Genomic DNA, 114,474 nt, shown 5'->3' with positions numbered 1-114,474 from the left:
GCGGCGATGCGGGCGATGGCACTTTCGCCGTCGGCATACAGTTCCACGGCGAAACCGACGCTGCCGAGCTGGTCGCCCAGCAGCTGGGCGATGTCGACATGGTCTTCCACCACCAGCACCAGGCGTCCTTCGCCATCGATCACGAGGTGGCCGCTGGCGTCTTCGAGGGCATCGTGGCGGGCGATGTCGTGTTCGCTGCCAATGGCTGCCGGCAGGCGCAGCGTCATCGTGGTGCCTTGACCGGGCGCGCTCTCCAGCGCCACCTGGCCCCCCATCTGCTGTATCCACTGACGCACGATGGCCAGCCCCATGCCGATGCCCGGCTGCGAGCGATCCGCATGGGCGCGTTCGAAGGGTTCAAACACGCGCGTCTGGAAATGCAGCGGAATGCCGCAGCCGGTGTCGCGCACCTGCATTTCCATGACCCCCATGCCGGACTGCGCTGACGCCGGATGCCAGTACACCTGCAAGCTGATCTGGCCATCGCGGGTGTACTTGGCGGCGTTGTCGAGCAGGTTGCCGAGGATGCGCCGTACCCGGCGGGCGTCCAGCGTGAGCACCGGCGGCAGGCTGGGCGCCACCTGCAGGCGGAAGGCATTGTGCTGGCGTTGCGCCAGCAGGGCGGCCTCCTGGCCGATCTCCTGCAACAGGGCATGGGCGTAGACGGCGGCCGGCTGCGGCAGGTCCGGGCGGTCGCCGCGCGCATAGTCGATCAGGTCATTGACCATGGCCAGCATGTGACGTGCGCTGCGCACGATGATGCGACCATGGCGCGCGCGCTCGTCACCGCCGGTCTGCAGCATGTCGGCAAAGCCGAGGATGGAGGTCAGCGGTGTGCGCAGATCGTGGCTGATGCGGGTGAGAAATCCGGTCTTGGCGCGGTTGGCCTGGTCGGCCGCCTCCAGCGCTTCACGCAATTCACGGGTGCGGGCAGTGACTGCCTGTTCCAGTTTCAATTGCTCGCGCACACGCTGGTAGAGCATGCTCCACTGCATCTGCTCATGCTTGCGGTGCAGTTCGATTGCGCGACTGATGACCACCATCGTGCTCATGCACAGCAGTCCCAGCTGGAACAGCGCCGCGAAATGCCAGTCCGGCAGCAGGCTGCGCTCGACCAGACCGTTGAGCTCGAGCAGCTTGAGCGACATCCCCAGCCAGGTCAGTGCGAAGGACAGCGTCAGCAAGCGTGCATGCGCCAGTCCGCGCCACCAGGCATGCAGCATCGAGGCCAGCCAGACCAGATAGGCCAGGGCAGCGCTGGCATTGGCCAGCGGCGCGGTGAGGCGATAGTCGCCCAGGGCGGTCCAGCCGGTGATCATCATCAGCAGCACCACCATCCCGGTGTAGACGGTCTTCCAGCCGCGCAGGCGCTCCAGTCCGGCCAGTACATAACTCATGCGCACGTAGAGCAGGGTGGCCAGACAGCCCAGGGTCGCCGGGGCACGGACCAGCCAGGGAGCGCCTGCGGGAAACAGATAAAGGTAGAGATAGCCCTGGAATGCCCAGATATACAGCAGTCCCGCGAGGATCCATGCTGCCATCCACCCGAAGCCGCGGTCGCGCCAGGCGATACCCTGGACCAGCGTATAGGCCAGCAGCAGCAGGGAGATGCCCAGCACGAAGGACTGAAATGCCAGCTCGCGACCTTCCTCCTGACGAAACGCGGCCGGTTCCCACAGCATCACTTTGAGGTCGATGGTCGAATCCCCGGCCACCCGCAGGATGAAAGGGCGTTGCTCACCCGGGGCCAGCGTGAGCGGAAACAAGGCGGTACGACTGAGGACCTCCTTTCCTGCCAGCGAATGCAGCGTACCGGCCTGTTGCGGCAGCAGGGACGGGGATGCTGCGCTTTCCCGGCGCGTCGGCAGATACAGCCGGACGTCCTGCAATCGTGCCGAGTCCAGCGTCAGCCAGCGCGTGAGGTAACGCGGGCCGGGGTTGCGCAGTTCTCCGCGCAGCCAGAAGGCACCGGTGTTGTAGCCTTCCTGCAGCATGGGCTGGTGCACCGACTCCCATTGCGTACTCTCCAGCACGGTGGCCAGTGGCAAGCTGCCGTCGGCCGTGCGCAGGATCTGCAAGCCCGATGTGACCACTGCGCGGCTGGCGACCTGCGTCAGGTCGATGGCCTGGGGCGGCAGGGAGGCCAGCGCAGGCAAGGCGGGCAAGGCCAGCGCAATACCCAGCCACCCATGCCACCAACACCATCGGGACAGTCGCCACATCGCGCGCACATCAGCGCCGGAACTGGCTGGGGGGCATGCCGAAGCGTTCGCGAAAGGCCGTGGAGAAATTGGCGGTATTGCTGTAGCCCAGCGCCAGCGCGATGGCGCCGATGTCGAGCGTGCTCTCGGAGAGCAGCCGGCGGGCTTCCTTCATGCGTTCTTCCCGCAGGAAGTCGAATACCGTCACCCCGGCGCAGTGCTTGAAGGCACTCGACAGGCGCCGCGCATTGGTGCCCACTGCCGCGGCCAGCGCATTGAGGCTCAGCGGCTGGTCCAGCTTGTCGAGCATCAGCCGTCGCGCGGCCTGGAACAATACGGTGTCGAAGGTACTGGACCCGGCTTGCTGGCCAAAGCTGCCCACCGTGGCCGCAGGGGGCAGCTCGGTATGCAGCAGTGAACGCAGATGCACACACAGGCGCAGGCGCACTTCCTCGAAATCGAAGGGTTTGGTGATGTAGTCCACCGCACCGACCGACAGACCGTTGACCTTTTCCTCCGTGGACGCCGCCGCCGAGAGGAAGATCAGCGGGATATTGCGCGTGCTCGAGTTGGCCTTGAGCAGGCGGCAGCTGGTCAGCCCATCGTAGACCGGCATGCGGATATCCATCAGGATCAGGTCCGGCCGTACCGTCTGCGCCTTGCGATAGCCGTCCTGCCCGTCGCGGGCCACATACAGGCGCGCCCCATGGCGCAGCAGGAAGTCCGACAGCAGCATCCGATCTTCCTCGGCGTCGTCGACGACCAGGATGCGTTGCCCTGCCAAAGGTCCGGCCAGTGCCGGATGTGCTGATTTGTAGACCATATTCGCCTCATCAGAAATGAGCGCGAAGTTACCGCGAAATTTCGACAACACGAAGCGAAAATGGTCGGCCAGAAAATATTTTTCCCGCCATCAAAACTATGTGATCAGGAGGCAAAACATCGACGAGTAAATCGTCGAATAAATTCGATATGGCGATGCCTGCGAGGCAGGAACTGTCAGTGTCCGGGACCTTGGACGTGCTTTCATCGAGATGACATCAACGCGGGGATTTGTGAATTCAAGTTAAAGATGACCTCGCCTTTTTCAGACCCTGTTTTTCGCATTGAACCAGGGCGCGCATGCAGACAGGTAAAGCAGCGCGTTCTGCCTGCGGCGAATTCTCATCCCGCGAAATATTTTTCCTTGTACCAGAACCATGAGGCTGCCCTGCACAACCGCGCGCGCGAAATGCCAGTTCTCTTGCGCTAAATTTTGAGCGCGTCAGGAGGCGGGTGCCGTGCAGCAATCTTGTGCGCGGCCATGTCACGACGGCAAAGGGTCGGTCCGGCCGTGCCGGTCCGACGTGTCATGGGATTGGATCAAGATCAGGGGAGGCCTGTATGGCCAGCATTTTGTTGGTGCAAGACATCTTGAGAAGTGAACGCCACAGTGCGCTGGGCGGTTTTCTGGAAGCGCAGGGGCACAAGGTCAACCGCGTGATGGCCGATGGCGAAGAATTGCTGACGCCGGTGCAGCCCGGCGACATCGCCATCGTACAGATGGGACGGGCCAGCGGGGCAGGCTATCTGCTGACCCGGCAACTCCGCCAGGCCAGTGCGCGCATGGGCATCCTGCTGTTGGCGGCCGAGCATGAGAGCGCGATGGTCCGTATCGGCGGTCTGGAGCGGGGCGCCGACTTCTGTGAAGCGATGCCGCAGCGCATGGAGTTGCTCAACGCCTATCTCGATGTGATGCTGCGACGGGTGGCGCCGCAGGCGTGGCGGCTGGACGTGGCCGGACGCACGCTGCATGCGCCACAACACGATGCGGTGGAAATCAACTCGCGCGAAGTAGCGCTCTTGAAGGCGCTGGCCAACAGCACCCGCCACGCCGCCGACCGCTGCACCATCGCGCACGCCTTCGGGGTAGATTGGGTGAGCTTCGATGAACGCGTGCTGGAGAAGACCGTCAGTCGTCTGCGCCGCAAGTGGCGCGACAGCACCATGTGTGATCTGCCGCTGCGCACCCTGCATGGCGTGGGCTATTGCTTTACCGAAGCGATTCAGGCGTGCTGAGGTGGCAGTGAGCGCTCTCGACGCTGCGCGCAGCCTGCCCGCGCCCATGAAAAACGGGAGCCGAGGCTCCCGTTGCAAAAGGGCCGGTCGCGCTGCGAACCGGCTCGCGTTGACTTACCTGCCCCAGCTCAGAACCATCGGATCCAGACGGCGCGCCACGCGCAGCAGGCCTTCGCGCACCTTGGGGTGCATCGGGGCTTGCGGATGGCGCAGCATGTCGGACTTGATCACGCCGCCTTCGAGCATCAGTGCCTTGCACGCCGCCAGGCCGCATTGACGATTCTCGTAGTTGATCAGCGGCAGCCACCGCATGTAGAGCTCGGCAGCCTTTTCGGTGTCGCCGGCGAAATAGGCATCGACGATCTTGCGGATGCCATCCGGATATCCGCCGCCGGTCATGGCACCGGTGGCACCGCCGTCCAGGTCGGGGATCAGGGTGATGGCTTCTTCGCCATCCCAGGGGCCGACCACGGCGTCGCCGCCCAGTTCGATGAGCTCACGCAGCTTGGAGGCGGCACCGGCGGTCTCGATCTTGAAGTAGGAGACGTTCTCGATTTCCTTGGCCATGCGCGCCAGGAAGGGCGCCGACAGGGGCGTACCGGCCACCGGTGCATCCTGGATCATGATGGGGATATCGATGGCGTCCGAAACGCGTGCATAGAACTCATAGATCTGTTTTTCCGACACGCGGAAGGTGGCGCCGTGATAGGGCGGCATCACCATCACCATGGCAGCGCCGGCGTCTTGCGCGGCACGGCTGCGCTCGGCACAGATCTGGCTGCCGAAGTGGGTGGTGGTAACGATCACCGGCACCCGACCAGCCACGTGCTTCAGGACGGTGTCCTGCACCAGCACGCGCTCGTCGTCGGAGAGCACGAACTGCTCCGAGAAGTTGGCCAGGATGCAGATGCCGTTGGAGCCGGCATCGATCATGAAGTCGATGGCGCGCTTCTGGCCTTCCAGGTCCAGCTTGCCGTCCTGGTCGAAGATGGTCGGGGCGACCGGGAATACGCCGCGATAAAGGGGGGTGCTCATGGGAGTCTCCGTCTTGGTTGTCGTGGGCCATCAGGCGATGGCGGTGTGCAATGGGGCTCAATATACGGGCGCGCCGATGGCCTGTATAGTGAAGACTTTCCATCATGTGATCGCTTTTTGGAATCACCCATGAAACCCGCGCCCAGCCAGCAACGTCTCAACAGTCTCCTGTCCCGCCTGCGCATGAAGCAGCTGCAACTGCTCATCGCGCTGGACGAGCACCAATCGCTGCACAAGGCCTCCAGCGCCCTGGCCATGACCCAGTCGGCCGCCAGCAAATCGCTGGCCGAGCTCGAAGCGATGCTGGATGCGCAATTGTTTGAACGGACCCGATCCGGTCTCATTCCCAATCAGTTCGGTCATTGCGTCATCCGTTATGCGCGCCTGATGGCGACCGATCTCGGTTCGCTGTGCGAGGAGATGGCGCAGATCCGCTCCGGACGCGGCGGGCGGCTGGCCATCGGGGCGGTCATGGGGGCCTTGCCGGAACTGGTGGTGCCGGCGGTGGATGCCTTGCAGCGGCGCCATCCGGAGCTCTCCATCGATATTGTCGAGCAGACCAGCCGACAATTGCTGAGCCTGCTCGACGAAGGCCATCTCGATTTGCTGGTGGCGCGCGCCAGCGTCTCCGACAATCCCGGCAAGTATCACTATCAGCCCTTGTCGGAAGAACCGCTGTCGGTGGTGGTCTCGGGCGAACATCCGCGCCCGCGTGGCAGGCAGATGCGTCTGGCGGCGCTGGCGGGCTATCGCTGGGTGACCTATCCCAGCCACATGCCCCTGCATGCGGTGCTGGAGCGCGAAATGGACCTGGCCGGGGTCAGCATGCCGGGCAATGCCATCTCTACCGCCTCGACCTTCGTGACGGTGGCCTTGCTGCAACAGGGGACCGACATGGTTTCTATCCTGCCCACGGCGGTGGCCGAGATGTTCGTCAGGCGCGGCATGTTGCGTATCCTGCCGGTGAAACTGCGTTCGATGTCGCAGACCATCGGCATCGTCACGCGCAAGGGCGGGCAGTTGTCCAGGGCGGGCGAAGCCTTCGTGGGCTTGTTGCGCCAAGAGGCCAGAGCCGTTTGATCCTGCGCCGGCGCCCGGCAAGGGCGGGGCGCGGCGGATGCTGCCGCTGTCTTCCTGCCTGTCTCTCTTTCCTCACTGTTAAGCACAAAGCTTCACTTGCGCCGCTCAGCCGGCAGCAGGCCTGCTCCGTTCGCCCTTGCCCGATGACCGTGGCCGGACGCTGACCCGCCGCAAAGCGCCAAGGGACGGAGCTTGGCGGTCGAAGTGAAAGGATCTTCACCTCATCCATGCAAAAAATTTGAGCGAGCATTTTTGGTGTAATGGTATAGTGATTATACCAGTTGGTCTTCTCCGGCTTGATCTGTGCGTTGCCTTCTGGAAAAACAACGAAATAACAAAGAAACAACCAAGGCAGCCAGGCGACCGCAAGGCGCACAGCCCCCGCGTCCCCTGGCCAAACCCGTAGAGGTTGTCGTTGATCAGGCGCAGCCTCTGAACCCGACAGGAGACAAGACAACAATGGAGACGCCCCAAAGCGCCGTCGAAAGATCGGCCATCCGCAAGGTCGCAATGCGGCTAGTGCCCTTCGTGGGCCTGATGTTTTTCATCAATTTTCTGGATCGCACGGCGATTTCTTTCGCCGGCCCCAATGGCATGAGCCGTGATCTGGCCCTGACCGCCGCCCAGTTCGGGTTTGCGGCCGGGGTCTTCTTCATCGGCTATGTGCTGCTGGAAATCCCCAGCAACCTGGCCCTGCACAAGTACGGCGCGCGCCGCTGGCTGGCGCGCATCATGGTCACCTGGGGCATCGTGGCGCTGCTGTTTACCTGGGTCAGCAGCGTGGAGGGGCTGTATGTACTGCGCTTCCTGCTGGGTGTGGCCGAGGCCGGGTTCTTCCCGGGAGCCATTCTCTACTTGAGCCTGTGGGTGCCGGCCAGGCATCGCAGCCATATCCTGGCCTTGTTCTATCTGGCCCAGCCGCTGACCATCGTCATCGGCGCGCCGATGGCCGCGCTGCTCATCGAGGCGCATGGCCTGTTCGGGCTGGAAGGCTGGCGCGTGATGTTCGCCGGGGTGGCACTGCCGGCCATCGCGGTGGGCGTGATGGCCTGGTTCTATCTGGCCGACCGGCCCGCCGATGCCAAATGGCTCGACGAGGCCGAGCGCAAGTGGCTCACGGCCGCCCTGCAAGCCGAACAGGGCAACAAGCGTGTCGAGCACGTGGCCCATGCGGGCGCGGCACTGAAGAATCCGCGCGTGTGGCTGCTGGCCCTGGTTTACTTCGGATTGATCTATGGCCTGTATGCCCTGGCTTTCTTCCTGCCGACCATCATCGGTGGTTTCGAGGCGCAATTCGGCAGCAAATTCAATGTGTTCCAGAAGGGGCTGATCACCGCCATTCCCTACCTGCCGGCGGCCATCGCCCTGTTCCTGTGGAGCCGTGACGCCACCCGGCGCGGCGTGCGCAGCTGGCACGTGGGCCTGCCCGCCTTGCTGGGCGCCATCAGCATCCCGGCGGCACTTTACATGCAGAGCCCGGCCACCACGGTGCTGGCCATCACGGTGACTGCCTGCGCCATCTTCTCGGCCCTGCCGACCTTCTGGTCGATTCCGGCACGTTTCCTCTCGGGAGCGGCCGCGGCCGCAGGGATTGCACTGATCAACACGGTGGGCAACGCGGCCGGCTTCATGGCGCCCTTCATCACCGGGGCGATCAAGGATGCCACCGGCAACTACCAGGCGCCGATGTTCGTGGTGGGTGCGCTCATGGTGGTGTCGGCGGCGGTGATCTTCGCCATCGGCGCCGGTGCCCGTGAAGAGGCCGCCGAACTGCAGGCACGCGTGATTGCCGAGTGAAGGCAATCCATGGCCAGTGGCATGGGCTCAACGCCGCGCTGGCCAGCAAGCAATGAACCCGCTCACCGCGTGAGCGGGCCGGTAACGATGACAGGAGAAATCACATGAAGGAAAAAATTGCACTCTTCGGCGCAGGCGGCAAGATGGGCGTTCGCCTGGCGAAGAACCTGAAGAAATCCGACTACCGCGTGGCGCACGTGGAAGTCAGTCCGGCCGGCCAGCAGCGCCTGCGCGAGGAAGTCGGCGTGGAGTGCGTCAGCATCGATGCCGCGCTGGACAATGTGGACGTGGTCATCCTGGCCGTGCCCGATACCCTGATCGGCAAGATCGCCGCCGAGATCTCCCCCAAGCTGCGCGCCGGGGTGATGGTGATGACCCTGGACGCGGCCGCACCCTTCGCCGGCCACCTGCCGGATCGTCCGGACCTGGTCTACTTCGTGGCCCACCCCTGCCATCCGCCCATTTTCAATGACGAGACCACGAGCGAAGGCCGTCGTGACTTCTTCGGCGGCGGTGCGGCCCGACAATCGATCACCAGCGCCCTGATGCAGGGGCCCGAGTCGGCCTTTGACCTGGGGGAGGACGTGGCCAAGGTCATCTACCAGCCCATCCTGCGCAGCTATCGTCTGACGGTGGAGCAGATGGCGATCCTGGAGCCGGGCTTGTCGGAAACCGTCTGTGCCACCTTGCTCTACGCAATGAAGCAAGCCATGGACGAGACGGTACGCCGTGGCGTGCCGGAAGAGGCGGCGCGTGATTTCCTGCTGGGCCACATGAACATCCTCGGGGCGGTGATCTTCAAGGAGATCCCGGGGGCGTTTTCGGACGCCTGCAACAAGGCCATCCAGAACGGCTTGCCGCGTCTCTTGCGCGACGATTGGCTCAAGGTCTTCGACCACGACGAGATCGCGGAGAGCATCCGCCGCATCACCTGACCAGGAGCGCGCATGGAACGCATCTACGCCAGCTACTGGCTGGAAACCGGCGATGATCCGGCCCGCGCGGCCGAGGTCATCGCAGGCGAACAATCCAGCGGCACCTTCGTGGCGCTGGCCACCGAAACGCCCGCCTTGAAGGAGCGCTCCGGGGCGCGGGTGGAAAAGCTGGAGATCCTCGGCCACAGCACCACGCCCAGCCTGCCCGGCGGCATGCCGGCCGCGCGCTATACGCAATGCCGGCTGGAACTGTCATGGCCCCTGGAAAACACTGGCGCCTCGCTGCCCAACCTGATGTCCACGGTGGCCGGCAACCTGTTCGAACTGCGCCAGGTCTCGGGCCTGCGGCTGACCGACCTGCGCCTGCCGCGCGCCTTCGTGCAAGCCTATCCTGGCCCCGCCTTCGGCATCGCCGGCACGCGCAAGCTCACGGGCGTGACGCACGGGCCGCTGATGGGCACCATCATCAAGCCCAGCATCGGGCTGTCGGTGGAGGAGACGGTAGAGCAGGTGCGTGAACTGGTGGCCGGTGGTATCGACTTCATCAAGGATGATGAATTGCAGGCCGATGGTGGCCGCTGTCCCTTCGATGAACGGGTGCGGGCGGTGATGCGGGTGGTCAACGAGCATGCCGAGCGCACCGGCAAGAAGGTGATGGTGGCCTTCAACCTGACCGGCGATCTCGACCAGATGCGCCGTCGTCACGACCTGGTGCTGGCCGAGGGGGGAAGCTGCGTGATGGCGGTCTTGAATTCCATCGGCCTGGTCGGTCTGCAGGAACTGCGCCGCCATGCGCAGTTGCCGATCCACGCGCATCGTGCCGGTTGGGGCTATCTCACGCGCAGCCCGCAACTGGGCTGGGACTACGCGCCATGGCAGCAGCTGTGGCGCCTGGCCGGGGCCGATCACATGCACGTCAACGGCTTGCGCAACAAGTTCAGCGAGCCCGATGAGAGCGTGGTGGCCGCCGCGCGTTCGGTCCTGCAACCGGTGGTGCCGGGTGCCGAGATGGTCAGCACCATGCCGGTCTTCAGTTCCGGCCAGACCGGTCTGCAGGCCGCCGATACCTATGCGGCCATTGGTTGTGCCGACTTGATCCACACGGCTGGCGGCGGCATCTTCGGTCATCCGCAGGGCGTGGCCGCCGGCGTGCAGGCGCTGCGCGAAGCCTGGGTGGCTGCCATCGAAGGCGTGCCGCTGGCCCAGCATGCCCAACGACATCCGGCCTTGCAGGCGGCGCTGGGGTTCTGGAAATGAGTCTGCTGCCTGATCACGACGGTCTGCCGCCGGGTTTGCTGCTGGCCTATTACGGTGACGACTTCACCGGCTCCACCGACGCCATGGAAGTCATGAGCGCCGCCGGACTGTCTACCGTGCTGTTGCTGCGCACGCCCGATGCGGCGCTGCTGGCGCGCTTTCCCGAGGTGCGCTGCATCGGTATCGCCGGGGCCTCGCGGGGGCGTTCGCCGCAATGGATGGACGATCACCTGCCCGCGCCCTTTGCAGCGCTGGCCTCGCTGCACGCGCCGCTGATGCAATACAAGGTGTGCTCCACCTTCGACTCTTCGCCCGCTACCGGCTCCATCGGTCGTGCCATCGACCTGGGCGTACGCCATATGCGCGGCGACTTTTCGCCCATGATCGTGGGCGCGCCGCGGCTCAAGCGCTATCAGGTGTTCGGCAATCTGTTCGCCGCTGTCGACGGCGAAGCTCATCGGCTGGACCGGCATCCGACCATGGCGCGCCATCCGGTCACCCCCATGGACGAGGCCGATCTGCGCCGCCATCTGCGCCGCCAGACGGCGCGCCGCATCGAACTGGTGGACATGCTGCAATTGCGCGACGGCGCCGAAGTCGCCCATACGCGGCTGCCCTCACTGCGTGGCCAGGATGTGCCGGTGGTGATGATCGATGTTCTGGATGACGAGACCCTGCGCGAAGCCGGTCGACTGGTCTGGGAAGGGCGCGGGGAGGGCGTTTTCAGTGCGTCTTCCTCGGGGCTGCAATATGCGCTCACGGCGTATTGGCGTACACGCGGCTGGATCGCCGCCCAGCCTGCACTGCCGCAGGCCGGGCCGGTGCCGGTGATCGCGGCGGTCAGCGGCAGTTGCTCGCCGGTGACGGCGGGGCAGATCGGCTGGGCGCGCGAACACGGTTTCGTATGCCTGCGCATGGATTTGCCGGCGGTGTTGTCGCAGACCACACGCGAGGCGGAACTGGCACGGCTGGTCAGCTCGGCCGTGGCGGCGCTGCGGGACGGGCGCAGCCCGTTGGTGTTTTCGGCAGAAGGGCCGGACGATCCGTGCGTCACCGGCTTTGATGCCATCGCCGCCGCAGCCGGACTGGCGCGGGCGGAGGCGGCGCAGCAGCTTGGCCTGGCGCTGGCTGCGACCATGCGCCGCTTGCTGGAGGCGATTCCCTTGCAACGCATCGCCATCGCCGGGGGGGACAGCTCGGGCGAAGTGGCCAGCGCTCTGGACATCACGGCGCTGTCGGTTTGCGCCGGACTGGCGCCGGGTGCGCCCTTGTGCCGGGCGTGGTCGGATCATCCCGGACGCGATGGACTGGAGCTGGTGCTCAAGGGCGGGCAGGTCGGCGCGCGCAGTTTCTTCGGCGATGTGCTGGAGGGGCGCTGCCACTGAAATCCGGGCTCGGGCTGGTGGCCGCAATCACAGTCCTGGCGCGGGATTGTGGTAGAGTGCGCGTCCAACGAAACCTACAATTGAGACAGCCCAGCCATGCCGGAACCGATACAGCGACGCAAGCTATACCAGGAAGTCTTGGAGCGCCTGATGGCGCGCATTCATCAGGGGGAATTCCCGCCGGGTTCGCAACTGCCCTCCGAACGCGATCTGATGGATCAGTACGGGGTCGGCCGCCCGGCCGTGCGCGAAGCGCTGCAGGCCATGGAGCGCTCGGGATTCGTGGAAATTGCCCATGGTGAACGGGCGCGCGTGGTCGATCCAACCGCCGACCGCCTCATCGCTCAGATCGCGGCGGGCGCGCAGCATCTGCTGCGGACCAAGCCGGACATGCTGAAACATATGAAGGAAGCGCGCGTGTTCCTGGAAACCAGCACCGCCCGCATGGCGGCCGAACGCGCCACCGAAGAGCAGGTCGCACGCCTGCGCGAGGCCATCGCCGCGCACCGCGCTTCGATGGTCAACCTGGAAGAATTCATCGAACGCGACATGGCTTTTCACCGCGAGATCGCCGACATCAGCGGCAATCCCATCTTTCCCTCGGTGGTGGAATCGATGTTCCGCTGGGCCAGCGAGTTCTACACCACCCTGGTGCGTGCTCCCGGCGCAGAAGAACTGACCCTGGCCGAGCACCAGCGCATCGTCGACGCCATTGCCGCGCATGACGGAGACGCCGCGGCCGAAGCCATGCGCGCGCACCTGATGCGGGCCAATGACCTCTATCGGGAGCTCGGTCAGCAGTAAAGCCCTAGCGCAACATGCCGTGCCAGGTTGGCTGTTTTTCTTCGTGATAATAAGGGCGGGTCAGTGGTGCCGACATCACCGCCGGATCGGCCAGCACCGTGACCGTGAACAGGTCGGGCGGGCCGTCATAGCGGCGGCAGGCCTGGGCTGAATTGCGATTGTTGTGCATGTCCACCACCAGCAGGCGCTTGTCCTGTTCGCTCATGCCAGGCCGGGGCGGCGGGGCCATGCGCTTGGGCGGGATCACCAGGGCGTCGCCCGGTTCCACCCACAGGTCGGCCAGGCTGATTTCATTGACGTAAGGACGCCAGCGCGCCACCGTGATCACCAGCGGCTCGGGTCCGCGCGAAAAGAAGATGTGCGCGAAGTCGTGATACTCCAGGTCGGTGGCATTCCAGGTCAGCAGCTCGCGGCTGCGGCCATCCCCCAGATACGGCGATTCGTAACCGGCCCACTTGCCATAGGTGTACTCGGCCATCACCAGACCGTCGTAGCTGAAATGCAGGCATTGGCCATTGCGCAGCAAGGTCGCGCCGAAGGCCTGGGCGTTCTCCGGGGTGGCGGGCAGGGGTTCGTAACGGACTTCGGGAACGCGGAAATCAAATTCGGTAATCTCGTAGGAGGGCCAGTCCTTGGGCGTGATCGTGCGCTGCCAGTGGGCGATGTCGCGGTAGGTCACGCCGCGTTCGAGCGCCGGTGCTTCCGGCGCCAGCGTGATCAGTTCGCCCACGACGACGGCGCTCTGGCGACCCACGCCGGCCTCGTTGAGCATGTATGGATACTGGTTGGTATCCAGCAAGGGCGCTGAGGGCCCATCCTTGATGAAGAGAACGGGATCGAAATCACTCTGGTCTGGCGGCATGGCTTCCCCTGGTGTTGGCGCGGTGGCGTGGTGACGATGGCCGTCCGGCCTCCCCCGAGGCCGCGTGGCGCTCGCGATCTTCGCACATTTCGGGTCAACTGAGGCGTTTGATCTCGGCGTTCGAAGAGAGTCGGCGGATCGCCTCTTCGGCCTGCGACAGTGCCGCTTCAGGCAGGCGCAGGTGAAGATGGGCCAGCGTGTCGTGGCGGCTGTCCAGCAGTTCGTATTTCTGCTGGATCAGCCAGTGGCGCAACTGCGGTTCGGCCGAATAGACCACGCCGATCTCGATTTCGGCTTGTGCCACGCGTTCGGTGCGCTCGCTGCTCTTGAGCGCAGTCGCAATTGCATCGGTGTAGGCGCGCACCAGGCCGCCCGCACCCAGTTTCACGCCACCGTAGTAACGCACCACCATGGCCAGCACGCCATCGAGTTCATGATGGCGCAGCACTTCGAGCATGGGGCGGCCGGCCGTGCCGGAAGGTTCGCCGTCATCGGACATGCCGGACTGGCCACCGGCCATCAATGCCCAGCAGACATGGGTGGCGCTGCGATGGGCCTCGCGCATCCTGGCGATCTCCTGCATGGCCGCCTCGCGCCCCGGCACCGGCATGACGATGCCGATGAAGCGGCTCTTGCGGATCTCCAGTGTGATCTCGGCGCGTTGCGCGATGGTGAAGGTGGCCATGAGGAAAGCGGCCTCAGTCCTGCGGCGGGACGTTGCCCTTGAGCAGCGCCAGCTCTGCGCGCAAGCCCTGGTTTTCTTCGGAGAGGCGACTCACGCGCGCCTGCAGCGAAGCGATTTCGCGGCGCAGGGCGGCGCTCAGTTCGTTCTCCTGGCCTTCCACCAGAGGGATGGCCTGCTCGCTCATCTCTTGCGCCTTCGGCACGCGCGGGGTGCGGGTGGCGGCTTGCTGTTCGCGCACCTTCTTGGCGGCTTCGCGCAATTCCTTCTTGCCACCGGCGACCGCACTGACCTGCGCCTGGCTGGGCAAGGTGGCCACGGCGGCAGCGGCATTGATGGAGATGGCGCCATTGCGCACCGCCTCCACCAGCTCGGGTGCGGCGGTCTTGCGGATGCGGTCGATCTGGCCGATGGTCGCGCTGCTGATGCCGGCGGCACGCGCAATGTCTTCGCGGGTCTTGATGCGACCGGTGTTGTCATCGGCGTGCCAGGGATCATCGCCTGAGGGGGAGGCATCGCCAACGCCTTCAGGCGCGGCGGTCTGGTCAGTAGCGGCGGCCACCTTGGCGGGCTTGGCCTCGGCCTTGGTGCGGGCGGCGATGATGTCGCGCTTGCGCAGGGCCAGCATGCCGCGCTGGAAGTCCGAGACGCTGCGACGACCGAGCTGGTTGTCGATCATCCAGAGCAGCACGTCCTCCAGCGAGCCAAAGCTGTCGTTCTGGATGGTCTTGAAGGGCAGGTCGTACTTGCTGCAGATTTCGTAACGGTTGTGACCATCGATGAGCACCTCGCCCCACAGCACCAGCGCATCGCGGCAGCCTTCGGCCAGCAGGCTGCGTTCCAGCGCGGCATATTCGTTGGGGGTGAGGGGATCGATGTACTGTTTCAGTTCTTCGTTGATGACGATATTCATGGGACTGTGACGCCGAAGGCGTCTGGACTGAATCGAAAAGCCGGGGTCGCATTCTACACCACTGCCTGTGGCACTCTCCGGACGGTCGGGGTGCTTGCAGTACAATGTCGGGCTTCATCACTGCTGCCCCTCGCGTCATGCGCATTCGATTCCGTCTGATGGCTGCGGCCATTGTTTCTGCCTTGTTTCTCTCTGCCTGCGGCACGTCATCGCTCTTGCCGGGTGGCGCTGCGTCCAGGCCCGCCGAGACCGCCGTCGCACCCAGTGCCACGGCGGCGCCCACCCCGCGCAAGATCAAGATCGGCCTGGCCCTGGGCGGCGGCGCTGCGCGCGGCTTTGCCCACATCGGCGTGATCAAGGCGCTGGAAGCCCAGGGCATCACCGTGGACGTGGTGGCGGGGACCAGTGCCGGCAGCCTGGTGGGCGCGCTCTATGCCGCCGGCAATGACGGCTTCGCCCTGCAGAAGCTGGCGCTGGCGATGGACGAGGCGGCCATCTCGGACTGGTCGGTGCCGCTGTTCTCCAAGCTCAGTGGCGTGCTCAAGGGGGAGGGCGTGCAGAATTACGTGAACAAGGCGGTGCACAACGTGCCCATCGAGAAATTCAAGATTCCCTTCGGCGCGGTGGCCACCGATCTGCGTACCGGTCAGCCCATCCTGTTCCAGCGCGGCAATGCCGGTACGGCAGTGCGCGCGTCCTCGGCGGTGCCGGGCGTGTTCCAGCCGGTCAGGATCGGCGACCATACCTATGTCGATGGCGGACTGGTGGCGCCGGTGCCGGTGCACTTCGCACGGCAGATGGGGGCGGACTTCGTGATCGCGGTCAACATCTCGGCCAATCCGGAGGCGCAGGCAGCGGCCAGCAGTTCCCTCGACGTGCTGCTGCAGACCTTCGCCATCATGGGGCAGACCATCAACCAGTATGAGCTGAAGAATGCCGACATCGTCCTGCAGCCGGGGCTGGGCGCCATGAAGGGGAGCGACTTCGCCAGCCGCAACGTGGCCATTCTGGCCGGCGAGCAGGCTGCCAGTGCAGCCATGCCGGAAATCAAGCGCAAGTTGAAGCAGATGGAGACCGGTAACTGACGGCTGGGCCGTTTTTGGGCGGTATATGAAGGAAAAAAAAGGCCGCTGTCCCCAGCGGCCTTTTGCTATGTGCGGTGCACCGTGATGGTGATCATTTCTGTTCGTCGTCGCCCGCGATGATGCGGCGCGCACCATTGAAGCGCTTCTTCCAGTAGGACTCGTCCATGCTCTCGATGCGCACCTGACCACCGGTCGAGGGGGAGTGAATGAACTTGCCGTCACCCAGGTAGATGCCGACGTGCGAGAAGCCGCGGCGCAGGGTGTTGTAGAACACCAGGTCGCCCGGTTGCAGGTTGTCGCTGCCAACCTTCTCGCCCACGCGGCTGATTTCCAGCGAGGTGCGCGGCAGGTCGGTACCCCATGCTTCCTTGAAGACGTAACGCACCAGACCGCTGCAATCCAGGCCGGTATCAGGCGAATTGCCGCCGTAACGGTAATTGATGCCCAGCATGGCCAGCGCCTGGGTGGCCAGTTCGGAAGCACGATTGGTGATTTCTTGCAGGCGGGCGATCGCAAGATTGGTCCTGCTGATCAACTGCTGGGCTTGCGGGGAGGTCGCTTGGGGAGGAGGAAGATCCTGCGCTGCCAGGGAAAGGTCAGCGGAATGAGCCGATGCACTGATCCAGAGGCCGACCGCCAGCGCGCATGCGCGAGCGGTTTGTCGTCGGATTCGGTCAGATCGGCGTAGGGTCATCGGGATCCTCTCAAAATAGGATTGCAGGAATGTAAGGTAAATCTTACGGCTTGTCAAAAGCTGGATTCGTGCCAGCTTGTCAAACTGAAATGATTTACGGGTTAAAGCGGGCTGCTTGCGGGTTTCTCCCTGTCAGGGTTTTTCCTACACGCGGTAGGAAAACAGCCCGGCTAAAAGATTTACGTTTTTACAGAAAGTTTCCTTGCTGCATGAGAAAAATGAGTTGCGGGCCAGGTGTGATGCAAAAAACTTCATCTATGGCGTGAAGATGACTTGGCCGGGCGGGATGTCAAAAAAGACTTTCTGGCCGTACAATCAGCGTTCAATTTTTTCTGCCTATCGGAGCAAACATGCAAACCAAACCGTTCCTGTCGCTGGACGACGTCAAGAAGATCGCTGCCGGCGCTGAAGCCGAAGCCCGTGCCAACAACTGGAACGTGGCCATCTCGGTGGTCGATGACGGCGGCCACCTGCTGTGGCTGCAGCGCATGGACGGCGCCGCCCCGATCTCCTCGCAGATCGCCCCGGCCAAGGCGCGCACCGCTGCCCTGGGTCGCCGCGAAAGCAAGATCTATGAAGACATGATCAACAACGGCCGCGTCTCCTTCCTGAGCGCTCCTGGCCTGGACGGCCTGCTCGAAGGCGGCGTGCCGGTGGTGGTCGATGGCCATTACGTGGGCGCCGTCGGCGTCTCGGGCGTGAAGTCCTCGGAAGACGTGCAGATCGCCAAGGCCGGTATCGCTGCCCTGGGCCTGTAATCTCTCCCGCGCCGGCAGCCTCGTCTGCCGGCGCTCCCGCCTTGTCTGCACCCCGTTTCGGTGCAATTTGCGCCAACTTTCGGCAATCTACGATTTGCCGGAGGGAGGCTCTTGCGCTATAATTGAGCGGTTTAGCCAATTTTATCCGCCGTAGCGCATACCCATTCCTCTTCCTCGTTCCCAACAGGCCCAGCCACGCTTCCGTACCGAATGAGTCGGGGTGTTCGCGCCGGTCAGTTTGGCGCGCAAAGGTCTACCGGTCATCCAGCCGCGGCGGTAACAATCTCAGGAGTTACCCTTGCTGCCTCTTCTTTCCGGTCCCGCGATTCCGGCCGTCCTCGCGCTCGCAGACGGGTCTGTCTTCCAAGGTTTTTCCATCGGCGCCGCAGGCAACACCACCGGTGAGGTGGTCTTCAATACCGCGATGACCGGCTACCAGGAAATCCTGACCGACCCCAGCTACAGCCGCCAGATCGTCACCCTTACCTATCCGCACATCGGCAACACGGGCGTGAACCGTGAAGACGTCGAAGCGTCGCAGATCCACGCCGCCGGCCTCATCATCAAGGACCTGCCGCGCCTGCTGTCGAACTTCCGCAGCCAGCAATCGCTGTCGGATTATCTGAAAGAAGGCAACATCGTCTCCATCGCCGGCATCGATACCCGCAAGCTGACCCGCATCCTGCGCGAGAAGGGTGCCCAGAACGGCGCCATCGTCGCCGGTGAAGCCGACATTGCTGCTGCCACCGCCAAGGCACTGGAACTGGCACGCGCCTTCCCGGGCCTGGCCGGCATGGACCTGGCCAAGGTGGTCTCCACCCAGAAGGCCTACAACTGGACCGAGACCGAATGGCGCCTGGGCCGCGGCTATGGCCAGCAGATCACCCCGAAATTCCACGTGGTCGCCTTCGACTACGGCGTCAAGTACAACATCCTGCGCATGCTGGCCGAGCGCGGCTGCAAGGTCACCGTGCTGCCGGCGCAAGCCACTGCGGCCGAAGCGCTGGCCCTGAACCCGGACGGCATCTTCCTCTCCAACGGTCCTGGCGATCCGGAGCCCTGTGATTACGCCATCGCCGCCTCCAAGGAGCTGATCGAGCGCGGTATCCCGACCTTCGGCATCTGCCTGGGTCACCAGATCATGGCCCTGGCCTCCGGCGCCAAGACCTTGAAGATGAAGTTCGGCCACCACGGTGCCAACCACCCGGTGCAGGACCTGGATTCCAAGCAGGTGATGATCACCTCGCAGAACCACGGTTTCGCCGTGGACCAGGCGACCCTGCCGGCCAACTGCCGCGTGACCCACGTGTCGCTCTTCGACGGTTCGCTGCAAGGCTTCGAGCGTACCGACAAACCTGCTTTCTGCTTCCAGGGCCACCCCGAAGCATCCCCTGGACCGCATGACATCGCTCCCCTGTTCGACAAGTTCGTGGCGATGATGGAGAAGAAACAAAATGCCTAAGCGTACTGACATCAAAAGCATCCTGATCATTGGCGCTGGCCCGATCATCATCGGCCAGGCCTGCGAATTCGACTATTCCGGCGCCCAGGCCTGCAAGGCCCTGCGTGAAGAAGGTTTCAAGGTCATCCTGGTCAACAGCAACCCGGCCACCATCATGACCGACCCGGAAATGGCCGATGCCACCTACATCGAGCCGATCACCTGGCAAGCTGTCGAGCGCATCATCGCCAAGGAAAAACCGGACGCCATCCTGCCGACCATGGGCGGCCAGACCGCGCTGAACTGCGCGCTGGACCTGCATCGCAACGGCGTGCTGGAGAAGTACAAGGTCGAGCTGATCGGCGCGACCCCGGAAGCCATCGACAAGGCCGAAGACCGCTCCAAGTTCAAGCAGGCCATGACCAAGATCGGCCTGGGTTCGGCCCGTTCGGGCGTGTCGCACACGATGGAAGAATCGTGGGCGGTGCAGAAGACCATCGGCTTCCCGGTCATCATCCGTCCGTCCTTCACCATGGGCGGCACCGGCGGCGGCATCGCCTACAACGCCGAGGAATTCGAAACCATCTGCAAGCGCGGCCTGGAGGCTTCGCCGACGTCCGAACTGCTGATCGAAGAATCGCTGATCGGCTGGAAGGAATACGAAATGGAAGTGGTCCGCGACAAGGCGGACAACTGCATCATCGTCTGTTCCATCGAAAACCTGGACCCGATGGGCGTGCACACCGGCGACTCCATCACCGTCGCCCCGGCACAGACGCTGACCGACAAGGAATACCAGATCATGCGTAACGCCTCGCTGGCGGTGCTGCGTGAAATCGGTGTGGATACCGGTGGCTCCAACGTGCAGTTCTCGGTCAACCCGGCCGATGGCCGCATGATCGTCATCGAAATGAACCCGCGCGTCTCGCGTTCCTCGGCACTGGCCTCCAAGGCCACCGGCTTCCCGATCGCCAAGATCGCCGCCAAGCTGGCCGTGGGCTTCACGCTCGATGAACTGCGCAACGAGATCACCGGCGGCGCGACCCCGGCGTCCTTCGAGCCGTCCATCGACTACGTCGTGACCAAGATCCCGCGCTTCACCTTCGAGAAATTCCCGCAGGCCGACAAGCACCTGACCACCCAGATGAAGTCCGTGGGTGAAGTGATGGCCATCGGTCGTACCTTCCAGGAGTCTTTCCAGAAAGCCCTGCGTGGCCTGGAAGTGGGCGTTGACGGCATGAACGAAAAGACCACCGACCGCGAACTGATCGAGAAGGAACTGGGCGAACCCGGTCCGGACCGCATCTGGTACGTGGGTGACGCCTTCGCGCAAGGCTTCTCGCTGGAAGAAGTGCATGGCCTGACCCACATCGACCCGTGGTTCCTGTCGCAGATCAAGGAGATCGTCGACATCGAACTGTGGCTGGAAAAGGATGTGGCGCTGGAGTCGCTGGACAAGGCGACCCTGTTCCAGCTGAAGCAGAAGGGCTTCTCGGATCGTCGCCTGGCCAAGCTGTTGAAGACCACCGACACCGCCGTGCGCGAGCAGCGCAAGAAGCTTAACGTGCGTCCGGTCTTCAAGCGCGTCGATACCTGTGCGGGCGAGTTCTCGACCGATACCGCCTACATGTATTCGACCTACGACGAAGAGTGCGAATCCAACCCGACCGACAAGAAGAAGATCATGGTGCTGGGCGGTGGCCCGAACCGTATCGGCCAGGGCATCGAGTTTGACTACTGCTGCGTGCACGCGGCACTGGCGATGCGCGATGACGGTTACGAAACCATCATGGTCAACTGCAACCCGGAAACCGTCTCGACCGACTACGACACTTCCGACCGCCTGTACTTCGAGCCGGTGACGCTGGAAGACGTGCTGGAAATCGTCGACAAGGAAAAGCCGGTTGGCGTGATCGTCCAGTACGGCGGCCAGACCCCGCTGAAGCTGGCGCTGGACCTGGAAGCCAATGGCGTGCCCATCGTCGGCACCTCGCCTGACATGATCGACGCCGCGGAAGACCGCGAGCGTTTCCAGAAGCTGCTGCAGGACCTCGGCCTGCGCCAGCCGCCCAACCGTACCGCCCGTACCGAAGCCGATGCGCTGCAACTGGCGCAGGAAATCGGTTATCCGCTGGTGGTGCGCCCGTCCTACGTGCTGGGTGGCCGCGCCATGGAAATCGTCCACGAGCAACGTGACCTGGAGCGCTACATGCGCGAAGCCGTCAAGGTTTCGCATGATTCGCCGGTGCTGCTGGACCGCTTCCTGAACGACGCCATCGAAGTGGACGTCGATTGCCTCTCCGACGGTGAACGTACCTTCATCGGCGGCGTGATGGAGCACATCGAACAGGCTGGCGTGCACTCGGGCGACTCGGCTTGCTCGCTGCCGCCGTATTCGCTGTCCAAGGAAACGATTGAAGAACTGAAGCGCCAGACCGCGCTGATGGCCAAGGGCCTGAACGTGGTCGGCCTGATGAACGTGCAGTTCGCCATCCAGCAAAGTGAAGTCGATGGCAAGACCGTCGATACCGTCTTCGTGCTGGAAGTGAACCCGCGTGCATCGCGTACCGTGCCCTTCGTCTCCAAGGCGACCGGCCTGCAGCTGGCCAAGATCGCTGCACGCTGCATGGTCGGCCAGTCGCTGGACAGCCAGGGCATCAAGAACGAAGTCGTGCCGCCTTACTACAGCGTCAAGGAAGCCGTGTTCCCGTTCGTCAAGTTCCCGGGCGTGGACACCATCCTCGGCCCTGAAATGAAGTCCACCGGCGAAGTCATGGGCGTGGGCAAGACCTTCGGCGAAGCCTTCGTGAAGTCGCAGATGGGTGCTGGCGTGAAGCTGCCGAAATCGGGCAAGGTCTTCCTGTCGGTGAAGAACAGCGACAAGCCGCGTGCCGTGCAAGTGGCGCGCGACCTGGTCGCCCTGGGCTTCTCGATTGTGGCTACCAAGGGTACGGCCGCTGCCATCAGCGCTGCCGGCATCCCCGTGGCGACCGTCAACAAGGTGGTGGAAGGCCGTCCGCACATCGTGGACATGGTCAAGAACAACGAGATCACCCTGGTGGTGAACACCGTTGAAGAAAAGCGCAACGCCATTGCCGACTCCGGAGCGATCCGTACTTCGGCGCTGGCCGCCCGCGTGACCACCTTCACCACCATCGCCGGTGCCGAAGCGGCAGTGGAAGGCATGCGCCATCTGGACGCGCTGGACGTCTACGATTTACAAGGCCTGCATAAAGCTATACACTAAACCCACAACACGTTACTTTTGCCGGCTTTAGCTTGATTGACGCCGGCAGGCAAAGAGGGCATCTGAGCAATCGATGCCCTCTCTGACTTTTGGACGACACCCTGCGGCCACAACATGTTCAATGTTGCAGGGCAGATCCGTCCGGGGACGCTAAGGACATGACGCCATCGGGCCTCACGCATGTGGATTTGCGCGTGGCGTCATGTCCTTAGCGGCTCTGAGTCAGAGCGCGTGTTGTTGAAGAGCTGACGGAATCCTGCATCAACGGTCCGTTCACCAGTCAGACTGTTCCCGTAAAAACAACGCTTGTCCGCCAGGTTGGCGGCGCGGAGATCTTTTTGCGTGTTCAGCGGCCGGCGGACCTTGGATGCGTCTTCCGTGTAACCCTAACCTTGAGCAAGAGACTTATGAGCACAGTTCCCCTTACCAAGCGTGGCGCCGAACTTCTGAAGGAAGAATTGCACCGTTTGAAAACCAAAGACCGTCCGGAAGTCATCAATGCAATCGCCGAAGCGCGCGCGCAGGGTGACTTGTCCGAAAACGCCGAATACGAGTCGGCCAAGGAGCGCCAGGCCTTCATCGAAGGCCGTATCGCCGACCTGGAAGGCAAGCTGGGCGCGGCCCAGATCGTCGACCCGGCCGAACTGAACGCTGAGGGCCGCGTGGTCTTCGCCTCCACCGTGGACCTGGAAAACCTGGACAGCGGCGAGAAGGTGACCTACCAGATCGTCGGTCTGGACGAAGCCGACATCAAGGAATCCAAGGTCTCCGTGACCTCGCCCATCGCCCGTGCCCTGATCGGCAAGAGCGCCGGTGACGTGGTGGCCGTGGAAGCCCCCTCGGGCCTGAAGGAATACGAAATCCTGGAAGTGCGCTACGTCTGACGTAGTCCGCCGCATCCGTCCCGCGCAGAGCAGGGCGGATGCGGCATTGATCCTGCCGCAACACCGACGCCGGAAATGAAAATGCCCGCATCAGCGGGCATTCTGTTTTGTGGACCGTGGCCCCGTGGCGGCGATCAGCCAGCGCTCTTCTTGGTGCTGCGCTGGCGCGGCTTGGCTTTCTTGACCAGACCACCGGCGGTGATGCGTTCGTTGCCCTTGAGCATGACCTTGCTCACCGAAGGACGCTTGGTGGCGTGCGACTTGACGATGGTCACTTCGCGCAGGCCGCCCTTGGCGCCGGCAGCGGCTTTCTTGCCTTCGTCCTTTTGAGGACGATACAGCACCAGCAGCTTGCCGATGTGTTGTACCGGCGCAGCCTTGAGCTCGGCGCAGATGGTTTCGTAGATCGCGATGCGGGCTTCGCGGTCGTCGCCGAAGACACGGACCTTGATGAGGCCGTGGGCGTTGAGGCTCTTGTCGATTTCCTTCATGACGGATTCGGAAAGGCCACTTTCGCCTACCATCACGACGGGGTTCAAGCCATGGGCCTGGGCGCGCAGTTCGCTGCGCTCGGCGGGAGTCAGATTCAACATGGGAGTGCAGGTTCGGGACGAGGTCTCGGCGGCGCCAAGTTGTCCCTCAATGAGATAAAACCAGTATTCTACGCGAATGGCAAAGAACAAACTGAACAAAAACTGGTTACACGACCATATCAACGACCCTTATGTGAAGTTGGCACAGAAGGAAGGCTATCGTGCGCGTGCCGCCTACAAGCTCAAGGAAATCGATGAGGAAGAACGTCTCATCAAGCCCGGGCAGGTGATCGTCGACCTCGGCTGCACCCCCGGCAGCTGGTGCCAGTACGCCCGCAACAAGCTGGCCGGCGCCGAGGGTGGCGGCATCCACGGCACCATCATCGGGCTGGACATCCTGCCGATGGACCCGATTGCCGATGTGCACTACATCCAGGGCGATTTCCGCGAAGACGAGCCGGTGCGCCAGCTCGAAGCCGTGCTGGAGGGGCGCAAGGCCGATCTGGTGCTCTCGGACATGGCGCCCAACCTGTCGGGCGTGGCCATTGCCGATGCCGCGCGGGTGGAGTACCTGATCGACCTGGCCATCGATTTTGCGCAGCTGCACATGAAACCTGGCGGCGCTTTGCTGGTCAAGTGTTTCAACGGGACCGGCTACAACGAACTGGTGCACAAATTCCGGGCCGAATTCAAGACGGTGATGTCCAAGAAACCCAAGGCCAGCCGCGACAAGTCGTCCGAAATCTTTCTGCTAGGGAAAATCCTGAAAAATCCTCGCAGTTAAATCGGTTAAAGTTGATTCAAAACCGGTTCGTCATCCGCAATCCAGCGCAAAATCTGCTGTAAAACCGGCGATTTAGTGAATTTTCCCGCCTTGTTTTGCCCGATTTCAGCCTTATATCGATTTCTGGAAATCGTTAGTCTGTCTGAATCGGTGACAAACTTGGCGACAAACAGGTCTTCCCCGCCCGTCTTCAAGCTGATGACGGAATGGCAAAGAAATGAGCCTGCAGCCTGGTGCGACGCGTTGTTGTGCGTTGCGCGATGGCACAGCAGGGCGGGGCGAGGCTGGTCGGACGGCGGTTTTCCGTGTAAGGGTGGTTGAATCCGGGTAAAATCGGACGATACAAAGGCAACGTGGCGCGCAGGCGTCGGAGGAGTTCCAGTGAACAATATGTTTTCCAAGGCTGCCATCTGGGTAGTCATCGCGCTCGTGCTGTTTATGGTGTTCAAACAGTTCGACAGCCGCAGCATGGCGACCAATGCCAAGCCGATCGCGTATTCGGACTTCATCTCCGAGGTCAAGGCCGGACACATCAAGGACGCGACCATCGAGGATCGCAACATCATCGCCACCACTCAGGACGGCACCAAGGTCAAGACCGCGACCACCATCCTGGATCGCGGCCTGGTCGGCGACCTGTTGAACAATGGCGTGAAGTTCGACGTGCGCCAGCCGGAAGAGCAGTCCTTCCTGTCGCAAATCTTCATTTCCTGGTTCCCGATGCTGCTGTTGATCGGCGTCTGGATCTTCTTCATGCGCCAGATGCAGGGCGGCGGCAAGGGCGGTGCGTTCTCCTTCGGCAAGTCCAAGGCGCGCATGCTGGATGAAAACAGCAACTCCGTCACCTTCGCGGACGTCGCCGGTTGCGACGAAGCCAAGGAAGAAGTCCAGGAGCTGGTCGAATTCCTGCGTGACCCGACCAAGTTCCAGAAGCTGGGCGGCCGCATCCCCCACGGTGTGTTGATGGTCGGCCCCCCGGGTACCGGTAAAACCCTGCTGGCCCGTGCCATCGCCGGCGAAGCCAAGGTGCCGTTCTTCACCATTTCGGGTTCGGACTTCGTGGAAATGTTCGTCGGCGTGGGCGCATCGCGTGTGCGTGACATGTTCGAGAACGCCAAGAAGCATGCTCCCTGCATCATCTTCATCGACGAAATCGACGCCGTCGGTCGCCATCGTGGTGCCGGCATGGGCGGCGGCAACGACGAACGCGAACAGACCCTGAACCAGATGCTGGTGGAGATGGACGGTTTCGAAGCCAACTCCGGCGTCATCGTCATCGCCGCTACCAACCGCGCCGACGTGCTGGACAAGGCGCTGCTGCGTCCGGGCCGTTTCGACCGCCAGGTGATGGTCGGCCTGCCCGACATCCGTGGCCGCGAACAGATCCTCTATGTGCACATGCGCAAGGTGCCCATCGCCCCGGACGTCAAGGCCGACATCCTGGCCCGTGGTACCCCCGGTTTCTCCGGTGCCGACCTGGCCAACCTGGTCAACGAAGCCGCCCTGTTCGCTGCGCGCCGCAACAAGCGCCTGGTGGAAATGCAGGACTTCGAAGATGCCAAGGACAAGATCGTCATGGGTCCGGAACGCAAGTCGGCCGTGATGCGCGAGGAAGAGCGCCGCAACACCGCCTACCACGAGTCCGGCCACGCCGTCGTCGCCAAGCTGCTGCCCAAGGCCGATCCGGTCCACAAGGTCACCATCATGCCGCGTGGCTACGCCCTGGGCCTGACCTGGCAGCTGCCGGAGCATGACCGCGTGAACATGTACAAGGACAAGATGCTGGAAGAGATCTCTATCCTCTTCGGTGGTCGTATCGCTGAAGAAATCTTCATGCACCAGATGTCCACCGGCGCTTCCAACGACTTCGAGCGCGCTACCAAGCTGGCTCGCGCCATGGTTACCCGTTACGGCATGTCCGTGACCTTGGGCACCATGGTGTATGAGGATTCGGAGCAGGATGCCTACTTCGGCCGCATGTCCTCCAAGACCGTCTCCGAAGCCACCCAGCAAAAGGTGGATGCTGAAATTCGCAGCATCCTCGACGAGCAATACGCCCTGGCCCGTCGTCTGCTGGAAGAAAACCGCGAGAAGGTCGACGTCATGGCCAAGGCCCTGCTGGAATGGGAAACCCTGGACGCCGATCAGGTCAACGACATCATGAACGGTGACGAACCGCGTCCGCCGCGCAATGGGACTCCCGTCAAGAAGTCGCCGTCGGACGGCAATCGTTCCGGCGACGTCTCGCCCAACGCCACGGCTCCGGCCTGAAGCGTGAAGGCTGCGGCGAACAGCCCGAGCGCCTGAGACCGCAGGTTTGATGAAGGTGAGGAGCGATCCTCACCTTTTTTATTTGGCAGATGAAAAACCGTGCAGTCGATGACGCGCTTGCCGGACAAAAGTATAAAGACGGTCCATCGGCGGTGTATCATGCAGCCGCAGAGCGATGGCAGGCGGCGCAGCCTCCGCAAGGTCGCTACGTCGGACAACTCATCCGCAACACCCACAACAGCAAGATGACGCAAGCATTTCTCAAGTGCGGCAGGTTCCGCCTGCCGGTCCAGCCTGGCCGCCGGCCGCTGGTCATGGGCATTCTCAATGTGACGCCCGATTCCTTCTCCGATGGCGGCCGCCATCACTGCCTGGAGCTGGCCCTGACCCATGCCGAACAGATGATCGCCGACGGGGTCGACATCATCGACATCGGTGGCGAGTCGACCCGTCCCGGCATCGCCCCGCTGTCCTTGCAGGAAGAGCTGGAGCGCGTCATGCCGGTGATCTATGCCCTGCGCGACTGCGGCAAGCCGATCTCGCTGGATACCTACAAGCCCGCCGTCATGCGCGAAGCGCTGGCCGCCGAGGTGGACATCATCAATGACATCAATGGTTTCCGTGCCGAGGGCGCCATCGATGCGGTCAAGGACAGCGAGGCCGGCCTGTGCGTGATGCACATGCAGGGGCAGCCGCAGACCATGCAGCAGGAACCCCGATATGAAGATGTGGTGACCGAGGTCGCCCAATTCCTGCAGACCCAGGTCGACCTCATGCGCGCAGCCGGCATCGGACGTGAACGGATTTGTATCGATCCCGGTTTTGGCTTTGGCAAGACTGTGGAGCATAATCTGGCTTTGCTCAAGAACACGCGCCGACTGATCGACATGCTGGACCTGCCCCTGCTGGCGGGCATGTCGCGCAAGTCGATGATCGGCGCCGTCACCGGCAAGCCGCTGGAACGCCGCATGGCCGGCAGTCTCGGCGCGGCGCTGGCGGCGGCGCAGCAGGGCGCGATGATCATCCGGGTGCATGATGTGGCCGAGACGGTCGATGCACTGGCCATGTGGCAGGCCGGGCGCGCCGATCGGTAGGCACAGTGGCAATGCAGCTTCGGACCTCACCGATCATCAGGCAGCAACCCATCGTCTTCACTGGAGACAGGCCGACGCCTTCGCCCGGCCAGCAAGACATCGACAAGCAATAAAGGATCAACATGGCAGCAAAATATTTCGGCACCGATGGTGTGCGCGGTCGCGTAGGCGTGGCACCCATTACCCCTGATTTCGTCATGCGCCTGGGCTATGCGGCCGGCAAGGTGCTGGCCAAGTCCAAGGATGGCGTGGCGCGTCCCACGGTGCTGATCGGCAAGGACACCCGCATTTCCGGCTACATGCTGGAAGCCGCCCTGGAGGCCGGTTTCGCAGCGGCCGGGGTGGATGTCTGGCTGGCCGGGCCACTGCCGACCCCGGCCGTGGCCTACCTGACCCGCGCCCAGCGCCTGTCGGCCGGCGTGGTGATTTCGGCCTCGCACAATCCCTATCACGACAACGGTATCAAGTTCTTCTCGGCCAAGGGCAACAAGCTGCCCGACCAGGTCGAGGCCGATATCGAAGCCGCCCTGGAGCAGCCCATGGAGTGCGTTCCCTCCGAGAAGCTGGGCAAGGCACGCCGCCTGTCGGATGCGGCCGGCCGCTACATCGAATTCTGCAAGAGCACCTTCCCCAGCGCCATGGACCTGCGTGGCATGCGCCTGGTGGTGGACTGTGCCAACGGCGCGGCCTACAACATCGCCCCGCACGTCTTCCATGAGCTGGGGGCCGAAGTCATCACCATCGGCAATCAGCCCGATGGCCTGAACATCAACGAGGACTGCGGCGCCACCGCGCCCAAGTCGCTGGTAGCCGCGGTGCGTGAATACCGCGCCGACCTGGGCATTGCCCTGGACGGCGACGCCGACCGGCTCATCATGGTCGATGGCCATGGCCGCATCTACAACGGCGATGAACTGCTCTACCTGATGGTCAAGGATCGCCTGGCCACCGGCCCGGTCGATGGTGCAGTTGGTACCCTGATGACCAACATGGCCCTGGAAGTGGCCTTCAAAAAGATGGGCGTGCCCTTCGCGCGCGCCAAGGTGGGCGACCGCTACGTGCTGGAAGTGCTGCAGGAAAAGGGCTGGCTGCTCGGCGGCGAAGGTTCCGGCCACCTGCTGGCGCTGGACAGGCATACCACCGGTGATGGCATCGTCTCGGCGCTGCAGGTCCTGTGTGCCCTGAAGCGCGCCGGCCAGAGCCTGGCGCAGATGACCGGTGACATCACCCTGTTTCCGCAATCGCTGATCAATGTGAAGATTCCGGCCGGCTATGACTGGAAGTCCAACGCCGCCCTGCAAGCCGAGAAGCTTGCGGTGGAAGAGGCGCTGGGCGAGCGCGGCCGCGTGCTGCTGCGACCGTCCGGCACCGAACCGCTGATCCGCGTGATGGTGGAAGCCGAAGAAGCCGAGCTGGCGCGTACCATGGCCCAGCGTATCGCGGCCAAGGTACTCTGATCGAGCCACAGCGAAGCCAAGGAAGATGTCAAAAGAGCTCCCCCACATCCTGATGGTCGAAGACGAACCCAGCATCGCGGAGCTGTTGCGCTTTACGATGCAGGGAGCGGGTTTTGCCACCACCATCGCCACCGACGTGGCCCAGGCCCGCAAGCTGATCGCCGAATCGCTGCCGCACGTGGTGCTGCTGGACTGGATGCTGCCCGACAGTTCCGGTCTGGTGCTGCTGGCGGAGCTGCGGCGCGACCAGCGTACGGCGGCGCTGCCGGTCATCATGCTCACCGCCAAGGGCATGGAAGAAGACAAGGTCAAGGGCTTGAACGAGGGCGCGGATGACTACGTGACCAAGCCGTTCTCGCCCAAGGAACTGGTGGCACGGGTGCAGGCCCTGCTGCGTCGCAAGACGCCCGAGATCGGCAGTCAGGCACTGCGCTACGGCGACATCAGCATCGACGTCGATCGCCGCCAGGTGGCCGTGGCGGGCAGGTCGGTGGCGCTGGATCAGGCCGAGTTCAAGCTGCTGCGCTATCTGGTGGCGCATCCGGAGCGCATCTTTTCACGCGCCCAGTTGCTCGACAGGGTCTGGGGAGACCACACCTTCATCGAGGAGCGCACGGTCGATGTGCACATCATGCGCCTGCGCAAGTCGCTGGGTGATCTGGCGTACTACGTGCAGACGGTGCGCGGCATGGGCTACAAGCTCAGTACCGAGCACTGACGTCTCTTCATCCAGAATGTGAATGAAAAAGGCGATATCCGGATCGCCTTTTTTTTCGAGCCGGGCCCAGGATGCGCTGCGCAGGATCAATCCAGCGGCACGCTGCGATAGCGGTTCACCTCCGAGGCTGAAACGAAGCCGCTCTGGTTGCCCCAGCTATTGCGCACATAGGAGACCAGTGCGGCCACCTCCTGGTCACTGAGCTGCGGACCGAAGGGCGGCATGCCGAAGGGGTAGGGGTTGCCTGTCGTGGAGGGCGGGAACCCACCATTGAGCACGGCCCGGATGGCATTGACCGGCTCTGGCCCGGCAATGGCATGGTTGCCCGCCAGCGGCGGATAATCCGGTGCGCTGCCCTGGCCACGGCCGCCGTGGCAGTCCACGCACAGACTTCCGTAGAGCTTCTTGCCCTGCTTGAGGATGCGTTCGGCCTCGGCGGGTTCCGGTTGGGCGGCCATGCCATCCTCGGGCAGGGCTTGTGCCGGCAGCGACTTCAGGTAGACCGCCATGGCGCCGATATCCTCATCGTTCAGATACTGCAGGCTGCGCCCGACGATTTCCGACATCGGCCCCAGCGAGGCAGCGCGCGGCGAGACGCCGGTCTTGAGCAGGGCGGCAATGTCCGCCTCGCTCCAGTTGCCCAGGCCATGCTCTGCTCCATGCAGGGGCGGCGCATACCAGTCCAGCCCCGGGATCATGCCCCCGGCCAGTGCCAGCGGCGCAATGCTGGCGCCGGCCCGGTTGCGGGCGCTGTGACAGGCGCTGCAATGGCCAGCCCCTTGCACCAGGTAGGCGCCCCTGTTCCACTGGGCGGAGCGCGCCGGATCAGGCTGGTAAACAGCCGGTGTGAAGAAAAATGCGCGCCACAGGCCCAGCAGCGGCCGCTGGTCGTAGGGGAAGCGCAAATCATGTGAACGATTGGGCTGAACTACGGGAGGCAGGCCGCGCAGCCAGGCGAACAGGGCATCGCTGTCGTCGCGGGTGAGGCGGGTGTAGCTGGTGTAGGGGAAGGCCGGGTAGAGGAAACGGCCATCGCGTCCACGTCCGTGGTGCAGGGCGCGCCAGAAATCGTCGGCGCTCCAGTCGCCCAGGCCGGTGGCCTTGTCCGGCGTGAGATTGGTGGTGTAGAGCGTGCCGAAGGGGGTGGCGATGGGGCGGCCACCGGCATAGGCCGCACCGCCGCGCACCGTATGGCAGGCCATGCAGTTGCCGGCGCGTGCCAGGTATTGCCCCCTGAGTCGCTGCGCCTGCGCATCGGTGACCGGGGTGGCCACACCGGTATCTTCGCTGCGCAGGCTTTGCCAGGCGATTACGCCGGCGGCCAGCGCCACGACCGCCAGCACGCTGCCCAGCAGCATCCCCAGTCCCCGACGCAAGATCTTGTTCATCGTGCCGCTCCTGCGTCGGCAGGACCCGGCGGCATGCTGCCGCAGGCCACCGGGAGTGGCTGGGGCAGGCTGCGCGCCGGGGCATAGTCGGCCGGCACCGGCTGGGAGGACAGCCAGCTGCTGACGGCATTGATGTCTTCCGGACTCAGGGCCCGGGCAATCTTGCCCATGCAGTCCGGTGCGCTGGCAGTGCGCTCGCCATTGCGCCAGGCCCCCAGTTGCGCATTGATATAGTCGTGCGGCAGGCCCAGCAATCCCGGGATGCCCGGCTGTACGCCGCCCAGCCCGACGCCATGGCAGCTGGCGCAGGCAGCAATGCCCTGCCTCGGCTTGCCCTGGCTCACCAGCAGGCGCCCCCGATCCAGTACGGCGGTGCCGGCGTCGGCGGGAACCGGCGGCGGATAGGGCGGATGCTGGTCGGCGAAGAAGGCGGCGATCTGCCGGAGATAATCATCCGAAAGATTGCCCAGCAGGTAATTCATCATCGGATAACGGCGCCGTCCATCACGAAAACTCTGCAGCTGATTGAGCAGGTATCCCTCCGGCTTGCCGGCGATGCGCGGATAGTAGCCATCGGCCGTGGCCCGCCCCTGTTTGCCATGGCAGGCGATGCAGGCGGCCATGCGTTCGGCCATGCCCGGCATCGTACCCGGCTTGTCCGCCGTCGGCTGGGCCATGGCCAGGCCCGCTGCCATCCATGTCCCCAGGGCGGTGACTGCAAGCTTCTTCATATTTATTGTGGGCGAGCGCATCGGCCTATTGTAGTGCAAGGCCGTTGCGGCGCATGGGAAGCTTGCAGCTTTGCAAGGGCGGGCGCAGCGGATACAATAGCGGCCTTGTTGCCCCCGTAGCTCAGTGGATAGAGCGATCCCCTCCTAAGTCAAATTGGGCAGCGGATGCCGAAAGGCGCCGCCTGAATGGAGTCAAAGTCGGTGAACCCTGACAGCGCATGCTTTTGAGCCTGCGGCTGCTGGCAATACCGAGCCAAGCCGGTTTCCTCGGAAGCCGGAAGGTGTAGAGACTAGACGGCTCCGGCCTCCCGATCTTGCTCGCCAGGGCAGGGTCCATGGCCAAGGTATAGTCCAGACTGCAAACATCCGGTCATCTGTATCTGATGGTGGCGAAAGCCATAGCGGTATGAAGGGATAGGTCACACGTTCGATCCGTGTCGGGGGCGCCAGACAAAAGGAAACGGGCACTTCTTCGGAAGTGCCCGTTTGCTTTTGCCGTCCCGCTCCTGAAGTGCCAGGTGCCAGGCCCCAGGCCCGGCCCGGCTTCAATGTCCCTGGTTGGTGTTGTCCATGAAGCGCCGTGCGTTCTCGTTGAGGGGACGGCCCGCCGGTGCGCCCGGTAGCGTGCGCGGGGTGCTGGGGGAGGACCCGGGCAGGTTCGGTGCCGCCTGCGTATTGCCCTGTTGAGCGCCCGGTGCAGCCGGGGTGGAGCTCGGTGTCCAGCCGAAGAAGTTTGACAGGGCATCCACCACTGTCACGCCCACATTGGTCACCAGACCGTTGTTGGGAGTGAAGTTGTCGTAGTAGGGTTCGCCATCGATGAAGCGGATGCCGTCCGGCACCGGCAGGTCGAACTGCGGCACCCCCTTGAGGGCCTTGGCCATGTAGTCGACCCAGATCGGCAGCGCCAGCTGCGCCCCGAATTCCTTGCTGCCCAGGCTCTTGGGCTGGTCGTAACCCATCCAGGCGACGGTCGCCAGGGTGCGCTGATAACCGGCGAACCAGCCATCGACGGCGTCATTGGTGGTGCCGGTCTTGCCGGCCAGGTCGGTGCGGCCGATGCTGTTGCTGCGCGCGCCGGTACCGCTCTGGGCGACCGACTTGAGCATGCTGGTCATCATGTAGCTGTTGCGTTCGGCCACCACGCGCGGCGCGCCATTGCCCACGATCAGCGGATCCGCCTTGGACAGCACCTTGCCGCGCGCATCGGTGATCTGCGAGATCAGGTAGGGCTGGATCTTGTAGCCGCCGTTGGCAAAGACCGAATAGGCCGCCGAGAGCTGTAGCGGGTTGGTCTGGCCCGCGCCCAGCGCCATGGGCAGGTAGGGCGGGACCTTGTCGGCATCGAAGCCGTAGGTGCCGGTGATGAAGTCGCGGGCATAGGGCACGCCGATATAGTCCAGCGTACGGATGGCCACCAGGTTCACCGACTTCTGCAGGGCGGTGCGCACGGTCATGGGGCCGGCCGGGGTTTCGTCATCCTTGGGTTCCCAGTTCGGCTGGCCGGGGCCGGCCGGATAGGAAACCGGGGCATCGTTGACGATGGAGGCCGGGGCAAAACCCTTCTCCAGCGCAGCCGAATAGATGAAGGGCTTGAAGGTCGAGCCCGGTTGGCGCCAGGCTTGGGTGACGTGGTTGAAATTGTTCTGGGTGAAGTCGAAACCACCGACCAGGGCGCGGATGGCGCCATCCTGCGGCACCACCGAGACCAGTGCCGCTTCTACCTGCGGCAACTGCACCACCTGCCAGTTCTGTTTGGCGTCCTGCATCACGCGGATCAACGCGCCGGGGGCGATGCGGATCTCCTTTTTGGCCTTCTCCGACAAGGCCGCAGCGACGAAGCGCAGGGCCTCGCCCTTGATGCTGATCTTGTCGCCGCTGCGCAGCACCGCATCGATCTGCCTGGGGCTGGCGGCCACCACCACGGCGGCCAGGATGTCATCGTTGTCGGGGTGGTCGTCCATCACGTCGTCGATGGCCGCGGCACGATCGTCGGCGTTGGCGGGCAGGGCGATGGTTTCTTCCGGACCGCGATAGCCGTGGCGGCGGTCGTAATCCATCACGCCCTTGCGCACGGCCTGGTAGGCGGCCTGCTGGTCGGCTGCATTGACGGTGGTGTAGACGTTGAAGCCCTGGGTGTAGGTGTCTTCCTTGTACTGCGCGTACACCATCTGGCGCACCATTTCATTGACGTATTCGGCGTGGATGCTGTACTGGCTGCCCGGTGCGCGCACCTTCAGTTCTTCCTTGGAAGCCTTGTCGTACTGGGCCTGGGTGATGAAACCCACTTCCAGCATGCGCTGCAGGATGTACTGCTGGCGGATGTGGGCGCGCTTGGGATTGACGATGGGGTTGTAGGCCGAGGGCGCCTTGGGCAGGCCGGCCAGCATGGCGGCTTCGGCCAGGGTGATGTCCTTGAGGTCCTTGCCGAAGTAGGTGCGGGCGGCGGCGGCGAAGCCGAAGGCGCGCTGGCCCAGGTAGATCTGGTTCATGTAGACCTCCAGGATCTGGTCCTTGGTCAGGGCATGTTCGATCTTGTTGGCCAGCAGCACTTCGTAGAGCTTGCGGGAGAAGGTCTTCTCCTTGGTCAGGAAGACGTTGCGCGCCACCTGCATGGTGATGGTGCTGGCCCCCTGCGAGGCGCTGCCGCGAAGAATGTCGGCCACCAGCGCGCGGGCGATGCCGATCCAGTCGATGCCGCCGTGTTCATAGAAACGGTAGTCCTCGATGGCCAGCACGGCATTCTTCATGTCGGCGGGGATGTCTTCGAGCTTGACCAGGCTGCGTTTTTCTTCACCAAATTCGCCCAGCAAGACCTTGTCTTCGGACCAGATGCGCAGCGGTACCTTGGGGCGGTAGTCGGTGATCAGGTCCAGCGAGGGCAGGCGCGGGTTGATGAAGATCAGTGCATACACCACCAGCAGCGCACCGGCCACACCCAGACCGAGGATGGACAAACCGATGAACTTGGCGATGTTGGGATTGAGGAAGCCGCGCTGGCGGCGCAGGTCTGGCAGAGAGGAAAAAGGCATGGGATGAGCGGGAATCGGAATGCGCTATCTTACCGCATCACGCCGCCAGCCCGGCGGCCCGGCCCTGGGCAATGCTTAACCAGTTGTAACATGGCTCTCGAACGACGGGGAAATTCGAGCTTTTGTCGCTATTTTTCATCAATCCCGTTGCTTTGATGCAAACCGGAGTGATTCTGCGTCCCGCGATGGAGCGTGGCTGCGCTTAAATCAGCATTTCGGCGGCGCAGTCGGTACAATGCCGCTCTTGCGCTTTTTCCCGCATCAAGCGCCTTTGCTTTCATCCTGCGCGGCCCTGGCCGTCGCATTCACGCAGATCACGCACGCTATGGCAGTCATTTCCCTCTCCGACGCACAACTGGCCTTCGGCCACGTCGCCCTCCTGGATCACGCCGAATTCTCGCTGGAGACCGGCGAACGCATCGGCCTGATCGGCCGCAACGGCACCGGCAAGTCCTCGCTGCTCAAGATCATCGCGGGGCGCTCCAAGCTCGATGATGGCCTGCTGGTGATGCAGCAGAACCTGAAAATTGCCTATGTCGATCAAGAGCCGCACTTCCCGGAAGAGATGAGCGTCTTTGACGCCGTGGCCTCGGGCCTGGGCGAGCTGCCGGCGCTACTGGCCGAATATGAAGCCATCACCGGCCAGTTCGGCGGTGACAACGACGATGCCCTGCTGGAGCGCATGCACCAGATCCAGACCGTGCTGGATGCGGCCGATGCCTGGTCCATCGGCAACAAGGTCGAGACCACGCTGGACAAGCTGAACCTGAACCGCGAGGCCCGCATCGGCGAGCTCTCCGGCGGCATGAAGAAGCGCGTGGCGCTGGCCTGCGGGCTGGTGGGCAATCCTGACGTGCTGCTGTTGGACGAACCGACCAACCACCTCGATTTCGGCTCCATTCTCTGGCTGGAAGGACTGCTGCGCGACTTCAAGGGCAGCATCCTCTTCATCACCCACGACCGCAGCTTCCTGGACAACGTCTCCACCCGCATCATCGAACTGGATCGCGGCAAGATTCTGTCCTTCCCCGGCAACTTCACCACCTACCAGGCCCGCAAGGCCGAGCTGCTGGCCAATGAGGAAGTGGAGAATGCCAAGTTCGACAAATTCCTGGCCCAGGAAGAAGTCTGGATCCGCAAGGGCGTGCAAGCCCGCCGCACCCGTGACGAAGGCCGCGTACGCCGTCTGGAAGCCCTGCGCGTGCAGCGCAGCGAGCGCCGCGAACGACAGGGTCAGGTCAAGCTGGAAGTGGGTACCGGTGAGCGTTCCGGCAAGATCGTGGCGGAACTGGAGAATGTGAACAAGGCCTACGGTCCCAAGACCATCGTGCGCGACTTCAGCACCATCCTCATGCGCGGCGACAAGGTCGGGCTGATCGGCCAGAACGGCGCGGGCAAGACCACGCTGTTGAAGCTGATCCTGGGCGAGGAGGCGCCCGACAGCGGCACCGTCAAGCAGGGCACCAAGATGCAGGTGGCGTATTTCGATCAGATGCGCGCGCAATTGAATGAAGAAACCACCCTGGCCGACACCATCGCCCCGGGCAGTGACTGGGTGGAAGTCAACGGCCAGCGCAAGCACGTGATGACCTATCTGTCGGACTTCCTGTTCGCGCCCGAACGCGCGCGCTCGCCGGTGCGCACGCTTTCCGGGGGCGAGCGCAACCGCCTGCTGCTGGCGCGCCTGTTCGCCAAGCCGGCCAATGTGCTGGTGCTGGACGAACCGACCAACGACCTCGACATCGATACGCTCGAACTGCTGGAAGAATTGCTGGAAGAGTATGAAGGCACGGTCTTCCTGGTCAGCCACGACCGCATGTTCCTGGACAACGTGGTCACGCAGGTGATCGCCTCCGAAGGCAATGGCCTCTGGCGTGAATACGTGGGCGGTTACTCCGATTGGGAGCGCCAGCGTCCGGCCCAGTCAACCGCTGCTTCGAAGGCCGCTGCCAAGGCGGCCGACAAGAACGAGGTCAAGGCTGAATCGACCATGGCCGCACCCGCAGCACCGGCGCCGGCCAAGAAGAAGCTGAGCTACAAGGAACAGCGCGAGCTGGAAGAACTGCCCAAACGCATCGCCGCGCTGGAAGCCGAACAGAAGGAACTGTCGGCGAAACTGGCCGATCCGGATCTGTACAAGAAGAGCGCCGATGAAGCCGTCAAGCTGAACCAACGCTTCGCCGAGATCGACGAAGAACTGCTGGTGAGCCTGGAACGCTGGGAAGAAATCGAAGGCAGGCAGTAAGCCCGGCCAAGCCGGTCAGCTTGGCTTGCGCAGAGCTTCGCGCAGGTCAGGCAGCATCTCGCGCAGGTTGGGCGCGTCCTCGGCATGGGGACGCAGGGCCAGATAGGCTTCCAGGTCTTCCAGCGCCGCCTGGGCCTGGCCCAGGTTGGCGTAGGCCAGGCCACGGTCGCGCTTTTCGGTGATTTCCTCAGGCAGCAGGATCACCAGGCGCTCCTGCACATCCAGCACTTGTTGCCAGCGCTGGCCTTCCATGAAGATGGCCTTGAGGTTGCGCAGCATGCGCGCCAGGATCTCGCGCGGATGGGCCGCGCGCAGGTAGGCCGCCAAGGGCAGTTCATCACCGAAATCTTCTTCCGGCTGGTGCGCCAGATAGGGCTCCAGTCGCTCTTCCAGTTCCTGCCGCGACAGGCTGGCGCCATTCATGGGGTCCAGCACGATCTCGCCTGATTGTACCGACAGCTTCATCAGGAAATGGCCGGGGAATGACACTCCCTTCATGTCCAGCCCGATGTGCTGGGCCAGTTCGATGTAGACCACTGCCAGCGAAATGGGAATGCCGCGCCGCGTCGAGATGACGCGGTGGATGTAGCTGTTGTCGGGATCGTAGTAATTGTTGACGTTGCCGGCGAAGGCCATTTCCTGGAAGAAGAAATGGTTCAGCATGCGCAGCTTCTGGATCTGCGAGGCATCCGAGGGCAGGCGCTGCTTGAGCTTGAGCGCCAGCGTGTCGAGCGCCATCTCTTCCTCGGCAAAATCCATTTCCGGATAAAAATCCTGTCCCAGCGTCAAGGCGGATTCGAACAGCGGAATCGAATCATCCTGGCGCACCAGCGAAGCAAAATAGTCGAGGGAGGTGAGCGTCATGTCACCCATGCTATCAAAATATTGCGCGCTGCGTCAGGTCTGCCGGGAGGGGAATGAAATTTCTTGTGTCAGAGTGCGCCCGGCTTGTGATGAAGTGCTGTGCAAGCCCCTTCAGCGACGCGCGATGCGCTTGAATTCGCGCAGGCGGAAGCCCATCGCGAACAACGGTCCGAAATACGCCGCCGCACACACGGTCAATACCAGCATCAGCGCGCCGATGCGCAGCAGCGGATGGGCGCGCAGGGCGACCCAGTCGAAGTGGCCGGCGCTCCATAGCGCCACGCCGGCCATCACCAGCAGCGCGCCGGTCAGGCGTACCAGGAACAGGCCCCAGCCCGGACGCGGGACATAGATCCGGCGACGGCGCAAACCGATGAACAGGCACAGGGCATTCAGACAGGCGCCCAGCCCGATGGACAACGCCAGACCGGCGTGGGCGAACAGCGGCACGAAGACACTGTTCATGAGCTGGGTGGCGATCAGTACGCCCACGGCGATGATGACGGGGGTGCGGATATCCTGCTTGGCGTAGAAGCCGGGTGCCAGGATCTTCACCACGATCAGGCCGATCAGGCCCACGCCGTAGGCCACCAGCGCATGGCTGACCATGGTGACCGACAGCGCATCGAAGCGGCCATAGTGGAACAGGGTGGCCGTGAGCGGCTCGGAGAGCGTGGCCAGGCCCACGGCCGATGGCATGGCCAGCATGAAGGTCAGGCGCAGCCCCCAGTCCAGCAGGGCGGAATACTCTTCCATGTCCTCGGCGGCGTGGGCGTTGGAGAGGCTGGGCAGCAGGATGGTACCCAGCGCCACGCCCAAGAGCGCCGTCGGGAATTCCATCAGGCGATCCGCATAGCTTAGCCAGGAGACGCTGCCATGCTCCAGGCGCGAGGCAATGTTGGTATTGATCATCAAGCTGATCTGCGCCGCCGAGACGGCGAAGACGGCGGGGCCCATCTTCTTCAAGACCCGTTTGACGCCTTCGTCACGCAGCCCCAGCAGCGGATTCCAGTACAGGCGCGGCAGCATGCCGATCTTGATCAGGGCCGGCACCTGGATCGCCACCTGCAGGATGCCGCCCACCAGCACGGCAAAGGCCATCGCGTAGATGGGTTGTTTCATGAAGGGTGCCACGAACAGCGCGGCGACGATGAAGGCGACATTGAGCAGTACCGAGGTGACCGCCGGAATCTTGAATTCCTTCCAGGTATTGAGGATGCCCCCGGCCAGCGCCACGAAGGCCATGAAGCCGATGTAGGGAAACATGATGCGGGTCATCAGCACCGAGGCATTGAAGGCATCGTGATCATATTGCAGGCCGGTGGCGATGAAATAGACCACCAAGGGGGTGGCGATGATGCCGACCACGCAGGTGATGAGCATGACCCACATCAGGGCCGTGGCCACGTGGTCCACCAGATGCTTGGTTTGCTCGGCGCCGCGCCGGTTCTTGTATTCGGCCAGGATCGGCACGAACGCCTGCGAGAAGGCGCCCTCGGCAAAGAGCCGGCGCAGCAGGTTGGGAATGCGGAAGGCGATGTTGAAGGCGTCGGTGTAGGCGGAGGCGCCAAAGGCGCGGGCGAACAGGATTTCCCGGGCCAGCCCGGTGATGCGCGAGAGCATCGTCATGCCGGAGATGGCGGCGAGGGTTTTATGCAGATTCATGGAGCGGCATTATAGCGGTGGGCAGCGGTGCTTTTGCGGTGGTGATGTTGGCCGGCGGCGTTCATGGAGGGCGGGCGCGGCGGCAGAGCCGTGTGCAGGAGCGGGGAAGGGGTGGTTTCGAGCCGATGTGAAAGAAAAGACAATGGCCCCGCGCCCGGGCCAATAGAGTCGCCGCGGCGTCAGCAGGTTCGGCAACCGGTATGAATTTCTTTGCGGAAATCGGCAAGCCTGCGGCAGCATCGCAACGGATGGCATCGTGTTTACGGCAGAATTGGGGCAGATGCGGACAAGTGGATTGCCTTGTCACCGGAATCTGGTTATAATCCGATGCTTTACAGAATTTGGCATCGCGAGTCCTCGGGGTTTGCGGCGCAAACGACTCTCGATTTAGGATAATTTTCATGGCAAATACCGCACAGGCACGTAAGCGTGCTCGTCAAGCAGTCAAGCAAAACGCTCACAACTCGAGCCAGCGCTCGACCCTGCGCACCGCAATCAAGGCAGTTCGCAAGGCCATCGCCGCCGGCGACAAGGCTGCAGCAACCTCCGTGTTCCAATCTTCCGTGTCGACCATCGACAGCATCGCCGACAAGAAGATCATCCACAAGAACAAGGCTGCTCGCCACAAGAGCCGTCTGGCTGCTGCCCTGAAGGCCCTGGCTGCTTAATTGCTCCGGCGCTTGAACTGAAGCGCGGCCTCGCCCGCTTCAGACTGCAGTAAAAGAAAACCGCTTGAATTCAAGCGGTTTTTTGCGTTTTCGCGACGCTTCTCTACAAGCCTTGTGTTTTGTACCCGTATCGGCAGGGACACTGCCTTGCAGTGCCGTCCCGCCGTTCCTGGCGATCTTATCGGGGCAGGCCCTCGATCCTGGTGCCCGGCTTGATGTTCTTCTGTTTGAACCAGCCCTTGTTCATCTCCAGCGCATACACCGCCGGGCGCTTGGCGCAGTGTGAGTCCAGGGTCTGTTCCTTCATTTCCTCGATGTTGATGATGACGCCTTTTTCATCCATGAAGGCGACCGACAGGGGGATCAGCGTATTCTTCATCCACATGCACACCCCGGCCGGCTGGCCGAAGAGGAACACCATGCCTTCGTTGTCGGCCATTTTCTCGCGGAACATCAGGCCTTGCTCGCGCTCGGCTTCGGTCTGGGCCACTTCGGCCTTGATCAGATAGATGCCGATATTGAGCTGGGTGGTGGGGAATCTGCGCACCTGCGGCGTTTGCGCACCGGCGCTGGAGAGGCAGCCAAGCGCCAGCAGGGCGGCGGCGCTGCGCAGGAAAAAACGGGAAAGGGAAGATTGGCGCATGTTCATTATCAGTCGTGATTCGGATCGGCCTCGGGCTGCCAAAGCCCCACAGCATAGCAGCAGCGCGACAGCCCGTGTGCGGTGTGCCTGCGGGCAGGTCGCAAACCTTGCGGACATGAAAAAAGGCAGGACGAGCCTGCCTTTTCATTGAGCGGACGCTAATTACTTAGCTTCAGCTGCCTTCTTTGCCTTCTTGGCCTTCTTTGCCTTCTTGGCCTTCTTGGCCTTCGGCGCAGCGGCTTCAGCCTTCGGTGCTTCAGGCGCGGCCGGAGCTTGTGCGAAAGCAGCAGTTGCGAACAGACCAGCGATCAGAGCGGCGATCAATTTTTTCATTTTGCGTCCTTCAATTCAACATGTTAGGGATGTGAGGCAAACGATGATTCGTGCGAATCACTGCCAATAACGAAGTGCGCGTATGAAGGTTGACACCGTTTCAGATCTTTTTTATGAACATTCCTGAAGAAATGGGCAGGCCCGCCGACTGAAAAACTTGTCTGATTAGCTATTTTGCAAGAGTTTCCCGCCGTCGGCGCGGGCGGTAGCTCAGCTCTCCAGCTCTTGCGGATCGACTTCTCGCCACTCCCCCGGCATCACCGGATGGGTGGCCAGCGAGAACGGACCGATGGCAATACGCACCAGGCGCAGCGTCGGCAGGCCGACGGCGGCCGTCATGCGGCGCACCTGGCGGTTCTTGCCTTCGCTGATGGTCAGGGCGACCCAGCTGGTGGGCTGGTGGGCGCGCTGGCGGATGGGCGGCGTACGCGGCCACATCCAGTCAGGTTGCTGGATCAGCCTTGCCTGGCCGGGCTGGGTCACGAAGTCGCCCAGGTCGAGCGGGTCGCGCAGGCGCTGCAGGGCATCCGGGGTGGCCAGACCCTCGACCTGAGCCAGATAGGTCTTGGGCTGCTTGCGGCGCGGGTGGGCAATGGCGTGTTGCAGCTTGCCGTCATCGGTGAGCAGCAGCAAGCCCTCGCTGTCGGCATCCAGGCGGCCGGCAGGGTAGATGGCGGGAATATCGAGGTAGTCAGCCAGGGTCTGGCGCTCGGGATGGGCCGAGAACTGGCTCATCACGCCGAAGGGTTTGTTGAAGAGGATCAGAGGCATGCGCTAGTGTCGCAAAAAGATGGCCTTGCGTAAAATCCTGATGGATAATCAAATGATCATGTTCTATATCTTATATAAGACATTACCATTGCAATCCGGAATTTTCCCGGCTCAAAACCCGGAAATCTCTTAAAATTCCCGGCTTGTATGGCAAATCATGCAAGGTCGTCGCTGATCCTGCATGGGCGTTGCCGCTGATGCTTCCTAATGCTACCGCCTCAACCGTCGGAGACCACGATGTCGTACCAACATATCCAAGTGCCTGCAGAAGGGCGCAAGATCACCGCCAATGCCGATGACACCCTCAATGTCCCCAACAACCCGATCATCCCCTTCATCATGGGCGATGGCGTGGGCGTGGACGTCACGCCGGTGATGTTGAAGGTGGTCGATGCGGCAGTGGAGAAAGCCTACGGCGGTGCGCGCAAGATCCACTGGATGGAAATCTATGCGGGCGAGAAGTCGACCAGGCTGTATGGCCAGGATGTCTGGCTGCCCGAGGAAACCCTGGACGTGCTCAAGGAATACCTGGTCTCGATCAAGGGGCCGCTGTCGACCCCGGTCGGTGGTGGCATCCGTTCGCTCAACGTGACCATGCGCCAGCAGCTGGACCTGTATGTCTGCCTGCGTCCGGTGCGCTACTTCAAGGGCGTGCCTTCGCCGTTGCGCGAACCGGAGAAGACCGACATGGTGATCTTCCGCGAAAACTCCGAAGACATCTATGCCGGTATCGAATGGCAGGCCGGTACGCCCGAAGTGAAGAAGCTCATCGAGTTGCTGACGCGCGAAATGGGCGTCAAGAAACTGCGCTTCCCCGAGACCTCGGCCCTGGGCATCAAGCCGGTCTCGCGCGAAGGCACCGAGCGCCTGGTGCGCAAGGCCATCCAGTATGCGATTGACCACGACAAGCCCTCGGTGACGCTGGTCCACAAGGGCAACATCATGAAGTACACCGAAGGTGCCTTCCGTGACTGGGGCTATGCGCTGGCCGGCCGCGAATTCGGTGCGGAACTGATCGACGACGGCCCGTGGATGCGCCTGAAGAACCCCAAGACCGGTCGCCAGATCGTCATCAAGGATGCCATCACCGATGCCTTCTTCCAGCAGGTGCTGATGCGTCCGGCGGAATACAGCGTGATCGCCACCATGAACCTGAACGGCGACTACATCTCGGACGCGGTGGCGGCCCAGGTCGGCGGCATCGGCATCGCGCCCGGGGCCAACATGTCGGATTCGGTGGCCGTGTTCGAAGCCACCCACGGTACCGCCCCCAAGTATGCCGGCAAGGATTATGTGAACCCCGGTTCCAGCATTCTCTCGGCTGAAATGATGCTGCGCCACATGGGCTGGATCGAGGCGGCGGACCTGATCATCTCGGCCATGCAGAAGTCGGTTTCGGCCAAGCGCGTGACCTACGATTTCGCCCGCCTGCTGGAAGGGGCGACCCAGGTTTCCTGCTCCGGTTTCGGTGAAGTGATGATCGAAAACATGTAAGCCGCGCGGACTGCGTGGAGCGCATGTCCGTGCGAAATTGATGACTAAAAAGCAACAAACAGCCGGCTTGTGTCGGCTGTTTTTTTTGCGCTACAGGGGGGAGGGCGGATTTGGCGCCCAATGAAAAAAGCCCCGCGATTGCGGGGCTTTTAGAGAAACCGGGGTTTAAGCGGCGTTCTGGATGTTCGATGCTTGCTTGCCCTTGGGGCCTTGCGTGACGTCAAACTGGACTTTTTGACCTTCTTTCAGGGTCTTGAAGCCGTTCATCTGGATTGCGGAGAAGTGGGCGAACAGATCTTCGCCGCCGTCATCCGGAGTGATAAAGCCAAAGCCTTTGGAATCATTGAACCACTTGACAGTACCTGTTGCCATAAAAGCATCTTTCAAAAATAACTATCACACGAGCCGTCAAAGCAAGAAGCATCGCGCGTCACGCAGCCCCCCTTAAACCGTGCCCCCTTTCGTATCGACGAGTTGTTACATTTAGTAACTACTAATCAATGAATTCCATTGTTCTCGGTCGAAATACAAAAGTCAAGCAGTTTTCATGTTCTGCTTTGTGGTCCTGTTTGAGTGATGGGGAAAGAAACCCTTGATTTAGGATAAATCATCGTCATCTGCGCAAGGTCCGGAAAACAAGTAATATCTATCTCATCTAGAGGTTACGAGATCATTGTGCGTTGCACAGCTTTTGATGGTCCAATAAACGCATGGCAACCAAGCACGAAAATGATGGCGGTACAGTTCTGGAACGGCAAGAGTCCAAGCTCAAGCCGCCCCCGATGTACCAGGTTTTGTTGTTGAATGATGACTATACGCCGATGGAATTCGTCGTCGCCGTCATCCAGCAGTACTTCAACAAGGACCGTGAAACCGCGACGCAGATCATGCTCAAGGTTCACCGCGATGGGAAGGGAATGTGTGGTGTGTATCCCAAAGATATCGCATCCACAAAAGTGGAACTCGTTTTAACCCACGCTCGAAAAGCAGGGCACCCCCTGCAATGCGTGATGGAGGAAGCATGATTGCGCAGGAACTCGAAGTCAGTTTGCACATGGCCTTTGTCGAAGCCAGACAATCCCGTCATGAATTCATTACCGTGGAACACTTGCTGCTGGCGCTGCTGGATAATCCCTCCGCCGCAGAAGTGCTGCGCGCCTGCTCGGTGAACATTGACGATCTGCGCAAGACGCTGACCAATTTCATCACCGACAACACGCCCACGGTGCCCGGCACCAATGAGGTGGATACCCAGCCCACGCTGGGCTTCCAGCGCGTGATCCAGCGCGCCATCATGCACGTGCAGTCGGCTTCCAACGGCAAGAAGGAAGTCACCGGCGCCAACGTGCTGGTGGCCATCTTCGGCGAGAAGGATTCGCACGCGGTCTACTACCTGCACCAGCAGGGTGTGACGCGTCTGGACGTGGTCAACTTCATCTCGCACGGCGTGCGCAAGGATCAGCAGGCCGACCCGCAGAAGGCCCCGGAAGGCGCGGAAGACGTGCAGGCCGAAGGCCAGCAGAAGGAAAGCCCGCTGGATCAGTTCACCCAGAACCTGAACAAGGCCGCCGCCGAAGGCAAGATCGATCCGCTGATCGGTCGCGAGTCCGAAGTCGAGCGCGTCATCCAAACGCTCTGCCGCCGCCGCAAGAACAATCCGCTGCTGGTGGGCGAAGCCGGCGTGGGCAAGACCGCCATCGCCGAAGGCCTGGCCTGGCGCGTGACGCAAGGCGACGTGCCCGAGATCCTCAAGAATGCCGTCGTCTATTCGCTGGACATGGGCGCGCTGCTGGCTGGTACCAAATACCGCGGCGACTTCGAGCAGCGCCTCAAGGCCGTGCTCAAGCAGTTGAAGGACAGCCCCAACGGCATCCTCTTCATCGATGAAATCCATACCATCATCGGTGCGGGGTCGGCTTCGGGTGGCACGCTGGATGCGTCCAACCTGTTGAAGCCTGCGCTGTCGAGCGGACAGTTGAAGTGCATCGGCGCGACCACCTATACCGAATTCCGTGGCGTCTTCGAGAAGGACCACGCGCTGTCGCGTCGCTTCCAGAAGATCGATGTGAACGAACCGACCGTGGAGCAGACCGTGCAGATCCTGCGCGGCCTGAAGTCCAAGTTCGAGGAACACCACGGTGTGAAGTATTCTGCTTCGGCGCTGACCTCGGCGGCGGAACTGGCGGCACGCTTCATCAATGACCGTCATCTGCCTGACAAGGCCATCGACGTGATCGACGAAGCCGGTGCCGCTCAGCGCATCCTGCCCAAGTCCAAGCAGAAGAAGACCATTGGCAAGCCGGAAATCGAGGAAATCATTTCCAAGATCGCCCGCATCCCGCCGCAGTCGGTCAACCAGGACGACCGCGCCAAGCTGCAGACCATCGAGCGTGATCTGAAGAACGTGGTGTTCGGCCAGGACCCGGCCATCGAAGCACTGGCCTCGGCCATCAAGATGGCACGTGCCGGCCTGGGCAAGACTGACAAGCCGATCGGCTCCTTCCTGTTCTCCGGCCCGACCGGCGTGGGCAAGACCGAAGTGGCCAAGCAGCTGGCCTTCATCCTCGGTATCGAGCTGGTGCGTTTCGACATGTCGGAGTACATGGAACGTCACGCCGTGAGCCGCCTGATCGGCGCGCCCCCGGGCTATGTCGGTTTCGACCAGGGCGGTCTCCTGACCGAAGCCGTCAACAAGAAGCCGCATGCCGTGCTGTTGCTCGATGAAATCGAGAAGGCACACCCCGACATCTTCAACATCCTGTTGCAGGTGATGGACCATGGCACGCTGACCGACAACAACGGCCGCAAGACCGACTTCCGCAACGTGATCATCATCATGACCACCAATGCGGGGGCCGAGAGCCTGCAGAAGCGCACCATCGGCTTTACCGAGAAGAAGGAAGCCGGCGACGAAATGGCGGACATCAAGCGCATGTTCACCCCGGAGTTCCGCAACCGTCTGGATGCCATCATCAGCTTCCGCCCGCTGGACGAGGAAATCATCCTGCGCGTGGTCGACAAGTTCCTCATGCAGCTGGAAGAGCAACTGCACGAGAAGAAGGTGGAAGCCGTCTTCTCCGACAGCCTGCGCAAGTTCCTGGGCAAGAAGGGCTTCGATCCGCTGATGGGTGCACGTCCGATGTCGCGCCTGATTCAGGATCTGATCCGCAAGGCGCTGGCCGACGAACTGCTGTTCGGCAAGCTGGTCAGCGGTGGTCGTGTGACGGTGGAGATGGACGACAAGGATCAGATCAAGCTGGACTTCCCCGAAGGCGACGATTCGTCTCCGCCGGAAGAACCGCAAGAGAAGCTCGAAGTCGAATAAGCCACATCAGGCAAGCCATCAAGGCCACGTCGGGAAACCGGCGTGGCCTTTGTTTTGCAGAGGGCTTCATTTTCGAGAAGCAAACAAAAACGGCGCGGTCTTCACCGCGCCGTCTTCACTTCAAATACTTCATATCTCCATTTTTACGGCACCAGCGGCTTGCCCGCCTCCTGCTTGGCCTTGACGATCTGCGTGACCTTTTCGATCATCGCCAGGCGATAGGTCGTAGAGGGATGCAGCGCCGTATAGCCATTGGGCACGCTGGCCGGAACCTGGTCAGACAGGCGCTTCCAGAAGGCCGGTACGTTGTCGATGTTGTAGCCGGCGCGCGCCAGCAGGTACAGCGAGAGCGTATCGGCCGCCGCATCCAGATCCTGCGGATAGACGCGGATGCCGGCCGTGCCGGCAGTCATGGTCGGGTCAGGATGCGGCAGCAGCAGGTTGTCGATCACTTCGGCGATGGTCGAGACCATGCGCTGGCGGATGGCGTGACCGAGGATGTTGTGCGCCATGTCCTTGGCGATCAGGTAGGCCAGTTCATCATCGGACTGGGTGAACCTGAGCATACCGCGCGTGATGAGCACGCGGCGGCCATCAGCGTAGGTGTTGACGTTGTCGGCATTGCCCAGCTCGATGCTGAAGGCGCAGGCGTAGGTCAGCGGGACGCTGACGATGCTGTTCTGGCCATTGCGCTGGATGCCCAGTGCAATGGGTGCCTTCTTGACCACCAGCGGGCTGAGCAGCACGGCCGCCTGGCGTTCGGCATCCGTGCCTTGCGGCATGGGCTTGCCAGCCACCGAGATCAGTACGTCGCCACGCTGGATGCCAGCCTGCTCGGCGCCGCTGCCGGGCAGCACGCCGGTCACCTGGAGGCGGTCGTCATACCCCAGGCTGCGTGCGGTATCGGCAAATTCGATGGGGAAGGAGTACTTGTTCTTGGCCGTGAAACCCAGCAGATTGCGGGAATTTCCCCGGCACAGCTGGGCGTTGCTGGTCAGCAGCGGCGCTGCCACGCGGTAGAGCCGGTCCTGCTGCGCGATCAGTTCGCGCAATTGCTGCTGCTGGGGATTGTCGGCTACCGGGCGCGGCGCCTGGGTGGTCGTGGTGGCCGGCTTGGACGGTGTGTCCGCGACCGGACCCGGTTCCTGGGTGGCACAGGCGGCCAGCAAGGCCAGCGGTGCCAGGACGGCAAGGGTTTTCAGTTTCTGCCACTGCGGCAGGGGGGATACGAGCATGCGGTTCTCCATCAGTGTTTGCCTGTGCTGCCGAAACCACCGGCGCCGCGTTGGCTGCTGTCGAATTCATCTACCACATTGAAGCCGACCTGCAGTACCGGCACGATCACCAGCTGCGCCAGGCGTTCCATGGGGTTTAGGACAAACTCGGTACTGCCGCGGTTCCATGTCGAGATCATCAACTGCCCCTGATAATCCGAATCGATCAGTCCGACCAGGTTGCCCAGCACGATGCCATGCTTGTGGCCCATGCCGCTGCGCGGCAGGATCACGGCGGCATAGTTCGGATCGGCCAGGTGGATCGCCAGGCCGGTGGGGATCAGATGGGTGGAACCCGGCGCCAGCGTCAGCGGCGCATCGATGCAGGCCCGCAGGTCCAGGCCGGCGCTGCCGGGGGTGGCGTAAGCGGGTAACTGGTCTTTCATGCGGGGGTCGAGGATCTTGATGTCGATGGTCTTCATGAGGCGTAATCGGATTCCAAAAAACAAAAGCGTACAAAAGACACGGCCCGCAAGACGCGGGCCGTGCACCGTCAGGCCGCCATGCGGCGCGCAATCTCGCGCACCAGCTGGCGGGCCAGGGTCTGCTTGTCCGCACGCGGCAGGGCGCTGTGGCCCTGGGCGTCGAACAGCATGAGAGCATTGTCATCCCGGCCAAAGGTCTGGTGACCGATGTTGCCGACCAAGAGCGGAATGTTCTTGCGAATCCGCTTGGCCGCGCCATATTGCTCCAGATTCTCCGACTCGGCGGCAAAACCGACGCAATACGGGCGCTGGGGCAGGGCGGCCACACTGGCCAGGATGTCAGGATTCTGGACGAACTCCAGCTGCGGCGTATCGTTTTCGTCCTGTTTCTTCAGTTTCTGGTCGCTGGCATTGGCCACGCGCCAGTCAGCGACGGCCGCAACCGCCACGAACAAGTCTTTTTCCTTCACATTGCCCAAAACCGCCTCATACATCTGCCGCGCCGTCTGCACGTCCACCCGGTGCACCCCAAAAGGCGTCTGCAGCGCCGTCGGGCCCGACACCAGGGTGACATCGGCCCCGGCTTCGCGGGCGGCGCGGGCGATGGCATAACCCATCTTGCCGGAGGACAGATTGGTGATGCCGCGCACGGGGTCGATCGGCTCGAACGTCGGCCCGGCCGTCAGCAGCACGCGGCGACCGGCCAGCACCTTGGGCTGGAAGGCGGCGACGATCTCTTCCAGCAGTTGCGCCGGCTCCAGCATGCGGCCTTCGCCGACCTCACCACAGGCTTGCGCACCGGCGTCCGGCCCCAGCAGGAGGATGCCGTCCTCGCGGATCTGACGCACATTGCGCTGGGTGGCCGGGTTCTGCCACATTTCCACATTCATGGCCGGGGCCACCATCAGCGGCACCCGGGCCGGACGGGCCACGCACAGGGTGGAGAGCAGGTCGTCGCAATCCCCGTGGGCCAGCTTGGCGATGAAATCGGTGGAGCAGGGCACGATCACCACCGCATCGGCGTCGCGCGTGAGATTGATGTGCGGCATGTTGTTGTCCATGCGCGCATCCCACTGGTCGGTGTAGACCGGGTTGCCGGTCAGGGCCTGCATGGTGACGGCGGTCATGAAGTGCGTGGCCGCCTCGGTCATGACCACGTGCACGGCGGCGCCGGCGCGACCCAGTTCGCGCGCCAGCATGGCGGACTTGTAGCAGGCCACGCCGCCGGTGAGGCCCAGTACGATTTTCTTGCCAGCCAGATCCATTGTTTGCTCCCGGAATGCGGCGTACCGCAGGCGTGTTCAGACGTGCGAACGGGCGGACTTGCCTACTTTTTGGAGACGCGGCGCAGTTCGTCCACGACGAACAATACCGCACCCACGCAGATCGCACTATCGGCGATGTTGAAGGCCGGCCAGTGCCAGTTGCCGACGTAGACGTCGAGGAAGTCGATCACGTGTCCATAGACCACGCGGTCAAGCACGTTGCCGATGGCACCGCCCAGGATCAGCGCCAGCGCCCAGCAGAACATGCGCTGACCGGGATGCTTGCGCAGCAGGTGGATGATGAACACCGCCGCGCCAATGCCGATGGCGGTGAACAGATAACGCTGCCAGCCACCGCTGGCGGCCAGGAAGCTGAAGGCCGCGCCCTTGTTGTAGACCAGCACCAGATTGAAGAAACCGGTCACCGGCAGTGATTCGCCATAGTGGAACAGTTTCAGGATGGTGATCTTGGTGAGCTGATCCAGCAGCAGCACGATGGTGGCGATGCCCAGCCAGGGCAGCAGCCCTTGGAGGGTGGACGAAGAACCGGAAGAGGAGGAGCGCTTTTTGGTTGCCATGGATGTTCTTGTTGGAGTGGGCGGCCCGCCGCCGCAGAAGGCAGCGGGCCGCTAGCAAGGCCGTCCCGCCCGGATCAGGCGAAGCGGCGCTGTTCGCCCTGGCCGAACAGGTTGCTGTAGCAGCGACCGCACAGGCCCGGATGATCGGCATGAGACCCGACATCGGCGCGATAGTGCCAGCAACGCTCACATTTCTGATGCGTCGAGGGCGTGACCACTACGGCTTCCTCTTCCACCGTCGCTACCGGGGTGACGCGGGCAGCCGAGGTGATGAGCACGAACTTGAGATCATCGCCCAGGCTTTCCAGCAGGGCCGCCTTCTCGCCGGCGACCTTCAGTTCCACCTCGGCTTGCAGGGAAGAACCGATGCTGCCGGCGATACGCACTTCTTCCAGCTGCTTGGTGACGGCTGCGCGCACTTCATGCAGCACCGCGAACTTGGACAGCAGGGCCGCACTATCTGCCACTTCCGGCAGGGCGTAGTAGACCTGCGAGAAGATGGTTTCGCCGCTGGCCTCGAAGGCCTCCTTGCCGGCGAAGAAGCGCCAGGCTTCTTCGGCCGTGAAGGACAGGATCGGTGCCATCAGGCGCAGGAGCGACTGCGTGATGTGCCACACCGCGGTCTGGGCCGAGCGTCGTGCGGCCGACTCCACGCCGCTGGTGTAGAGGCGGTCCTTGAGGATGTCCAGGTAGAAGCCGCCCAGGTCTTCCGAGCAGTACATCTGCAGCTTGGCCACCACCGGGTGGAATTCGTAGGTCTCGAAGTGCGCCAGCACCTCCGCTTGCAGGCGTGCCATGTTGGCGATGGCATAGCGGTCGATTTCCAGCATCTCCGCCACCGGCACGGCGTGTTGCGCCGGATCGAAGTCGGCAGTGTTGGCCAGCAGGAAGCGCAGGGTGTTGCGGATGCGACGGTAGGCTTCCACCACGCGTTTCAAGATTTCGTCCGAGATCGACAGCTCGCCCGAGTAATCGGTCGAGGCTACCCACAGGCGCAGGATTTCCGCGCCCAGCGAGTCCGAGACCTTCTGCGGGGCCACCACGTTGCCCTTGGACTTGGACATCTTCTTGCCTTCGCCATCGACCACGAAGCCGTGCGTGAGCAGGGCCTTGTAGGGCGCGCGGCCATTCAACATCGAGGAAGTCAGCAGTGACGAGTGGAACCAGCCACGATGCTGGTCCGAACCTTCCAGGTAGAGGTCGGCCGGGAACTGCGACTGCTGTGCGTGCGAGCCGCGCAGCACGGTCTGGTGGGTGGTGCCGGAATCGAACCAGACGTCCAGCGTGTCGCGGTTCTTGAGGTAGTGCTCGGCGTCTTCACCCAGCAATTCCTTGGGGTCCAGTGCCTGCCAGGCTTCGATGCCGCTCTTCTCGATGCGCTGGGCGACCTGTTCGATCAGCTCCGGTGTACGCGGATGCAGTTCACCCGTTTCCTTGTGCACGAAGAAGGCCATCGGCACGCCCCACTGGCGCTGACGCGACAGCGTCCAGTCCGGACGGTTGGCGATCATGCCATGCAGGCGCGCCTTGCCCCAGCCGGGGAAGAAAGCGGTGTCCTCGATGCCTTGCAGCGCGGTCTGGCGCAGGCTGGGGCCGCCATCCTTGGGCGTGTTGTCCATGCTGGCGAACCATTGCGAGGTGGCGCGATAGATGATGGGAGTCTTGTGGCGCCAGCAGTGCATGTAGCTGTGGTCGAACATGACCAGCTTGAACAGCGAACCCACTTCATCGAGCTTGCCGCAGATGGGCTTGGAGGCTTCCCAGATGGTCAGGCCGGCAAACAGCGGCAGCCAGGAGGCATAGCGGCCATCGCCCATGACCGGGTTGAGGATGTCGTCATCCTTCATCCCGTGCGCCTTGCAGGAGACGAAGTCCTCGATACCGTAGGCCGGCGAGGAGTGCACGATGCCGGTGCCGCTGTCAGCCGTCACGTAGTCGCCCAGGAAGACCGGCGAGAGACGATCGTAGCCGGCATCGGCCTTGGCCAGCGGATGGTGGAAGCGGATCAGCGAGAGTTTCTCGCCGGTGGTGGTGGCGATGATCTGGCCTTCCAGGCCGAAACGCTGCAGGCAGGATTCGACCAGGTCCTTGGCCAGGATCAGCAGGGTGGCTTCACCGTTGCGGGTGGTCTGCACCAGCGCGTATTCGAATTCCGGATGCACGTTCAGCGCCTGGTTGGCCGGGATGGTCCAGGGCGTGGTGGTCCAGATGACGATGTAGCCGTTGCGGGTCGGCAGCTCGGTCAGGCCGAAGGCGGTAGCCACCTTGTCGTGTTCGGCAAACGGGAAGCCGACGTCGATGGCCGGATCGCGCTTGTCCTGGTATTCCACCTCGGCCTCGGCCAGGGCCGAACCGCAGTCGAAGCACCAGTTCACGGGCTTCAAGCCGCGATAGACGTAACCCTTCTCCAGGATCTTGCCGAGGGCGCGCAGCTCGTCGGCTTCGTTGGAGAAGTTCATGGTCTTGTAGGGGTTGTCCCATTCACCCAGCACACCCAGGCGGATGAAGTCGGCCTTCTGGCGCTCGATCTGCTCGCCGGCGTAGGCGCGCGCCTTGGCCTGCACCTCGGCCACCGGCAGGTTCTTGCCGAACTGCTTTTCGATCTGGATCTCGATGGGCATGCCGTGGCAATCCCAGCCCGGCACGTATTGCGCGTCGAAACCGGCCATGTTGCGGGCCTTGACGATCATGTCCTTCAAGATCTTGTTGACGGCGTGGCCGATGTGGATGTCGCCGTTGGCATACGGGGGGCCGTCGTGCAGGATGAACTTCGGGCGGCCGGCCGAGGCCTTGCGGATGCGCTCGTAGACCTTCTTCTCCTGCCATTCCTTGACCCATTGCGGCTCGCGCTTGGCGAGGTCGCCGCGCATGGGAAAGCCGGTTTCGGTCATGTTGACCGGGTACTTGGAGGGGGCCTTGCCGGCTTTTTCCGGTTTGCCGGGTTTGGCGGAGGATTCGTTATTGGACATGACAGGACTTTCGTTGAATGCAGGTTGATTCAGGAGCCGCGCGCGCCAAGATGCGCGCTGGCGAAATGCTGGATGGGGCGGCTGGACGGTGGCCGAAGCGGGGCTCCGGCAACCGCCCAGCGATCAAATTCGGTCGGTGGCCGAGACGGCCAAGCCGGCATGTTCACGGAACCAGGCGCGGGCATTGTCCACGTCACGGGCGATGGCCGTGGTCAGCGTGGGCAGGTCGACGTACTTTTCCTCGTCGCGCAGCTTCTTGAGGAACTCCACCCGCACCAGCTTGCCATAGCAATCGCCCTGGAAGTCCAGCAGATGGGTTTCCAGCAGCACCCGGCCACTGTCGTCCACGGTCGGACGCACGCCCAGGCTGGCCACCGCCGGCAGCGGCTGCTCGGCCAGTCCATGCACCTGCACCACGAAGATGCCCGAGAGCGCCGGACGCTTGTGGCCCACGCGCATGTTCAGCGTCGGGAAACCGATGGTGCGGCCCAGCTTCTTGCCATGCACGACCCGGCCGCTGATGGCGTAGGGATGGCCCAGCAACTGCTGCGACAGGGTGAAATCGCCCTCGGCCAGCGCCGCGCGCACGGCCGAAGAGGAGATGCGTACACCGGCATTGGTCACCGTGGGCAGGGCGTGCACCTCGAAGCCATACTGCTTGCCGGCCGCGATCAGGGTGTCGAGCGTGCCGGCGCGGCGGGCGCCGAAGCAGAAGTCGTCACCGACCATCAGCCAGCGCACGTGCAGGCCCTGGACCAGGATCTTCTCGATGAAATCCTGGGGGGAAAGGGCGGCGAAATGGCTGCCGAAATGCTCCACCACCACCCGGTCGATGCCGGAGTTGGCCAGGGCTTCGAGCTTGTCACGCAGGTTGGCGATGCGCGCCGGAGCGCGTTCGGGGGTGCCGGCCAGCTGGGCGAAGAATTCGCGTGGATGCGGTTCGAAGGTCATCACCGCCGCGTCCAGCCCCAGCTTGGCGGCGGCCTCGCGCACGCGCGCCAAAAGGGCCTGGTGGCCCAGATGCACGCCGTCGAAATTGCCGATGGTCAGCGCGCACGGGGCGCGCGATTCGGCTGTGGGAAGTCCGCGAAATACCTTCATTGAGCCGCTGGAAAGATGCGCTGTTACAAAAGCCTTCCATTATAAATGGTTTCGGCGGCTTTCCTTGATTTGGTGGCGGCTCGGCGCCGACCAAGCGGGCAGATGCCGCGATCGAGCGCAGTTTTTCATCTTTCCGGCGGGAAAAGTTGGCAATCTTTCATGTGAAGGATTGTTCCAGGCGCTGTCAGCGGGCCAGCGCCGCTTCCGGCTCCTGGAGTTGGCGTGCCTCGGCCAGCATCCAGATGGTGATCTTTCTGACCTCCAGCTTGCTCTGCGTGATGTGGGCGCGCAGCAGGATCTGCGCTTCGGTGGCGCGGCGCTTGGCGATCAGTTGCAGGATCTTGCCGTGTTCCTCGTAGGTGGCTTCGATGCGCTTTTTCTTGAGGAAATCCAGGCGCCGCACGATGCGGATCTTTTCGGTGACTTCGGTATGCACCCGCGTCATTTCCACATTGCCGGCCGCGGCCACCAGGTTGGTGTGGAAGGCCTCGTCCAGTTCGGCCACCTTGACGGCATCGGTGTGGCGCGCTTGCGGTTCGGCCAGCCAGATGGCGTTCAACTGCTCCAGTTCGGCGCTCGGATCCTGCTGGCTGCAGAGTTTGTCCAGCGCGGCCATTTCCAGCACGATGCGCAGATCGTAGAGATTGTCGAGCCGGTCGAAGTCGATCGGGCAGACCTTCCAGCCGCGCCGGAAGCCCACTTCCAGATAACCTTCGCGCTGCAGCCGGAACAGCGCATCGCGCAAGGGCGTGCGCGAGACGCCCTGACGCTGGGCCATCTCGGTCTCGGTGAAATTGTCGCCCGGCAGCAGGCGGAAGCTGAAGATGTCGTCCTTGATCCGGTGATAGACCTGTTCGGCGAGCGGGTTGGCGACGGTGGCGGTCATGGTGCGGGCATTCCGGTTCGATGGGGCAGGGGATTCATGCCATCAGGCTGACATGGGCGGCAACGATGCGCCAGCCTTCCTCCATGCGCACCCAGGTCTGCATCTGACGACCGATGCGGTCCGATGTATGGTCGGTGAATTCGGTGGAGACCGTAGCATAGTCGGTGCCGAACGTGGTGACAACGGTGCGATGCAGTTTGCGCGAGGCCGGCACCGGGGTGCAGGTCTTGCGGTACTGGCGGATCGCCTCGCCGCCCAGCAGCACTTCGCCCACGCCGTAGCGCACGGTCTGCGGGTCATACCAGAACCAGCGGTCCAGCGCCGGGATGTCGTTGATGAGCAAAGCGTATTCGTAATCGGCAAAGGCTTGCTCGACCTCGGCCACGACGTGGGGCAGGTTCACTTGCATCATGGATTTTCTCCGGCGTAGGCAGCCACGGCGCCTTGCAGTTGCGCCAGCGGGGCGCGCCAGCCGACGATGCCGCCCTGGGCGGTCAGCATCTCCAGCGTGGCGCGATGGAATTCGGGGAAATAGCTGGCGCAGGCATCTTCCACCACCAGGCATTCATAGCCGCGGTCATTGGCTTCGCGCATGGAGGTCTGCACGCAGACTTCGGTGGTCACACCGGCCACCAGCAGATGGGTGATGCCGCGTTCCTGCAACTGCGTGTGCAGGTCGGTGGCGTAGAAGGCGCCCTTGCCGGGTTTGTCGATGACGATCTCGCCGGCCATGGGGGCCAGCTGCGGCAGGATCTGGTTGCCCGGTTCACCGCGCACCAGGATGCGCCCCATCGGCCCCACATCACCGATGCCCAGCGTGGGATTGCCGCGCAGGCGCTTGGCGCGCGGACAGTCCGAGAGATCGGGCAGGTGCGATTCACGCGTGTGCACCACCAGCATCTGCGTCTGGCGCGCCAGCGCGAGCAGCGCGGCCACGGTTGGCACAATGGCGCCCAGCGGTCGCACGTCATTGCCCAGCGCACTGCCGAACCCGCCTTCTTCCACGAAGTCGCGCTGCATGTCGATGACCACCAGCGCCGTGCTGCGCGGGTGGAACTGATAGGGATAGGGGAAAGCGTCGATACGGATCATGCGGCCTCGGCGTGAGCAGGTTGTTCAGCCTGGCCCGCCATCGAGCGGCCCAGGGCGGCGCGGTCCGCGCCTTGGATGGCCACGTCCTGCGCCACGTGGACGATGCGACCCTCGGTCATCACCAGGATGCGGTCGGACAGTTCCAGCAGTTCATCCAGGTCTTCGCTCACCAGCAGCACCGCTGCGCCGCGTGCGCGGGCCTGCAGCAATCGCGCGTGGATGTCGGCCACCGAGGCGAAATCCAGCCCGAAGACCGGATTGGCGACGATGAGTACGTTGGCCGAACCGTCCTGGCTTTCCTCGCCCAGTTCGCGTGCCAGCACGGCGCGCTGGACGTTGCCGCCGGAGAGCGTGCCGATGGGCCGTTCAGGCAGCGGCGGCTTGACGTTGAAGGCGGCGATCAGCGCTTGCGCCCGACGCTGCATGGCGCTGCGGTCGACCCGCCAGCCGCCGCGTTTGTAGGGAGCCACGTCGAAGTGACGCAGCGCCATGTTCTCGGCCACGCTCATGCCGGCGATGCAGGCATTGCGCAGCGGTTCTTCCGGCAGCGCGAAGACCCGCAGGCGTCGCATCTGCTCACGGGTGGCGCGATAGGGCGCACCGTCCACATGGATCTCGCCCAGCAGGTGAGGCCGCTGGCCCAGCAGGGCTTCCACCAGTTCCTTCTGGCCGTTGCCGGAGATGCCGGCCAGGCCAACAATTTCCCCACGCTTCACTTGCAGCGACAGCGCCCGCACGGCAGCCACGCCGCGATCGTTGTTGACGGTCAGATTCTTCACATCGAGCCCGACGCCCGCGTCCGCTGGCACTTTCTCCCGCGCCACCGGAGCCTGCTCGGCGCGGGCATGACCCATCATCCAGTGCGCCAGTGCATCCGGCGTGGTCTGCGCAACCTGGGCGCTGCCGACCAGGCGGCCCTTGCGCAACACGGTGACGTCGTCGGCATAGGCGCTCACTTCGTGGAACTTGTGGGTAATCATCAGCACCGTCAGTTCCTGCTGGCGCGTCAGGGCGTGCATGAGTCCCAGCACCTCGTCGGCTTCCTGCGGGGTGAGCACCGAGGTCGGCTCGTCCAGGATCAGGAAGCGGCGGCGCAGATAGAGTTGCTTCAAGATTTCCAGCTTCTGCTTTTCGCCGGCGGAGAGGCTGCTGACCACCCGTTCCGGGGCCAGCTTGAAGGGCATGCGCGCCATGAATTCTTCCAGCGCCGCGCGCTCGCTGCCCCAGCGGATGCGCCAGGGCAGGTCGCCGCGCGCCAGCAGCAGGTTCTCGGCCACCGTCAAACTGGGCGCCAGCGTGAAGTGCTGATAGACCATGCCAATGCCGAGCTGGTTGGGCACGCGTGCACTGTGGATCTCCACCTCGCGGCGATCGGCCACGATGCTGCCCTGGTCCAGCGGGCTATAGCCGACCAGTCCCTTGACCAGCGTGCTCTTGCCCGCACCGTTCTCGCCCAGCAGCGCATGGATGGTGCCGGCGCGGATCTTCAGCGATACCTCGTCGAGCGCGCGAAAGCTGCCGAAGGATTTGCCCGCATTGATGATCTCCAGCTCCAGGGCGTGCATGTCAGGCCCCGATCACATCGATCAGTGCGGACGAATCGGAGACCGCGCCGAACACGCCACCCTGCATCTTGATCATGGACAGCGCCGCCAGATGGTTGTTGTAGTCGGTCGCGCCGCAGCAGTCCGCCAGCATCACGCACTCGAAGCCACGGTCATTGGCTTCGCGCATGGTGGTGTGGACACAGACATCGGTGGTGATGCCGGTCAGCACGATGTTGCGGATGCCGCGCGTGTGCAAAATCATCTCCAGGTCGGTTGCGCAGAAGGAGCCCTTGCCGGGTTTGTCGATGATGATCTCGCCCTCGATGGGCGCCAGTTCCGCAATGATTTCCCAGCCCGGTTCGCCGCGCACCAGGATGCGGCCACACGGACCGGCGTCACCGATGCCCACGCCATTGGTGCCGATCTGGCGCGAGCGCCAGCGCTTGTTGGCGGGCAGGTCGGAGAGGTCTGGCCGATGGCCTTCGCGGGTGTGGATGATGGTGTAGCCCCCGGCGCGCATGGCAGCCAGCACTTTCTTGATCGGATCGATGGGGGCGCGCGTGAGCGAGAGGTCGTAGCCCATCTTGTCCACGTAACCGCCGATGCCGCAGAAGTCGGTCTGCATGTCGATGACGATGAGCGCGGTATTGGCCGGGCTCAGGGCGCCGTCGTAGGGCCAGGGATAGGGTTCGGCCTGGATGTAGCGTTCGGACATGGTTTCTCCTTGGGGATCGTGGATTTATCGGGTCAGGCTCAACTCGCCCGGCGCGCTCGACAGTGTGCGGTCGGGACGGCAGGTGATGATCATGATCAAGAGCGTGAGCGCATAGGGGGCCGCGTTGAAGAGGTAATAGCCGGAGGTCACGCCCACCGCCTGCAAGGCCGGCCCCAGTGCACCGGCGGCGCCGAACAGCAGTGCGGCCAGCAGGCAGCGCCACGGTTGCCAGCGCGCGAAGATCACCAGGGCCACGGCCATCAAGCCCTGGCCGCTGGAGAGTCCCTCGTTCCAGCTGCCGGGGTAGTAGAGCGACAGGTAGGCCCCGCCGACGGCGGCCAGGAAGCCGCCTGCTGCGGTCGCGGCAATGCGCGTAGCGGTGAGCCGGTAACCGAGGGCACGGGCGGTCTCGGCATGATCGCCCACCAGCCGCAAGGCCAGTCCCCAGCGCGTGGCCGACAGGCCCCATTGCAGCACCAGGGCCAGGAGCACGCCGACGAAGAACAGCGCATTGATTTGCAAGGCGTGATGCAGGCGCGCATTGCTGCTCCAGGCACCGAGATCGATGGCCGGCAGCATCGGCGCCTGCGGCTGGATGAAAGGCTTGCCGAGGAAGAAGGCCAGGCCGGTACCCAGCAGCATCAGCGCGATGCCGAAGGCGATGTCGTTGACGCGCGGCAGCGAACATACCACGCCATGCAGCATGCCCAGCAACAGCCCCGCGCAGCCGGCCGCCAGCACGCCCAGCCAGGCCGAGCCGCTGTAGAAGGAGGCGGCGTAACCGGTCATGGCGCCGCAGACCAGGATGCCTTCCAGCCCCAGGTTCACGCGCCCGCCTTTTTCGGTCAGGCACTCGCCCAGGCTGACGAAGAGAAAGGGCGTACCGACCCGGATCGCACCGGCGAACAGCGCCAGCAGCAGGGTGGTGAGATCGATGTCATACATGGCCGGCCTCCGTGGCGGGAATGGCGTGCGCCTGTTGCTGCCAGCGCAGCTTGAGCGCCGACAGACGCCCGGTGATGGCTTCCCAGGCCAGCAGGTTGGAGAACAGCAGGCCCTGCAGCACCAGAGTGGTGGCGTCGGGCAGGTCCAGGCGCCGTTGCAGCAGGCTGCCGCTGGCCTCCACGCCACCGATGACGATGGCGCAGACGATGATGGCCAGCGGATTCTGGCGCGCCGCAAAGGCCACCAGGATGCCCGAGAACCCATAGCCGGCCAGCAGCGCACTGGTGGCGCTGCCCTGCACGGCGCTGACTTCGAACATGCCCGCCAGTCCCGCCGCTGCGCCCCCCAGGGCACACGCGGTGAGTATGAGCCGATTGACCGGCAGGCCGACCAGCCGCGCGGTGCGGATATTGCCGCCGACCACTCCCATGGCGAAGCCGGCCACGCTGTGGCGCAGGAAAATCCACGCCGCCAGACAGGCCAGTGCGCCCCAGGCCAGGCCCCAGTGCACGTCCAGTCCGGGCAGGGAGCCTACCAGATAAGCGTCCGGCAGGGGCAGGGTCGAGGGTTTGTTGAGACTGGCCGGGTCGCGCAGCGGGCCTTCCACCAGATGCTTGAAGATCGCCACGGCGAGATAGGAGAGCAGCAGGCTGGAGATGGTCTCGTTGACCCCGCGCCACTGGCGCAGCCCGCCGCACAGTGCAATCCACAGCCCACCGGCCAGCATCGCGGCCAGCGCCATGGCCACCAGCATCACCAGCGAAGGCAGGACCGGCAGCCACTGCGGCATCACCGCCGCTGCCAGCCCGCCCAGCGCCAGCGCGCCTTCCCCGCCGATGACGATGAGCCCGACGCGCGCCGGCAAGGCCACGCAGAGCGCCGTCAACAGCAGCGGGGCGGCGCGCTGCAAGGTGTTCTGCCAGGCGAACATCGTGCCGAATGCACCCTGGAAGATCAGCAGGCAGGCCTGGCCCGCCGGCTTGCCCTGCACCAGCAGGAACAGCACGAACAAAAGCAGCGTACCGGCCAGTGCGCACAGTGTGGGCAAGGCCGGTGCGGCACCATTGAGCAGGGCCGAACGCAGGCGCAGCAAGGGCGGGCTGGCGGCAGCGGCCACGCCGGGAGCGGGGAGGGAAGTCATGAGGCGATCCTGCAGCTTGGATCAGACCTGGCCGACCACACCGGCCACCAGGTAATTCATCTTCTCCAGCACGACGTCGGTCTGGACTTGCGTGGTGCCGGCCGGGATCACGGTATTGCCCTTGTTGTCCTTGATCGGGCCCTTGAAGATCTGGAACTTGCCGGCCAGCATCTGCGCCTTGATTTCGTCGGCCTTCTTCTTCGCTGCTGCGCTCACGGCAGCACCGTAGGGCGACATCCTGACGAAGTTGTCCTTCAGGCCGCCGCGCAGGAAATTGATCATCGGCTTGCCTTCCAGCGTGGCCTTGACGATCTCGGTATAGGGCGTGGCCCAGTTCCACTCGGCGCCGGTCAGGTAGCCCTTGGGGGCCAGCGCAGCCTGGCTGGCGTGATAGCCGGTGGTCATGACGCCGCGCTTTTCTGCGGTCTCCACGATCACCTTGGGGCCATCGACGTGGCAGGTGATGACATCGCAACCCTGGTCGATGAGGCTGTTGGCGGCTTCGGCTTCCTTGACCGGCAGCGACCAGTCCCCGGTGAAGATGACGTGGCAGGTAATGGACGGGTCGACCGACTGCGCCCCCAGAGTAAAGGCATTGATGTTGCGCAGTACCTGCGGAATCGGCTTGGCGGCGATGAAGGCCAGCTTCTTGCTCTTGCTCATGTGGCCGGCCACCACGCCCGAGAGGTATTCGCACTCCTCGATGTAGCCGAAGAAGCTGCCCACGTTCATGGGGTGCTTGCCGGCGGTCCACAGGCCGCCACAGTGGGCGATGCGCACCTTGGGATATTTCTCGGCGATCTTGAGCACGTGCGGATCGAAGTAGCCGAAGGAGGTGGCGAAGAGCAGGGTGGCGCCATCCTGCTGGATCATGGCTTCCATGGTCTTTTGCACGGCCACGGTCTCGGGCACTTTTTCTTCCTCGACCACCTTGATGCCGGGCATTTTCTTGATGATGGCCGCGGCCTGCGCATGCGACTGGTTGTAGCCGAAGTCATCGCGCGCGCCAACATAGATGAAGCCCACGGTCAAGGGACTGGCAGCCATCAGCTCCAGCGGGAAGGCAGCGCCCAGGGCGGCGGCTCCGGACAGTTTCAGAAAATCGCGGCGGTTTTTCATGTTGTTGCGCTCCAATGAGAACGTGGATGGTGGGGGTGGATCACTGATTCGGTACGACTCAGGACAGCGCCAGCGAACCCGGTGCCTGCATGCGCGCCGGCTTGCGCACTTCGCGCTGGAAGATTTCCATGGACAGCTTCTTGGCGGCGATGAAGCCCGGCTGCGACAGCGTTTCCACCGTGCGCGGCCGCGGGTCCTGGTAATGCAAGATGTCTGCCACCGCCGTCGGGCGCTTGGTCAGCAGCAGGATCTGGTCAGCCAGGTAGACCGCTTCCTCCAGGTCGTGCGATACCAGCACCATGGTGGTGCCGGTCTGCAGGAACACCTGTTGCAGCTTTTCACGGATGAAGAGGGTCATCTCGAAGTCCAGCGCCGAGAAGGGTTCATCCAGGAACAGCACCTCCGGCCCCGGCGCCAGGGCGCGCATGATGGAAGCGGTCTGCTGCTGGCCACCCGAGAGTTCGTAGGGATAGCGCATCAGGTCGAACTTCACGTCGAAGGACGCCACCAGTTCATCGACCCGATGCCTGATCTCGGCCTTGGACTTGCCTTCCAGCTTCAAGGGATAGGCGATGTTGTCGATGGTGCGCAGCCACGGGAACATGGCATCGCGATAGTTCTGGAACACGTAGCCGATCTTGGTCTGCGCCAGCGATTTGCCGTCAAACAGAATCTGTCCGGCGTCAATCGGAATCAGGCCGGCGATCATGTTGATGAGCGTGGACTTGCCGCAGCCATTGGGGCCGAAGATGGAAACGATCTGGTGCTTGGGGATATCCAGGTCGAAGTTTTCATACAGCGGCCAGCCGGCGAAGTGCTTGGTCAGGCCGCGAATGGTGATGTGGGTGCCTGGCGGCCCGGGAACGAAGGGCGTTTCCGGGGGCAGGTCGATTTTGGGGCTGATCACGACACTCATCTTCCGCTCCAGTGCACGATGCGTTTTTCAATGACGATGAAGACCACGTTCAGGGCATAGCCCAGCGCGCCCGCCGACAGAATGGCGGCGTACATCTCGCGTACGTTCAATACCTGCTGGGTATCGATGATGCGATGGCCCAGACCGTTCTCGGAACCGATGAACATCTCTGCCACGATCACGATCACCAGCGCCATCGAGACCGCGCTGCGCAGCCCCACGAAGCTGGCCTGCAGACTTTCCCAGATCAGCACGTCGCAAAAGATGCGCCAGCGCGAGGCCCCCATCACCTTGGCCGCCATCACCCGCTGCTTGCGCGCATTGAGCACGCCATAGGCACTGTTGAAGAGCACGATCAGGAAGGCGCCGAAGGCGGCGATGGCGACCTTGTTGATGTCGGACACCCCGAAGATCAGCAGGAACAGCGGGATCAGCGCCGAGGAGGGCGTGGAACGGAAGAAGTCGATCAGGAATTCCACGCTGCGATAGGCGCGCTCGTTGCTGCCCAGCAGGACGCCCATGGGCAGGCCCAGCACGGCGGCAATGGCAAAGGCTTCCAGCGTGCGGATCACGGTCACGCTGAAATCCAGCAGCAGCGGTCCCCCGGCCAGGCCCTTGAACATGGCCATGAGAGTGGCTTCCGGCGGCGGCAGCAGGATGGCCTTGATCCAGCCGGCCCGCACCACCAGGTCCCACACCACGAACAAGGCTACGGGACCGACCAGGGGCAGCAGACGGCCCAGCGCCGCGCGCTTGCGCGGCCGGGTCGCCGGCGGCGCCGTGGTCGAGGTAGCGGAAGGCTTGGGCGCCACGGTCACGGCAGGAGCGATGGTCTCGTTCATGATGCGCTCAACCCTTGTAGATCAGGTTGTCGACCACGATGCGTTGGGAGAACACGCCCTTCTCGACAAACAGGTCGTAGAACTTCTGGAAGTAGGCGATATCGCTGGGCTTGAATTCGTTGTAGAGCATGTAGGCCGCCAGCGGGACTTCATTGGTCAGCGAACCCTCGATGGCGGTATAGCCCTTCAGGTAGGCGCGCGCCTGGTCCGGTTGCTTGCGCACCAGCTCGATGCCGCGGGCATAGGCGGCGATGTACTTGCGCGTGAGTTCCGGATTCTTCTTGATGAATTCGGTGGTCAGCGCGGCGGCGCCACCATGCCAGGGCGCCATCGGATCACCGAGGATGTACTTGGCGATGACCCCTGCCTCCAGCACGCGGGTGGTGTTGTTCATGCGGCCCACGGTGCCGGTCGGTTCCAGCGTGTAGGCGGCATCGACCTGGCCGGCGGCCAGCGAAGCGACATGCTGGCCGATGGGCAGTTCGACTACGGTCGCGCCAGTGGCACCGGCGCGTTCGAGTACCGTCTTGGCCAGGGTGACGTTCTGGATGCCGGGGCCGGAGGCGACCTTCTTGCCCTTGAGTTCGGCGATCGATTTGACGGTGCTGTCCTTGGGCACCAGGAATTCATCGAGCACGTACTTGGCGTTGCTGGGATTGGTGGCGAAGATCTTGAATAGACCCGGCTGCGCGATCTCGCCGATGGCCAGGTTGCCGGCACCGGTACCATTGGCCGAGCCATCGGCGCGGCCGGCCAGCATGGCTTCCATCACTTGCTGGGCGCCGGCGAACTTGATCGCTTGCACTTCCAGTCCGGCCTGCTTGAAGTAACCCGCTTCCACTGCGGCATAGAAGGGCAGGCCGGCGGCCACCGGCCAGTAGCCGATGCGGATGGGGACGGTCTGCGCCCGCAGGATGGCCGGGGCGCCCGCGATGGCGGCGGTGGCGGCGACGGCACCGGCTTTGGCGATGAAGTCGCGGCGGGTGGTATCGTGGATTGCGGCGGGGGACTTCTTTTTCATGAGCAGCTCCGTGGTGAGGGTGTCAGTTCAAGGAATGGAGGTAGGGAACCCAGCCGCCGTGGTGGGTAATGTCGGTGGCGTCGGCAATGCCGGCCGGCTCGCAGATGAAGCCCTTGACGCTGCTGCCATCGGCCAGCTCCACCGTACCGATGCCCAGCGGCGCCGGGATGGCGGCGACGAAACCGCCGAACTGGCGCAGCGGCATTTCCCACACTTCCACCGCGATGGCGGCGCCGTCGCCTTCGGTGCGGGCCAGGCCCGGCTTGGGTGGCGTGGTACCCGCCAGGGCGTAGAGACGATAGTGGGCAGCGGTGCGGGTGACGGCCACGCGGCGCGCACCGGCTTCCAGCAATTGCCAGTTCAGCGGTTGGCCGGCCAGGTGGGCGCCCACCACGCAGACCTTGATGGTGCTTTCATTGAAGGGCAGCGGGGCGGCGGCAATCGTGTCGGCTTGCGCCGCACCGCCCAGTTGCTGCTGCAGGCGTGCGCCGGCTTCGGCCAGCAGATGATCGGCACCGGCCGGCCCGATCAGGGTCACCCCGGCGGGCAAGCCATCACGGCGCCACACGGCGGGGATGGCCAGGGCCGACATGTCCATCAAATTGACGAAGTTGGTGTAATGGCCCAACTGCGCATTGCGCACCACCGGATCGGCCTCGACTTCGGCGATGGTGGGGAAGGTGGTGGTGGTCGGCACCAGCATCAGGTCGCTGCCTTCGAGCAGGTTTTCGGCCTGGCGGCGCAGGTCGGCCAGGCGGTATTGAGCGTTGAAGCTGTCTACGGCGTCGTAGTCGTCGGCCTGGGCGGTGATCTGGCCTACCACCGGGTGGATGGCGTCCCGGTGCTCTTGGAAGAAGTCACCCAGGGCTGCACGGCGCTCGGCCACCCAGGGGCCCTGGTACAGCAGTTCTGCGGCGGCACTGAAGGGGGCGAACGGAATTTTCGCCAGGCTCACGCCGGGCAGGGCGGCGATCTGCGCCAGGCTGCGCTCCCAGGCTTCCTGGGCGAGGCTGTCGCCAAAGAATTCGCAGTGATCGGGGATGGCGATGCGATAACCCCGGCGCTTCACGCCCAGCATGGTGGGGCGGCGCGAATAGCCATCCTCGGCATCGAAGCCGGAAGCGCTGTGCAGTACGCGCCAGGCATCGGCCACGTCGTGGGCGAAGATGGAGATGCAATCCAGGGTGCGGCAGGCCGGCACCAGGCCGCGTGCGCTGATCAGGCCCTTGGTTGGCTTCAGGCCCACCAGATGATTGAAGGCGGCGGGGACGCGGCCCGAGCCTGCGGTGTCGGTGCCCAGCGAAAACATGACCTGCCCCAGGGCCACGGCCACCGCTGAACCCGAACTGGAGCCGCCGGAGACATATTCCGACTTGATGGCGTTGCGTACCGCGCCGTAGGGGGAGCGCACGCCGACCAGGCCGGTGGCGAACTGGTCCAGGTTGGTCTTGCCCACCAGCAGTGCTCCAGCGGCTTGCAGGCGTTGCACCACGGTGGCGCTTTCGCTGGCCAGCCGGCCGAATTCGGGACAGGCCCCGGTGGTGGACATCTCGGCCACGTCGATGTTGTCCTTCACGGCGAAGGGGATGCCGAACAGCGGCATGCTCTCAAGCACCGCTTCGCCCTTGATCTGCAACATCAGGTCCAGTGCTGCGGCTTGTTGTTTCAGTTGCTTGGACGGCACCCGGCTGATCCAGACTTCATCGCGCCCGCTGCTGTCGATACGCGCCAGCAGTTCGGCTACCACCTTGCCAGGCGTGCTGCGGCCTTCCCGGTAGGCCGCCAGGGTGGCGGCGATGGTGGTCGGGGCGGCCTCGGGGGCGGCTTGCTGCAGGGCGTGGGTAGTGGTCATGGTGGATATTCAAACTTGAATACAAGATTGAATATCTTTAAGCAGGAGGCGTGCCAGCTGGTCCGTCATGCGGCTGGAAAACGGCAAAAGGCTTCACCACGCGGGTTTGCGAGGTGAAGTGCTGGAAGGCAAGTTGCGCGAGGGTAAATGAAGAGTTTTGTCAGCGAGACAAAATGGGGAGGCGTGCGCCGAATTTGGACGTCCGTCGTGGTGGGCTGCACGGGAATCAGGCAGGCCACCGGGAATTTACCTGGATGAAGCTTTCTTCAAAGCTCCCCCCACACCGCATTCAAGGCCGCCAATGCCGCCAGCCCGGCGGTCTCGGTGCGCAGCACGCGGCTGCCCATGGACAGCATCAGCGCACCCTGGGCGCAGGCCAGGTCTTCCTCTTCCTCGCTGAAACCGCCTTCGGGGCCGACGATGACCGTCACGGCCTGCGGCGGATGATGGCGCGCCCAGCCCGACAGCGGCTCGGTGCCGCGCGGGGAGAGCAGGATACGGCGGTGCAGGTCGCTCTGGACGATCCAGCGCTTGAAGTCGGTCACCTCGCCCAGCTGTGGCAGACGATTGCGACCACATTGCTCGGCGGCAGCATGCACGATGCCTTGCCAGTGCGCCTGCTTCTTTTCGGCGCGTTCGCCCGACAGGCGCACCACGCAGCGCTGCGCGGCCAGCGGCTGGAGGGCGGTGGCGCCCAGTTCCACGGCTTTCTCGACGATCCAGTCCATCTTCGACCCTTCCGGCAGGGCCTGGGCCAAAGTCAGCGCATAGGGCAGTTCGGCTTCGCGCGGAGAAAAAGTCTTCACTTCGGCGTGGGCGCGCTTCTTCTCAATGGCGCTCAGACTGGCGGTGTACTCGCCGCCTTCGCCATTGAACAGGGTCACCGTATCGCCGGGTTGCAGGCGCAACACCTGGATGTGATGGGCAATCTGCTCGGGCAGGACCAGGGCCGAGCCAATGCCGAGGGGGTGCGGGAAGTAAAAGCGGGGCATGGGGCAGGGTCCTGGGCGAAGAAGATCAAAAAGACATGAAAAAAGTTGTCAGTCCGGTTACGGGCTGGTCCCGAATTTTAATCCCCCCGGCGCACTCTGGTAAAATACGGCCCCGCGCTGCACTTGGCCTTCCGGGGCGGCGCTTTGGCTACAAAACCCGATTGGTGCGCCTGACAGCGCCTCCCGCACAGCAAACTCAGACCTCGACATGATTTCCACTCTCCCCACCGACAAGATGGCCAACGCGATCCGCGCGCTGGCGATGGATGCAGTTCAAAAAGCCAATTCCGGACACCCGGGCATGCCGATGGGGATGGCCGAAATCGCAGTGGCCCTGTGGGCCAAGCACTATCGTCACAACCCGTCCAACCCGCAGTGGGCCAACCGTGACCGCTTCGTACTCTCCAACGGCCACGGCTCCATGCTGCAGTACGCGCTGCTGCACCTGACCGGCTACGACCTGTCGATGGAGGACATCAAGGCCTTCCGCCAGCTGCATTCCAAGACCGCCGGCCACCCGGAAGTGCACATCACCCCGGGCGTGGAAACCACCACCGGTCCGCTGGGCCAGGGCGTCACCAATGCGGTGGGCATGGCGCTGGCTGAAAAGCTGCTGGCCGCCGAATTCAACAAGCCCGGCCTGTCCGTGGTCGATCACTATACTTATGCTTTCGTCGGCGATGGTTGCCTGATGGAAGGCATCTCGCACGAAGCCTGCTCGCTGGCGGGCGTGCTGAACCTGTCCAAGCTGATCGTGCTGTATGACGACAACGGCATCTCCATCGATGGTCACGTCGAAGGCTGGTTCAAGGACGACACCCCGAAGCGCTTCGAAGCCTACGGCTGGAACGTCATCCCCGCTGTCGATGGCCACAACGTCGAAGCTGTCAGCGCGGCGATCCACCAGGCCAAGCTGGCCGACAAGCCGACCCTGATCTGCTGCCGCACCGTCATCGGCAAGGGTTCGCCCAACCTGGCCGGCACCGACAAGGTGCACGGCGCCGCCCTGGGTGACAAGGAAATCGCCGCCGTGCGCGAAGCGCTGGGCTGGACCTCCGCACCCTTCGAGATTCCCGCTGACGTCTACGCCGCCTGGGATGCCAAGGCCACCGGCGCCGACTTCGAAGCCAGCTGGAAGCAGACCTTCGACAGCTACGCCGCCCAATACCCGGCCGAGGCCGCCGAACTGCTGCGTCGCCTCAAGGGCGAGCTGCCGGCCGCGTTCGAATCGACCGTGACCGCCTACATCAATTCCACGCTGGAAAAGAAGGAAACCATCGCCACCCGCAAGGCCAGCCAGAACGCCATCCAGGCTTATGCGCAGGCGCTGCCGGAATTCCTGGGCGGCTCGGCCGACCTGACCGGCTCGAACCTGACCAACTGGAAGGAATCGGTGGCCGTGCGCGCCGACCAGCGCGGCAACCACATCAACTACGGTGTGCGTGAATTCGGCATGAGCGCCATCATGAACGGTATCGCCCTGCATGGCGGCTACCTGCCCTTCGGCGCGACCTTCCTGACCTTCTCCGACTACAGCCGCAATGCCCTGCGCATGGCGGCGCTGATGAAGATCCGTTCGCTGTTCGTGTTCACCCACGACTCCATCGGCCTGGGCGAAGACGGCCCCACCCACCAGTCGGTGGAACACGTCTCCAGCCTGCGCCTGATCCCCAACCTGGACAACTGGCGTCCGTGCGACACCACTGAAACCGCCGTGGCCTGGGCCGAGTCCATCAAGCGTCACGATGGCCCGAGCACACTGATCTTCTCGCGCCAGAACCTGCCCTTCCAGGAGCGTACCGACGCCCAGGTCAAGGACATCGCTCGTGGCGGCTACGTGCTGCGCGATGCGGCCGATGCCAAGGTGATCCTGATCGCTACCGGTTCCGAAATCGAACTGGCTACCAAGGCCGCTGACGCCCTGACCGCTGAAGGCATCGCCGTGCGCGTGGTGTCGATGCCCTCCACCGATGTGTTCGACCGCCAGGATGCGGCTTACAAGGCCTCCGTGCTGACCCGCGGTGTTCCGCGCGTGGCCATCGAAGCCGGCGTTACCGCCTTCTGGCACAAGTACGTGGGCCTGGAAGGCGCCGTGGTCGGTATCGATACCTTCGGCGAATCAGCCCCGGCCGGCGTGCTGTTCAAGCACTTCGGCTTCACCGTCGAGAACGTGGTGGCCAAGGCCAAGGCAGTACTGGCTTGAGCAGTCTGGTGTCCATGACTGAAGAAGTCCTGTTCCGCCGCGCCAGGAAGGGCGATGCGGCCTCCATCGCCGGCGTGCGCATCGACGCCTGGCGCGCCGCCTATCGCGGCCTGGTGCCCGACAGCTACCTGGATCACCTCAAGCCCGAGGAAAGCGTCAAGCTGTGGGAGCAGGTGCTGGAAGCGTCTTCGGACGCCGCCTGCACCTTCGTGGCCGAGAGCGGCGGTGAGATCATCGGTTTTGCTTCCGGCATGACGCTGGCCGAGTCGCGCTTCGGCTGCGATGCCGAGCTGACCGCGATCTGCGTGCTGCCCGATGAGCAGCGCAAGGGATTGGGCAAGCGCCTCTTGGCCAACGTCGCCGCCACCCTCATCAGTGCCGGTGCGACCGGCCTGATGGCCTGGGTGCTGAGCAAGAATGAAGGCGCCGGGGAATTTTTCGAGTCGCTCGGGGCCGAAAGGCTTTATGAACAAACGTTCACCTGGGATGATGGCAGTGAACTCGACGAGATCGGTTTCGTCTGGCGCAAGCTCCACTCCTGAGCGGATGAACGCGGGACTGGATGGATTGGCAGGATGAGCAGGGCAGGCAGGGACGGCAAGAACAACTGAACAAAAAGGCCGGAAAAGAAGGATTCATGTCCGACGGGCGGCGCCGCAAGGGTGCAAGCTGTCGGGCAGGTCGCTTTCCCGACTACCGGTTTGCATTGATTTTTACTACTTGAGGAGAAGAGCATGGCAATTCGCGTAGCAATCAACGGTTATGGCCGCATCGGCCGCAATATCCTGCGCGCTCACTACGAAGGCGGCAAGAAGCACGACATCGAGATCGTCGCCATCAACGACCTGGGCGATCCGAAGACCAATGCCCACCTGACCCAGTACGACACCGCCCACGGCAAGTTCCCGGGCACCGTGACCGTGGAGGGCGACTCCATCGTCGTCAACGGCGACCGCATCAAGGTGCTGGCCCAGCGCAATCCGGCCGAGCTGCCCTGGGGCGAGCTGGGCGTGGACGTGGTGCTGGAATGCACCGGTTTCTTCACCACCAAGGAAAAGGCCAGCGCCCACATCAAGGGCGGTGCCAAGAAGGTGATCATCTCCGCTCCGGGCGGCAAGGATGTGGATGCCACCGTCGTCTTCGGCGTCAACCACGGCGTGCTCAAGGCTTCGGATACCGTGATCTCCAACGCATCGTGCACCACCAACTGCCTGGCCCCGCTGGTGCAGCCGCTGAACGACAAGATCGGTCTGGAAAACGGCCTGATGACCACCGTCCACGCCTACACCAACGACCAGGTGCTCACCGACGTGTATCACGAAGACCTGCGCCGCGCCCGTTCGGCCACCCAGTCCATGATCCCGACCAAGACCGGCGCTGCCGCCGCCGTCGGCCTGGTGCTGCCGGAACTGAACGGCAAGCTGGACGGCTACGCCATCCGCGTGCCGACGATCAACGTGTCCATCGTCGACCTGTCCTTCGTGGCCTCGCGCGACACCAGCGTGGATGAAGTCAATGCCATCCTGAAGGCCGCTTCCGAATCTGGTCCGCTCAAGGGCATCCTGACCTACAACACCGATCCGCTGGTGTCGGTGGACTTCAACCACAACCCGGCATCGTCCAACTTCGACGCCACCCTGACCAAGGTCTCCGGCCGTCTGGTGAAGGTGTCGTCCTGGTACGACAACGAGTGGGGCTTCTCCAACCGCATGCTCGACACCACCGTCGCCCTGGCCAACGCCAAATAAGACGCGTGATCTGGCGCTCTGGCCGGGGTTCCCCGGTCGGGAGCGTCAATTTCAGGGCTGTTTCGGCTTCTTTTCCTCGTATGCAGGCCTGCTTGCCGCGGTGAAAATAGACGAATCAGCCTGCAAACGGATCAGAAGGCTGTTGCGAGCGTCGCTTGCAATGGCCTTTTGTCCATTTGCCGCCAAGGGCCGTACGGCCCGTCAACAACAAGAGCAACCGACCCAACGAGGCAACGCATGTCAGCAAGCTCATCCCAGGCTCGTCGCCTGTTGGCCAACCTGGCCCTGATTTCCGCCGTCAGCTTCTCGCTGTCCGCGTGCGACTACATCAGCAGCTTTTCCAAGCCCAAGCAGACCCCGGAAGAGGCCAAGGCCGAAGGCATCGCCCTGGGCGCCGGCTGCCGCCAGGCCGGCCAGAGCCTGGAAGACTGCTACCAGCGCAATCCCGACGCCCTGAAGGCCGGCATCTTCACCGGCTGGAAGGACATGCACGAATACATGGCCGCCAAGGGCATCCAGACCGTGGCACCGCCTGCGCCGGCGCCCGACGCCGCCAAGGATGACGCCAAGGCCAAGGATGGCAAGGACAGCAAGGACAGCAAGGACAGCAAGGACAGCGACCGCAGCAGCCGCACCCGCGACCGCGACTCCAACCGCGACAACGCCCGTTCGCGCGACCGCGAAAGCTCCTCGTCTTCGCGTGATGGCAGCAGCGATCGCCGCGCCAGCCGGGACGAGAAGACTCCGCCCAAGTACTGAGGGCAGCAACAGGCGCAGGAAAGTTGCAGTCCTGCTTGCCAGCCGGTAACATCTGATGCCCCGCGCGCCTTCGCTTGCGGGGCATTTTTCCATCAGCCGGCAGGGGGAACCGCCGGCGACCCGGATGTCCGCCAGTACCGGCCCGGCATCCGGCCAGTACAACAAGCATAACGACATGAACTCACACTCACCGCCCTTGCCTCCGGCCATGCCGGAGCACGTCCCCGAGACCGCCTTCGGCCTCTGGTTCCTGCGTACGCCGACCTGGACCCTGCACGTGTTGGAACGCGCCCTGCAGGATCTGGAGCGGCTCATTGCCGAGCGTCGCAGCAGCTATCCCGTGGTGGCCGACGTCGGGTGCGGCTGGGGCCGCTCGCTCAAGAAGCTGCACCAGCGCTTTGCTCCGCAGCGCCTGATCGCCATGGACATCGATGCCAACATGATCGCCGCAGCCCGCAGCGAGGCCGAGGCCGAGGGCCTGCGTGCCGAATTCATCCAGTGCTCCAGTTCGCGCATGCACCTGGAGGACAACAGCGTGGACCTGTTGTTCTGCCACCAGACCTTCCATCACCTGATCGATCAGGAAGAAGCCATCCGCGAGTTCTACCGCGTCCTCAAACCGGGCGGTATTCTCCTGTTCGCCGAATCGACCAGGCGTTACATCCATTCGTGGATCATCCGCCTGTTGTTCCGCCATCCGATGGAGGTGCAAAAGTCCGCCGGCGAATATCTGGCCCTGGTGCGCAGCGCCGGGTTCGAGGTGGCGCCGCAGGCGATCTCCTATCCCTACCTGTGGTGGAGCCGCGAAGACCTGGGTCTGCTGGAGCGTGTCTTTGGCATCAAGCCCAAGGCGGATCGGGAAGAAACCCTGATCAACCTGGTGGCGGTCAAGCCCATGAATTAAAAGAGGTCATACAGGATGTCACGCAGGTGAAGTCAAAGGAAAAAACGGGAGGCACCGCAAGGCGCCTCCCGTTTTTTTCTTCACCACGCCTTGGAGGCGTCAACCGAAAACCTGCTGCCAGAGCCGGATCACGCAAGCCCGTTCATGTTCCACCCGGATCGCATCGATGTGGGCGCGCTCCGAGCCCTGCAGGCGGATCTGGTGCTGCAGCTTGCGGAAGAGCCGATAGGCATTGGCCGCTTCGGCCGCCAGCAGGCCATCGATCAGGCCCAGCTGGGCCGCCAGTTTCAACAGCGCGATGTTGCCGATGTCGCCGGTGAGCTGCGGATGGTCGCAGGCATGGCGCAATACCAAATACTGCACCATGAACTCGATGTCGATCATGCCGCCTTCATCGTGCTTGAGATCAAACATCATGCTGCGGTTGGGATGGGCTTCGCGCATGCGGCGGCGCATGGACAGCACTTCCTCTTCCAGCTTGTTCACATCGCGCGGCTGGCGCAGCACGCGTTCGCGCAGCGCCTCGAAGCGCTCGCCGATGGCCGCATCGCCCGCACAGAAGCGCGCCCGCGTCAGGGCCTGATGCTCCCAGATCCAGGCGGCATTCAACTGGTATTTCTCGAAGGAGGACAGCGGCGACACCAGCAAGCCGCTGGCGCCATCCGGGCGCAGGGCGATGTCGATGTCGAACAGGGTACCGGCCGGGGTGTGGCTGGTCATCCAGGTGATGAAGCGCTGGGCCAGCTTGGCATACAGCGCCGGTGCTTCCTGGTCGTCATCGTCGTAGAGGAAGACCACGTCCAGGTCCGAGGCATAACCCAGTTCCTTGCCCCCCAGCTTGCCGTAGGCAATCACGGCAAAGCGGGGGACTTCGACGTGGCGCTGGGCGATGGTCTGCCAGATCGCCTCGAGAGTGACCTGCACCAGTACGTCGGCCAGGGCCGAGAGTTCATCGGCCAGCTTTTCCACCGACAGATCACCCTCCAGATCCTGCGCCAGCAGGCGGAACAGTTCGGCGTGATGCAGCTCGCGCAGGATGTCGAGCTGGCGTTCGGTATCGCCCTCGGCACTGGCCAGTTGACGGCGGCAGGTGTCGGCAAAGGCGTTCCAGTCGGAGGCGGCCTTGAGATTGCGGTCGTCCAGCAGTTCGTCCAGCAGCAGCGGGTGGCGCGTGAGGTAAGTCGCAGCCCAGCCACTGGCCCCGATCATGCGCACCAGCCGCTGCAGGGCGTAGGGATATTCGGTGAGCAGGGCCAGGTAGGCCGCGCGCCGGGCGATCGCTTCGAGAAAATCGAGCAGGCGGCCCAGCGCGGGCAACTGGTCGTAATGCAAGGCGGCCAGCAGCGGCAGACAGTTGTTGATGACGGTGTTGAGCCGGTTGCGGCTGGCCTCGGGCAGGCTCTGCATGCGCGGCGACTGCCAGGTCAGATGCAGGCGACGCGCGCCGTTGTCGATATCTTCCTCGGGAAAACCCACCAGGCGCAGGGCCTCGGTGAGCCCTTCGAGATTGTCGTTCTCGCTCACGGCCACCGTGGGGCCTTCGCTTTCGCCCTCGGATTGCTTGTCGGCGAAGATGGCATCGAACTGCGCGGCCACGATAGCGCGCTGGCGCTCCAGTTCCTGCAGCAGCGCCGGGCTGTCGGCGTAGCCCATCATGTTGGCCACCAGCAGCAGGTCGTCGGGATTGACGGGCAGGGTATGGGTCTGCGCATCTTCCAGATACTGCAGGCGGTGCTCCAGGTCACGCAGGAAGGTATAAGCCTCCAGCAACTGGTCCACTACTTCGGGCGCCAGCAGTTCCTTGGTGGCCAGGGTGCGCAGGGTGGTGCGGGTGGAGCGGTCGCGCAGCTCGGGGTCGCGTCCGCCCCGGATCAGCTGGAACACCTGGCTGGTGAACTCGATCTCGCGGATGCCGCCGCGTCCCAGCTTGACGTTGTTGCTTCGGTCGGGATGCAGGGCTTCCTGGCGCTTGACCTCGGCGCGGATCTGGCCGTGCATGGAGCGCAGGGCATCGATGGAGCCAAAGTCCAGATAGCGGCGGAAGATGAAGGGCCGGCTGATCGCTTCCAGGGCAGCGATGTCTTCTTCGGTACCGGTCAGGGCGCGGGCCTTGGTCCAGGCATAGCGTTCCCATTCGCGGCCCTGGCGCACCAGGTATTCCTCGACCATGTTGAAGCTGGCTACCAGCGGGCCGGAGTTGCCGTTGGGGCGCAGCGCCATGTCGACGCGGAAGGTGAAGCCGTCTGCGGTGATCTCGGCCAGGGCGCCGATGAGCTTCTTGCCCAGGCGCACGAAGAATTCATGGTTCGACAGCGACTTCTGGCCGGCCTCGGCGCGGGTGTCGCCATCTTCCGGATAGACGAAGATGAGGTCGATGTCGGAAGAAACATTCAGTTCCCCGCCACCCAGCTTGCCCATGCCCAGCACGATCATTTCCTGCGGGCGTCCTGATTCTTCACCGACCGGGATGCCATATAGCGCGATTTGTTCCTGCATCAGGGCCGCCAGATGGGTCTGCACGGCGAAATCGGCAAAACCGGTCATGGTGGCCACCACTTCGGCCAGGTCGGCGCGGCCATCCAGATCGCGCGTGATGAGGCTGCAGATGATCAGGTTGCGCAGACGCCGCATGGCCGCCGGCAGGGCGAGGCCGGCCTCGAGGTCGGTCGCCAGGCGTCGCTGCATGGCGGCGCAGTCCATGGGCTGCGCCGCCGTCTGCGCGACCAGGGCCGGGCGGGCCGGATCGGCCTGAGTCCAGCGGGTGTAGTAGCGGGAGGTGGAGGCGTCGACCAGAGAGATAGGATGAACAGACATAAGAGACCGCAAAGCTCCACGACAAGGTGTAAAAGGAGGAAAACCGCTGCCCCTCCCGCTTCAGAGCGGGCCGGCCCGTGCCGACAATGCAGGCAGGGCGGATCGCCCGCGTGTGATGCGTGTCCGGCGGGATTGACGCAGACTGCGCACTGACGATCTGCTGGAAGAGCAGCCAATCAAGCGATTCTAGCCTTCCTTTTTAAACTTATCGCCGTTTTTGCCCCTCATAGTCCCATTGTCACGATGGCATGGGCCGGTTTTCCATGCGATCATGCTGCCTGCCCGATTCCATTCATTTGCCGAGCCGCCTTGCAACCTGATGTCCCAAGAACAACATAACGCCACACCCAAGCCTGGCCGCTGGGCGCTGTGCTGGCGATTTGCGCGGGGCAGCTATCGGCGCCTGAACCGGGCCACCCACCACGTCCTGGGCTTCACCCTCAAGCTGCTGCTGGCAGCCTATTTCGTCTTTTGCGCACTGTTCCTGGTGCTGCGCTATGCGGTGCTGCCCGAGATCGGCCACTACAAGTCGCGTATCGAGGCGCTGGTCTCGCACGAGATCGGTCGTGCGGTCAGCATCGATGTCATCGAGGCCTCCTGGAGCGGCCTGCGTCCGCAGCTCTCCCTGACCAATCTCACCGTCCATGACCAGCAGGGCGAACCGGCCCTGAGCCTGCCGCGCGTGTCTACCACGCTGTCCTGGAGCAGCGTCCTGGTGGCCTCCCTGCGACTGGAGAACCTCAGCATCGAAGGGGCCGACCTGGCCATCCGGCGCGATGCCGCCGGCAAGTTTTACGTGGCCGGTATTCCGGTGCCGGCCGGTGGCGACGGCAGCAGCCTGGACTGGTTGCTGTCCCAGCGCGAAATCGTGATCCGTCACAGCAAGCTGCGCTGGAATGATGAATTGCGCCGTGCCCCGGAACTGGTGCTGGAAGACGTCAACCTGGTACTGCACAACCGCTGGCTGCGTCATCGTCTGTCGTTGCGCGCCATCCCGCCGCAGGACATGGCTGCCCCTCTGGATGTGCGGGCCGACTTCAGTCATCCGGCCTTCGGACGCAGTTCCGACATCGCGCGCTGGAAGGGCGTGCTGTATGCGGATCTGCGCAATACCGACCTGTCGGTCTGGCGCGCCTGGTTCGATTACCCGATCGCCATCAACAGCGGTCGCGGTTCGGTGCGGGCCTGGCTGACCCTGGACCATGCCAAGGTGGCCAACTTCACCGCCGACCTCGGCCTGACCGACTTCAATGCCCGCCTGTCGCGCCAGCTGGAGCCGCTTTCGCTCAAGCGTGTCAATGGCCGCATCTCCGCCAGCGAAACGCTGGGACCCAATCTGGAGGACGGCGTACCGACCTTCGGCGCCAATGGACACCAGGTCACGCTGACCGATTTCTCCATCGAAACGCCGGACGGCTTCGTCCTGCCGCCGACCTCGATTGCCGAGAGCTATGAACCGGCCACTGCGCTCAAGGCCGAGCGCACCAGCCTCAAGGCTACCTACCTGAATCTGCAGACCTTGTCGCAACTGGCCGCCCGCCTGCCGCTGGCGCCCTCCCAGCGCAAGTTGCTGGATGACCTGGCGCCACGCGGGGAGCTGCATGACTTCACCGTGCAATGGCAGGGCAGCTATCCCGAGTTGAGTTCCTATCGTGTCAATGGTCGCTTCCAGGGGCTGGGCCTGAAGGGCTTGCCGGCCCATGTCGAGCCGCGCAGGAACGGCGTGCAGCCGGCGCGCGCGCAGTGGGCCGCGTTCCCCGGCTTCAGCAACCTCTCCGGCGAGATTGACGCCAGCGAGAAGGGCGGATCCGTCAAGGTCGATGCGCGGCAACTGGCGGTGGAGCTGCCCACCGATCTGTTCCGCGAGTCCAGCCTGCCCTTTGACAGCCTCAAGCTGCAGGCGCGCTGGCAATACCTGAAGGACCAGACCCTGCAGGTGGACCTGGACCAGATGCAGTTTGCCCAGCCGGGCGTGGCCGGCAGTCTCAGTGGTCAGCACCTGCTACCGTTGCAGGGTGGTTCGCTCGGCAGCGTCGACCTGCACGGCGAGCTGACCAGCTTCGATGTGAAGGCGATTCGCCGCTATCTCCCGCAACACCTGAGCGAACCGCTGCATCGCTGGCTTACCGAGGGTTTGCTGGCCGGCAATCTCAAGGACGTACGGTTCAAGCTCAAGGGCGCGCTGGCCGATTTCCCCTTCCAGACCACCAAGCCGGGCGAGCAGCCCAAGGGCGTGTTCCAGCTCGCGGGTGATTTCGACGGCCTCAAGCTGAACTACACGCCCGGTCATGTCGGTCGCGACGGCAAGGAACCCGAATGGCCCTTGCTGGAGGAGGGGCGGGGACACATCAGCATCGACCGTACACGACTGGAGATCAAGGCTGAGGGTGCCCGCACCCTGGGCGCGCGGCTGGGCCCGGTCAGCGCGCGCGTGGCCGATGTCGAATCGCATGATGCCGTGCTGGAAATCGACGGCGTGGCCAACGGCCCCATGCCGGCCTTCCTGCAATACGTCAACCAGAGCCCGGTGGCACGCTGGACCGGCAACGTCATGGAGCACACCACGGCCAGTGGTGAAGCGCGGCTGGACCTGAAGTTCCAGATGCCGCTCAATCACGCCATCGAGACCCGTGCCCAGGGCGTCTTCCATTTCGCCAACAACGATGTGGACCTGCTGCCTGAACTGCCGCCCATCTATCGCACCAGTGGCAAGGTCGAGTTCAACGAAAGCGGTTTTACGCTCAATGGCGTGCACGGGCAATTCCTGGGCGACAATCTGGCCATCAGCGGCGGCACGCAGAAGGATGGCAGTAGCCAGGTACGCCTGGACGGCGCCATCAACATCGAGAATCTGCGCAAGCAATACCCCGATCCTTCGCTGCAGCGCCTGCTGACGCGCTTCTCCGGTGGCACGCGTTACACCGCGACGGTGGCGGTGCGTGCGGGGCAGCCGGAGGTCACGGTCGAGTCGAACCTGGCCGGCCTGGGCGCGGACTTGCCGGTGCCGCTGCGCAAAGGGGTGCAGGACAGCCTGCCGATGCGCTTCGATCTGCTGCCGCTGGCCTCTTCCGATCCACTGATCGAACGCGAGGAAATGCGCGTGGCGCTGGGTCCTCATGTGGCCTCGCGCTATGTACGCGAGCGCGTGGCCGGCAACGGCAATGCCTGGCGCGTCACCAGCGGCGGCATCGGCTGGAACCAGCCGGCGCCGACGCCTGCTTCCGGTCTCAGGCTGGCGCTGGCGACCGACAGCCTGGATGCCGATACCTGGCTGGCCCTGAAGAAGGCGCTGGCCGGCAACGAGGCCGCCAGCAGCGCAGGCAACGACCGGCTCGGCAGCAGCGACGTGACGCAGTATCTGGAGCCGGACAGCGTGTCGGCCCGGGTGGGCGAGTTCAACATGATGGGCAAGAAACTCGACCAGCTGGTCCTGGAAGCCAGCCACCGCCGCAATGCCTGGCAGATCAGCCTGGAGTCCCGGCAGGCCTCCGGTACCGTGACCTGGGACGAGCCCGCCAGTGCGCGCGGTGCCGGCAAGGTCACGGCGCGCCTGTCCTCGCTGGTCATTCCCAAGTCCGGCACCGCCGCCGACACGGCCCAGCCCGCCAGTGCCGACAAGAGTGACGACCACCTGCAGATGCCCGCCCTTGACATCCGGGCCGAGCAGTTCGAGCTGGGCGGCAAGAAGCTGGGCCGGCTGGAGCTCGATGCCAGCAACATCGTCACCTCGGTAGGCCGCGAATGGCGCATCAGCCGCCTGTTGCTGGCCAATCCCGATGCGCAGTTCCGGGCGGCCGGCAACTGGCTCAGCTTCGGCAGCAATCACACGTCCAACTTCACCTATGCGCTCGATATCGAGGATGCGGGCAAGCTGCTGGAACGCTTCGGCTATCCCGGCACCATCCGCGGCGGGCACGGCAAGCTCGATGGCGATCTCAGCTGGAAGGCGCCGCCCTATGCCATGGACATGGCCACCCTGGCCGGGCAGGTACACATGGATGTGCACTCCGGCCAGTTCCTGAAGGTTGATCCGGGTGCGGCCAAGCTGCTGGGGGTGCTCAACCTGCAGGCGCTGCCGCGCCGGCTGACGCTGGACTTCCGGGACGTGTTCTCGCAAGGTTTTGCCTTCGACACCGTGGCCGGTACCGCCAGCATCGCCAAGGGCATCGCCAGCACCGACAACCTCAAGATGACCGGCGTGACGGCCTCGGTGCTGATGAGCGGTTCGGCCGACATCGCCCGCGAAACCCAGGATCTGCATGTGGTGGTGATCCCCGAGATCAACCTCGGCACCGCCTCCGTGGTGGCCATGGCAGTCAATCCGGTGGTGGGGGTGAGTACCTTGCTGGCGCAACTGTTCCTGCGCAATCCGGTGATGAAGTCGCTCAGCTTCGAATACAAGGTGACCGGCCCGTGGAGCGATCCCATCGTGGTCAAGCAGGGGCAGGTCACACCGGTGGATGGCGAGCGGGCCCGCGAAGTGCTGCAGAAGGACAAGAACGGCAAGACCGACGACAAGCCGGTCAATGACCTGGCACCGGCCCCCTCAGTGGCCCCGCCTGAGCGGCGCCGGGCGCCCGAGCCGGGAGCGCGCGTCAATTCCGGTGCCTGATCCGGTCCTGCGGCAGCCCTCCGCGGCAGGTCAGGATGGGCCATACTGGCGGCATTGTTTCAACCCACCCCACGCTGGCAAGAGGCAGACATGAATGATTCCTTCAAGGTGGCGGCGATCCAGATGGTCTCCACCCCCGAGCCGCAAGAGAACTTCGATGCGGCTGCGCGGCTGGTGACGCAAGCTGCCCGGCAAGGTGCGCAGCTGGTGCTGCTGCCCGAATACTGGCCCATCATGGGCCGCCACGAGCGCGACAAGCTGGCCCATGCCGAAGCCGATGGCAGCGGCCCCATCCAGGAGCACATGAGCGCCCTGGCGCGCCAGCACCGCTTGTGGCTGGTGGGCGGCACGCTGCCGCTACAGTCGGCGGTTTCCGGCAAGGTGCTCAATACTTCACTGGTCTATGGACCGGATGGCCAGCGGGTGGCGCGTTACGACAAGATTCACCTGTTCAATTTCGTACGAGGTGAAGAAAACTACGACGAAGCCCGCACCATCGAATACGGCAGCGAGGTACGCAGCTTCGAGGCGCCGTTCGGACGGGTCGGGCTGTCAGTGTGCTACGACCTGCGCTTCCCGGAGCTCTACCGCGCCATGGGCGAGTGCGCCCTGATCGTCATGCCCGCCGCCTTCACCTATACCACCGGCCGCGCCCACTGGGAGCTGCTGCTGCGCGCCCGCGCCATCGAGAACCAGTGCTACGTGCTGGCGTCGGCGCAGGGCGGCGAGCACGTCAATGGCCGCCGCACCTGGGGTCACAGCATGCTGGTCGATCCCTGGGGCGAGATCGTCTCGGTTCTCCCCGAGGGGGAGGGGCTTGTGATCGGCGACATTGATCCCCATCGTCTACAATACGTTCGAGAAAGTTTGCCGGCGCTACGCCACCGCAAGCTTTGACCTTTTTGCCTTCCGACAAGACGCTATGAAATTATTTGAACCCAACATGGGCGCCCTGCAAGTGGCGCGCGACGTGCTGCTGACTCCCTTCGGCCTGGACGAATCCAAGCTGCTCAAGGCCCTGGGCAGCATGTTCACGCACAAGGTGGATTACGCCGATCTTTACTTCCAGTTCACCAAGAGCGAAGGCTGGAGCCTGGAAGAGGGCATCGTCAAGACCGGCAGTTTTTCCATCGACCAGGGCGTGGGCGTGCGCGCCGTGTCGGGCGACAAGACCGCGTTTTCGTATTCGGACGAGATTTCCGAGTCGGCCCTGCTGGATGCCGCCGCCGCGACCCGCACCATCGCCCGCCAGGGCAGTGGCAAGATCAAGGTGGCCGGTGCCATGACCCCGGCCGGTGGTCGCGCGCTGTACCTGCCGCATGATCCGCTGACTTCGCTCGATGCCACGGCCAAGGTGCAGTTGCTGGAACGCATCGAGCGCATCGCCCGCGCCAAGGACCCGCGCGTCAAACAGGTCATGGCCAGCCTTTCCGGTGAATACGACGTGGTGCTGGTGGCGCGCGCCGATGGTGTGCTGGCGGCGGATATTCGCCCGCTGGTGCGCGTGTCGGTGACCGTGATCGCTGAACAGAATGGCCGTCGCGAGATGGGCAGCAGCGGTGGCGGTGGGCGTTATGACTACGGCTATTTCTCCGAGACCCTGCTGGAAAAGTATGCCTCCGAAGCGGTGGCCACCGCTCTGGTGAACCTGGATGCGCGCCCGGCCCCGGCTGGCCCGATGACGGTGGTGCTCGGCCCCGGCTGGCCCGGCATCCTGCTGCACGAAGCCATCGGCCACGGTCTGGAAGGTGACTTCAACCGCAAGGGTTCGTCGACATTCTCCGGTCGCATCGGCGAGCGCGTGGCCGCCAAGGGCGTGACCGTGGTGGACGATGGCACCATCGCCGATCGTCGCGGTTCGCTCAACATCGACGATGAAGGCAATCCGACTCAGTGCACCACGCTGATCGAAGACGGCATCCTGAAGGGCTACATCCAGGACACCATGAATGCGCGCCTCATGAAGATGGACGTCACCGGTAACGCCCGCCGCGAATCCTTTGCCCATCTGCCCATGCCGCGCATGACCAATACCTACATGCTGGGCGGCGACAAGGATCCGGGCGAGATCCTGGCCTCGGTCAAGAATGGCCTGTATGCCGTCAACTTCGGTGGTGGTCAGGTGGACATCACCAATGGCAAGTTCGTCTTCTCGGCCAGCGAGGCCTACATGATCGAGGACGGCAAGATCACCTATCCGGTCAAGGGCGCGACCTTGATCGGCAATGGCCCGGATGTGCTCAACCGCGTCTCCATGATCGGCAATGACATGCGCCTGGATTCGGGTGTCGGCGTGTGCGGCAAGGAAGGCCAGAGTGTGCCGGTGGGGGTCGGGCAGCCGACCTTGCGCCTGGATGGCGTGACCGTGGGTGGCACGGCCTGATCGTTCATCGCTGCATCGCTTCTTGTGAAAACCGCCGGTCTCAGCGACCGGCGGTTTTTTTCATGTCGAAGGCGGGAAAATGTCGTCCCGAAGCAGGAAAAACTGACGTGGTCAGATCAAATCTTCACTTTTTTTGCAGGAAAGCTACAGCCGACCGGGTACGCAGTGTTGCGCAAGGCTTGCGTAGTCATTGATTTTTTGTTGTGTAGTTGGCGTTTTGATTGGCAATTTTTGCAACAATTGTTCATTTTGTTCGCTATTAATGATCAAATTTTGCATTTGCGCCGCAACATCTCCTTTTCGTCTTGTTGCTTGCCAAAGCCCGTGATTTGTAGCACTATGAATGCCTGCTTCACTTAACCCATGACGCCAGACATGTCTTTCGCCCGCGCTTACTTTTATTTTTACTTTAGCTATTCCAGCCCCACGGCGGTGAAAAGCGGTAAGCGTTCGTAAAAAGACAAAACCGATTTCCTAAAAAACCGCCAGTGATGGCGGTTTTTTTTTGGTCAATTTCCAGCTGAATCATTGCAGTACACCAGGAGAAAAAAATGCCGCGCACTGACGATCTTCGCATCCGAGAAATGAAAGAACTGGTCCCCCCCTCGCATCTCATCCGCGAATTCGCCTGCACTGAAAAGGTCGAGCGCACCACCGCCGAAGCTCGCACTGCGCTGCATCGCATCCTGCACGGCCAGGACGACCGGCTGATGGTCGTCATCGGCCCCTGCTCCATCCACGACACCAAGGCCGCCATGGAGTATGCGCGTCGCCTGGTGGTGGAGCGTGAGCGTCACAAGAACGAGCTGGAAATCGTCATGCGCGTCTATTTCGAGAAGCCGCGTACCACGGTGGGCTGGAAGGGTTTGATCAATGACCCGTACATGGACAACAGCTTCCGCATCAACGATGGCCTGCGCGCGGCCCGTGAGCTGCTGTTGAACATCAATGATCTGGGCCTGCCGGCCGGTACCGAATTCCTGGACGTGATCAGCCCGCAATACATCGCTGACCTGATCAGCTGGGGCGCTATCGGCGCCCGTACCACCGAGTCGCAGGTGCACCGCGAACTGGCGTCTGGCCTGTCCTGCCCGGTGGGCTTCAAGAATGGTACCGACGGCAACGTCAAGATCGCCGTGGATGCGATCAAGGCCGCGTCGCAGCCGCACCATTTCCTGTCGGTGACCAAGGGCGGCCACTCGGCCATCGTCTCCACCGCTGGCAACGAGGATTGCCACATCATCCTGCGCGGCGGCAAGCAGCCCAACTATGATGCGCCCAGCGTGGAAGCCGCCTGCCAGGACATCGCCAAGAGCGGCCTGGCGGCGCGCCTGATGATCGATGCGTCGCACGCCAACAGCTCCAAGAAGCCGGAAAACCAGATCCCGGTCTGCGCCGACATCGGCCGCCAGGTGGCAGCGGGCGACACCCGCATCGTCGGCGTGATGGTCGAATCGCACCTGGTCGCCGGTCGCCAGGACCTGGTGCCGGGCAAGGAGCTGACTTACGGCCAGTCCATCACCGATGGCTGCATCAACTGGGAAGAAAGCCTGCAAGTGTTGCAGGGCCTGGCAGATTCGGTCAAACAGCGTCGTTTGGTGGGGGATGAACGGGACGCGGCTTGAGGGGTGTTGTTGAAGAGAGATTGATGCGCCGGTGATTGCTGGCGTGAGGTAGTGAACAAAGCCTTGGCGGGAGCCAGGGCTTTGTTGTTTTAGGTCCGGCAAACTTTGTTCATGACGCTATCCGATCAATTGCCGAGAACATAGCTGGCGAGATACAGCAACGCGGTCATCAATATGAGCGTCAGAAGCTTGCCAATTATCTTTTGTGCCGAAATACCGGGACGTGCGGGCAGATGGCTACCTGCCCACAGCGCCGCCCAGATTGTGAGCAGTCCGGCAAAGAAGAAAGAAGAGGATAGGCCGAGTCTTTTCATTTGATTTCCAAAAATGGAATTCTGGCCCTAGGGCAATGCAGTCTCTCGCGCTACGGTCTTGCAGCTTGGCTCCGTATTGATCGCGACGCCTGAGTTTGCATCGAAGTAGAGGCCGTCATAGTGGTCGCCATTGAAGATCAGGGCATAAATCAAACGACGCTTGAACTGGCCTGTGAGACGAAACGTCGGCCATGTACATGCCGGGTCCTTTTCAAACAACTCATCTTGATATCTGGATAGGTAGGAGTCATTCCCCCTGAACAGAACGAGAACATCCCAGTCCTCGAACCGGTAAGGTGAGTTTTGTCGGTTGCTTTCATCGCGCCCCTCGATCTTTGATATTCCGAATGCTACATAGCATTCACCGCAGGCATAACGCCTATCGAAGACTTGTATCGTTACGTCTGGATTTGACAGCGTGAATGGATAAACGCAGATACCTATGGCACCCAATAGAAGTAACGAGGCGCTGATGAAAGTATGTGCCAGATATTTTTTTCGCATCATTTTTCAAGCTCTTTGTCGCTAAGGTCGCCTTGTTTTTCCGTAATAGAGACCAGTTTTCCGTGCTTGAATATCGCTCTTTCACCGAACCTATAGTCTTGCTCTGGCGCGCGTGTTTTTCCTTCACCTTTGATAACCGGAACAGCATTCTCAATATGGCCGATTACGAATGACATTTCTTTTCCTGCTAAGGCTAGTTTTTCTGAAATATCGGCGGCGATGTTGTCGGCATCGGATGGATTTGCCGCTGTTGCACATCCATGTAGTTCGACTCTCGCATTTTCGGAAAACTTCGAAAACTCTATGTCGTCCACCAGTGCGGAACCTTCCACCCATCCCGCTGCATTGAATATCATTCGGGTTCTTGTGCGGTATAGACTGGAGTTGTGTAGGACCCATCTATTTGCTTCATAAGCTTTTTTCCTAATCCACGAGGAGTCCTTCGGCGGTGGGGGATCTGCGGTAGTTAGGTATAGTGCTTGAGGGCCCCCGTGCGTCCATATGTCGAGAGACTGAATGCTTCCAGTCGTTTGCGAATTGATGATGCTGACAATGTCTTTTGCGACATATATCCGCTTTACCACTAAGATAAATTTGCTTTTGTCCTGAGCTTTATAGTCGCGCAGTACGTTGTTTTTTGCGTGCTCGAAGGTGTAATTGTCTGATGGAGTTGCAGCGCCTCCCCATAGTAACAAACGTACTTTGCGGTCGTGCTTCACCGGCACCGTTGAGCCCTTTTCGTGGTTAGTCTTGACCTTTGCTCCCATCATCCCTCCCGCATTTTTGTTTCTGCATCCTCGCCGAACCAGACGCTCAGTTCCTCAGGATGATAGGTCGCGACTCGTTCACATAAGCCGTTGGCATCGGTGTAGCCGCCGTAAGTAGTTCCGTCCGGTGCCTTGATGTAATACGCCAGATCAGGTATCGGCTCGCCGGTCTTGCCATCGATGGCGCGCACTTGTTCATCCGGGCTTTCTTCTGTGAGATGTTCAGGTCCAAATTTTGGTAGCCAGTCGCCTTGGGTTGTTTGATAGAAATTGGACGCGACTGCTTCACCGCTCGCATTGCCCACGCCATCAACCTCATTGAGCGTGGAAAGCAATGGACACCCGGCACTGGTCTTCATCCCATGAATAACCTGAGCCCGTCCATTGGTGAGCGTAGAGCGAGGAAATCCATCAGCAATGATGCAGTCCTGTCGGCAAGCCACCCGAGCCCCCTGAAAGGCATAAGCCCGCCCATGACTGCGGCAAGTCTGGTCACCCTCAATCACCGTCCCGCCGCAGGCGGCTTTATCGCCATAGCGAATCCAGCCGATGATCTTCATTTCAAACCTCCGTTGGAGGCGGGATATTCCCGCAGCTGCGACGAAGTGATGCCAATGGCGCAAGCGCCTTCTCGACGCGGATTGAGTCGGTCTCGGACTGCGAGGTGCAGCGTTTCGGGTTGCGTGTGTTCCATCTTTGCTCCTTCCGTCAGTTGGCAGCTTGCCCAAACAGCCCATCAGCGCTCGCTTCAAGAGACGCCGATATTTTTGGGTGGAAGGAGTGTAGATTTGGCGGCGCGGAAACCCGCTTGCCCTCAAGCAATCAGCTACGTTTTCTCGAATATCATCGAGCTGGCGCCAAAAACAAACGCCGGCAATAGCCGGCGTTTTTTGTGGAATGCGATGCAGGGGATCAGTCGCGGAAGTTGTTGAACTCCAGCGGAATCTCCTTGATCTCCTTGCGCAGCAGCGCCATGGCCGCCTGCAGGTCGTCGCGCTTGGCGCCGGTGATGCGCACGGCGTCGCCCTGGATGCTGGCTTGCACCTTCATCTTGCTGTCCTTGATGACGCGCACGATCTTCTTGGCGTCGTCGCTTTCGATGCCGTTCTTCACCTTGATGACCTGCTTGACCTTGTCGCCGCCGATCTTCTCGATCTTGCCTTCGTCCAGGAAGCGCACATCGACGTTGCGCTTGGTCATCTTGTTGGTCAGCACATCGCGCACCTGGCTCAGCTGGAAGTCCGAGTCGGCAAAGGCGGTCAGCTCGCGCTCCTTCTGCTCGACGCGGGCGTCAGTGCCCTTGAAGTCGAAACGGGTGGAGATTTCCTTGTTGGCCTGGTCCACGGCGTTCTTGACTTCCACCAGGTTGGCTTCGCAGACGGTATCGAATGAGGGCATGGCTTGTTCCTTATGTTCTTGCAGCCGGCGAAGGCCGGCGTCCAAGCCGTGATTTTAACGGACTGGCGCCCCCGCCGCCATCGCCAGGCCGCTGTCAGCGGATTTGCCCCCGCGTGGGCGATATAATCCCACCCCTATGAGCACTTCTTCACTTCCCGTCCAGCACGACATTTCCCTGCGCACCCTCAATACCTTCGGGATCGAGGCACGGGCCCGTGCCTACCTGCCCGTCACGGATGCCCGGACCCTCCATGCGCTGCGCGAGGATAGCGCCCTGATGGCCCTGCCGCGCCTGGTCCTGGGCGGCGGCAGCAACCTGCTGCTGACACAAGACTTCAGCGGACTGGTGCTGCATATGCAGGGTAGGGGCATAGAGATCACCGGCGAGGATGAAAACTTCATCTACGTGCGCGCCGCCGCCGGCGAGAACTGGCACGCCTTCGTCCAGTGGACGCTGCAACAGGGCCTGGGCGGGCTGGAGAATCTTTCACTTATCCCCGGCAGCGTCGGTGCCGCGCCCATCCAGAACATCGGCGCCTACGGCATCGAGATCAAGGACCGTTTCCACAGCCTGCAAGCCTTCGACTTGGTCAGCGGCGAACTGCTCACCCTCGACCATGAAGCCTGCCGCTTCGGCTACCGCGACAGCATCTTCAAGCAGGAACTGCGCGACCGCGCCGTGGTACTGGCAGTGACATTCGCACTGCCCAAGCACTGGCACGCCAATGCCAACTACGCCGACGTTGCCCAGGCCCTGCAGGAGCGCGGCATCACCGAACCCGGTCCGCGTGACATCGCCGATGCCGTCATCGCCATCCGTACCCGCAAGCTGCCCGATCCTGCCAGGATCGGCAACGCCGGCAGCTTCTTCAAGAACCCCATCGTGTCGGCCCGTCTGCGCGATACCTTGCTGGCGCAATACAACAACCTGGTCAGCTATCGCGTCGATGACGATCACTACAAGCTCGCCGCCGGCTGGCTGATCGACCGCTGCGGGTGGAAGGGCAAGAGCATCGGGCGTGCAGGGGTATATGAACAACAGGCACTGGTGCTGGTCAACCGGGGCGGTGCGACCGGGGCGGAGGTAGCCAGGCTGGCCAAGGCGATCCAGGAGGATGTGAAGGAAAAGTTCGGCGTCCAGCTGGAGCCGGAACCGGTCTTCATCTGAGCGCACTCCTGTGTGAAGACGTAAAAAAGCCGTCCGGTATCGCTACCGGACGGCTTTTTCATTCAGGCTCGGGATGTATCAGCCGAAGTGGCAGACGTAATCCAGGGTCTCGGTCACTTCGATGTCGAAGCTGGAGTTGCCCGGTACGCTGAAGGTGGTGCCGGCAGCGTAGGTATTCCAGGCTTCTTCGCCCTTCAGACGCACGCGGCAGCTGCCGCCGTTGATTTCCATGATTTCCGGTGCGCCGGTGCTGAAGTTCAGCGTCGAGGGCAGGATCACGCCCAGGGTCTTCTTGCTGCCATCGGCCAGCAGCACGGTGTGCGAGACACACTTGCCGTCGAAGTAGACGTTGCCCTTTTTCAGGACGGTGACGTTGTCGAATTGAGTGCTCATCGAATCGCTTCCATTAAACGGTAAAGGTGAATCCAGCGGGAATTACTTTTCGTCCTTGCCCAGCAGCGGCAGCGACACGGCAGTGCTGGAATCGAGCAGACCGGTGTTCTGGTAGATCGACAGCTTCTGGCGGGTGTCGGCGATGTCCAGGTTGCGCATGGTCAACTGGCCGATGCGGTCGATGGCCGAGAAGCTGCCTTCGCCCTTTTCCATGGTCAGGCGTTCCGGGTGGTAGGTCAGGTTGGGCGACTCGGTGTTGAGGATCGAGTAGTCATTGCCGCGACGCAGTTCCACCGTGACTTCGCCGGTGATGGCGCGCGCCACCCAGCGCTGGGCGGTCTCGCGCAGCATGATGGCTTGCGAATCGAACCAGCGGCCTTGATACAGCAGGCGGCCCAGCTTGCGGCCGTTGTCGCGGTACTGTTCGATGGTGTCTTCGTTGTGGATGCCGGTGACCAGGCGCTCGTAGGCGATGAACAGCAGGGCCAGGCCCGGGGCTTCGTAGATGCCGCGGCTCTTGGCTTCGATGATGCGGTTCTCGATCTGGTCGCTCATGCCCAGGCCATGGCGGCCACCGATGCGGTTGGCTTCCAGGATCAGCTCGGTCATGCTGGCGAAGGTCTTGCCGTTCAACGCCACCGGACGGCCTTCTTCGAAGCGCACGGTGACCGTCTCGGCCTTGACTTCCACGTCATCGCGCCAGAACGCCACGCCCATGATGGGCTGCACGATCTTGATGCCGCTGTTGAGGAATTCCAGGTCCTTGGCTTCGTGGGTCGCGCCCAGCATGTTGGAATCGGTCGAGTAGGCCTTTTCCACCGACATCTTGTAGTCGAAGCCGGACTTGATCATGAACTCGGACATTTCCTTGCGGCCGCCCAGTTCGTCGATGAAGGTGCTGTCCAGCCAGGGCTTGTAGATCTTCAGGTTGGGGTTCACCAGCAGGCCGTAGCGATAGAAGCGCTCGATGTCGTTGCCCTTGTAGGTGCTGCCATCGCCCCAGATGTCGACGTTGTCTTCACGCATGGCCGACACCAGCATGGTGCCGGTCACGGCGCGGCCCAGCGGGGTGGTGTTGAAGTAGGTGATGCCGGCGGTGGAGATGTGGAAGGCACCGCTTTGCAGGGCGGCAATGCCTTCGTTGGCCAGCTGTTCGCGGCAGTCGATCAGGCGCGCCAGTTCGGCACCGTATTGCATGGCCTTCTTGGGGATGGCGTCATAGTCCGGCTCATCCGGCTGGCCCAGGTTGGCGGTGTAGGCGTAGGGGATGGCGCCCTTCTGGCGCATCCAGGTCAGTGCGGCGCTGGTATCGAGGCCGCCGGAGAAGGCGATGCCGACTTTTTGATTGACCGGGACGGATTGCAGGATGTTGGACATGATCTTGACGTTGCGATGATTGAAGTGTTGAGCGTGATTCTTGCAGTAGGGGGCAGGCGGCTTAATCGAAGCGGCCGTGCACCAGGTATTCGAGCAGGGCCTTCTGCACGTGCAGGCGGTTTTCCGCCTCGTCCCAGACCACCGATTGCGGGCCGTCGATCACTTCGGCGGCCACTTCCTCGCCACGGTGCGCGGGCAGGCAGTGCATGAAGAGCGCATCCTTCTTGGCGCGCGCCATCTTGGCCTGGTCCACGATCCAGCCATCGAAGGCCTTCAGGCGGGCATTGTTCTCGGCCTCGTAGCCCATGCTGGTCCACACGTCGGTGGTGACCAGGTCGGCATCCTGGCAGGCATCGGCCGGATCGGCGAAGAAGCTGTAGTGCTTGTTGCCCGGCGAGACCTGGGCCGGATCGATGTCGTAACCCTTGGGGGTGGAGACGTTGACATGGAAGCCAAACACCTCGGCTGCCTGCAGCCACGAATAGAGCATGTTGTTGGCGTCACCAACCCAGGCCACGATCTTGCCCTGGATGCTGCCGCGATGCTCGATGTAGGTGAACACATCGGCCAGCACCTGGCAGGGATGCTGCTCGTTGGTCAGGCCGTTGATGACAGGTACGCGCGAATGGGCGGCAAAGCGCTCGATGATTTCCTGGCCGTAGGTGCGGATCATGATGACGTCGCACATGCGTGACATCACTTGTGCCGCATCTTCCACCGGTTCGCCACGGCCAAGCTGGCTGTCGCGGGTGTTGAGGTAGATTGCCGCGCCGCCCATCTGGTGCATGCCAGCCTCAAACGAGAGGCGGGTACGGGTTGAGTTCTTTTCGAACACCATCACCAGGGTACGATCGGCCAGCGTGTGATGGGGCTCGTAATTCTTGAACTTACGTTTGATCACACGGGAACGTTCGATCACGTATTCGTATTCATCAAGCGTAAAGTCGGAAAACTGAAGGTAGTGTTTGATTGCCATAAATAAAAACGGCGGCCAGTGTGGCGCCTGCCGCCGATAGTCGTTAACTCCTTAGATTATAAGGGATTCGGCTCAAAAAGATACCCGCAGTACTTGCCTGAAAGAAACTCCTCGGCATCGGCCTTTTTGCGTCAAAGGTGAAGATCCGCGCACACCACCGCGTGGGCGCCTCGAATTCCTTCTATCCACGTGAAGAAACTTTTCGAAAACCGCATCCAGCTTTTTCGAGGAATGCTCACTAAGTGCGAGCGATCGGCCAAAGTCTCGTTATAAATGAGAATTATTACTATTTAGATGGCTAGAATCCGCAGCTTTCCATCGCCTGAAAGGAATAGCTGTCATGTCGCACACGTCTTCTTTGCCGAGTCGCCTGCGGGGTTTGCAGCGGTCTTGCTGCTCTTCCCTTGCTTCACCGCCGAAGCTGCGCACCTTGTCGGCGGCTCTGGTGGCCGCCTTGTTCGCGTTTCCCATACCTTCTTATGCCGCTGATGCGGCAGAAGAAGGCGAGGGGAGCGACGCCGCCCCCCTGCCTGCGATCGAGGTGCGCGGCCAGCGCAGCGTGCAGGATCCGCGTCCTGGTCCCTTGGAGAGCGCTACCCGCACCGCCACCGATGTGCGCGAAGTGCCGCAGACGGTGCAGGCGGTCGATGCTGCCCAAGTCCGGGCTTACGGTGGTCGTGGGCTGGCGGCCGCCTTGGTCGGGGTGCCGGGTGTGTCCAATGTCTCCGATACGCGCTTCGATGCCTTCCGGCTGCGGGGCTTTTCCAATGCGGGCGACACGCTTCTGGACGGCATGCGCGACGATGCGCAATACGTGCGCAGTCTGGGCAACATCGAGCGCATCGAGATCCTCAAGGGCCCGGCCGCCGTCCTTTACGGGCGCGGCAGTGGCGGCGGCGTGATCAACCGCATCAGCAAGCAGCCCACACGGGAAGACTTTGGCCTGGTGTCGGCCACCTGGGGCAGTCGCGGCCAGCTGGGCGCGGCGGTGGACTGGAATCGTCCGCTGGGAGCGCAATGGGCGCTGCGCATCAATGCCGGGCGTGAGCACGAGACGCACTTCCGCCATGAGGTGCGGGGCACGCGCCAATACTTCGCGCCCGCGCTGAAATGGGAGTCCGGCCCTGACAGCTGGCTGCTGCAAGCCGACTACGACGAATACGACCGCATCCCCGATCGCGGCGTACCGGCGCGGGTGACGGCAGTCACGCGCAATGGTACGGCCCGTGCCTATACCTTGCCGGTGGCGTCCGATCGCACCTTCTTCGGTGCGGCCGGACGCGACTTCATTCGTGATACCAGCCTGAACCTGCGCTCCACCCTGATACGCGCCATCGCGCCCGACTGGAGCCTGCGCCAGAAGGTGAGCGTGTTCGATCTCAACAGCGACTTTGACAATACCTTCACCAGCCAACCCTTTGTGAGCGCGGGGCCCGATCTGGGGCGCGTGCAGCGCAGCCGCTTTCAGCAGAACCTGCAGCAGCGCAATGTACAGGTCAATCTGGAAGTGCTGGGCAAGCTCGCCACGGGCGCAGTGCAGCACCAGTTGCTGGCCGGTGCCGAGTACGGCTGGCAAAAGCGCGAGCCCAGGCTGTGGATGGGCTCGGCGCGCCCGGTCTCCCTGACCGACCCGGACCAGCACGACAACGCAGGTTCGCTGCCGCAGCCCTGGCAGATGAACTATCACAAGGTGAAGACGACCGGTTTCTATGCGCAAGACCAGATCGACCTGGGCGCGCGCGTGAAGGGGCTGGTGGGCTTGCGTTGGGATCACTTCGAGGTGGATTCGCGCAGCCGCCTGCTCAAGCTGCGCAGCGAGCGCTCCAGTCATGCACTGAGCCCGCGCATCGGTGCGGTGTGGGAGGCACTGCCCGAGCATCATTTCTACGCTTCCTGGAGCAAGAACTACGCACCGGTCGGCGGCGACGTGATCGGTCTGTCTCCGGGCGCCAAGGGCAATGGCAACGACCTCGGTCCGCAATTCAGCCGCCAGCTCGAAGCCGGCGTCAAGAGCGACTGGCTCCAGCGCAAAATCAGCACCACGCTGGCCTGGTTCGAACTGGAACTCTACAACCGCATCGTGCGCGATCCGGTACAGCCCGACGTATTCAGCCAGACCGGGCTGGAACGCAATCGCGGCATTGAGTTCAGCGTGGCCGGAGAGCTGGCGCGCCACTGGTTCGTGCGCGGTGGCTGGACCCGGCAGAATTCACGCGTCGTCAGGGCCGAGACGCAACTGGCGGGCAAACGCCCGTCAGGGGTGTCGGCGCTCAACGGCAGCCTGTTCGTCGCCTATGCGCCTCCCCAGGGCTGGTTCGGCGAGACCGGCTTAGTCTATGAGGGCGCGCGCTTTGCCGATCGCGAGAACCTGCTCGAACTGCCTGGCTACGCCCGCTGGGACGCCATGCTGGGCTATCGCCTGGCACGGGCCGACTATACGCTGGCGATCACCAACCTGAGCAACCGCCGCTACTATGCCAGCGCCACCGGTGTGTCGCAGATCGCGCCGGGCGCACCGCGTGCGCTGGTCTTCACGGCGGCCTACAAGTTCTGAGCGGCAGCAGGATCAGTACAAGGTCTGCGAAGACTCATGCACCAGCTGCGCATACAGCTGGTGCCGCATGCCCGCAATCTCGCCGGCCTGCACCGCCTCCAGCACCGCGCAGCCCGGCTCGTTGAGATGGTGGCAGTTGTAGAAACGGCACTTGCCCAGATACGGCGTGAAGTCGCGGAAGGCGCGTTCCAGCATGCCTTCAGACAGCTGGTACAGCCCGAACTCCTGGAAGCCCGGCGAATCGATGATGCTGGCTTGCTGCTCCATCTGGTATAGCCGGGTGAAGGTAGTGGTGTGCTTGCCGGTATCGAGCGCGGCCGAAATCTCGCGGGTGGCGATATCGGCGTCCGGCACGATCAGGTTGATGATGGAGGACTTGCCCATGCCCGACTGGCCGATCAGGATGGTGCTCTTGCCGGCCAGCAGCGGCATGAAGGCCGCGCGGGTTTCTTCCGGCTGCGCCTTGGCCGAGACTTCGTGCACCGGATAGCCCAGCCGCGCGTAGACCTGCAGGCGCTCGCGCGTCCTCGGCAGCGCTTCGGTGATATCGGTCTTGTTCAGGATCAGGTGCGCCGCCACGCCAGCTGATTCGGCGGCCACCAGCGAACGCGAGACCAGATCATCCGAAAAACTCGGTTCGGTCGCCACCACGATGAAGAGTTGATCCACGTTGGCCGCCAGCAGCTTGGACTTGTACTGGTCCGAGCGATAGAGCAGGGTGCGACGCTCGTCGATGCTCTCCACCACGCCCTGGTCGGCAGAGGTGCGCGCCAGACGAATATGATCGCCCACGGCCACGTCGCTCTTCTTGCCGCGGGTGACACAATTGAGTTTCTGTTCACCTGCCTGCACCAGGTAGTGACGTCCATGGGCGGCAATGACCAGCCCCGGTTCCAGCTCGGCCTTGCCCGTTGCCGATCCCGCCCGTGCGCTGCGCGCACCTTGCTTGCGGACTCCCATCAGGCCGGTGCACGCTGGGCGAAGATGGCGTCGACCTTGGCCGCGCAGATGAAGTCATTGGCCGACAGACCGCCACGGCCTTGATTGACGCTGTGGGTGTCGAACTTCACGCTGCAACGGTTGTAGGTGACGACCAGTTCCGGATGATGGTCGTCCGCGTGAATGATCCAGGCGATTGCATTGACGAAGGCCAGGGTCTCGTAATAGTTGCCGAAGGCAAAGCTGCGCGCCAGCTTGCCGCCCTCGATCTTCCACTCGGGCAGGGCGGCCAGGTGGCTGGCGATGGCGGCCTCATCCAGTGCCTCGATGGGCTGGATGCAGCGGGAAGCGGCGAGGGTGCTTGCGGTGATGCTCATGGGGTTCTCCTGCGGCGGGCAATGTCATTCATGACGCCCGCCTTGAATACGATGAAAAATTTAGTGATTGCCGCCGGCTGCAGCCATCGCGCCATGCAGATGCTGGATGCGCAGTGACGCCGGCGGATGCGAATCATAGAAGGCCGAGTGCAGCGGATCGGGCGTGAGGGTCGAGGCATTGTCTTCATACAGCTTGACCAGCGCCGAGACCAGGTCCTGTGCATTGGTGTGCTGCGCGGCGAAGGCATCGGCCTCGAACTCGTGCTTGCGCGAGGACAGCGACGACAGCGGCGAGAACAGGAAAGTGAAGATAGGCAGCACCAGCATGAACAGGATCAGCGCCATGGCATCGTTACTGCCCAGCAGCATCGGCTCCACGCCCAGGCCGGTGTAGAACCAGGCCTGGCCCTTCAGATAGCCCAGCAGCGCCAGGAAGGCCAGCGACAGGCCGAACATCACCACCACGCGCTTGACGATGTGCTTGAGCTTGAAGTGACCCAGTTCATGGGCCAGCACCGCTTCGATCTCATGCGGGGCCAGGCGCGCCAGCAGGGTATCGAAGAAGACGATGCGCTTGCCCGAACCGAAGCCCGAGAAGTAGGCATTGCCATGCGCGCTGCGCTTGGAACCATCCATCACGAACAGGCCCTTGGAGGCGAAACCGACGCGCTGCATCAGGCCCTCGATGCGGCTGCGCAGGCTGTCATCCTCCAGCGCGGTAAATTTGTTGAACAGCGGCGCGATGAAGCTGGGGTAGATCACCAGCATCAGCAGCTGGAAAGCGCACAGCACGATCCAGGTATAAAACCACCACAACGCGCCGGCCTTCTCCATCAACACCAGCACCACCCACAGCAGCGTCAGGCCGATCACGGCGCCCAGCAGGGTTTGCTTGATCATGTCGCTGAAGAACAGGCCAGGGGTCATCTTGTTGAAGCCGAAACCGGCCTCCAGCCTGAACTGGCGGTAGTAGTCGAAGGGCAGGTCCACTGCGCCCGAAATGAGTCCGAAGCCGGCCACCAGCGCAATCTGGTACAGCATGCCCGGCCCCCCGGTCCAGCCCAGCAGCAGGCTGGAGAGCCATTGCAGCCCGCCCAGCAGGGTGAAGCCGATCAGGACCGCGGCATTGACCAGCAGCGTCACCAGACCGAACTTGGTGCGCGCAACCGTGTAGTCGGCCGCCTTCTGGTGGGCCGATAGCGGGATCTTTTCCGCGAACTCGGAGGGCACGGCGGCGCGATGGGCGATGACATGGCGAATGTGGCGCGAGGCCAGCCAGAAACGCACGCCCAGGCTGATGGCCAGGAATACGACGAACAAAACCGAAAACGAAAGTGAAGACATGCTGTCCCTGTGCGAAAATGGCGGAAGTTCGAGGCCCAGGCCCGCGATCTGCCCCAGCCGACGCCGGTGGCAGGCTTGCGCGCCGTGCCGTCCGGTCCGATCCGGGCGAGCGAACCCAGCAATGAACCCTGCAGTAGATGGGGCCAGACCCCATCCCGTCAATAAGGAAGAATTATGTCACAAGCCCCCGCCGCGCCTGTCCGGCCCAATGAAATGAACCTGGTCTGGGTCGATATGGAAATGACCGGCCTGGATCCGGACAAGGATCGCATCATCGAAGTGGCCGTGGTGGTTACCGATGCCGAACTGAACGTGCTGGGCGAAGGCCCGGTCCTGGCCATCCACCAGTCCGACGAACTGCTGGACGGCATGGACGCCTGGAACAAGGGTACCCACGGCCGTTCCGGCCTGATCGACCGCGTCAAGGCCTCCACCGTCACCGAAGCCGACGCCGAACAGCAGATCATCGCCTTCCTGAAGCAATACGTCCCGGCCGGCAAGTCGCCCATGTGCGGCAATTCCATCTGCCAGGATCGCCGCTTCATGGTGCGCGGCATGCCCAAGCTGGAAGAATTCTTCCATTATCGCAACCTGGATGTGTCGACCCTGAAGGAACTCTGCAAGCGCTGGAAGCCCGAAATCGCCACCGGTTTCAAGAAGCGCCAGATGCACACCGCCCTGGCCGATATCCTCGAATCCATCGAAGAACTGAAGTACTACCGCGAGCACTTCATCAAGGAATGATGCAAGGTGGCAGGGTGGCAGGGCGGTTGGCAGAAAAAACCGTCCTGTATGAAGAAACAAGGCGCGCCCGGTATCTGGCGCGCCTTTTTCATGGGGGTGGGTGAATCATTCTTCCGAATCTGCCCCGCAGCATTTCTTGTACTTCTTGCCGCTGCCGCAGGGGCAGGCATCGTTGCGACCGGTCTTGGGCGCATCGCGCTGCACCTGTTCCACCGCCGACTTGCGTTTGGGCGCCCAGTAGCGGTGGATGTGCGGGATGGCAGCTTCGATCTCGATGGCCAGCTTGTGGGTCTTGACCGGGTCGTCGATGAGTCTGGTTTCTTCCTCTTCCAGCTCTTCTGATCCGAGCAGGTAGATCGGACGCATCAGCGGCGCCAGGTTGGAGTGGAAGATTTCATCCCACTGCGCCGCGCGCAACTGGATACCTTCCCAGAAGCCCCAGGCCCAGGCTTCGGCATCCAGCAGCGGTTTGCCTTCGTGCTCGCGCTCGCAGAAGAGCGGTTCATATTCCTTGGGCGCGACCTCGAAGGTGATGGCGATTTCGTTCATGGTGCGCGCGATCAGACTGGTGATGCGCTCGGCTTCCTTGCCATTCTTGAACTTGGGAGTGTCTTCGGGACGGCTGCCCCAGACGCGCGGCAGCCATTCGGCCATCAGCACTTCCTGCGGACCGATGGCCAGCGCCGTCAGGTAACCGTGCAGGGTGTCCATGGTCATCACATCGTCGGCGCAGCGATCGGAGAGGAGAAAATCGTCGAGTTCGTCGAATTCGGCGTCGGAAAGGGGCTGGTCAAGCTGCATGATGGTTCCAGTGACAGATGCTAAAGGCAGGAGTGTAAAGGCATTGCGCCGGGGGCGCGAGTGTTGTCGGTTGGCACCCGGCATTCTGATGCGGCGCCCACGCCTGCGGACAGTACAATAGACGGATGAATCCCGCCGCCCCCGCTCCCGATCTGCCCGACGCCACTTCCTTCGCCACGCTCTCGCCCGATACGGTGCTCGATGCCCTCGATGCGCTGGGCCTGTATGGCGACGGTCGCCTGCTGGCCCTGAACAGCTATGAAAACCGCGTCTACCAGGTCGGCATGGAGGACGGCCCGCCGCTGGTGGCCAAGTTTTACCGTCCCTTGCGCTGGAGTGAGGAGCAGATCCTCGAAGAACACGCATTTTCGCAGGAGTTGGCCGACGAAGAGGTGCCGGTGGTGCCCGCCATGCGTCTGGACAACGGCGCTACCCTGCATCGCCATGCCGGTTTCCGCTTCGCCGTTTTCCGCCGCCATGGGGGCCGCGCGCCCGAGCTGGACGACGCCGATACCCTGGAGCGCCTGGGGCGCTTCATTGGCCGCATCCATGCGGTCGGCCTGCGCAGTCCTTTCGCTGCCCGCCCCGCGCTGGATATCACCAGCTTCGGCGAAGAACCGCGCGACTGGCTGCTGGCGCATGATTTCATCCCGATGGATGTGGCCACCGCCTGGCGCACCACGGTCCAGCAGGCACTGGACGGCGTGCGTCGCTGCTACGACCGGGCCGGGGCGATCCGCACGCTGCGCCTGCATGGGGATTGCCATGTCGGTAACGTGTTGTGGACCGACGCCGGCCCGCACTTCGTCGATTTCGATGACAGCCGCAGTGGTCCTGCCGTGCAGGACCTGTGGATGCTGCTCTCGGGGGAGCGCCGCGAGATGGTCGGCCAGCTGGCCGACCTGTTGGCGGGATATGAAAGTTTCTGCGAATTCGAGCCGCGCGAGCTGTATCTGATCGAAGCCCTGCGCACCCTGCGCCTGATCCATTATTCCGCCTGGCTGGCGCGGCGCTGGGATGATCCGGCCTTCCCGGTAGCCTTTCCCTGGTTCAATACCCAACGATACTGGCAGGACCGCATCCTGGAGCTGCGCGAACAGATCGCGCTGATGGATGAGCCGCCGCTGTGGCCGGTCTGATCTGGCCGATATGAAGAAAGCAACATGATCATGACGCAAACACCTGTCCGCTGCGGCTGGGTCAACCTGGCCAATCCGCGCTATGTGCAGTATCACGACCACGAATGGGGGGTGCCCTGCCGCGATGAAAGGCGCCTCTTCGAGATGCTCAACCTGGAAGGAGCCCAGGCCGGGCTGTCGTGGGAGACCGTGCTCAACAAGCGCGAGAGCTACCGTGCCGCCTTCGACGACTGGGATGCCGAGAAGATTGCCCGTTATGACGAGCGCAAGGTGGCGCAATTGCTGGCCAATCCCGGCATCGTGCGCAACCGCCTGAAGGTGGCTGCCACCATCGGCAATGCACGTGCCTATCTGCAACTGCGCGAGGAAGTGGGCGGGCTCGACGCCTATCTGTGGGGCAAGGTCGATGGCCAGCCCATCGTCAACCGCTGGGCCTCGCTGGCGGATTGTCCGGCCAAGACCCCGCTGTCGGATGCGATTTCCAAGGAACTGGCCAGGCGCGGTTTCAAGTTTGTCGGTTCCACCATCATCTATGCCTATCTGCAGGGCGTGGGCGTGATCAATGATCACGTGATGGATTGCCATTGTCATGGCCGTTGAGGCCGGGCGTGCTCTGCACCAAAAGGCCAGCCGATGTGCGGCGGCAGGGCGCCGGTTTGGTTTACACTCGCAGCCTGCGATGCAGCAATAGCTTGCACCGTATGGATTCACGAGGCCGTCTGGCGCTGCCAGGCCGGTGGAGTTTGGGAGTAGCATGATTTTCGTCAAATGGTTTGGCTGGTCGGTCCTCTGGCTGCTGCCGCTGCTGCTGCGCACGGTAGCGCGCGCGCTCGGCCGCAAGTCCATCTTCGGCGGGCGCGGTGCCATTCGCCTGTGGTGCGGCAGCCTGCTGCTGCTGGGGGCCAGCAGTGCGGTCGAGTCGCTGGTGCGTTCGCAACTGGTCTCCGGCGATGAAGGACCGGGGGCCGCTCTGTTGGGCGCGGCCCTCATGGATGCGCTGGGCGGCAAGATCAGCCGTGGCATCGCCGCCGTGCTGATGCTGGGTTTGCTGGCGCTGGGATTGAAATGGGTGTTGAGCGCGATGTTCGGTCGCAGCGCCCCTGTGGGGCGCGATGAGCATCCGGAGCTGGACCTCGGGCCGCCGCGCCGCGGCAGCATCGAAAGCGAACGGGTACGCATGAGCGGTCATCACGGCATTGCCGGCCCATCCCGCAACAGCTTCCCGCCGGGTTCGGAACGCCGGGCACCGCTGCCGCGCGCGCCCTCGTCGGCCGCTGCCAGGCGCGTACCGCCTGCCTCGCCCTTCGCACCGCGTCCCCGTCCGGCGCGCCTGACGCCGGCCCCGGCACCCGAACGTCCGGCCGAGCAAGCGCCGCGCGACGATTGGAAAGTCCCCCTGTCGGCCCTGACCGGCGGCAGCCGCAACGGCCAGGCCACGCCCACCGGCAGCGCGCAGGGCGGCAAGTGGCCCTCGCTCAATGCGCGTCAGGCGGGGCCCGCCGCCAAGCCGCGTCCGGAATCCGAATGGGCCGCCTTCGAAAGCCTGCGTCCGACCGAAGCCATGCTGGCGCGTGCTGCTGCCAGTCGTGCCATCTCCGCGGCCAGTGCCGCAGCCGATGCCAGCCTGTCGCGCGCGGCCACGCCATCCCCGCCGATCCGTCCGATTCCGCCCTCCATTGCGCGCGGCAATCCGGCACCGGCCCAGCCTACGTGCAGCATTCGCATCAGCAGCGTGGGTCGTCCCCCTGAGGCGGGGAGTGCGGCAGACAAGCCAGCCGAGCGCGCCGATGTGGTGCCCACGCGCCTGATGCGTTCGCTGCAGCAGAGCAGCGGCGAGCAGGACACGGCCGCGCTGCTGCCGTCGCAACCGCAACCGCAGTTGCCGCCCATCGTGCCTCTGAGCCCGCAGGGACAGCCGCTGCCGCCATCCCTGGGGCCGCTGCCCGCTGCGGTTCCAGTGCCGCCGCCGGTCGTCGCTCCCGCCGTGCCGCCCTTCACGGCACCGATGCCCGAACCGCAGGAACCCATCGACCTGGGCACCTTCAACGCTCCCTGGTTCGACATGCTGCCCGACCCGGCGCCCGAACAGCCGCCCATCCAGCCTGCTCCGGCCTTCACGGTACGCATGCCCGATCCGGCCCCCGCCCATGTGCAAGCGGTCGCGATGGCATCGCAGAGGGGGATCGACGATATCGACGAGCCGCGTGTGGACATCCCGCTGCCCTCGCTGGATCTGCTCGATGAAGTGCCCGAATCGCGCATCGAGGTCGACCCCGAACAATTGCAGGAAACCGGTCGCCTGATCGAGCAGCGTCTGCGCGAATTCAAGGTGCCGGTCACGGTGCTGGGCGCCGAGGCCGGTCCGGTGATCACCCGCTTCGAGGTCGAGCCCGCGCAAGGCGTGCGCGGCGCCCAGGTGGTCAACCTGATGAAAGATCTTTCGCGCGCCCTGGGCCTGACGTCCATCCGCGTGGTCGAGACCATTCCCGGCAAGACCTGCATGGGCCTGGAACTGCCCAATGCGCGTCGACAGATGATCAAGCTCTCCGAGATCGTGCATTCGCAGGCTTATCGCAAGTCGGCTTCGCACCTGACCATTGCCATGGGCAAGGACATCACCGGCACGCCCGTGGTGACCGACCTGGCGCGCGCACCGCACATGCTGGTGGCCGGCACCACGGGTTCGGGCAAGTCGGTGGCCATCAATGCGATGATCCTCTCGCTGCTCTACAAGGCCACGCCCGAGGAAGTGCGCCTGATCATGATCGATCCCAAGATGCTGGAACTGTCGATCTACGAAGGCATCCCGCACCTGCTGGCGCCGGTGGTGACCGACATGCGTGAAGCCGCGCATGCGCTGAACTGGGCGGTGGAAGAGATGGAGCGGCGCTACAAGAAGATGTCCAAGCTGGGCGTGCGCAACCTGGCCGGCTACAACCAGAAGCTCGATGAAGCCGCTGCCCGGGGTGAGAAAATCCCCAATCCCTTCAGCTTGACGCCCGACGCGCCCGAGCCGCTGGAAAAACTGCCGACCATCGTCATCGTCATCGACGAACTGGCCGACCTCATGATGGTGGTCGGCAAGAAGGTGGAAGAACTGATTGCGCGTCTGGCACAGAAGGCGCGCGCGGCTGGCATCCACCTGATCCTGGCGACCCAGCGTCCTTCGGTGGACGTCATCACCGGTCTCATCAAGGCCAACATCCCGACTCGCGTGGCCTTCCAGGTCTCCTCCAAGATCGACTCGCGCACCGTGCTGGACCAGATGGGGGCCGAATCCCTGCTGGGCCATGGCGACATGCTGTTCCTGCCGCCGGGCTCGGGCTATCCGCAGCGGGTGCATGGCGCCTTCGTATCGGATGAGGAGGTGCACCGTGTGGTGGAGTACCTGAAGTCCTTCGGTGAGCCGCGCTATATCGAGGAAATCCTGGCCCCGCCGATTTCCGAGGACACGGCCCAGGCCGACATGTTCGCCGGTGGCGAGGGCGGCGATGCAGAATCCGATCCGCTCTACGACGAAGCGGTGGCCTTCGTGCTCAAGACGCGGCGAGCTTCCATCTCCTCGGTGCAGCGGCAATTGCGCATCGGCTACAACCGCGCCGCGCGTCTGGTGGAGCAGATGGAAACGGCCGGTGTACTCTCGGCCATGTCGCGCAATGGCAGCCGCGATATCCTGGTGCCGCCTTCGGGTGGCGGTGGCGAAGAATAAAAAGCGTAGCGCCAAAAGAAAATCGGCGGACCCTTGCAGGTCCGCCGATTTTTTTTGATCGCGCAGGGCGATCAGCCCATCAACTCAAGCCGTCACACATCGAGTTGCGTCACCAGCTTGGTATTGATGTAAGCCTCGATGGCCTCGGTGCCGCCTTCGGAACCGTAGCCGCTGTCCTTGACGCCGCCGAAAGGCAGTTCCGGCAGCGCCAGACCCAGGTGATTGATGGTCAGCATGCCGCTTTCCACGCGCGCGGCCAGGGCGTGCTTGGTGTGGGCCGACTTGGCGAAGGCATAGGCGGCCAGACCGAAGGGCAGGCGGTTGGCTTCGGCGATCACTTCATCGAGGGTCTCGAATGAATTGATCAGGGCCAGCGGGCCGAAGGGCTCTTCATTCATCACGCGGGCATGCAGTGGCACGTTGGTCAGCACGGTCGGCTGGAAGAAGTAACCCTTGTCACCCATGCGCTTGCCACCGGTACGCAGTTGTGCGCCTTGTGCGACGGCATCGTCGATCAGCGCTTCCAGTGCCGGGATGCGGCGCTTGTTGGCCACCGGACCCATGTTCACGCCGGCTTCCAGTCCATTGCCTACCTTCAGCTGTTCGGCATAGGTCACGAACTTGTCGACGAAGGCATTGAAAACACCCTTCTGCACCAGGAAGCGGGTCGGCGACACGCACACCTGACCAGCATTGCGGAACTTGGAGGTGGCCAGGGTCTTGGCCGCCAGATCCACATCAACATCATCAAACACCATGGCCGGTGCATGACCGCCCAGCTCCATGGTGGCCCGCTTCATGTGCTGGCCGGCCAGTGCTGCCAACTGCTTGCCTACCGGGGTGGAGCCGGTGAAGGAAATCTTCCTGATCACCGGATGCGGGATCAGATATTCCGAGATCTCGGCCGGCACGCCATAGACCAGGTTGATGACGCCTGCCGGAACGCCGGCATCGGCATAGGCGCGGATCAGTTCAGCCGGGGAGGCCGGGGTTTCTTCCGGAGCCTTGACGATGATGGAGCAGCCTGCAGCCAGCGCTGCCGACAGCTTGCGCACCACCTGGTTGATCGGGAAGTTCCACGGAGTGAAGGCGGCCACCGGACCGACCGGCTCCTTGATCACCATCTGGTAGGCACCCGGCACGCGGGCCGGCACCAGGCGGCCGTAGGTGCGGCGGGCTTCCTCGGCGAACCAGTCGATGGTATCGGCTGCGCCCAGGGTTTCCATTTTGGCTTCGCCCAGCGGCTTGCCTTGTTCCATGGTCATCAGGCGCGCCACTTCGTCCACGCGTTCGCGCAGCAGGTCGGCGGCGCGGCGCATGATCTTGGAACGCTCGAAGGCGGACATGTTGCGCCAGGTCTCGAAGCCCTTTTTGGCCGCTTCCAGCGCACGATCCAGGTCGCTGCGGTCAGCGTGGGCAATCTTGCCGATCACTTCTTCGGTCGCCGGGTTGACGACATCGATGGTGCGGCCGGAGGCGCTGGCGGTCCATTCGCCGTTGATGAAAAGCTGTACGTCCTTATACATGGGCAATCCTCGTTCGTCAGGTTGGGGGAGGGCCGGCGCCGCCCGCTCCGGCAACGACGCCGACAACGCAGGGCAGGCGCGATGGCCTGGGGAGAATGCAGACAGACCGGCGCGTGCCGCTCTGGTTCACGGGTGATGTTCACGCGGCAGGGTCATGGGCGATGTTCATGTGCAATGTTCATACGCGATATGCCGCCAGTGAAGACTTTCACCAAGACATCCTTTATACCACGCACACCGTTTTCGCGTTGCTTGCCGGGGCGCCGACAGCGGCTTCCTACAGGGCTGGACGGGCTGCCCACGAAAAGGAACAATCATTACCGCGCATCGGTCACACTGCCACAACAATATGTCAAGCCGAGGTCTCCATGAGCAGCTCTTCCGACCCGTTTCGTCCCGCTTCCCGTGATACTGCAGCCAGCCCTGATCCGGCCGAGGGCGGCGTGCCATCCACTGGTGGCCTGGTAGCCGGTGCACTGCTCAGTGCCGGCGTCGGGTTATGGCTGGGACGCAGGCGCCGCCAGCAGCGTGCCGCAGCCTCATCGCTACCGGGCCAGGCGGCGGGGCAGAGCGTCGCGCACGCCGGGACCGCCTCCCATGGCAGCAGCCACCATGGGCTGTCGGCGGGACTGGAGCGCGCCTTGCGCGTGGTGACCCTGGCCATGCCCCTGATCGCGGCCTGGCGCAAGGGGGCGGCGCGAGCCAGGGCGGCGGCGGCCAAGGGCAACAAGGAAGCGCCACTGCCAGCGGATGCGCCGGCCCGCATCGATATCGTCAAGGCCAGGCTGGAACCGGCGCCCTCCGATTACCTGGACCCGGCCGCCGAGGTCAAGATGATCCGGGGCGGCACGCGCGCCCAGCAGGCCTGGCAGATGACCCTGGCCGCCATCAATGCCTGGATCGATGACTTCGCGCCCAGCATGGGCGCGGCCATCGCCTACTACACCATCTTCTCGATTGCGCCCATGCTGGTGATCGCCATCGCGGTGGCCGGCATGCTGTTCGGCCACGACGCCGCGCAGGGCGAGATCGTCAACCAGATCCGCGACATCGTCGGTACCGAAGGGGCCTTCGCCATTCAGGGTTTGCTGAAGTCGGTGAGCCAGCCGCGCGAGGGCATGATCGCCGCCGGCATTTCGGTGGTGACGCTGGTCATCGGCGCCACGGCCGTGTTTTCCGAACTGCAGAGTGCACTGGACCGCATCTGGCGCATCCCCGCGGTCAAGCGCAAGAGCGGTGTGTGGCAACTGGCGCGTACGCGGCTGCTGTCCTTCGGTCTCATCATCGGTCTGGGCTTCCTGCTGATCATCTCGCTGGTGGTCAGTGCGGCGCTGGCGGCGCTGGGACGCTGGTGGGGCGGTTGGTTCGAGGGCTGGCAACTGTTGCTGCAGATGCTCAACTTCGTGCTGTCCTTCGTGGTGTTCTCCACGCTCTTCTCGATGATCTACAAGTTCATGCCGCGCGTGACCCTGTCCTGGCATGACGTGTGGATCGGTGCCGGGGCCACGACCGTGCTCTTCATCATCGGCAAGTACCTGATCGGCCTGTATCTGGGCAGCACCGGCATGACCTCGGGCTTCGGGGCGGCCGGCTCGTTCGCGCTGCTGCTGCTGTGGATCTACTATTCGGCGCAGATCTTCCTGCTGGGGGCCGAATTCACCTGGATCTACGCCAACAACTTCGGTTCACGTGCCAGGCGCCAGCGGCTGGTCAATACCGTGGAAGATCATCACGTGAGCATCGAGCAGGCGCAGCAGGTGGTGCGATCAGGAGACAACGCGCGCTAAACCGGAAGAAGGGCTGCACTGTCCTCGCTGGCCCAGCGTCGCAGGGTGTCGCCAAAGCCGCCGCGCGCCTTGCTCTGTTGGCGGGTGCTGGTGACCACGCGCACCTGCGCGCTCCAGGCAATGCGGGCGCCGATGCCCTGCAGGGCCTGTACCAGGGCGACATCCTCATGACAGCGCAGCGGTGGAAAACCGCCTGCGCGCACATACGCTTCTGCACTGACGCCGAGATTGGCACCATGGATATGGTCATGGCCGTCCTGGTCGCGATAGTGGCGCGCGAAGCGTTGCTGCACTTCCGGAGGATGATCGTGCCAACTGTCGGGTGTGACCGTGCCACAGACCGCTTCCGCTTTCAGGTGCAGCTGTGCTGCCAGCCAGTCGGGCGAGACCAGGGTATCGGCATCGGTAAAGGCCAGCCAGCGTGCACCCTCGGCAATCAGTGAGCGGGCGCCATGATGGCGCGCCACGCCGACATTGCCGACCTGCAGCGGCAGCAGCCTCACCGGGTGACGGCGCGCGATGGCCTCGGAAGCATCGCTGCAACTGTCGAGCACTACCACGATGCGTACTGCCTCGCCCTGCAGTTGCGCATGCGAAGCGGCCTTGCGTACGGCCCGCAAGCAGGCGTGCAGGGTGGCTTCTTCGTCGTGCGCGGGGATGACGATGCCGATCATGCTCACTCCTTCCAGAATGATGGTGTGCGTGCGATATCAAGGTTGGATCAGATCCTGCGCCAGAGATCGATCAGGATGTCCTCGTCTTCATAGCAGGCCTGGCGCTTCAGGCGCGGATGGGTATCGATGAGCTGGTGCATGGGCTGGGTGGCCAGCAGGCGGTCATCGAAATCCTTCTTCCAGTGGCAGGCCAGCAGGTGGCCCTGCGGTGCCAGGCTGGCGGCGGCCAGTGCCGCCAGCTCGGCCACGTTGGGTGCGTCGAAGTAGTAGCACAGCTCGGAAAACACGATCAGCCCCAGCGGCGGCATGTCCTGCGCCGCCGTCGGCCATTGTTCGGGCAGCGACTGCCGGCGCACCTGGACGTGCGGCAGGTGCGCGGTCTTTTCCCGGGCGATACGCACCGCTTCCGCGCAAAAATCGGAGGCCATCAGCCACTGGCAGCGGGTCGCCAGTTGCAGCGTCAGTTCACCGCTGCCGCATCCGGGTTCGAAGATGGCATTGCACTGCCGACGCGGCAGGATGGCCTCGATGATGGCGCGCTTGCGCTGTTCGTACCAGCGCTCGCGCGTCTTCCAGGGATCGTCGCTGGCCGCGTACAACTGGTCGAAATGGCCGCTGGCCGGAAACTGCGCTGTCGTCATAGGAAGAACACCTCATAGGGCCGCACGAAGTGCGCCAGCACGCCGGCCGGCAACACCGGATCGCGTTGGCCGTCGCGTCCGACCTGGCTGTGATAACAGCGCAGGGCGCGCCGTTTCATCATGCCGGTTCCGGCATCGAAGCTGAGTTTGTGCGCCCGGCCCCAGGGAAAATCGCCCCCCAGTGGTTGCGCCCAGTGCCAGCCCCAGATCGGCACTTCCACGAGCTTGCAGCCCAGTTCGTGTTCCAGTTCGGCGGCCACTTCGCCCACGGTTTCGTGATCGGGATGGCCGTCCAGGCGCCACGGTGCAAAGACGATGTCGGTAGGGCGCAATTGCGCGATCAGCCAGGCCTTCAGTTCCAGCCGATGTTGGCCGATCTGGCCGTCCGCAATCCTGGCCCGCAGGATCTGTGCCTGACCCGCGCCCAGACATTCCAGCGCCGCCCGGCTCTCCGCCGCACGCAGCAGGGGCAGGCGCGCGGCCAGGGGTGATGTCGCAGGATGGCTGTGCTCACCGTCACTGACGGCCACTACTGCGATTTCACGCATCATGCCGGCCAGTTGCGCGATCAGTCCGCCACAACCCAGCGTTTCGTCATCGGGATGCGGCGCCAGGATGACCGCACGTGAGCGTGGCGGCACCAGGTGGCACAGCTCCAGTTCGGGCAGAGCGTGCAGGCGCTGGCAGGATTGCCACACCTCCTCGGCGGTGCCATGGACGATATCGATATGGCGCGCCGAGTCTGCCGTCACGATGGACGGCGTGGCATTCACAGTAGGCATGGAGAAGGCTCCTCTTCAAGACTGGCGCTGGCCAGCGCCGCCAGATCGCGTTCGGCGTGGCTCTGGCGCAGCCACACCGGCAGGTCGGCCAGCAGGCGCGCACTGTGCCGGCTGCCGCAATAGGGATGGGGACCGAGTGCGGCCCCCAGATCATCGATGATCTGCAGGCTGGATCGCTCCACGATCAGACGGGCGCGCAGGGCATCCTGCATGGCGTTGGCACGTGGATGAGCATCAATGCGTGCGGCACTCTCGCGCAGGCAGGCAGCTGCCGCATGCTGGCCGCACAGCGCACTGCCCAGTCGCGCCAGCGCATGGCTGTCGGCGCGCCGTCTCAAGCCTTGTCGCAATGCGGCTACCAGCGCGCTGGCAGCGCCGTACCAGCAGGCGGCAATGCCGACGCCGCCGTGCCAGAAACCGGCACGCTCCAGATAAAAGCCGGGAGCACCGACCACCTGCGCTACCACGTTGCGCAGGTGCAGGCGCGCGGTGCGCGTGGCTGCCATGCCGATGGCAGCCCAGTCATCTTCGATGATGGTGACGCCCGGCTGACCCAGCTCCAGCGCCAGCAGCCAATAGCGGTCGTCGTCGTCACGGTGGCCGAGCAGGGCATGGGTGACAGCGGTCGCGCCGGAGCACCAGGATTTCTCGCCGTCGAGGATGACGTGATCTCCCTGTGCCGTCATGCGCAGGCTGCCCGGTCGGCCCTGGGCGCACCAGACGGCCCAGATGGAATGCAGCGGCAAGGGCCGCCGGGCCTCGGCCAGGATCGCCAGGGCGTCAGTATGGGCTTCAAACAATTTGGCCAGCGACAGATCCTGAGCGGCGACGGCGGCCAGCGCTTGCCAGCGACCCAGCGTCTCGCCCTGGCCGGGCAGGGGCAAGCGGTCCAGTCCCGCCACCACCAATTGACGCAACAGGCGCGCAGCGACCATGGGCAGCTGCGCGTGGCTGGCTTCCTGCAGGGCGGGCGCGATGAATTCCTCGAGCGCGGCAGGCAAGGAAGGGCAGGGTGGAGCGTAACGGCGGGCGGGGCTGCTCATCATGATGCGGGGGAGAAGATCAAGCGCACAGGCTGTGCAATGGGAGGCAGTATGCGCGTACTCGCGCTGGCAAGATGTCGGCGCGCTGCCGTGTTTGCCGTAGGAATTCATTAGCGCAGGGGCATGTCGCAGCGCTGCCTGTAGGAATCCGGAGCGCTGAAAATCGGTGCAGCGCCTACAGCCAAATTGCGTCGTCACTTTCATCATGAAGCTCCGGACGCAGAAGATGTTCATGCGCCGCGCCAAAGGGCGACCAGGTGATTACGCAGGGCGTCCCCCCACGAAACTGTCACGCTCGGAGAAGCGACATGAAAACCAAGGATATCCCCGAACAAGCCCATTTCGACGAATACAACAACGCCGCCGGTGGCTGGGGCTCGGTCAAGGCACTGGGTGCCATTCTGCAGCAGGAGCACGTGATCGCTACCGGCACGCGCATCCTGATGAAGCAGAACAAGCCCGATGGCTTTGCTTGCGTCAGCTGTTCCTGGGCCAAGCCGGCGGATCCGCATCTGTTCGAATTCTGTGAGAACGGCGCCAAGGCCACCGCCTGGGAAATCACCGGCAAGCGTGCCACGCCTGAGTTCTTCGCCCGGCATACCGTGGCCGAGATGGAAAGCTGGAACGATCTCGAACTGGAATCCACCGGTCGCCTCACCGAGCCCATGAAATACGACGCCGCCAGCGACCGCTATCTGCCGGTCTCGTGGGACGAGGCCTTCGATGACATCGCCGCGCAATTGCGTGCCATGGATCCGAAGAAGGTGGTGTTCTATGCCTCCGGACGCGCCTCGCTGGAGACCTCCTACCTGTACCAGCTCATGGCGCGCATGTATGGCACCAACAACCTGCCGGACAGTTCCAACATGTGCCACGAATCCACATCGGTGGCGCTGCCGCAGACCATCGGCGTACCGGTGGGCACGGTCACGCTGGACGATTTCGGGCAGACCGAGTGCATCCTCTTCTTCGGTCACAACACCGGCACCAATGCCCCGCGCATGCTGCATCCACTGGAGCAGGCGCGCAAGCGCGGCGTCCCGGTGATCACCTTCAATCCCTTGCGCGAACGCGGCCTGGAGCGCTTTGTCAATCCGCAATCGCCCAAGGAGATGATCACCCCCGCACATACCGACATCAGTTCGCAATATGTGCAGATCAGGATCGGTGGCGACACTGCCGCCGCCATCGGCATGGCCAAGCGCATCCTGGAACGCGACGACCGCGCCCGTACTGAAGGTTTGCCGCGCCTGCTGGACGTGGCCTTCATCGAGGAACACACCAGTGGCTTCGAGGAATTCGCGGCGGCCGCGCGCGCGGCCCAGTGGAGCGAGATCGAACGCCACGCCGGCGTCTCGCGTGCAGAGCTGGAGTTGGCTGCGGATACCTATGCCAGTGCCGGTCGCGCCATGCTCATGTATGGCATGGGCGTGACCCAGCATCGCGAAGCGGTGCGCACCATCCACATGCTGACCAATCTGCTGCTCATGCGCGGCAATATCGGCAAGCCCGGTGCCGGCATCTGCCCGATCCGAGGCCACTCCAATGTGCAGGGCCAGCGTACCGTGGGCATCACCGAAAAACCGCAGATGGTACCCAACGACAAGCTGCGCGCGCTTTATCATTTCGAGCCGCCGATGGAGCAGGGGCTCAATACGGTGGAAGCCTGCGAGAAGATCCGTGACGGCGCGTTGTCCGCCTTCTTCATGCTGGGCGGCAATTTCGTGCGCGCCATTCCCGATCATGGTGTGATGGAACCTGCCTGGCGCAAGCTGCCACTGACGGTTCAGGTGGTGACGCACTTCAACCGGTCCTGCGTGATCCACGGACAGACATCCCACGTGCTGCCCTGCCTGGGACGCATCGAGATCGATCGCCAGCGCAGTGGCGAGCAGGCGGTGTCGGTGGAAGACAGTACCGGCTGCATGCACGGTTCACGCGGCCGCGCCGAGCCGGCTTCGCCCCGGCTGCTGTCGGAACCGGCCATCGTGGCCGAGCTGGCCAAGCGCCTGCTGCCTGCGAATGCACACGTGGACTGGAATGCCTGGGTCGGGGATTACGCCCTGATTCGTGACGCCATCGAAGCGACCTATCCGGACATCTTCCGTGACTTCAATGAGCGCATGTGGACGCCCGGCGGCTTTGCGCGTCCGCTGGCGGCCCGCGAGCGGCAGTGGACGACACCCAATGGCAAGGCCAACTTCAAGACCCCGCAGGGATTCGAGCCGGACCCCGACATGCCCGCTGATGCGGCGGGCGTGCTGCGCCTGATGACCACGCGTGGGGACAGCCAGTTCAACACCACCGTGTATTCGCTGGACGATCGTTTCCGTGGAGTCTGGGGGACGCGCCGCGTGCTGCTGATGAACCAGCGCGATCTGCAGCAGCAGGGATTGGGGGCAGGTGATTTCGTGACGGCCGAGACGGTCTCGGAGGATGGCGTGGAGCGCCGCGTGGATCATCTGCGCGTGGAACCCTTCGATATTCCGGTGGGCTGCGTGATGGGTTACTTCCCCGAACTCAACCGGCTCATTCCGCTGTTCCATTACGCGCGGGGCAGCAAGGTGCCGGCGGCCAAGTCGATTCCGATTCGCTTGATTCCGGAAATTGCCGAGCCAGTGTTGTCCTGAGCACGGAGCTCAGGTTTTTCGAGAAGTCGTCAGAGAATGGAGGGACAGACTTGCCGCAGAGGGGAGGCATGGGCAAGCTGGCGTGCTGACTCGGAGAAATAAGTCCAGGTCTAATAAATTGAGTAAATACTGATAATGGACTTATAATTAAGGCGCATGAATTCGATCAAGTGGCACCCAAGAGCTATCAGGCAGTTATTGAAGATCAACCGCTCCGATCAAATCAGAATCAAGGACGCAACGGCCAAGTTGGAACTGATGCCGCATTGCCAGCAAGTGAAATCGCTGACGAATCATCCTTGTCAATTTCGGCTTCGGGTTGGTCACTATCGAGTCTTCTTCAACTTCGACGGAACTGTCCGCATTGTCTTTATCGAGGAAGTGAGCAAGCGCAATGAACGCACGTACTAATACTCAGATCATCCACGGGGCCGATGGAAAGCCGGCCTTCGTCGTGATCCCGTATGCGGATTATGTCAAGGAGCTCCCTCAAGAGGATGAAGCCTACGTTCCGCACGAGGTCGTCGCGATGATGGTCGAACACCAATGGACCCCCATGCGCAGCTGGCGCGAGCATCTGAACCTGACCCAGCAGGAGGTCGCCGCGCGCATAGGTATCTCGCAGTCGGCTTATGCACAGCAGGAACGCAGTACCCGCTTGCGCCCGCTGTCGTTGGAGCGGATCGCAGCGGCACTGGGAGTAAGCATCGAGCAACTGGATTTCTGAGCTACTTTGCAAGAGCGAAAAAAGCCCCGCCGAAGCGGGGCCAAGAGGGAACTGAGGATAGCTCAGGTTACAACACAAAAACACCTTGCTTGCTGGCGCGCCTGTCCTGAGCAATGATGGATATCGCCTCAGGCATGCGCTGCCGGACGAGGGCAATCATACGAAGGCGGCACGTCGTTGTCTCATGCTTTTGAAACATGAACGAATGCACGCCGTGCATGAGTCCGGCCAGTCCCCATCTGCCTTGCAGGGCAGCACACACAAAGCGCAGGTGAAAAAAAAGACCGCTCGCGCGGCCCCGGTGCAGGTCTGTGCAGGTGGACCGACTAAAAGAATTCCACCGTGTCGTTGGTCGTGATACCCGAGCGCAGCACACCCGAATTGACCAGTTCCTGGTAGTAGCAGATGCGATTGCGACCGCTCTTCTTGGCGTGATAGAGCGCCTGGTCGGCATGGCCCAGGATCACCACCGGCGTCTCCCGCGCGATATTGACGAAACCCAGGCTCACCGTCACCTTGCCGACCTGCGGGAAATCGTATTCCTGCACGTTCTGGCGGAAGCGGTCGAAGATCTTGCGCGCATCGGTGAGCGTGGTCGAGCGCAGCAAGATCACGAATTCCTCACCACCGAAACGGAAGATGCGGTCATGCGCACGGAACGATGCGCGCAGGATATTGGCCACCAGGATCAACACCTCATCCCCGTACAGATGGCCGTAGCGATCATTGACCTGTTTGAAGTGATCGATGTCGACCACCGCCAGCCAGTGACCCTTGGGTTCGTCGTTGCTCTCGTGACGGCGCTCGTCACGGTCCACCGAGTGCGCCTCGTGCGGCGCGATGGCAAAGGCGTAGCGGGTGAACTGTTCATCGAAGGTCTTGCGGTTGAACAGGCCAGTGAGTGCATCGCGCTCGCTGTAGTCGAGCAGGCTCTGGTAATTGCAATAGACGTGGAAGATGCCGTGGATCACGTCCAGCATGGCCGGTGCAAAGGGAACCTGGCTACGGATCTCCAGGCAGGAATTCATCTTGCCATGCAGCCAGACCGGCAGCCACAAAAGGTGCTGGCCATCGGCCGTGGTCTCCTGGAACTCATTGAGATGATTGCGGATGCAGGCCAGCATGGCCGGATAGGTCGACAGCGGTTCCTTGGGATCGTCGCTGGTGAGCTCGGCGATGGTGTGCACGGCACCATCGCGGATGACCATCTTTTCCTGCACGAAGTGTTCATCACGCAGCGTGAAGATGTCGAGCATGCGGATGGCCTCGACGTCGGTCAGCTGGTACAGCGCGGAGAT

Annotated in this window: 97 protein-coding genes (2 of these 97 only partly in view); 41 read left to right on the top strand and 56 right to left on the bottom strand. The window is 63.1% G+C overall.

Annotated features, from left to right (window positions below; all coding sequences use genetic code 11):
* Both ACODSZ_RS01250 and ACODSZ_RS01245 read right to left on the bottom strand, forming a co-directional pair.
* Positions 1-2,222, bottom strand: partial view of a hybrid sensor histidine kinase/response regulator gene (locus ACODSZ_RS01250; protein ID WP_488926862.1) — the 5' portion only. Its footprint begins 484 nt before the window's first position; only the first 2,222 of its 2,706 coding nucleotides appear in the window; it begins with the start codon at positions 2,220-2,222; the stop codon falls past the left edge of the window.
* Between the two features lie 10 nt (positions 2,223-2,232).
* Positions 2,233-3,024: a response regulator transcription factor gene (locus ACODSZ_RS01245; protein ID WP_008326794.1), complete on the bottom strand. Its 792-nt coding sequence runs from the start codon at positions 3,022-3,024 to the stop codon at positions 2,233-2,235.
* Between the two features lie 560 nt (positions 3,025-3,584).
* On the opposite strand from ACODSZ_RS01245, the gene ACODSZ_RS01240 reads away from it, so the two are divergent.
* Positions 3,585-4,259 carry a response regulator transcription factor gene (locus ACODSZ_RS01240; protein ID WP_175344478.1) on the top strand — a complete coding sequence of 225 codons (675 nt, stop codon included), beginning with the start codon at positions 3,585-3,587 and terminating at the stop codon, positions 4,257-4,259.
* Positions 4,260-4,373: 114 nt separating this feature from the next.
* On the opposite strand, the gene ACODSZ_RS01235 is transcribed toward ACODSZ_RS01240, so the two are convergent.
* Positions 4,374-5,294 carry a dihydrodipicolinate synthase family protein gene (locus ACODSZ_RS01235; protein ID WP_488926861.1) on the bottom strand — a complete coding sequence of 307 codons (921 nt, stop codon included), beginning with the start codon at positions 5,292-5,294 and terminating at the stop codon, positions 4,374-4,376.
* Positions 5,295-5,423: 129 nt separating this feature from the next.
* Here ACODSZ_RS01235 and ACODSZ_RS01230 point away from each other — a divergent pair, with 129 nt between their 5' ends.
* The 6 genes from ACODSZ_RS01230 (at position 5,424) to ACODSZ_RS01205 (ending at position 12,552) form a co-directional block, all read left to right on the top strand.
* Positions 5,424-6,374, top strand: a complete 951-nt coding sequence (locus ACODSZ_RS01230; RefSeq protein WP_488926860.1) for a LysR family transcriptional regulator — start codon at positions 5,424-5,426, stop codon at positions 6,372-6,374.
* Positions 6,375-6,833: 459 nt separating this feature from the next.
* Positions 6,834-8,171, top strand: coding sequence for an MFS transporter (locus ACODSZ_RS01225; protein ID WP_488926859.1), 1,338 nt, complete (start codon positions 6,834-6,836; stop codon positions 8,169-8,171).
* 104 nt (positions 8,172-8,275) lie between these two features.
* Positions 8,276-9,106 carry a phosphogluconate dehydrogenase C-terminal domain-containing protein gene (locus ACODSZ_RS01220; protein WP_175344481.1) on the top strand — a complete coding sequence of 277 codons (831 nt, stop codon included), beginning with the start codon at positions 8,276-8,278 and terminating at the stop codon, positions 9,104-9,106.
* Positions 9,107-9,118: 12 nt separating this feature from the next.
* Positions 9,119-10,363: a ribulose-bisphosphate carboxylase large subunit family protein gene (locus ACODSZ_RS01215; RefSeq protein WP_488926858.1), complete on the top strand. Its 1,245-nt coding sequence runs from the start codon at positions 9,119-9,121 to the stop codon at positions 10,361-10,363.
* On the top strand, positions 10,360-11,748 hold the full coding sequence (oiaK, locus tag ACODSZ_RS01210) for a 3-oxo-isoapionate kinase OiaK (protein WP_175344483.1): 1,389 nt from the start codon (positions 10,360-10,362) through the stop codon (positions 11,746-11,748). Before ACODSZ_RS01215 ends, oiaK begins: the two co-directional genes overlap by 4 nt.
* 96 nt (positions 11,749-11,844) lie before the next feature.
* Entirely contained in the window at positions 11,845-12,552 is a 708-nt protein-coding gene (locus ACODSZ_RS01205; RefSeq protein ID WP_008326821.1) for a transcriptional regulator NanR, read from the top strand.
* A 4-nt stretch (positions 12,553-12,556) separates the two neighbouring features.
* Here ACODSZ_RS01205 and ACODSZ_RS01200 read toward each other — a convergent pair whose 3' ends face one another.
* The 3 genes from ACODSZ_RS01200 to ACODSZ_RS01190 all read right to left on the bottom strand — a co-directional run bounded on the left by ACODSZ_RS01200 (position 12,557) and on the right by ACODSZ_RS01190 (position 15,009).
* Positions 12,557-13,414 (bottom strand): hypothetical protein, encoded by an 858-nt coding sequence (locus tag ACODSZ_RS01200; protein WP_488926857.1) that lies wholly within the window; start codon positions 13,412-13,414, stop codon positions 12,557-12,559.
* A gap of 94 nt (positions 13,415-13,508) precedes the next feature.
* Positions 13,509-14,099, bottom strand: a complete 591-nt coding sequence (locus ACODSZ_RS01195) for an IMPACT family protein (RefSeq protein ID WP_008326823.1) — start codon at positions 14,097-14,099, stop codon at positions 13,509-13,511.
* A 13-nt stretch (positions 14,100-14,112) separates the two neighbouring features.
* Complete coding sequence (locus tag ACODSZ_RS01190; RefSeq protein ID WP_008326825.1) at positions 14,113-15,009, bottom strand: ParB N-terminal domain-containing protein; 897 nt, start codon at positions 15,007-15,009, stop codon at positions 14,113-14,115.
* A gap of 137 nt (positions 15,010-15,146) precedes the next feature.
* On the opposite strand from ACODSZ_RS01190, the gene ACODSZ_RS01185 reads away from it, so the two are divergent.
* Positions 15,147-16,094, top strand: a complete 948-nt coding sequence (locus ACODSZ_RS01185; RefSeq protein WP_488926856.1) for a patatin-like phospholipase family protein — start codon at positions 15,147-15,149, stop codon at positions 16,092-16,094.
* Between the two features lie 91 nt (positions 16,095-16,185).
* Here the strand turns inward: ACODSZ_RS01185 and ACODSZ_RS01180 are convergent, their stop codons facing one another.
* On the bottom strand, positions 16,186-16,788 hold the full coding sequence (locus tag ACODSZ_RS01180) for a C40 family peptidase (protein WP_488926855.1): 603 nt from the start codon (positions 16,786-16,788) through the stop codon (positions 16,186-16,188).
* Between the two features lie 350 nt (positions 16,789-17,138).
* Between ACODSZ_RS01180 and ACODSZ_RS01175 the strand changes: the two genes are divergently transcribed.
* The 4 genes from ACODSZ_RS01175 (at position 17,139) to greA (ending at position 23,118) form a co-directional block, all read left to right on the top strand.
* Positions 17,139-17,546, top strand: a complete 408-nt coding sequence (locus ACODSZ_RS01175; RefSeq protein ID WP_008326828.1) for a GlcG/HbpS family heme-binding protein — start codon at positions 17,139-17,141, stop codon at positions 17,544-17,546.
* Positions 17,547-17,844: 298 nt separating this feature from the next.
* Positions 17,845-19,008, top strand: a complete 1,164-nt coding sequence (gene carA / locus ACODSZ_RS01170; protein WP_013233399.1) for a glutamine-hydrolyzing carbamoyl-phosphate synthase small subunit — start codon at positions 17,845-17,847, stop codon at positions 19,006-19,008.
* On the top strand, positions 19,001-22,234 hold the full coding sequence (gene carB / locus ACODSZ_RS01165) for a carbamoyl-phosphate synthase large subunit (protein WP_220406364.1): 3,234 nt from the start codon (positions 19,001-19,003) through the stop codon (positions 22,232-22,234). Before carA ends, carB begins: the two co-directional genes overlap by 8 nt.
* Positions 22,235-22,641: 407 nt before the next feature.
* Positions 22,642-23,118, top strand: coding sequence for a transcription elongation factor GreA (gene greA, locus ACODSZ_RS01160; protein ID WP_013233401.1), 477 nt, complete (start codon positions 22,642-22,644; stop codon positions 23,116-23,118).
* Between the two features lie 134 nt (positions 23,119-23,252).
* Here the strand turns inward: greA and yhbY are convergent, their stop codons facing one another.
* On the bottom strand, positions 23,253-23,711 hold the full coding sequence (gene yhbY / locus ACODSZ_RS01155) for a ribosome assembly RNA-binding protein YhbY (RefSeq protein WP_008326832.1): 459 nt from the start codon (positions 23,709-23,711) through the stop codon (positions 23,253-23,255).
* A gap of 76 nt (positions 23,712-23,787) precedes the next feature.
* Here yhbY and ACODSZ_RS01150 point away from each other — a divergent pair, with 76 nt between their 5' ends.
* On the top strand, positions 23,788-24,435 hold the full coding sequence (locus tag ACODSZ_RS01150; protein ID WP_008326838.1) for an RlmE family RNA methyltransferase: 648 nt from the start codon (positions 23,788-23,790) through the stop codon (positions 24,433-24,435).
* 5 nt (positions 24,436-24,440) lie between these two features.
* Here the strand turns inward: ACODSZ_RS01150 and ACODSZ_RS01145 are convergent, their stop codons facing one another.
* On the bottom strand, positions 24,441-24,857 hold the full coding sequence (locus ACODSZ_RS01145; RefSeq protein ID WP_157174191.1) for a hypothetical protein: 417 nt from the start codon (positions 24,855-24,857) through the stop codon (positions 24,441-24,443).
* Here ACODSZ_RS01145 and ftsH point away from each other — a divergent pair.
* From ftsH to ACODSZ_RS01125, 4 genes are all read left to right on the top strand, one after another.
* Complete coding sequence (gene ftsH / locus ACODSZ_RS01140) at positions 24,817-26,706, top strand: ATP-dependent zinc metalloprotease FtsH (RefSeq protein ID WP_008326840.1); 1,890 nt, start codon at positions 24,817-24,819, stop codon at positions 26,704-26,706. The genes ACODSZ_RS01145 and ftsH overlap by 41 nt on opposite strands.
* Positions 26,707-26,951: 245 nt before the next feature.
* Positions 26,952-27,800 carry a dihydropteroate synthase gene (folP, locus tag ACODSZ_RS01135; RefSeq protein ID WP_175344489.1) on the top strand — a complete coding sequence of 283 codons (849 nt, stop codon included), beginning with the start codon at positions 26,952-26,954 and terminating at the stop codon, positions 27,798-27,800.
* 122 nt (positions 27,801-27,922) lie between these two features.
* Positions 27,923-29,257 (top strand): phosphoglucosamine mutase, encoded by a 1,335-nt coding sequence (gene glmM, locus ACODSZ_RS01130; RefSeq protein WP_175344490.1) that lies wholly within the window; start codon positions 27,923-27,925, stop codon positions 29,255-29,257.
* 25 nt (positions 29,258-29,282) lie between these two features.
* Positions 29,283-29,975 carry a response regulator gene (locus ACODSZ_RS01125; RefSeq protein WP_488926854.1) on the top strand — a complete coding sequence of 231 codons (693 nt, stop codon included), beginning with the start codon at positions 29,283-29,285 and terminating at the stop codon, positions 29,973-29,975.
* Positions 29,976-30,061: 86 nt separating this feature from the next.
* On the opposite strand, the gene ACODSZ_RS01120 is transcribed toward ACODSZ_RS01125, so the two are convergent.
* From ACODSZ_RS01120 to ACODSZ_RS01110, 3 genes are all read right to left on the bottom strand, one after another.
* Positions 30,062-31,363, bottom strand: a complete 1,302-nt coding sequence (locus tag ACODSZ_RS01120) for a c-type cytochrome (protein WP_488926853.1) — start codon at positions 31,361-31,363, stop codon at positions 30,062-30,064.
* Entirely contained in the window at positions 31,360-32,094 is a 735-nt protein-coding gene (locus ACODSZ_RS01115; protein WP_175344493.1) for a c-type cytochrome, read from the bottom strand. Before ACODSZ_RS01115 ends, ACODSZ_RS01120 begins: the two co-directional genes overlap by 4 nt.
* 545 nt (positions 32,095-32,639) lie before the next feature.
* Positions 32,640-35,126: a penicillin-binding protein 1A gene (locus ACODSZ_RS01110; protein ID WP_175344494.1), complete on the bottom strand. Its 2,487-nt coding sequence runs from the start codon at positions 35,124-35,126 to the stop codon at positions 32,640-32,642.
* A gap of 325 nt (positions 35,127-35,451) precedes the next feature.
* On the opposite strand from ACODSZ_RS01110, the gene ACODSZ_RS01105 reads away from it, so the two are divergent.
* Positions 35,452-37,371: an ATP-binding cassette domain-containing protein gene (locus ACODSZ_RS01105; protein WP_175344495.1), complete on the top strand. Its 1,920-nt coding sequence runs from the start codon at positions 35,452-35,454 to the stop codon at positions 37,369-37,371.
* 15 nt (positions 37,372-37,386) lie between these two features.
* Here ACODSZ_RS01105 and ACODSZ_RS01100 read toward each other — a convergent pair whose 3' ends face one another.
* Positions 37,387-38,235: a SirB1 family protein gene (locus ACODSZ_RS01100; protein ID WP_034350500.1), complete on the bottom strand. Its 849-nt coding sequence runs from the start codon at positions 38,233-38,235 to the stop codon at positions 37,387-37,389.
* A 111-nt stretch (positions 38,236-38,346) separates the two neighbouring features.
* Positions 38,347-39,900: a murein biosynthesis integral membrane protein MurJ gene (gene murJ, locus ACODSZ_RS01095; RefSeq protein ID WP_488926852.1), complete on the bottom strand. Its 1,554-nt coding sequence runs from the start codon at positions 39,898-39,900 to the stop codon at positions 38,347-38,349.
* Positions 39,901-40,301: 401 nt separating this feature from the next.
* Here murJ and rpsT point away from each other — a divergent pair, with 401 nt between their 5' ends.
* Positions 40,302-40,568: a 30S ribosomal protein S20 gene (gene rpsT, locus ACODSZ_RS01090; RefSeq protein WP_006463174.1), complete on the top strand. Its 267-nt coding sequence runs from the start codon at positions 40,302-40,304 to the stop codon at positions 40,566-40,568.
* 178 nt (positions 40,569-40,746) lie between these two features.
* Here rpsT and ACODSZ_RS01085 read toward each other — a convergent pair whose 3' ends face one another.
* From ACODSZ_RS01085 to ACODSZ_RS01075, 3 genes are all read right to left on the bottom strand, one after another.
* Complete coding sequence (locus tag ACODSZ_RS01085) at positions 40,747-41,211, bottom strand: DUF192 domain-containing protein (protein ID WP_034350501.1); 465 nt, start codon at positions 41,209-41,211, stop codon at positions 40,747-40,749.
* A gap of 162 nt (positions 41,212-41,373) precedes the next feature.
* Entirely contained in the window at positions 41,374-41,544 is a 171-nt protein-coding gene (locus ACODSZ_RS01080) for a hypothetical protein (protein WP_006463172.1), read from the bottom strand.
* A gap of 210 nt (positions 41,545-41,754) precedes the next feature.
* Positions 41,755-42,315 (bottom strand): pseudouridine synthase, encoded by a 561-nt coding sequence (locus tag ACODSZ_RS01075; protein ID WP_008326861.1) that lies wholly within the window; start codon positions 42,313-42,315, stop codon positions 41,755-41,757.
* Positions 42,316-42,552: 237 nt separating this feature from the next.
* Here ACODSZ_RS01075 and icd point away from each other — a divergent pair, with 237 nt between their 5' ends.
* Complete coding sequence (icd, locus tag ACODSZ_RS01070; protein WP_175344499.1) at positions 42,553-43,809, top strand: NADP-dependent isocitrate dehydrogenase; 1,257 nt, start codon at positions 42,553-42,555, stop codon at positions 43,807-43,809.
* A 165-nt stretch (positions 43,810-43,974) separates the two neighbouring features.
* Here icd and cspE read toward each other — a convergent pair whose 3' ends face one another.
* Positions 43,975-44,181, bottom strand: coding sequence for a transcription antiterminator/RNA stability regulator CspE (cspE, locus tag ACODSZ_RS01065; protein ID WP_006463169.1), 207 nt, complete (start codon positions 44,179-44,181; stop codon positions 43,975-43,977).
* A 338-nt stretch (positions 44,182-44,519) separates the two neighbouring features.
* Here cspE and clpS point away from each other — a divergent pair, with 338 nt between their 5' ends.
* Positions 44,520-44,834 (top strand): ATP-dependent Clp protease adapter ClpS, encoded by a 315-nt coding sequence (gene clpS / locus ACODSZ_RS01060; protein ID WP_013233417.1) that lies wholly within the window; start codon positions 44,520-44,522, stop codon positions 44,832-44,834.
* Entirely contained in the window at positions 44,831-47,134 is a 2,304-nt protein-coding gene (gene clpA / locus ACODSZ_RS01055; RefSeq protein ID WP_008326864.1) for an ATP-dependent Clp protease ATP-binding subunit ClpA, read from the top strand. Before clpS ends, clpA begins: the two co-directional genes overlap by 4 nt.
* Positions 47,135-47,277: 143 nt before the next feature.
* On the opposite strand, the gene ACODSZ_RS01050 is transcribed toward clpA, so the two are convergent.
* The 19 genes from ACODSZ_RS01050 to ACODSZ_RS00960 form a co-directional block, all read right to left on the bottom strand.
* On the bottom strand, positions 47,278-48,369 hold the full coding sequence (locus ACODSZ_RS01050) for a M48 family metallopeptidase (RefSeq protein ID WP_249777030.1): 1,092 nt from the start codon (positions 48,367-48,369) through the stop codon (positions 47,278-47,280).
* An 11-nt stretch (positions 48,370-48,380) separates the two neighbouring features.
* Positions 48,381-48,830: a dUTP diphosphatase gene (gene dut, locus ACODSZ_RS01045; protein ID WP_008326876.1), complete on the bottom strand. Its 450-nt coding sequence runs from the start codon at positions 48,828-48,830 to the stop codon at positions 48,381-48,383.
* Positions 48,831-48,901: 71 nt separating this feature from the next.
* Positions 48,902-50,098: a bifunctional phosphopantothenoylcysteine decarboxylase/phosphopantothenate--cysteine ligase CoaBC gene (gene coaBC / locus ACODSZ_RS01040; protein WP_488926851.1), complete on the bottom strand. Its 1,197-nt coding sequence runs from the start codon at positions 50,096-50,098 to the stop codon at positions 48,902-48,904.
* 62 nt (positions 50,099-50,160) lie between these two features.
* Positions 50,161-50,676, bottom strand: coding sequence for a signal peptidase II (lspA, locus tag ACODSZ_RS01035; RefSeq protein ID WP_008326883.1), 516 nt, complete (start codon positions 50,674-50,676; stop codon positions 50,161-50,163).
* A 74-nt stretch (positions 50,677-50,750) separates the two neighbouring features.
* Positions 50,751-53,645 (bottom strand): isoleucine--tRNA ligase, encoded by a 2,895-nt coding sequence (ileS, locus tag ACODSZ_RS01030; protein ID WP_175343124.1) that lies wholly within the window; start codon positions 53,643-53,645, stop codon positions 50,751-50,753.
* A gap of 123 nt (positions 53,646-53,768) precedes the next feature.
* On the bottom strand, positions 53,769-54,746 hold the full coding sequence (locus ACODSZ_RS01025; RefSeq protein WP_488926850.1) for a bifunctional riboflavin kinase/FAD synthetase: 978 nt from the start codon (positions 54,744-54,746) through the stop codon (positions 53,769-53,771).
* 184 nt (positions 54,747-54,930) lie between these two features.
* On the bottom strand, positions 54,931-55,632 hold the full coding sequence (locus tag ACODSZ_RS01020; protein WP_008326886.1) for a GntR family transcriptional regulator: 702 nt from the start codon (positions 55,630-55,632) through the stop codon (positions 54,931-54,933).
* A gap of 34 nt (positions 55,633-55,666) precedes the next feature.
* Positions 55,667-56,044, bottom strand: coding sequence for an oxalurate catabolism protein HpxZ (gene hpxZ / locus ACODSZ_RS01015; RefSeq protein WP_488926849.1), 378 nt, complete (start codon positions 56,042-56,044; stop codon positions 55,667-55,669).
* Positions 56,041-56,724: a cysteine hydrolase family protein gene (locus tag ACODSZ_RS01010; protein WP_008326894.1), complete on the bottom strand. Its 684-nt coding sequence runs from the start codon at positions 56,722-56,724 to the stop codon at positions 56,041-56,043. Before ACODSZ_RS01010 ends, hpxZ begins: the two co-directional genes overlap by 4 nt.
* Positions 56,721-58,289 (bottom strand): ABC transporter ATP-binding protein, encoded by a 1,569-nt coding sequence (locus ACODSZ_RS01005; RefSeq protein WP_488926848.1) that lies wholly within the window; start codon positions 58,287-58,289, stop codon positions 56,721-56,723. The genes ACODSZ_RS01010 and ACODSZ_RS01005 overlap by 4 nt, the downstream gene beginning before the upstream one ends.
* A gap of 1 nt (position 58,290) precedes the next feature.
* The gene (biuH, locus tag ACODSZ_RS01000; RefSeq protein ID WP_488926847.1) at positions 58,291-58,986 is read right to left on the bottom strand and encodes a biuret amidohydrolase; all 696 of its coding nucleotides are present in this window, start codon (positions 58,984-58,986) and stop codon (positions 58,291-58,293) included.
* A gap of 24 nt (positions 58,987-59,010) precedes the next feature.
* Positions 59,011-59,931: an ABC transporter permease gene (locus ACODSZ_RS00995; RefSeq protein WP_008326900.1), complete on the bottom strand. Its 921-nt coding sequence runs from the start codon at positions 59,929-59,931 to the stop codon at positions 59,011-59,013.
* Positions 59,924-61,072 carry an ABC transporter permease gene (locus tag ACODSZ_RS00990; RefSeq protein WP_175343119.1) on the bottom strand — a complete coding sequence of 383 codons (1,149 nt, stop codon included), beginning with the start codon at positions 61,070-61,072 and terminating at the stop codon, positions 59,924-59,926. The genes ACODSZ_RS00995 and ACODSZ_RS00990 overlap by 8 nt, the downstream gene beginning before the upstream one ends.
* A gap of 21 nt (positions 61,073-61,093) precedes the next feature.
* Entirely contained in the window at positions 61,094-62,191 is a 1,098-nt protein-coding gene (locus ACODSZ_RS00985; protein ID WP_034350017.1) for a BMP family ABC transporter substrate-binding protein, read from the bottom strand.
* 58 nt (positions 62,192-62,249) lie between these two features.
* Positions 62,250-63,107: an ABC transporter ATP-binding protein gene (locus ACODSZ_RS00980; RefSeq protein ID WP_034350020.1), complete on the bottom strand. Its 858-nt coding sequence runs from the start codon at positions 63,105-63,107 to the stop codon at positions 62,250-62,252.
* Positions 63,104-63,949 (bottom strand): ABC transporter permease, encoded by an 846-nt coding sequence (locus ACODSZ_RS00975; protein ID WP_008326908.1) that lies wholly within the window; start codon positions 63,947-63,949, stop codon positions 63,104-63,106. The genes ACODSZ_RS00980 and ACODSZ_RS00975 overlap by 4 nt, the downstream gene beginning before the upstream one ends.
* 7 nt (positions 63,950-63,956) lie before the next feature.
* Positions 63,957-64,970: an ABC transporter substrate-binding protein gene (locus ACODSZ_RS00970; RefSeq protein WP_241821038.1), complete on the bottom strand. Its 1,014-nt coding sequence runs from the start codon at positions 64,968-64,970 to the stop codon at positions 63,957-63,959.
* A gap of 22 nt (positions 64,971-64,992) precedes the next feature.
* Entirely contained in the window at positions 64,993-66,822 is a 1,830-nt protein-coding gene (atzF, locus tag ACODSZ_RS00965) for an allophanate hydrolase (protein ID WP_488926846.1), read from the bottom strand.
* 266 nt (positions 66,823-67,088) lie between these two features.
* Positions 67,089-67,814 (bottom strand): 16S rRNA (uracil(1498)-N(3))-methyltransferase, encoded by a 726-nt coding sequence (locus ACODSZ_RS00960; RefSeq protein WP_488926845.1) that lies wholly within the window; start codon positions 67,812-67,814, stop codon positions 67,089-67,091.
* 160 nt (positions 67,815-67,974) lie between these two features.
* On the opposite strand from ACODSZ_RS00960, the gene tkt reads away from it, so the two are divergent.
* The 5 genes from tkt (at position 67,975) to ACODSZ_RS00935 (ending at position 73,428) form a co-directional block, all read left to right on the top strand.
* The gene (tkt, locus tag ACODSZ_RS00955; RefSeq protein WP_488926936.1) at positions 67,975-70,017 is read left to right on the top strand and encodes a transketolase; all 2,043 of its coding nucleotides are present in this window, start codon (positions 67,975-67,977) and stop codon (positions 70,015-70,017) included.
* Positions 70,018-70,031: 14 nt separating this feature from the next.
* Entirely contained in the window at positions 70,032-70,559 is a 528-nt protein-coding gene (locus tag ACODSZ_RS00950; protein WP_175343114.1) for a GNAT family N-acetyltransferase, read from the top strand.
* A 192-nt stretch (positions 70,560-70,751) separates the two neighbouring features.
* Entirely contained in the window at positions 70,752-71,765 is a 1,014-nt protein-coding gene (gap, locus tag ACODSZ_RS00945; RefSeq protein ID WP_008326926.1) for a type I glyceraldehyde-3-phosphate dehydrogenase, read from the top strand.
* A 237-nt stretch (positions 71,766-72,002) separates the two neighbouring features.
* Positions 72,003-72,524 carry a hypothetical protein gene (locus ACODSZ_RS00940; RefSeq protein ID WP_241821035.1) on the top strand — a complete coding sequence of 174 codons (522 nt, stop codon included), beginning with the start codon at positions 72,003-72,005 and terminating at the stop codon, positions 72,522-72,524.
* 175 nt (positions 72,525-72,699) lie between these two features.
* Entirely contained in the window at positions 72,700-73,428 is a 729-nt protein-coding gene (locus tag ACODSZ_RS00935) for a class I SAM-dependent methyltransferase (RefSeq protein WP_488926844.1), read from the top strand.
* A gap of 99 nt (positions 73,429-73,527) precedes the next feature.
* On the opposite strand, the gene glnE is transcribed toward ACODSZ_RS00935, so the two are convergent.
* A complete protein-coding gene (glnE, locus tag ACODSZ_RS00930) occupies positions 73,528-76,242 on the bottom strand; it encodes a bifunctional [glutamate--ammonia ligase]-adenylyl-L-tyrosine phosphorylase/[glutamate--ammonia-ligase] adenylyltransferase (RefSeq protein WP_488926843.1) in 2,715 nt (904 codons plus the stop codon).
* A gap of 319 nt (positions 76,243-76,561) precedes the next feature.
* Here glnE and ACODSZ_RS00925 point away from each other — a divergent pair, with 319 nt between their 5' ends.
* The 4 genes from ACODSZ_RS00925 (at position 76,562) to aroG (ending at position 84,862) form a co-directional block, all read left to right on the top strand.
* A complete protein-coding gene (locus ACODSZ_RS00925) occupies positions 76,562-80,854 on the top strand; it encodes a YhdP family protein (protein WP_488926842.1) in 4,293 nt (1,430 codons plus the stop codon).
* Positions 80,855-80,944: 90 nt separating this feature from the next.
* Positions 80,945-81,751, top strand: coding sequence for a carbon-nitrogen hydrolase family protein (locus tag ACODSZ_RS00920; RefSeq protein WP_488926841.1), 807 nt, complete (start codon positions 80,945-80,947; stop codon positions 81,749-81,751).
* Positions 81,752-81,776: 25 nt separating this feature from the next.
* Positions 81,777-83,237: a metalloprotease TldD gene (tldD, locus tag ACODSZ_RS00915; protein WP_175343110.1), complete on the top strand. Its 1,461-nt coding sequence runs from the start codon at positions 81,777-81,779 to the stop codon at positions 83,235-83,237.
* 551 nt (positions 83,238-83,788) lie between these two features.
* Positions 83,789-84,862: a 3-deoxy-7-phosphoheptulonate synthase AroG gene (gene aroG, locus ACODSZ_RS00910; RefSeq protein ID WP_008326955.1), complete on the top strand. Its 1,074-nt coding sequence runs from the start codon at positions 83,789-83,791 to the stop codon at positions 84,860-84,862.
* Between the two features lie 125 nt (positions 84,863-84,987).
* Here aroG and ACODSZ_RS00905 read toward each other — a convergent pair whose 3' ends face one another.
* The 5 genes from ACODSZ_RS00905 to ACODSZ_RS00885 form a co-directional block, all read right to left on the bottom strand.
* Positions 84,988-85,176 carry a hypothetical protein gene (locus tag ACODSZ_RS00905; protein ID WP_488926840.1) on the bottom strand — a complete coding sequence of 63 codons (189 nt, stop codon included), beginning with the start codon at positions 85,174-85,176 and terminating at the stop codon, positions 84,988-84,990.
* 27 nt (positions 85,177-85,203) lie between these two features.
* A complete protein-coding gene (locus ACODSZ_RS00900; RefSeq protein WP_217509823.1) occupies positions 85,204-85,683 on the bottom strand; it encodes a hypothetical protein in 480 nt (159 codons plus the stop codon).
* Positions 85,680-86,447, bottom strand: a complete 768-nt coding sequence (locus tag ACODSZ_RS00895) for a hypothetical protein (RefSeq protein WP_249776953.1) — start codon at positions 86,445-86,447, stop codon at positions 85,680-85,682. Before ACODSZ_RS00895 ends, ACODSZ_RS00900 begins: the two co-directional genes overlap by 4 nt.
* Positions 86,447-87,007, bottom strand: a complete 561-nt coding sequence (locus ACODSZ_RS00890) for a PAAR domain-containing protein (protein WP_175343107.1) — start codon at positions 87,005-87,007, stop codon at positions 86,447-86,449. The genes ACODSZ_RS00895 and ACODSZ_RS00890 overlap by 1 nt, the downstream gene beginning before the upstream one ends.
* A 352-nt stretch (positions 87,008-87,359) precedes the next feature.
* Positions 87,360-87,845 carry a YajQ family cyclic di-GMP-binding protein gene (locus ACODSZ_RS00885; protein ID WP_034333613.1) on the bottom strand — a complete coding sequence of 162 codons (486 nt, stop codon included), beginning with the start codon at positions 87,843-87,845 and terminating at the stop codon, positions 87,360-87,362.
* 136 nt (positions 87,846-87,981) lie between these two features.
* Between ACODSZ_RS00885 and murB the strand changes: the two genes are divergently transcribed.
* Entirely contained in the window at positions 87,982-89,013 is a 1,032-nt protein-coding gene (murB, locus tag ACODSZ_RS00880) for a UDP-N-acetylmuramate dehydrogenase (RefSeq protein WP_488926839.1), read from the top strand.
* Positions 89,014-89,091: 78 nt separating this feature from the next.
* On the opposite strand, the gene ppnP is transcribed toward murB, so the two are convergent.
* The 3 genes from ppnP to argF form a co-directional block, all read right to left on the bottom strand.
* The gene (gene ppnP, locus ACODSZ_RS00875) at positions 89,092-89,406 is read right to left on the bottom strand and encodes a pyrimidine/purine nucleoside phosphorylase (protein ID WP_145606412.1); all 315 of its coding nucleotides are present in this window, start codon (positions 89,404-89,406) and stop codon (positions 89,092-89,094) included.
* Between the two features lie 42 nt (positions 89,407-89,448).
* Entirely contained in the window at positions 89,449-90,783 is a 1,335-nt protein-coding gene (argG, locus tag ACODSZ_RS00870) for an argininosuccinate synthase (protein WP_008326964.1), read from the bottom strand.
* A 61-nt stretch (positions 90,784-90,844) separates the two neighbouring features.
* Positions 90,845-91,759: an ornithine carbamoyltransferase gene (gene argF / locus ACODSZ_RS00865; protein WP_175343106.1), complete on the bottom strand. Its 915-nt coding sequence runs from the start codon at positions 91,757-91,759 to the stop codon at positions 90,845-90,847.
* A gap of 445 nt (positions 91,760-92,204) precedes the next feature.
* On the opposite strand from argF, the gene ACODSZ_RS00860 reads away from it, so the two are divergent.
* Entirely contained in the window at positions 92,205-94,313 is a 2,109-nt protein-coding gene (locus ACODSZ_RS00860) for a TonB-dependent receptor (RefSeq protein ID WP_488926935.1), read from the top strand.
* A gap of 12 nt (positions 94,314-94,325) precedes the next feature.
* Here the strand turns inward: ACODSZ_RS00860 and rsgA are convergent, their stop codons facing one another.
* From rsgA to ACODSZ_RS00845, 3 genes are read right to left on the bottom strand one after another with little or no spacing between them, the layout of a single operon-like run.
* Positions 94,326-95,273, bottom strand: coding sequence for a ribosome small subunit-dependent GTPase A (rsgA, locus tag ACODSZ_RS00855; protein ID WP_175343105.1), 948 nt, complete (start codon positions 95,271-95,273; stop codon positions 94,326-94,328).
* The gene (locus ACODSZ_RS00850) at positions 95,273-95,629 is read right to left on the bottom strand and encodes a 4a-hydroxytetrahydrobiopterin dehydratase (RefSeq protein ID WP_175343104.1); all 357 of its coding nucleotides are present in this window, start codon (positions 95,627-95,629) and stop codon (positions 95,273-95,275) included. The genes rsgA and ACODSZ_RS00850 overlap by 1 nt, the downstream gene beginning before the upstream one ends.
* A 60-nt stretch (positions 95,630-95,689) precedes the next feature.
* Positions 95,690-96,973 carry a M48 family metallopeptidase gene (locus ACODSZ_RS00845; protein WP_488926838.1) on the bottom strand — a complete coding sequence of 428 codons (1,284 nt, stop codon included), beginning with the start codon at positions 96,971-96,973 and terminating at the stop codon, positions 95,690-95,692.
* A 174-nt stretch (positions 96,974-97,147) separates the two neighbouring features.
* On the opposite strand from ACODSZ_RS00845, the gene orn reads away from it, so the two are divergent.
* Positions 97,148-97,717 carry an oligoribonuclease gene (gene orn / locus ACODSZ_RS00840; protein WP_008326970.1) on the top strand — a complete coding sequence of 190 codons (570 nt, stop codon included), beginning with the start codon at positions 97,148-97,150 and terminating at the stop codon, positions 97,715-97,717.
* A 105-nt stretch (positions 97,718-97,822) separates the two neighbouring features.
* On the opposite strand, the gene ACODSZ_RS00835 is transcribed toward orn, so the two are convergent.
* A complete protein-coding gene (locus ACODSZ_RS00835) occupies positions 97,823-98,518 on the bottom strand; it encodes a UPF0149 family protein (protein WP_175343102.1) in 696 nt (231 codons plus the stop codon).
* A 125-nt stretch (positions 98,519-98,643) separates the two neighbouring features.
* On the opposite strand from ACODSZ_RS00835, the gene ACODSZ_RS00830 reads away from it, so the two are divergent.
* From ACODSZ_RS00830 to ACODSZ_RS00820, 3 genes are all read left to right on the top strand, one after another.
* On the top strand, positions 98,644-99,657 hold the full coding sequence (locus tag ACODSZ_RS00830) for a serine/threonine protein kinase (protein ID WP_175343101.1): 1,014 nt from the start codon (positions 98,644-98,646) through the stop codon (positions 99,655-99,657).
* A gap of 30 nt (positions 99,658-99,687) precedes the next feature.
* Positions 99,688-100,257: a DNA-3-methyladenine glycosylase I gene (locus tag ACODSZ_RS00825; RefSeq protein WP_488926837.1), complete on the top strand. Its 570-nt coding sequence runs from the start codon at positions 99,688-99,690 to the stop codon at positions 100,255-100,257.
* Between the two features lie 154 nt (positions 100,258-100,411).
* Complete coding sequence (locus ACODSZ_RS00820; RefSeq protein WP_488926836.1) at positions 100,412-103,366, top strand: DNA translocase FtsK; 2,955 nt, start codon at positions 100,412-100,414, stop codon at positions 103,364-103,366.
* A gap of 92 nt (positions 103,367-103,458) precedes the next feature.
* On the opposite strand, the gene ACODSZ_RS00815 is transcribed toward ACODSZ_RS00820, so the two are convergent.
* Positions 103,459-104,892 carry an NAD-dependent succinate-semialdehyde dehydrogenase gene (locus ACODSZ_RS00815; protein ID WP_008326977.1) on the bottom strand — a complete coding sequence of 478 codons (1,434 nt, stop codon included), beginning with the start codon at positions 104,890-104,892 and terminating at the stop codon, positions 103,459-103,461.
* A gap of 368 nt (positions 104,893-105,260) precedes the next feature.
* On the opposite strand from ACODSZ_RS00815, the gene ACODSZ_RS00810 reads away from it, so the two are divergent.
* A complete protein-coding gene (locus ACODSZ_RS00810) occupies positions 105,261-106,679 on the top strand; it encodes a YihY/virulence factor BrkB family protein (RefSeq protein WP_488926835.1) in 1,419 nt (472 codons plus the stop codon).
* Here the strand turns inward: ACODSZ_RS00810 and ACODSZ_RS00805 are convergent.
* Genes ACODSZ_RS00805 through ACODSZ_RS00790 form a run of 4 tightly spaced genes read right to left on the bottom strand, consistent with a single transcriptional unit; the run spans position 106,676 to position 109,819 of the window.
* Complete coding sequence (locus ACODSZ_RS00805; RefSeq protein WP_175343098.1) at positions 106,676-107,353, bottom strand: glycosyltransferase family 2 protein; 678 nt, start codon at positions 107,351-107,353, stop codon at positions 106,676-106,678. The two genes, ACODSZ_RS00810 and ACODSZ_RS00805, sit on opposite strands and share 4 nt — an antisense overlap.
* A 47-nt stretch (positions 107,354-107,400) precedes the next feature.
* Complete coding sequence (locus ACODSZ_RS00800) at positions 107,401-107,994, bottom strand: SAM-dependent methyltransferase (protein WP_488926834.1); 594 nt, start codon at positions 107,992-107,994, stop codon at positions 107,401-107,403.
* Positions 107,991-108,776, bottom strand: coding sequence for a PIG-L deacetylase family protein (locus tag ACODSZ_RS00795; RefSeq protein WP_175343096.1), 786 nt, complete (start codon positions 108,774-108,776; stop codon positions 107,991-107,993). Before ACODSZ_RS00795 ends, ACODSZ_RS00800 begins: the two co-directional genes overlap by 4 nt.
* Positions 108,764-109,819: an acyl-CoA dehydrogenase family protein gene (locus ACODSZ_RS00790; RefSeq protein WP_488926833.1), complete on the bottom strand. Its 1,056-nt coding sequence runs from the start codon at positions 109,817-109,819 to the stop codon at positions 108,764-108,766. The genes ACODSZ_RS00795 and ACODSZ_RS00790 overlap by 13 nt, the downstream gene beginning before the upstream one ends.
* A 308-nt stretch (positions 109,820-110,127) precedes the next feature.
* On the opposite strand from ACODSZ_RS00790, the gene ACODSZ_RS00785 reads away from it, so the two are divergent.
* From ACODSZ_RS00785 to ACODSZ_RS00775, 3 genes are all read left to right on the top strand, one after another.
* The gene (locus ACODSZ_RS00785) at positions 110,128-112,449 is read left to right on the top strand and encodes an FdhF/YdeP family oxidoreductase (protein ID WP_488926832.1); all 2,322 of its coding nucleotides are present in this window, start codon (positions 110,128-110,130) and stop codon (positions 112,447-112,449) included.
* A 156-nt stretch (positions 112,450-112,605) separates the two neighbouring features.
* Positions 112,606-112,860 carry a type II toxin-antitoxin system RelE family toxin gene (locus ACODSZ_RS00780; RefSeq protein WP_034350033.1) on the top strand — a complete coding sequence of 85 codons (255 nt, stop codon included), beginning with the start codon at positions 112,606-112,608 and terminating at the stop codon, positions 112,858-112,860.
* A complete protein-coding gene (locus ACODSZ_RS00775) occupies positions 112,844-113,176 on the top strand; it encodes a helix-turn-helix domain-containing protein (RefSeq protein WP_034350035.1) in 333 nt (110 codons plus the stop codon). Before ACODSZ_RS00780 ends, ACODSZ_RS00775 begins: the two co-directional genes overlap by 17 nt.
* A 326-nt stretch (positions 113,177-113,502) precedes the next feature.
* Here the strand turns inward: ACODSZ_RS00775 and ACODSZ_RS00770 are convergent, their stop codons facing one another.
* Positions 113,503-114,474: the 3' portion of a GGDEF domain-containing protein gene (locus ACODSZ_RS00770; protein ID WP_008326997.1), read on the bottom strand. 96 nt of this gene lie beyond the right edge of the window; the window shows 972 of its 1,068 coding nt (coding positions 97-1,068); its start codon lies beyond the right edge, outside the window — the gene reads right to left on this strand; it ends in the stop codon at positions 113,503-113,505.

It is taken from the genome of Herbaspirillum sp. FG34, from assembly GCF_057809315.1.
The sequence above is the reverse complement of the archived record's forward strand: the minus strand, read 5'-3'. Positions and strand labels throughout refer to the sequence as shown.

Bases quoted from the DNA above. Each gene is read 5' to 3' on its own strand.
- ACODSZ_RS01195 (WP_008326823.1), bottom strand. From the start codon at position 14,099: ATGGCCACCTTCACCATCGCGCAACGCGCCGAGATCACACTGGAGATC.
- ACODSZ_RS00830 (WP_175343101.1), top strand. From the start codon at position 98,644: ATGAATCCCGCCGCCCCCGCTCCCGATCTGCCCGACGCCACTTCCTTC.
- lspA (WP_008326883.1), bottom strand. From the start codon at position 50,676: ATGGCAACCAAAAAGCGCTCCTCCTCTTCCGGTTCTTCGTCCACCCTC.
- murJ (WP_488926852.1), bottom strand. From the start codon at position 39,900: ATGAATCTGCATAAAACCCTCGCCGCCATCTCCGGCATGACGATGCTC.
- ACODSZ_RS01230 (WP_488926860.1), top strand. From the start codon at position 5,424: ATGAAACCCGCGCCCAGCCAGCAACGTCTCAACAGTCTCCTGTCCCGC.
- ACODSZ_RS01150 (WP_008326838.1), top strand. From the start codon at position 23,788: ATGGCAAAGAACAAACTGAACAAAAACTGGTTACACGACCATATCAAC.
- ACODSZ_RS00920 (WP_488926841.1), top strand. From the start codon at position 80,945: ATGAATGATTCCTTCAAGGTGGCGGCGATCCAGATGGTCTCCACCCCC.
- ACODSZ_RS00885 (WP_034333613.1), bottom strand. From the start codon at position 87,845: ATGCCCTCATTCGATACCGTCTGCGAAGCCAACCTGGTGGAAGTCAAG.
- cspE (WP_006463169.1), bottom strand. From the start codon at position 44,181: ATGGCAACAGGTACTGTCAAGTGGTTCAATGATTCCAAAGGCTTTGGC.
- ACODSZ_RS01115 (WP_175344493.1), bottom strand. From the start codon at position 32,094: ATGAAGAAGCTTGCAGTCACCGCCCTGGGGACATGGATGGCAGCGGGC.
- ACODSZ_RS01240 (WP_175344478.1), top strand. From the start codon at position 3,585: ATGGCCAGCATTTTGTTGGTGCAAGACATCTTGAGAAGTGAACGCCAC.
- ACODSZ_RS01235 (WP_488926861.1), bottom strand. From the start codon at position 5,294: ATGAGCACCCCCCTTTATCGCGGCGTATTCCCGGTCGCCCCGACCATC.
- ACODSZ_RS00790 (WP_488926833.1), bottom strand. From the start codon at position 109,819: ATGAGCAGCCCCGCCCGCCGTTACGCTCCACCCTGCCCTTCCTTGCCT.
- ACODSZ_RS01025 (WP_488926850.1), bottom strand. From the start codon at position 54,746: ATGAAGGTATTTCGCGGACTTCCCACAGCCGAATCGCGCGCCCCGTGC.
- tldD (WP_175343110.1), top strand. From the start codon at position 81,777: ATGAAATTATTTGAACCCAACATGGGCGCCCTGCAAGTGGCGCGCGAC.
- ACODSZ_RS00805 (WP_175343098.1), bottom strand. From the start codon at position 107,353: ATGATCGGCATCGTCATCCCCGCGCACGACGAAGAAGCCACCCTGCAC.
- ACODSZ_RS00820 (WP_488926836.1), top strand. From the start codon at position 100,412: ATGATTTTCGTCAAATGGTTTGGCTGGTCGGTCCTCTGGCTGCTGCCG.
- ACODSZ_RS00815 (WP_008326977.1), bottom strand. From the start codon at position 104,892: ATGTATAAGGACGTACAGCTTTTCATCAACGGCGAATGGACCGCCAGC.
- glmM (WP_175344490.1), top strand. From the start codon at position 27,923: ATGGCAGCAAAATATTTCGGCACCGATGGTGTGCGCGGTCGCGTAGGC.
- ACODSZ_RS00985 (WP_034350017.1), bottom strand. From the start codon at position 62,191: ATGAAAAACCGCCGCGATTTTCTGAAACTGTCCGGAGCCGCCGCCCTG.
- ACODSZ_RS00795 (WP_175343096.1), bottom strand. From the start codon at position 108,776: ATGCCTACTGTGAATGCCACGCCGTCCATCGTGACGGCAGACTCGGCG.
- ACODSZ_RS00785 (WP_488926832.1), top strand. From the start codon at position 110,128: ATGAAAACCAAGGATATCCCCGAACAAGCCCATTTCGACGAATACAAC.
- ACODSZ_RS00950 (WP_175343114.1), top strand. From the start codon at position 70,032: ATGACTGAAGAAGTCCTGTTCCGCCGCGCCAGGAAGGGCGATGCGGCC.
- ileS (WP_175343124.1), bottom strand. From the start codon at position 53,645: ATGTCCAATAACGAATCCTCCGCCAAACCCGGCAAACCGGAAAAAGCC.
- dut (WP_008326876.1), bottom strand. From the start codon at position 48,830: ATGAAGACCATCGACATCAAGATCCTCGACCCCCGCATGAAAGACCAG.
- ACODSZ_RS01085 (WP_034350501.1), bottom strand. From the start codon at position 41,211: ATGCGCCAATCTTCCCTTTCCCGTTTTTTCCTGCGCAGCGCCGCCGCC.
- ACODSZ_RS00980 (WP_034350020.1), bottom strand. From the start codon at position 63,107: ATGAGTGTCGTGATCAGCCCCAAAATCGACCTGCCCCCGGAAACGCCC.
- folP (WP_175344489.1), top strand. From the start codon at position 26,952: ATGACGCAAGCATTTCTCAAGTGCGGCAGGTTCCGCCTGCCGGTCCAG.
- ACODSZ_RS01020 (WP_008326886.1), bottom strand. From the start codon at position 55,632: ATGACCGCCACCGTCGCCAACCCGCTCGCCGAACAGGTCTATCACCGG.
- ACODSZ_RS00890 (WP_175343107.1), bottom strand. From the start codon at position 87,007: ATGAAGATCATCGGCTGGATTCGCTATGGCGATAAAGCCGCCTGCGGC.
- ACODSZ_RS01245 (WP_008326794.1), bottom strand. From the start codon at position 3,024: ATGGTCTACAAATCAGCACATCCGGCACTGGCCGGACCTTTGGCAGGG.
- ACODSZ_RS01125 (WP_488926854.1), top strand. From the start codon at position 29,283: ATGTCAAAAGAGCTCCCCCACATCCTGATGGTCGAAGACGAACCCAGC.
- ACODSZ_RS01220 (WP_175344481.1), top strand. From the start codon at position 8,276: ATGAAGGAAAAAATTGCACTCTTCGGCGCAGGCGGCAAGATGGGCGTT.
- ACODSZ_RS00990 (WP_175343119.1), bottom strand. From the start codon at position 61,072: ATGACTTCCCTCCCCGCTCCCGGCGTGGCCGCTGCCGCCAGCCCGCCC.
- ACODSZ_RS01110 (WP_175344494.1), bottom strand. From the start codon at position 35,126: ATGCCTTTTTCCTCTCTGCCAGACCTGCGCCGCCAGCGCGGCTTCCTC.
- hpxZ (WP_488926849.1), bottom strand. From the start codon at position 56,044: ATGATGCAAGTGAACCTGCCCCACGTCGTGGCCGAGGTCGAGCAAGCC.
- ACODSZ_RS00825 (WP_488926837.1), top strand. From the start codon at position 99,688: ATGACGCAAACACCTGTCCGCTGCGGCTGGGTCAACCTGGCCAATCCG.
- rpsT (WP_006463174.1), top strand. From the start codon at position 40,302: ATGGCAAATACCGCACAGGCACGTAAGCGTGCTCGTCAAGCAGTCAAG.
- argF (WP_175343106.1), bottom strand. From the start codon at position 91,759: ATGGCAATCAAACACTACCTTCAGTTTTCCGACTTTACGCTTGATGAA.
- ACODSZ_RS00975 (WP_008326908.1), bottom strand. From the start codon at position 63,949: ATGAACGAGACCATCGCTCCTGCCGTGACCGTGGCGCCCAAGCCTTCC.
- ACODSZ_RS00940 (WP_241821035.1), top strand. From the start codon at position 72,003: ATGTCAGCAAGCTCATCCCAGGCTCGTCGCCTGTTGGCCAACCTGGCC.
- ACODSZ_RS01175 (WP_008326828.1), top strand. From the start codon at position 17,139: ATGCAAACCAAACCGTTCCTGTCGCTGGACGACGTCAAGAAGATCGCT.
- ACODSZ_RS01185 (WP_488926856.1), top strand. From the start codon at position 15,147: ATGCGCATTCGATTCCGTCTGATGGCTGCGGCCATTGTTTCTGCCTTG.
- ACODSZ_RS01190 (WP_008326825.1), bottom strand. From the start codon at position 15,009: ATGAATATCGTCATCAACGAAGAACTGAAACAGTACATCGATCCCCTC.
- ACODSZ_RS01225 (WP_488926859.1), top strand. From the start codon at position 6,834: ATGGAGACGCCCCAAAGCGCCGTCGAAAGATCGGCCATCCGCAAGGTC.
- clpA (WP_008326864.1), top strand. From the start codon at position 44,831: ATGATTGCGCAGGAACTCGAAGTCAGTTTGCACATGGCCTTTGTCGAA.
- ACODSZ_RS00960 (WP_488926845.1), bottom strand. From the start codon at position 67,814: ATGCCCCGCTTTTACTTCCCGCACCCCCTCGGCATTGGCTCGGCCCTG.
- ACODSZ_RS01215 (WP_488926858.1), top strand. From the start codon at position 9,119: ATGGAACGCATCTACGCCAGCTACTGGCTGGAAACCGGCGATGATCCG.
- ACODSZ_RS00835 (WP_175343102.1), bottom strand. From the start codon at position 98,518: ATGCAGCTTGACCAGCCCCTTTCCGACGCCGAATTCGACGAACTCGAC.
- ACODSZ_RS01050 (WP_249777030.1), bottom strand. From the start codon at position 48,369: ATGCTCGTATCCCCCCTGCCGCAGTGGCAGAAACTGAAAACCCTTGCC.
- ACODSZ_RS01200 (WP_488926857.1), bottom strand. From the start codon at position 13,414: ATGCCGCCAGACCAGAGTGATTTCGATCCCGTTCTCTTCATCAAGGAT.
- ACODSZ_RS00925 (WP_488926842.1), top strand. From the start codon at position 76,562: ATGTCCCAAGAACAACATAACGCCACACCCAAGCCTGGCCGCTGGGCG.
- oiaK (WP_175344483.1), top strand. From the start codon at position 10,360: ATGAGTCTGCTGCCTGATCACGACGGTCTGCCGCCGGGTTTGCTGCTG.
- ACODSZ_RS01180 (WP_488926855.1), bottom strand. From the start codon at position 16,788: ATGACCCTACGCCGATCTGACCGAATCCGACGACAAACCGCTCGCGCA.
- ACODSZ_RS01145 (WP_157174191.1), bottom strand. From the start codon at position 24,857: ATGACTACCCAGATGGCAGCCTTGGAAAACATATTGTTCACTGGAACT.
- yhbY (WP_008326832.1), bottom strand. From the start codon at position 23,711: ATGTTGAATCTGACTCCCGCCGAGCGCAGCGAACTGCGCGCCCAGGCC.
- ACODSZ_RS01075 (WP_008326861.1), bottom strand. From the start codon at position 42,315: ATGCCTCTGATCCTCTTCAACAAACCCTTCGGCGTGATGAGCCAGTTC.
- ACODSZ_RS01120 (WP_488926853.1), bottom strand. From the start codon at position 31,363: ATGAACAAGATCTTGCGTCGGGGACTGGGGATGCTGCTGGGCAGCGTG.
- ACODSZ_RS00845 (WP_488926838.1), bottom strand. From the start codon at position 96,973: ATGTCTTCACTTTCGTTTTCGGTTTTGTTCGTCGTATTCCTGGCCATC.
- ACODSZ_RS01005 (WP_488926848.1), bottom strand. From the start codon at position 58,289: ATGCACGCCCTGGAGCTGGAGATCATCAATGCGGGCAAATCCTTCGGC.
- carB (WP_220406364.1), top strand. From the start codon at position 19,001: ATGCCTAAGCGTACTGACATCAAAAGCATCCTGATCATTGGCGCTGGC.
- icd (WP_175344499.1), top strand. From the start codon at position 42,553: ATGTCGTACCAACATATCCAAGTGCCTGCAGAAGGGCGCAAGATCACC.
- ACODSZ_RS01105 (WP_175344495.1), top strand. From the start codon at position 35,452: ATGGCAGTCATTTCCCTCTCCGACGCACAACTGGCCTTCGGCCACGTC.
- ACODSZ_RS01010 (WP_008326894.1), bottom strand. From the start codon at position 56,724: ATGATCCGTATCGACGCTTTCCCCTATCCCTATCAGTTCCACCCGCGC.
- ACODSZ_RS01080 (WP_006463172.1), bottom strand. From the start codon at position 41,544: ATGAAAAAATTGATCGCCGCTCTGATCGCTGGTCTGTTCGCAACTGCT.
- ACODSZ_RS00800 (WP_488926834.1), bottom strand. From the start codon at position 107,994: ATGACGACAGCGCAGTTTCCGGCCAGCGGCCATTTCGACCAGTTGTAC.
- ACODSZ_RS00780 (WP_034350033.1), top strand. From the start codon at position 112,606: ATGAATTCGATCAAGTGGCACCCAAGAGCTATCAGGCAGTTATTGAAG.
- murB (WP_488926839.1), top strand. From the start codon at position 87,982: ATGAGCACTTCTTCACTTCCCGTCCAGCACGACATTTCCCTGCGCACC.
- ACODSZ_RS01205 (WP_008326821.1), top strand. From the start codon at position 11,845: ATGCCGGAACCGATACAGCGACGCAAGCTATACCAGGAAGTCTTGGAG.
- ACODSZ_RS00905 (WP_488926840.1), bottom strand. From the start codon at position 85,176: ATGAAAAGACTCGGCCTATCCTCTTCTTTCTTCTTTGCCGGACTGCTC.
- rsgA (WP_175343105.1), bottom strand. From the start codon at position 95,273: ATGGGAGTCCGCAAGCAAGGTGCGCGCAGCGCACGGGCGGGATCGGCA.
- greA (WP_013233401.1), top strand. From the start codon at position 22,642: ATGAGCACAGTTCCCCTTACCAAGCGTGGCGCCGAACTTCTGAAGGAA.
- ACODSZ_RS00850 (WP_175343104.1), bottom strand. From the start codon at position 95,629: ATGAGCATCACCGCAAGCACCCTCGCCGCTTCCCGCTGCATCCAGCCC.
- aroG (WP_008326955.1), top strand. From the start codon at position 83,789: ATGCCGCGCACTGACGATCTTCGCATCCGAGAAATGAAAGAACTGGTC.
- orn (WP_008326970.1), top strand. From the start codon at position 97,148: ATGTCACAAGCCCCCGCCGCGCCTGTCCGGCCCAATGAAATGAACCTG.
- biuH (WP_488926847.1), bottom strand. From the start codon at position 58,986: ATGTCCGAACGCTACATCCAGGCCGAACCCTATCCCTGGCCCTACGAC.
- ACODSZ_RS00995 (WP_008326900.1), bottom strand. From the start codon at position 59,931: ATGTATGACATCGATCTCACCACCCTGCTGCTGGCGCTGTTCGCCGGT.
- ACODSZ_RS00895 (WP_249776953.1), bottom strand. From the start codon at position 86,447: ATGGGAGCAAAGGTCAAGACTAACCACGAAAAGGGCTCAACGGTGCCG.
- atzF (WP_488926846.1), bottom strand. From the start codon at position 66,822: ATGACCACTACCCACGCCCTGCAGCAAGCCGCCCCCGAGGCCGCCCCG.
- ACODSZ_RS00935 (WP_488926844.1), top strand. From the start codon at position 72,700: ATGAACTCACACTCACCGCCCTTGCCTCCGGCCATGCCGGAGCACGTC.
- ACODSZ_RS00900 (WP_217509823.1), bottom strand. From the start codon at position 85,683: ATGATGCGAAAAAAATATCTGGCACATACTTTCATCAGCGCCTCGTTA.
- ACODSZ_RS00810 (WP_488926835.1), top strand. From the start codon at position 105,261: ATGAGCAGCTCTTCCGACCCGTTTCGTCCCGCTTCCCGTGATACTGCA.
- ACODSZ_RS00970 (WP_241821038.1), bottom strand. From the start codon at position 64,970: ATGAAAAAGAAGTCCCCCGCCGCAATCCACGATACCACCCGCCGCGAC.
- ppnP (WP_145606412.1), bottom strand. From the start codon at position 89,406: ATGAGCACTCAATTCGACAACGTCACCGTCCTGAAAAAGGGCAACGTC.
- ACODSZ_RS01100 (WP_034350500.1), bottom strand. From the start codon at position 38,235: ATGACGCTCACCTCCCTCGACTATTTTGCTTCGCTGGTGCGCCAGGAT.
- clpS (WP_013233417.1), top strand. From the start codon at position 44,520: ATGGCAACCAAGCACGAAAATGATGGCGGTACAGTTCTGGAACGGCAA.
- ACODSZ_RS00775 (WP_034350035.1), top strand. From the start codon at position 112,844: ATGAACGCACGTACTAATACTCAGATCATCCACGGGGCCGATGGAAAG.
- argG (WP_008326964.1), bottom strand. From the start codon at position 90,783: ATGTCCAACATCCTGCAATCCGTCCCGGTCAATCAAAAAGTCGGCATC.
- gap (WP_008326926.1), top strand. From the start codon at position 70,752: ATGGCAATTCGCGTAGCAATCAACGGTTATGGCCGCATCGGCCGCAAT.
- glnE (WP_488926843.1), bottom strand. From the start codon at position 76,242: ATGTCTGTTCATCCTATCTCTCTGGTCGACGCCTCCACCTCCCGCTAC.
- coaBC (WP_488926851.1), bottom strand. From the start codon at position 50,098: ATGGATCTGGCTGGCAAGAAAATCGTACTGGGCCTCACCGGCGGCGTG.